The sequence below is a fragment of the Dyadobacter sp. UC 10 genome (genome assembly GCF_008369915.1).
In the GTDB taxonomy this organism is placed as follows: domain Bacteria; phylum Bacteroidota; class Bacteroidia; order Cytophagales; family Spirosomataceae; genus Dyadobacter.
Genome location: NZ_VSRN01000001.1, coordinates 6,005,317 through 6,120,659, shown reverse-complemented (window position 1 = coordinate 6,120,659; position 115,343 = coordinate 6,005,317). Strand labels below are relative to the sequence as shown.

At 45.8% G+C, this 115,343-nt stretch carries 88 protein-coding genes and 1 tRNA gene (2 of these 89 only partly in view); 39 read left to right on the top strand and 50 right to left on the bottom strand.

All coding sequences use genetic code 11. The features are described from left to right. Positions 1-604: the 5' portion of a DUF4932 domain-containing protein gene (locus tag FXO21_RS25370; protein WP_149642708.1), read on the bottom strand. 806 nt of this gene lie to the left of the window's left edge; the window shows 604 of its 1,410 coding nt (coding positions 1-604); its start codon is at positions 602-604; its stop codon lies beyond the left edge, outside the window. Positions 605-743: 139 nt separating this feature from the next. On the opposite strand from FXO21_RS25370, the gene FXO21_RS25365 reads away from it, so the two are divergent. The 4 genes from FXO21_RS25365 to FXO21_RS25350 all read left to right on the top strand — a co-directional run bounded on the left by FXO21_RS25365 (position 744) and on the right by FXO21_RS25350 (position 3,444). After that, the gene (locus FXO21_RS25365; RefSeq protein WP_149642707.1) at positions 744-1,196 is read left to right on the top strand and encodes a DUF1569 domain-containing protein; all 453 of its coding nucleotides are present in this window, start codon (positions 744-746) and stop codon (positions 1,194-1,196) included. 83 nt (positions 1,197-1,279) lie between these two features. After that, complete coding sequence (locus tag FXO21_RS25360) at positions 1,280-2,611, top strand: glucosidase family protein (RefSeq protein ID WP_149642706.1); 1,332 nt, start codon at positions 1,280-1,282, stop codon at positions 2,609-2,611. Positions 2,612-2,720: 109 nt separating this feature from the next. Next, positions 2,721-3,188, top strand: a complete 468-nt coding sequence (locus FXO21_RS25355; protein ID WP_225865863.1) for a nuclear transport factor 2 family protein — start codon at positions 2,721-2,723, stop codon at positions 3,186-3,188. A gap of 28 nt (positions 3,189-3,216) precedes the next feature. Next, entirely contained in the window at positions 3,217-3,444 is a 228-nt protein-coding gene (locus FXO21_RS25350) for a PLDc N-terminal domain-containing protein (RefSeq protein ID WP_225865862.1), read from the top strand. A gap of 22 nt (positions 3,445-3,466) precedes the next feature. On the opposite strand, the gene FXO21_RS25345 is transcribed toward FXO21_RS25350, so the two are convergent. From FXO21_RS25345 to FXO21_RS25335, 3 genes are read right to left on the bottom strand one after another with little or no spacing between them, the layout of a single operon-like run. Next, positions 3,467-4,525 carry a hypothetical protein gene (locus FXO21_RS25345; protein ID WP_225865861.1) on the bottom strand — a complete coding sequence of 353 codons (1,059 nt, stop codon included), beginning with the start codon at positions 4,523-4,525 and terminating at the stop codon, positions 3,467-3,469. Positions 4,526-4,561: 36 nt separating this feature from the next. Further along, positions 4,562-5,293 carry a hypothetical protein gene (locus FXO21_RS25340; RefSeq protein WP_149642704.1) on the bottom strand — a complete coding sequence of 244 codons (732 nt, stop codon included), beginning with the start codon at positions 5,291-5,293 and terminating at the stop codon, positions 4,562-4,564. Next, positions 5,271-5,825, bottom strand: a complete 555-nt coding sequence (locus tag FXO21_RS25335; RefSeq protein WP_149642703.1) for an RNA polymerase sigma factor — start codon at positions 5,823-5,825, stop codon at positions 5,271-5,273. Before FXO21_RS25335 ends, FXO21_RS25340 begins: the two co-directional genes overlap by 23 nt. Before the next feature lie 543 nt (positions 5,826-6,368). Here FXO21_RS25335 and FXO21_RS25330 point away from each other — a divergent pair. Next, complete coding sequence (locus FXO21_RS25330) at positions 6,369-8,606, top strand: bifunctional alpha,alpha-trehalose-phosphate synthase (UDP-forming)/trehalose-phosphatase (protein ID WP_149642702.1); 2,238 nt, start codon at positions 6,369-6,371, stop codon at positions 8,604-8,606. Between the two features lie 58 nt (positions 8,607-8,664). On the opposite strand, the gene FXO21_RS25325 is transcribed toward FXO21_RS25330, so the two are convergent. From FXO21_RS25325 to FXO21_RS25305, 5 genes are all read right to left on the bottom strand, one after another. Next, complete coding sequence (locus tag FXO21_RS25325) at positions 8,665-8,925, bottom strand: hypothetical protein (RefSeq protein ID WP_149642701.1); 261 nt, start codon at positions 8,923-8,925, stop codon at positions 8,665-8,667. 241 nt (positions 8,926-9,166) lie between these two features. Beyond that, a complete protein-coding gene (locus FXO21_RS25320) occupies positions 9,167-10,237 on the bottom strand; it encodes a dipeptidase (protein ID WP_149642700.1) in 1,071 nt (356 codons plus the stop codon). Between the two features lie 18 nt (positions 10,238-10,255). Beyond that, a complete protein-coding gene (locus FXO21_RS25315) occupies positions 10,256-11,365 on the bottom strand; it encodes a D-TA family PLP-dependent enzyme (RefSeq protein WP_149642699.1) in 1,110 nt (369 codons plus the stop codon). A 59-nt stretch (positions 11,366-11,424) separates the two neighbouring features. Beyond that, entirely contained in the window at positions 11,425-11,901 is a 477-nt protein-coding gene (locus tag FXO21_RS25310) for a RidA family protein (protein ID WP_149642698.1), read from the bottom strand. Between the two features lie 241 nt (positions 11,902-12,142). After that, positions 12,143-13,447: a GntT/GntP/DsdX family permease gene (locus tag FXO21_RS25305; RefSeq protein ID WP_149642697.1), complete on the bottom strand. Its 1,305-nt coding sequence runs from the start codon at positions 13,445-13,447 to the stop codon at positions 12,143-12,145. A 283-nt stretch (positions 13,448-13,730) separates the two neighbouring features. On the opposite strand from FXO21_RS25305, the gene gyrA reads away from it, so the two are divergent. The 4 genes from gyrA to FXO21_RS25285 all read left to right on the top strand — a co-directional run bounded on the left by gyrA (position 13,731) and on the right by FXO21_RS25285 (position 21,702). Next, positions 13,731-16,346: a DNA gyrase subunit A gene (gyrA, locus tag FXO21_RS25300; protein ID WP_149642696.1), complete on the top strand. Its 2,616-nt coding sequence runs from the start codon at positions 13,731-13,733 to the stop codon at positions 16,344-16,346. A gap of 73 nt (positions 16,347-16,419) precedes the next feature. Further along, on the top strand, positions 16,420-17,883 hold the full coding sequence (locus FXO21_RS25295) for a tetratricopeptide repeat protein (RefSeq protein WP_149642695.1): 1,464 nt from the start codon (positions 16,420-16,422) through the stop codon (positions 17,881-17,883). 198 nt (positions 17,884-18,081) lie between these two features. Further along, positions 18,082-20,415 (top strand): CotH kinase family protein, encoded by a 2,334-nt coding sequence (locus tag FXO21_RS25290; RefSeq protein WP_149642694.1) that lies wholly within the window; start codon positions 18,082-18,084, stop codon positions 20,413-20,415. A gap of 333 nt (positions 20,416-20,748) precedes the next feature. Further along, positions 20,749-21,702, top strand: coding sequence for a DKNYY domain-containing protein (locus FXO21_RS25285; protein ID WP_149642693.1), 954 nt, complete (start codon positions 20,749-20,751; stop codon positions 21,700-21,702). A 22-nt stretch (positions 21,703-21,724) separates the two neighbouring features. Here FXO21_RS25285 and FXO21_RS25280 read toward each other — a convergent pair whose 3' ends face one another. From FXO21_RS25280 to FXO21_RS25240, 9 genes are all read right to left on the bottom strand, one after another. After that, complete coding sequence (locus FXO21_RS25280) at positions 21,725-22,594, bottom strand: hydroxypyruvate isomerase family protein (protein ID WP_149642692.1); 870 nt, start codon at positions 22,592-22,594, stop codon at positions 21,725-21,727. Positions 22,595-22,615: 21 nt separating this feature from the next. After that, positions 22,616-23,512: a hydroxypyruvate isomerase family protein gene (locus FXO21_RS25275; RefSeq protein WP_149642691.1), complete on the bottom strand. Its 897-nt coding sequence runs from the start codon at positions 23,510-23,512 to the stop codon at positions 22,616-22,618. Positions 23,513-23,651: 139 nt separating this feature from the next. Then, entirely contained in the window at positions 23,652-26,348 is a 2,697-nt protein-coding gene (locus FXO21_RS25270) for a c-type cytochrome (protein WP_149642690.1), read from the bottom strand. Between the two features lie 457 nt (positions 26,349-26,805). Beyond that, complete coding sequence (locus tag FXO21_RS25265) at positions 26,806-28,314, bottom strand: RagB/SusD family nutrient uptake outer membrane protein (protein ID WP_149642689.1); 1,509 nt, start codon at positions 28,312-28,314, stop codon at positions 26,806-26,808. A gap of 38 nt (positions 28,315-28,352) precedes the next feature. Further along, positions 28,353-31,598, bottom strand: coding sequence for a SusC/RagA family TonB-linked outer membrane protein (locus FXO21_RS25260; RefSeq protein WP_149642688.1), 3,246 nt, complete (start codon positions 31,596-31,598; stop codon positions 28,353-28,355). A gap of 478 nt (positions 31,599-32,076) precedes the next feature. Further along, complete coding sequence (locus tag FXO21_RS25255) at positions 32,077-33,504, bottom strand: DUF1501 domain-containing protein (RefSeq protein WP_149642687.1); 1,428 nt, start codon at positions 33,502-33,504, stop codon at positions 32,077-32,079. 188 nt (positions 33,505-33,692) lie between these two features. Further along, complete coding sequence (locus FXO21_RS25250) at positions 33,693-35,990, bottom strand: DUF1549 domain-containing protein (protein WP_225865860.1); 2,298 nt, start codon at positions 35,988-35,990, stop codon at positions 33,693-33,695. A 383-nt stretch (positions 35,991-36,373) separates the two neighbouring features. After that, positions 36,374-37,882 (bottom strand): RagB/SusD family nutrient uptake outer membrane protein, encoded by a 1,509-nt coding sequence (locus FXO21_RS25245; RefSeq protein ID WP_149642686.1) that lies wholly within the window; start codon positions 37,880-37,882, stop codon positions 36,374-36,376. Positions 37,883-37,893: 11 nt separating this feature from the next. Beyond that, entirely contained in the window at positions 37,894-41,127 is a 3,234-nt protein-coding gene (locus FXO21_RS25240) for a SusC/RagA family TonB-linked outer membrane protein (protein WP_149642685.1), read from the bottom strand. 431 nt (positions 41,128-41,558) lie between these two features. Between FXO21_RS25240 and FXO21_RS25235 the strand changes: the two genes are divergently transcribed. Next, positions 41,559-43,427 (top strand): gliding motility-associated C-terminal domain-containing protein, encoded by a 1,869-nt coding sequence (locus FXO21_RS25235; RefSeq protein WP_225865859.1) that lies wholly within the window; start codon positions 41,559-41,561, stop codon positions 43,425-43,427. Positions 43,428-43,438: 11 nt separating this feature from the next. Here FXO21_RS25235 and FXO21_RS25230 read toward each other — a convergent pair whose 3' ends face one another. Beyond that, a complete protein-coding gene (locus FXO21_RS25230) occupies positions 43,439-43,819 on the bottom strand; it encodes a helix-turn-helix transcriptional regulator (protein WP_149642683.1) in 381 nt (126 codons plus the stop codon). Positions 43,820-43,975: 156 nt separating this feature from the next. Next, complete coding sequence (locus tag FXO21_RS25225) at positions 43,976-44,791, bottom strand: 2,3,4,5-tetrahydropyridine-2,6-dicarboxylate N-succinyltransferase (protein ID WP_149642682.1); 816 nt, start codon at positions 44,789-44,791, stop codon at positions 43,976-43,978. A 401-nt stretch (positions 44,792-45,192) separates the two neighbouring features. Between FXO21_RS25225 and gap the strand changes: the two genes are divergently transcribed. After that, positions 45,193-46,206 (top strand): type I glyceraldehyde-3-phosphate dehydrogenase, encoded by a 1,014-nt coding sequence (gap, locus tag FXO21_RS25220; protein WP_149642681.1) that lies wholly within the window; start codon positions 45,193-45,195, stop codon positions 46,204-46,206. 56 nt (positions 46,207-46,262) lie between these two features. Here the strand turns inward: gap and trmB are convergent, their stop codons facing one another. The 7 genes from trmB to FXO21_RS25185 all read right to left on the bottom strand — a co-directional run bounded on the left by trmB (position 46,263) and on the right by FXO21_RS25185 (position 55,464). Further along, positions 46,263-46,922: a tRNA (guanosine(46)-N7)-methyltransferase TrmB gene (gene trmB / locus FXO21_RS25215; RefSeq protein ID WP_149642680.1), complete on the bottom strand. Its 660-nt coding sequence runs from the start codon at positions 46,920-46,922 to the stop codon at positions 46,263-46,265. A gap of 13 nt (positions 46,923-46,935) precedes the next feature. Next, positions 46,936-48,234, bottom strand: coding sequence for a bifunctional folylpolyglutamate synthase/dihydrofolate synthase (locus FXO21_RS25210; RefSeq protein WP_149642679.1), 1,299 nt, complete (start codon positions 48,232-48,234; stop codon positions 46,936-46,938). 6 nt (positions 48,235-48,240) lie between these two features. Next, positions 48,241-49,167, bottom strand: coding sequence for a hypothetical protein (locus FXO21_RS25205; protein ID WP_149642678.1), 927 nt, complete (start codon positions 49,165-49,167; stop codon positions 48,241-48,243). 85 nt (positions 49,168-49,252) lie between these two features. Continuing rightward, positions 49,253-50,299, bottom strand: coding sequence for an HU domain-containing protein (locus tag FXO21_RS25200; protein ID WP_149642677.1), 1,047 nt, complete (start codon positions 50,297-50,299; stop codon positions 49,253-49,255). Positions 50,300-50,329: 30 nt separating this feature from the next. Continuing rightward, entirely contained in the window at positions 50,330-51,997 is a 1,668-nt protein-coding gene (locus FXO21_RS25195) for a TonB-dependent receptor (RefSeq protein ID WP_225865858.1), read from the bottom strand. Between the two features lie 36 nt (positions 51,998-52,033). Further along, positions 52,034-55,051, bottom strand: a complete 3,018-nt coding sequence (locus tag FXO21_RS25190; RefSeq protein ID WP_149642676.1) for a tetratricopeptide repeat protein — start codon at positions 55,049-55,051, stop codon at positions 52,034-52,036. 161 nt (positions 55,052-55,212) lie between these two features. Beyond that, positions 55,213-55,464 carry a hypothetical protein gene (locus FXO21_RS25185; RefSeq protein ID WP_149642675.1) on the bottom strand — a complete coding sequence of 84 codons (252 nt, stop codon included), beginning with the start codon at positions 55,462-55,464 and terminating at the stop codon, positions 55,213-55,215. Between the two features lie 25 nt (positions 55,465-55,489). Here FXO21_RS25185 and FXO21_RS25180 point away from each other — a divergent pair, with 25 nt between their 5' ends. After that, positions 55,490-56,524 carry a tetratricopeptide repeat protein gene (locus FXO21_RS25180; protein ID WP_149642674.1) on the top strand — a complete coding sequence of 345 codons (1,035 nt, stop codon included), beginning with the start codon at positions 55,490-55,492 and terminating at the stop codon, positions 56,522-56,524. Here FXO21_RS25180 and menD read toward each other — a convergent pair. The 6 genes from menD to FXO21_RS25150 form a co-directional block, all read right to left on the bottom strand. Next, positions 56,521-58,239, bottom strand: coding sequence for a 2-succinyl-5-enolpyruvyl-6-hydroxy-3-cyclohexene-1-carboxylic-acid synthase (menD, locus tag FXO21_RS25175; RefSeq protein ID WP_149642673.1), 1,719 nt, complete (start codon positions 58,237-58,239; stop codon positions 56,521-56,523). The genes FXO21_RS25180 and menD overlap by 4 nt on opposite strands. 80 nt (positions 58,240-58,319) lie before the next feature. Then, positions 58,320-59,183, bottom strand: a complete 864-nt coding sequence (locus FXO21_RS25170) for a sigma-70 family RNA polymerase sigma factor (protein WP_015810559.1) — start codon at positions 59,181-59,183, stop codon at positions 58,320-58,322. 64 nt (positions 59,184-59,247) lie between these two features. After that, positions 59,248-61,389 (bottom strand): polyribonucleotide nucleotidyltransferase, encoded by a 2,142-nt coding sequence (pnp, locus tag FXO21_RS25165; RefSeq protein ID WP_149642672.1) that lies wholly within the window; start codon positions 61,387-61,389, stop codon positions 59,248-59,250. Positions 61,390-61,499: 110 nt separating this feature from the next. Next, positions 61,500-61,775 (bottom strand): 30S ribosomal protein S15, encoded by a 276-nt coding sequence (gene rpsO, locus FXO21_RS25160; RefSeq protein WP_031527901.1) that lies wholly within the window; start codon positions 61,773-61,775, stop codon positions 61,500-61,502. 106 nt (positions 61,776-61,881) lie between these two features. Further along, positions 61,882-63,375 (bottom strand): LptF/LptG family permease, encoded by a 1,494-nt coding sequence (locus FXO21_RS25155; protein WP_149642671.1) that lies wholly within the window; start codon positions 63,373-63,375, stop codon positions 61,882-61,884. Then, on the bottom strand, positions 63,375-63,767 hold the full coding sequence (locus tag FXO21_RS25150; RefSeq protein WP_149642670.1) for an START-like domain-containing protein: 393 nt from the start codon (positions 63,765-63,767) through the stop codon (positions 63,375-63,377). Before FXO21_RS25150 ends, FXO21_RS25155 begins: the two co-directional genes overlap by 1 nt. Positions 63,768-63,963: 196 nt before the next feature. Here FXO21_RS25150 and FXO21_RS25145 point away from each other — a divergent pair. The 4 genes from FXO21_RS25145 (at position 63,964) to FXO21_RS25130 (ending at position 66,996) form a co-directional block, all read left to right on the top strand. After that, positions 63,964-64,040 (top strand) — tRNA-Met (locus FXO21_RS25145). A 115-nt stretch (positions 64,041-64,155) separates the two neighbouring features. Then, positions 64,156-65,934, top strand: a complete 1,779-nt coding sequence (locus FXO21_RS25140) for an ABC transporter ATP-binding protein (protein WP_149642669.1) — start codon at positions 64,156-64,158, stop codon at positions 65,932-65,934. A gap of 76 nt (positions 65,935-66,010) precedes the next feature. Further along, positions 66,011-66,733 carry a 2OG-Fe(II) oxygenase gene (locus FXO21_RS25135; protein ID WP_149642668.1) on the top strand — a complete coding sequence of 241 codons (723 nt, stop codon included), beginning with the start codon at positions 66,011-66,013 and terminating at the stop codon, positions 66,731-66,733. Between the two features lie 20 nt (positions 66,734-66,753). Then, on the top strand, positions 66,754-66,996 hold the full coding sequence (locus tag FXO21_RS25130; protein WP_225865857.1) for an Ada metal-binding domain-containing protein: 243 nt from the start codon (positions 66,754-66,756) through the stop codon (positions 66,994-66,996). On the opposite strand, the gene FXO21_RS25125 is transcribed toward FXO21_RS25130, so the two are convergent. From FXO21_RS25125 to FXO21_RS25115, 3 genes are read right to left on the bottom strand one after another with little or no spacing between them, the layout of a single operon-like run. Then, complete coding sequence (locus FXO21_RS25125; protein ID WP_149642666.1) at positions 66,988-67,899, bottom strand: DNA-3-methyladenine glycosylase family protein; 912 nt, start codon at positions 67,897-67,899, stop codon at positions 66,988-66,990. The two genes, FXO21_RS25130 and FXO21_RS25125, sit on opposite strands and share 9 nt — an antisense overlap. A gap of 55 nt (positions 67,900-67,954) precedes the next feature. After that, positions 67,955-68,974, bottom strand: a complete 1,020-nt coding sequence (gene holA, locus FXO21_RS25120) for a DNA polymerase III subunit delta (protein ID WP_149642665.1) — start codon at positions 68,972-68,974, stop codon at positions 67,955-67,957. A gap of 40 nt (positions 68,975-69,014) precedes the next feature. Then, positions 69,015-69,617, bottom strand: a complete 603-nt coding sequence (locus FXO21_RS25115) for an acyl carrier protein phosphodiesterase (protein ID WP_149642664.1) — start codon at positions 69,615-69,617, stop codon at positions 69,015-69,017. Positions 69,618-69,714: 97 nt separating this feature from the next. On the opposite strand from FXO21_RS25115, the gene FXO21_RS25110 reads away from it, so the two are divergent. Continuing rightward, positions 69,715-70,230: an FKBP-type peptidyl-prolyl cis-trans isomerase gene (locus FXO21_RS25110; RefSeq protein ID WP_149642663.1), complete on the top strand. Its 516-nt coding sequence runs from the start codon at positions 69,715-69,717 to the stop codon at positions 70,228-70,230. A 106-nt stretch (positions 70,231-70,336) separates the two neighbouring features. Here the strand turns inward: FXO21_RS25110 and FXO21_RS25105 are convergent, their stop codons facing one another. After that, entirely contained in the window at positions 70,337-70,819 is a 483-nt protein-coding gene (locus tag FXO21_RS25105) for a deoxycytidylate deaminase (RefSeq protein ID WP_149642662.1), read from the bottom strand. 64 nt (positions 70,820-70,883) lie between these two features. Between FXO21_RS25105 and FXO21_RS25100 the strand changes: the two genes are divergently transcribed. Beyond that, the gene (locus FXO21_RS25100) at positions 70,884-71,972 is read left to right on the top strand and encodes a DUF922 domain-containing protein (protein ID WP_225865856.1); all 1,089 of its coding nucleotides are present in this window, start codon (positions 70,884-70,886) and stop codon (positions 71,970-71,972) included. Here FXO21_RS25100 and FXO21_RS25095 read toward each other — a convergent pair. The 3 genes from FXO21_RS25095 to FXO21_RS25085 are packed head-to-tail and all read right to left on the bottom strand — an operon-like array spanning position 71,966 to position 75,977. Further along, a complete protein-coding gene (locus FXO21_RS25095; protein WP_149642661.1) occupies positions 71,966-73,756 on the bottom strand; it encodes a ComEC/Rec2 family competence protein in 1,791 nt (596 codons plus the stop codon). The genes FXO21_RS25100 and FXO21_RS25095 overlap by 7 nt on opposite strands. A 3-nt stretch (positions 73,757-73,759) precedes the next feature. Next, positions 73,760-75,025, bottom strand: coding sequence for a M43 family zinc metalloprotease (locus FXO21_RS25090; RefSeq protein ID WP_225865855.1), 1,266 nt, complete (start codon positions 75,023-75,025; stop codon positions 73,760-73,762). Positions 75,026-75,029: 4 nt separating this feature from the next. Continuing rightward, on the bottom strand, positions 75,030-75,977 hold the full coding sequence (locus tag FXO21_RS25085) for a PhoH family protein (protein WP_149642659.1): 948 nt from the start codon (positions 75,975-75,977) through the stop codon (positions 75,030-75,032). Between the two features lie 247 nt (positions 75,978-76,224). On the opposite strand from FXO21_RS25085, the gene dnaB reads away from it, so the two are divergent. Then, on the top strand, positions 76,225-77,838 hold the full coding sequence (dnaB, locus tag FXO21_RS25080; protein ID WP_149642658.1) for a replicative DNA helicase: 1,614 nt from the start codon (positions 76,225-76,227) through the stop codon (positions 77,836-77,838). Between the two features lie 47 nt (positions 77,839-77,885). On the opposite strand, the gene rlmD is transcribed toward dnaB, so the two are convergent. Continuing rightward, on the bottom strand, positions 77,886-79,298 hold the full coding sequence (gene rlmD, locus FXO21_RS25075) for a 23S rRNA (uracil(1939)-C(5))-methyltransferase RlmD (RefSeq protein WP_149642657.1): 1,413 nt from the start codon (positions 79,296-79,298) through the stop codon (positions 77,886-77,888). Positions 79,299-79,361: 63 nt separating this feature from the next. On the opposite strand from rlmD, the gene FXO21_RS25070 reads away from it, so the two are divergent. The 3 genes from FXO21_RS25070 to FXO21_RS25060 all read left to right on the top strand — a co-directional run bounded on the left by FXO21_RS25070 (position 79,362) and on the right by FXO21_RS25060 (position 84,318). Continuing rightward, positions 79,362-81,569 carry a T9SS type B sorting domain-containing protein gene (locus FXO21_RS25070; protein ID WP_149642656.1) on the top strand — a complete coding sequence of 736 codons (2,208 nt, stop codon included), beginning with the start codon at positions 79,362-79,364 and terminating at the stop codon, positions 81,567-81,569. Positions 81,570-81,928: 359 nt separating this feature from the next. Continuing rightward, positions 81,929-82,582 (top strand): NAD(P)-dependent oxidoreductase, encoded by a 654-nt coding sequence (locus FXO21_RS25065; protein WP_149642655.1) that lies wholly within the window; start codon positions 81,929-81,931, stop codon positions 82,580-82,582. 413 nt (positions 82,583-82,995) lie between these two features. After that, on the top strand, positions 82,996-84,318 hold the full coding sequence (locus FXO21_RS25060; RefSeq protein ID WP_225865854.1) for a porin: 1,323 nt from the start codon (positions 82,996-82,998) through the stop codon (positions 84,316-84,318). On the opposite strand, the gene FXO21_RS25055 is transcribed toward FXO21_RS25060, so the two are convergent. After that, positions 84,315-84,770, bottom strand: a complete 456-nt coding sequence (locus FXO21_RS25055; protein WP_149642654.1) for an SRPBCC family protein — start codon at positions 84,768-84,770, stop codon at positions 84,315-84,317. The genes FXO21_RS25060 and FXO21_RS25055 overlap by 4 nt on opposite strands. A gap of 104 nt (positions 84,771-84,874) precedes the next feature. Here FXO21_RS25055 and FXO21_RS25050 point away from each other — a divergent pair, with 104 nt between their 5' ends. Then, positions 84,875-85,321: an SRPBCC domain-containing protein gene (locus FXO21_RS25050; RefSeq protein ID WP_149642653.1), complete on the top strand. Its 447-nt coding sequence runs from the start codon at positions 84,875-84,877 to the stop codon at positions 85,319-85,321. A 33-nt stretch (positions 85,322-85,354) separates the two neighbouring features. Here FXO21_RS25050 and FXO21_RS25045 read toward each other — a convergent pair whose 3' ends face one another. Then, positions 85,355-87,469, bottom strand: coding sequence for a Tex family protein (locus tag FXO21_RS25045; RefSeq protein ID WP_149642652.1), 2,115 nt, complete (start codon positions 87,467-87,469; stop codon positions 85,355-85,357). Between the two features lie 61 nt (positions 87,470-87,530). On the opposite strand from FXO21_RS25045, the gene FXO21_RS25040 reads away from it, so the two are divergent. Then, positions 87,531-88,403, top strand: coding sequence for a ThuA domain-containing protein (locus FXO21_RS25040; protein ID WP_409014796.1), 873 nt, complete (start codon positions 87,531-87,533; stop codon positions 88,401-88,403). 10 nt (positions 88,404-88,413) lie between these two features. Further along, positions 88,414-88,905 (top strand): SRPBCC family protein, encoded by a 492-nt coding sequence (locus FXO21_RS25035; RefSeq protein ID WP_149642651.1) that lies wholly within the window; start codon positions 88,414-88,416, stop codon positions 88,903-88,905. A 45-nt stretch (positions 88,906-88,950) separates the two neighbouring features. Here FXO21_RS25035 and FXO21_RS25030 read toward each other — a convergent pair whose 3' ends face one another. Together FXO21_RS25030 and FXO21_RS25025 are read right to left on the bottom strand one after the other, a co-directional pair. Then, positions 88,951-89,184, bottom strand: a complete 234-nt coding sequence (locus FXO21_RS25030) for a hypothetical protein (RefSeq protein WP_149642650.1) — start codon at positions 89,182-89,184, stop codon at positions 88,951-88,953. Positions 89,185-89,232: 48 nt separating this feature from the next. Then, positions 89,233-90,456: an RsmB/NOP family class I SAM-dependent RNA methyltransferase gene (locus tag FXO21_RS25025; RefSeq protein WP_149642649.1), complete on the bottom strand. Its 1,224-nt coding sequence runs from the start codon at positions 90,454-90,456 to the stop codon at positions 89,233-89,235. Positions 90,457-90,582: 126 nt separating this feature from the next. Between FXO21_RS25025 and FXO21_RS25020 the strand changes: the two genes are divergently transcribed. Then, positions 90,583-91,047: an SRPBCC family protein gene (locus FXO21_RS25020; protein WP_149642648.1), complete on the top strand. Its 465-nt coding sequence runs from the start codon at positions 90,583-90,585 to the stop codon at positions 91,045-91,047. A 21-nt stretch (positions 91,048-91,068) separates the two neighbouring features. Here the strand turns inward: FXO21_RS25020 and FXO21_RS25015 are convergent, their stop codons facing one another. After that, on the bottom strand, positions 91,069-92,295 hold the full coding sequence (locus FXO21_RS25015) for a GAF domain-containing sensor histidine kinase (protein ID WP_149642647.1): 1,227 nt from the start codon (positions 92,293-92,295) through the stop codon (positions 91,069-91,071). A 449-nt stretch (positions 92,296-92,744) separates the two neighbouring features. Here FXO21_RS25015 and FXO21_RS25010 point away from each other — a divergent pair, with 449 nt between their 5' ends. The 6 genes from FXO21_RS25010 to FXO21_RS24985 all read left to right on the top strand — a co-directional run bounded on the left by FXO21_RS25010 (position 92,745) and on the right by FXO21_RS24985 (position 97,827). After that, entirely contained in the window at positions 92,745-93,158 is a 414-nt protein-coding gene (locus FXO21_RS25010; RefSeq protein ID WP_225865853.1) for a DUF2147 domain-containing protein, read from the top strand. A gap of 93 nt (positions 93,159-93,251) precedes the next feature. After that, positions 93,252-94,265 (top strand): LLM class flavin-dependent oxidoreductase, encoded by a 1,014-nt coding sequence (locus FXO21_RS25005; RefSeq protein ID WP_149642645.1) that lies wholly within the window; start codon positions 93,252-93,254, stop codon positions 94,263-94,265. A gap of 35 nt (positions 94,266-94,300) precedes the next feature. Continuing rightward, entirely contained in the window at positions 94,301-95,245 is a 945-nt protein-coding gene (locus tag FXO21_RS25000; RefSeq protein WP_149642644.1) for a helix-turn-helix transcriptional regulator, read from the top strand. 71 nt (positions 95,246-95,316) lie between these two features. After that, positions 95,317-95,841, top strand: a complete 525-nt coding sequence (locus FXO21_RS24995; protein ID WP_149642643.1) for a DinB family protein — start codon at positions 95,317-95,319, stop codon at positions 95,839-95,841. A gap of 44 nt (positions 95,842-95,885) precedes the next feature. Then, entirely contained in the window at positions 95,886-96,419 is a 534-nt protein-coding gene (locus tag FXO21_RS24990) for an NADPH-dependent FMN reductase (protein ID WP_225865852.1), read from the top strand. A gap of 121 nt (positions 96,420-96,540) precedes the next feature. Next, positions 96,541-97,827, top strand: coding sequence for an O-acetylhomoserine aminocarboxypropyltransferase/cysteine synthase family protein (locus FXO21_RS24985; RefSeq protein ID WP_149642642.1), 1,287 nt, complete (start codon positions 96,541-96,543; stop codon positions 97,825-97,827). 101 nt (positions 97,828-97,928) lie between these two features. On the opposite strand, the gene FXO21_RS24980 is transcribed toward FXO21_RS24985, so the two are convergent. Continuing rightward, positions 97,929-100,076, bottom strand: coding sequence for a S9 family peptidase (locus FXO21_RS24980; protein ID WP_149642641.1), 2,148 nt, complete (start codon positions 100,074-100,076; stop codon positions 97,929-97,931). A 390-nt stretch (positions 100,077-100,466) separates the two neighbouring features. Between FXO21_RS24980 and polA the strand changes: the two genes are divergently transcribed. Continuing rightward, positions 100,467-103,340, top strand: a complete 2,874-nt coding sequence (polA, locus tag FXO21_RS24975; RefSeq protein WP_149642640.1) for a DNA polymerase I — start codon at positions 100,467-100,469, stop codon at positions 103,338-103,340. Here the strand turns inward: polA and FXO21_RS24970 are convergent. The 3 genes from FXO21_RS24970 to FXO21_RS24960 all read right to left on the bottom strand — a co-directional run bounded on the left by FXO21_RS24970 (position 103,318) and on the right by FXO21_RS24960 (position 108,850). Continuing rightward, positions 103,318-103,497 carry a hypothetical protein gene (locus tag FXO21_RS24970; protein ID WP_149642639.1) on the bottom strand — a complete coding sequence of 60 codons (180 nt, stop codon included), beginning with the start codon at positions 103,495-103,497 and terminating at the stop codon, positions 103,318-103,320. The genes polA and FXO21_RS24970 overlap by 23 nt on opposite strands. Positions 103,498-103,957: 460 nt before the next feature. Next, positions 103,958-105,553 (bottom strand): SusD/RagB family nutrient-binding outer membrane lipoprotein, encoded by a 1,596-nt coding sequence (locus FXO21_RS24965; protein ID WP_149642638.1) that lies wholly within the window; start codon positions 105,551-105,553, stop codon positions 103,958-103,960. Between the two features lie 39 nt (positions 105,554-105,592). Beyond that, positions 105,593-108,850 carry a SusC/RagA family TonB-linked outer membrane protein gene (locus FXO21_RS24960; protein ID WP_149642637.1) on the bottom strand — a complete coding sequence of 1,086 codons (3,258 nt, stop codon included), beginning with the start codon at positions 108,848-108,850 and terminating at the stop codon, positions 105,593-105,595. A gap of 699 nt (positions 108,851-109,549) precedes the next feature. Between FXO21_RS24960 and FXO21_RS24955 the strand changes: the two genes are divergently transcribed. The 6 genes from FXO21_RS24955 to FXO21_RS24930 form a co-directional block, all read left to right on the top strand. Next, entirely contained in the window at positions 109,550-109,771 is a 222-nt protein-coding gene (locus FXO21_RS24955) for a response regulator transcription factor (RefSeq protein ID WP_149642636.1), read from the top strand. A 65-nt stretch (positions 109,772-109,836) separates the two neighbouring features. Beyond that, positions 109,837-110,469 carry a hypothetical protein gene (locus FXO21_RS24950; RefSeq protein WP_149642635.1) on the top strand — a complete coding sequence of 211 codons (633 nt, stop codon included), beginning with the start codon at positions 109,837-109,839 and terminating at the stop codon, positions 110,467-110,469. 159 nt (positions 110,470-110,628) lie between these two features. Next, positions 110,629-112,356: a family 16 glycoside hydrolase gene (locus tag FXO21_RS24945; RefSeq protein WP_149642634.1), complete on the top strand. Its 1,728-nt coding sequence runs from the start codon at positions 110,629-110,631 to the stop codon at positions 112,354-112,356. A gap of 27 nt (positions 112,357-112,383) precedes the next feature. Then, entirely contained in the window at positions 112,384-114,381 is a 1,998-nt protein-coding gene (locus FXO21_RS24940; RefSeq protein ID WP_149642633.1) for a plastocyanin/azurin family copper-binding protein, read from the top strand. A gap of 175 nt (positions 114,382-114,556) precedes the next feature. Beyond that, on the top strand, positions 114,557-115,183 hold the full coding sequence (locus FXO21_RS24935; RefSeq protein ID WP_225865851.1) for an RNA polymerase sigma factor: 627 nt from the start codon (positions 114,557-114,559) through the stop codon (positions 115,181-115,183). Between the two features lie 133 nt (positions 115,184-115,316). Further along, positions 115,317-115,343: the start of a FecR family protein gene (locus tag FXO21_RS24930; protein ID WP_149642632.1), read on the top strand. Its footprint extends 1,071 nt past the window's final position; only the first 27 of its 1,098 coding nucleotides appear in the window; its start codon is at positions 115,317-115,319; its stop codon lies off the right edge, out of view.

Here is a 115,343-nt window from a genome sequence, read left to right as displayed (position 1 = left end):
CGTCCATTTTCAATGCGTGATAACCATCCGGGCTTTTCAGGTCTGCATTGATGCGTTCTACCACGGGCTCATTGCGATATTTATCGAACCATTGCAGTACCTCGGTATAGTAGGGGATCTTTTTATCGATCATCCCATTATCTTTCCTGCCTTCGGTCGTCAATGCAAAAACGATATTGACCAGCTCGTAAAATGGCGGAACCTCGACAAAAGTTTTGCCGGTATGCGATTTTTTATAATCATCGGTGAAATGTGCGCGGGGAACAAAAGGAAAACCTTTGATCGCAGTGAGGGCACTGTCTTTTCCGTTAACCAGTATCACAAAATCGTAATAACTGTCTGGTTTGATGAGAAATCGGATCGAATCCTGGTCGGTGATAAAGGTGACCGGCGTGCCGGCGGGTTCTACGTATATATCAAAAACATCTGGTTTGAGGGAGGGGTTGATATTCCAGGATCCCTGTTGCAATTCGTTTCCTACCCGGATGTTTGCCGAAGATTTCGCGGCCCTGATGACGGGTAACTGCTGGGCTATGCCTAATAGGGAATGAAGGATCAGAAAAGTAGCTGCTGCGAAATGTCTCAGTGGTACGTGTAGCCTCATGCGTTTGTCTGTATTTTTTAAGCGTTTGGCAAAAAAGTCAGCTGTTTCAGCTTTTCTATTCTTATTTTGACAAAAAGTTTTATAGCCGGCACCCTGTCAGGGTTCGACACGTAAGGCCTTAACCAAACGAAATTATTTCATGGAGAACATTTTCCTTCCCGAAACCGCTGCAAACCTGATCGCCCGGATCAACCATCTGACGCCTGAGACCAAGCCGCTCTGGGGCAAAATGAATGCGCCTCAAATGTTGGCGCACGTGAATGTAGCTTACGAAATGGCTTTTGAAAACAAACACAAAAAGCCTGGTGTATTCATGCGTTGGATGCTGAAAATGTTTGTGAAGGATACGGTGTGCGGCCCTAAACCCTACAAACATAATTCCCAAACAGCACCGGCATTTCTGATTACTTCTGATAAAGATTTTGGAACTGAAAAAAATCGACTGATCGGCTATCTGAACAAATCAGTTGAGTTGGGGGAAGATTACTTTGATGGCAAGGAATCACTTTCGTTCGGCAAACTGACGAAGGAGGAGTGGAATGTGATGTTTCATAAACACCTCGAGCATCATTTGTCGCAATTTAACGTCTAGGTCAATTCTGCTGGCAGGTGCATTCAGAGGAAAGCCGGGTAGTTGCTCCGGGTAAAATTGCATTGGTAACCGCTTTTTTACCAATGAAAAAGATAGCAGTACTTGCTTTTATCTGGGCGACACTTGCAACCCCGCTTTTGGCGCAGGAGACAAAGATCATCTCCGACGAGGACCTGAAATTCCTCAGGCAGCTCACCGGGGATGTGCTTGATAATTCACGGATCCGCGCAGGCCAAAGTTTGCCCGCCCCTTATGGGAAAAATAACACCGGCGGAACGCTCATCCGGCCGGGTGGGAGGGATACTTACCCTTCCTTCTGGATCCGCGACTATGCGATGTCGCTCGAAACGGGGCTCGTTTCAGCAGCAGAGCAGAAGCATATGCTCCTGCTAACTGCCGCTACGCAATGCGATCAAACGTGGATCACGAAAGGAGGCAGCCTGGTGCCGTTTGGCGCGATCGCCGACCATATCCGTGTCGATGATAAAATGCCGATTTATTTTCCGGGTACTTACGATTATCTCGGGCAGGGTACGGAAGAGTATGGGATGACGCCACCTTACTGCGACCAGTTTTATTTTATAGAAATGGGGTACTATTACTACAAAAGCACCTCTGATATTGATTTTTTTAAACAAAGTACTAACGGGAGTACTTTGCTGGAACGACTGGAAAATGCGTTCCGCGTGCCACCGACGGATATGACCGATCACCTTGTCTTTACAACCGGCAATTTCCGAGGCGTGGATTTCGGGTTCCGGGATGCGATCAGGATCACAGGAAAGCTGGTATATCCTTCATTATTGAAATACAGGGCCGCAAATCAGCTGGCCGAACTCCTGGAAAAATCCGGGGAGAACAAGAGGGGTGCGACCTACCGTGAGATCGCTGAGCTTATCAAAAAGACAATTCCTGCAATATTCCTGGACACAAACGGAATGTTGCGTGCTTCGACAGGCAAGAGCGGACAGCCGGACGTGTGGGCGACGGCACTGGCTGCTCATTGGGGAATATTGGACAAGAAGCAAATAGAAGCGGCGAGCAAATTTTTTGTCTCGGCTTTTAAAAATGGTACACTGTCTTACCGCGGAAGCGTGCGGCACGTGCTGACAGATCAGGATTTTGATAGCAACACGGCCTGGGAAAGCGCTATTGTGCCAAAAAACACTTACCAGAATGGCTCTTATTGGGGGACACCAGTCGGCTGGGTTGCATTACTGATCGGGCGCACTGACATGCAAGCAGCTCGGAAACTTGTTTCGGAATACATCAGCGAGCTGCGGGAAAACGATTTCAGGAAAGGACCCGGTTTTAGTTCGCCGGTCGAGTGTTTTACCGACAAAGGTATCCGCGGACCCGTCTACCTGACGACAGTCAGTTGTCCATTCATTGCATTGACAAGCGACGAACGATGATCGGATTTACAGAGAGATAAAAAAAACGGGATTGATTTGTTGGCTTTTGACAAGTAAAGATGCCCTTACGCGTATTTTTAACAGCAGGAATAGATTTAAACCAGAGCATATGACTTACCAGAACCTAAGATCCGGTGTATTCGGCGGAATGGCCGTTTTGCTGTTAACTTTTATTATTTCACAAAAAAGCATGGCCCAAAGTAAAGAAGAAGCGGAAGTTGCAAAAGCGGTAGAGTCGCTAAAAGCATTGCTCGTTGAACCCAATCAGAAAGGTTTGGAGGAAATTTCCTCCAAAGACCTGAGCTACGGCCACTCGAATGGGCTGGTTGAAGATCAGAAGACATTCGTGGAATCGCTGGTTAGCAAAAAGTACGATTTCGTCACGATGGACCTGACCGAACAGACGATCAGGGTTGTAGGTAATGCAGCCATCGTGAGGCATATACTGACCGCGAAAACCAACGACGCGGGAAAGGGACCCGGAACGGCGAACATTAAAGTATTGCAGGTTTGGCAAAAACAGGCAAGCGGTAAATGGATTATGATCGCGCGGCAGGCAGTAAAGATTCTCCAATAACGGTAAATACTAATAAACCTCTACCAATATGCTTGCAACGCTATTTGCTTTCATGGGGCTGGGTGGCGCCGAGGTGGCTATCGTGGGCCTGCTGATTCTCGGTATGGTCATTTGGGCCCTTATCGACGTGATCAAGTCTGAGTTTACCAGGCCTAACAACAAGTTTGTCTGGATCCTGGTCATCGTATTCATGCCGATCCTGGGATCATTTTTGTACCTGATCATCGGCCGGGGACAGCGCGCGACCAGGTATTGATTTATCTGCAAGGCAGCTGATGCTAGCGGCCCAATTTGATCCCGAAAGAGACATAACCAAGGTTCCCGGTTTTTCCTGGTGAAAAACCGGGATTTTTTGTGTGGGTACCATTTAACTGCCGCGTTTCCAGGGGTACATATTGCGGATAATACAGGACAAACAGCCCAATCCATTTGTAGCCGATTTCCGCCAAATAACTGAACCCGAGCGTGTGTTTCTTGCTGAAAACACCATGACCGGTCCCCGTCGTGATCGGACCATCATCGTCCCCAGCCGTCGGGCCGGCGTTACTGATAATGATGACCGCATTGGAATATTGTGATGGGCTTGCGTTCTGAAAGTTTCTGTTGTAGTTCAATCTGGCACCCACATTGAGATAAAAGGTCGACAATCCATTCCTGTTCTTCATCGCAAGTCGGGGCGCAATTTGTACAAAGCTTTGAAACGCATTGAAATCCGACTTCAAAGGCGTAATCTGGTTTTCTTTCAGCAATTCCCTTGCACGGTCAGTTACCTGTTTCAGATCCCCATTCGACACGGACTGAACGCGGTTCCAGTGCAGATACCTTTGAATATTCAATCCGATACCTGCTCCATAACGGAAGGAAATGGCATATCCCGGCCGGTCGTTCAACTTCATATCATGCACGACCGACAAGCTGCTGGTCATCTGATTTTGCATTACAATATCATTCGTCAGGGTGCCGGTAGGGTGGTTCATCAGCGCGGGCGGGGCCTGGAAAAAGGTGTATCTATTGACATTGTATCCCACTCCAACATGCAAATTCAGGAAGGTATTGGCCAGGTATTGCTGTCTTTTCGTTGGCTTGGCAGGTTCGGTGATAAATTCTTTATTATTTAGGTTAATGAATTGTTTATCAGTTCCTTGTGGGTCAGCTTGTGCCGCATTTAACTCTTTCAGGATTTTGTTGAGATCGATCGTTTCCAGCTTTTTCAGATCTGTGGCTGATTTTCCGTAAAAAATAATTTTGCTGTCATTTCCGGCATTGAGAATAATCGTATCGGCGGCGGCCGTTGCTGGGGCCGGAAAAATGACCATCGAGAGTGTTAATAAGAGCATATTCATGGCTAATGGATTGGTTTATTTGAGCTTTAACTATTGATTCGGCTTTTTGGGCATTTGGATTACGGGAGGTTTTTCGACGAAACTCTGATGTACAAATGACCATAATGTAAGTTTACCGACGTTCCTGTTGAATTGCAGTCGCATTTTCCTTGCCTCCCTGTCCTTCTTTACCTGATCAAAAACGCGCTGCAAGCCGGATTGCTGAACCGTTTGTTCGTCAGGCAAGTCAATGTGGGCCACCAGTACCTTCTCGCTTCTTCGGGCCGGGTTCTCCGTTTCTTCTGATTGATTAATGATTGGATCCTCACTAATTACAGTTTGATTTTCCGCAATTCCGGATTGGTGAAGTTGCAGATCTTCCATGCCAGTATCGATACGGACTGTGGCTGGCGCGGCCTCTGGTAATTTTGGGTCAATTGTATTTCGGCTATCAGTACTCCTGTCTGAGTCTGGTAATTGGTGCGTTATGGGAAGGTTTTCGGTTTCCCCTTCAATCTGTTCCAACGGTTTTTGGCTGGCTGCTGGCAGGCCGGGCTTTTTAATGCTCACCACCACATTCTGCTGCTTAGTCTCAGGTATGTTAAGCAGCACGAGCACAGCAAGCACAACCGAGGCGGCAGCATAGTGCCACCATAGTGTGCGCGTTTTTTTTGCCTTTTGCTGAATATCCGACCAGATCTTGTCCGGATCATATTCATCCGTCCCTGTTGTCTCCGTCAGGGCCGTTTCTTTTATTTTTTCAAATAATCTTTCGTTTCGCATAATCCGGGTCGAGTTCGATGATTTTTCTTTGCAGCATATTTTTTGCCTTGCTCAACTGGGACTTGGAAGTACCCGGACTGATTCCCAGCAGCTGCGCAATCTCTGCGTGCGTGTAACCTTCTATTTCGTACAGATTGAATACGGCGCGGTAGCCCGCAGGCAAATCTTCAATCAGTTTAAAAATCTCCGCGGCGGTTAACTGTTCGACGGTCGCGTCGTCCAGCACATGGTTGTCACTATCCTGCTCGTTGAGTAAGTCAAAACGTTTGTCTTTTCTTAAAATATGGAGGCATTCGTTCACGACAATTTTCCTGATCCACATTTCAAATGGCGCTATTGCCTGAAACTGGCAGCTTCCCATTTTTTTGAAAATAATACAAAAGGATTCCGAGACGGCGTCCTCGGTCTTGGCATTGTCGACCAGGTACCGTTTTGCAAGCCGGAACAAAATCCTTCCGTAACTGTTGAAGACCATTCGCTGGGCAAATGCATCTTGTTGCTGGGCCGCATGAATGATTGAAAGGTTTACCAAGTTTCCAATGGGTGAATCGCTATTATAATGAACTCATCTGTCAAACGGTTGCCTGGCCGGTCAATTTCTTTTTTAATAAAAAGTGGAGATAGCTTTTTTGTGTGGGTAAGGCATAAAAATGGCGGTCATTTCTGACCGCCTGCAACCCACAACAAAGAGTGGCACAGCATTAATCTGCGATTACTTGATTGTAGTCCTGGACTAATCTAAGGTTTGTTGAAAACCTGTATTTGTGTTCAATCATCATATTATTCTATGGAAAACAGCAATTTGTCATTGCTTGCAAAATAACCGATGATTATTTTGCGTCACGTCGAGCGCGATTCCTGTAATATGATAACAGAGGTTGCACAGCTAAACTAATGCAAATCCGGTCAACGGCAAAATCTGAAATCGAAATAGTTGTCAGTTATCAATGGCTCAGTCGGCGACTGTCAGGTTTCAACTGCCATTTAGTAATCTCAGACGTTCTAGTTGGACACATCTTAGCGTTTTGCCCTTTAATTGCCTTCTGGCACAGGTTTTGCGGGCTTTTAAATGCCTATGGAAAAATTATCACAATCAGGTAACTCCGGACGATTAATCATAGTTGCTTATCGATTACCATTTAAGCTGGTCCGGGAAGACGATCAGGTCCAATTGGTCCAGAATTCAGGAGGGCTTGTTTCTGCGGTGCTGTCCCTTGTTAAGGATCCCCGAATGCCTAAGTTTAATGCGAGCGAAAAGATCCAATGGGTCGGATTTTCGGAAAATACCGCCGAAGAACTCGAAGGACAATCACTTGCAAATGAAGAGTTTCAAGCCCATCCGGTTTTCATTTCCGAAGAAGTCAATGAAAATTACTATGAAGGTTTCTGCAACAATCTGATCTGGCCGTTGTGTCATTATTTTCCTTCTCTCGCCCGTTTTGACGACGCATATTACGAGGCTTATCAAACCGCAAATCAGTTGTTTTTTGACAAGCTGGACGAGATCATACAACCCGATGACACGATCTGGGTGCAGGATTACCAGCTGATGCTATTGCCGGGAATGATCCGCCGGAAATATCCCGAGAACAAAATCGGGTTCTTTTTTCACATTCCGTTCCCTTCCTATGAGCTATTCAGAATGCTTCCCGTAGGATGGAGAAAGGCGATTGTCGATGGTATTTTGGGAGCTGATGTTGTTGGATTTCATACAAATGATTATGTCGAATATTTTCTGAAAGCTGCGCGACTGGTCTCGGAATATGGGAACAAACTTCACTATATCAATATGAGTAACCGTATTGTAAAAGTCGATTCGTTTCCGATCAGTATTGATTTTGAAAAATTCAATGCTGCATTTGATGCGCCGGAAGTTGTTCAGGCAAGAAACGACGCCAGGCAGTCGCTGAAAGAAAAAATCATCTTTTCTGTTGACAGGCTGGATTATTCAAAAGGCATAATCCACCGGTTAAGAGGATACCAGCGTTTTTTGGAAAGGTACCCCGAGTGGCATGAAAAAGTGTCGTTCGTTATGGTTGTGGTGCCTTCCAGGGATACCATCGAGCATTACCAGCAAATGAAATCGGATATAGACCAGACCGTCGGCAAGATCAATGCGGACTATGGGAATATCTACTGGCAGCCGATCATCTACCAATATCGTTCAATGCCCTACCACGAACTGGTTGGCATGTACACCGCCAGCGATGTAGCACTGATCACCCCTGTCCGGGATGGTATGAACCTGGTTTGCAAAGAGTATGTGGCCAGCCGAAAGGATCGGAAAGGAGTGCTGATACTCAGTGAAATGGCGGGGGCGGCGGCGGAACTCGGAGAGGCACTTATAATCAATCCATTAGACGTACAGGATATTGCAGACGCGATCAAAATCGCATTTGAAATGCCGGTTGAAGAACAAACCAAAAGAATGGACGCCATGCGTGAACGTATAATGGATTATGACGTTTTCGCCTGGACCAACGACTTTTTTACCCAAATGACAATGCTTGAACTTGAACACGACCGGTTGCGCCAGGTATTCCTCAATAATAAAGGGATCGACGCGATCAGGAAAGCTTACGAAGCTTCCGGCAACAGGATATTATTTTTTGATTACGACGGTACACTTGCACCTATCGTGGCGGATCCGGCGAAGGCGATTATCTCTGCCGATGTCAAAAAGCTGATAGGTGAAATTGCGCAGCGGGATACTGTTGTGATTGTGAGCGGCCGGGATAAGGATTTCCTCGATAGTTTGTTCCACGATCTGCCGGTCCATATTATCGCTGAACATGGCGCTTTGATAAAAACGAAAGGCTCGGAAAACTGGGCATTGAATGAGAGCTATGAAGAAGGCTGGAAAGAAAGTATCCGCCCGATTATGGATTTATACGCGAAACGGTGCCCCGGCGCTTTCGTAGAGGAGAAGGAAACCGCACTTGCCTGGCATTACCGCACCGCCGACGAGAAGGAATACGCTACCCGGCGGGCCCAGGAACTACTTTGGCAACTTAAAAACTACATTCAGCCTGAGTTGAATTTGCAGGTGATTGACGGAAATAAAGTTGTGGAAGTGAAAAAAACCGCATTCAACAAAGGGACAGCCACACGGATGTTTGTCGACAACGGTAATTACGATTTCATTCTGGCGATCGGTGACGATACTACGGACGAGGATATGTTTGAAGCTTTGCCGGACACCTCGTTTACCATCAAAATTGGTGACGATCTGTCCGCCGCCCGCAACCATATCAGAAGTCAGGAAGAAGTCTTTTACTTTCTGTCTTTTATGGTGTCTGCTATCTCGGAGTAAGCAAAAAAAAGCCTGCCGCAGTTTAATGCGGCAGGCAAATAAAATTAACCGAACAAACTCAGGCTACATTAACTTTCGAAAAGTCACTCCCTTCATTAAGGTTCTCTAACTTCACAAAATGGCAGACATAACCTGCCGAGCGGAGTGTAGCCTGGATCAGGGTGAAGTCTGAAAGTTCTGAGGTCAGTGTCAATAAAAATTCCTGAAAGTCGTAAGCCCAATGTTTAACATTAAGCTGTTTCAGGCAATCGTGCAGTCGCTGGAAGGACTTGTTATTTTGTATTCGTGTTCTGAATGAGATTTTATACTTACTGGCCATTGTTTGATGAAGGATTCTTTTGATGAAACTGGCTTTCGCCATACTACTCTGTAATGCTAGGTAAATATCATACTTATTTATAATAATTCCAAATAAGTATGACAACTAAATCGCTTTTACGTAAAAAAGCTCTGCAACCGGATTCTTTCCAAAGTTGCAAAGCTTTTTTGATATTCTTTTTATTATATTATTAAGAAAATATTAGATTTTATAAATTCCCTCTAATCTGCATTTAAAAGTGTCAGGCCCAGGCGGAATTCAGAAATTTCACCCAGTTTTTCCACATTATTTTTTCGATATCACCAACCGAATAACCACGGGAGGAGAGTAGTGATGGGATTGTCTGAAGGTCTGCAATCGAATCAAGATCACCGGGCGACTGTTCTTTTCCGTAGGCTCCATCCAGGTCCGAACCAATACCAACATGATCTGCATTACCGGCTAACTGGCAGATATGGTCGATATGCCGGATAATGTGTTCGATTTTCAGGCCGGTACTTTCCGGGGTTGATTGACCGCGAACCCAGCCAGGGATCATCATCCACGCATCGAAAGCCATCCCGATCACCGCATTTCTTTCGAGCAGGGTTTTAATCATTTCATCCGAAAACTGCCGGTTATGCGGTGTTATCGCACGGACCAGGTTATGGCTCGCCCAAACGGGTCCCTTATAAATATCCATTGCTTCCCAAAATGCAGTATCACACAGGTGGGTCGCATCCAGGATCATATTCAGGTTGTCCATCTCGCGGAGCAGATCTTTGCCTTTCTGCGATAAAGGCGCATCCGAATCAGTACCGTATGCGTAAATCCCCGGCCCGTAGTGGGCAGGACCGATGGCGCGCAGGCCGTAGCCATAGGCGATTTCAAGATTTTTCAGGCTGATGAAAGAGTCGGCACCTTCCAGGCTTAGTATGTATCCCATCGGCAGATTTGCTGTGGATTCAGCGTTTTGCCACATAGCGAGGTGGCTGTTCAAATGATCAAGCGTTGTGATCTGTGTCATTTCGCCTGCTTCTTCCATTGCCTTGTACCAGGCAATTTGCGCCTGACTTTGTGCCCAGGCTTGGGCCTGAGAATGCCAGCCGGGTATTTTGCTGTCTGGCTTCACGAAACGGGCAATTTGTGTGGCTACACAAATTCCAATATTGCCTTTGCGCATTTCAGGAAAACTGACGACGCCTTTTCCGCGGTCGGGTTTGTCTGTCATGTTGCTTTCCCGCTCTCTGATGGAATAAAGCTCCTGGGTCAGGTCACGGTTCCATTCCACTGCATTCATGGAAAGGTCAAGGTGTGCGTCAAATAAAAACATTTTATTGATTGATGTGGGTTATATAGTCAGTCTTCTGTTGCGGGCAACAATTTTCCACTCGGTTTTAACGTCGCCATTTTCCACAACCGTCGCAAAATCGTGCAGTGCAACGCTGGGGCAAATGTGGTAGGGTAGTGCGTAAAGAACATCCCCGATATTGACATTTTCCCAAACCTCGGGAGAAACCTGCAATACACCGTGCTCCTCGCTTTGCCCGGTTAAAGTGTAGCTATTCAGGTTGAGGAGGCGAAAGCGGTTTTCAATGGGATTTTCGGCGGCAATTGCTTTATGGCCCAGGTCAATGGTCACTATTCCGGTGGCAGGTTTCGAAACTACGCGGGTTAATATCAGTGCAGCATGTTCGAAGGGCTGGCCATCAAAGCGGTCGCCATAACCCGAATCCCAGAGTACATTCGTTCCCGGGCTGAGAAGCACGTTGTCACGCATCGCGTGCACGGTAAAAGAAGGAGATCCGCCGGCAATAATCACCGGTTCGCTGCCAATATCATTTTTCACAAAATCGATCAGCGGAAGAACCGTGTTGAATGCTTCGTCTGAGGCAGTTTTCCGATCCGGGAATTCAGGGTTGCGGATGTGGCCGTCATAGATATGAAGACCACCGAATTCAATATGTGATAAAGTACTCACATATCTGTAAAGGGAAAGTAATGTTACATCCGTCGGATGTCCTGACCGGTTCATACCATTGTTTACATCTATGAAAACAGAAGCTTTCAGGCCTGCGGACAATGCAGCCTCATTCAATTCATCGGCAGATTTTTCATTATCTACCAGTGATGAAAATACCACGTATGGGAACACTTCTTTCAACCGGAATAACCTGGCAACATTCGGTCCGACCAACTGGTAAGAGATCAGGATCCATTTGGCACCGGCATTAGCGAGCATTTCCGCTTCCGCTATGGTGGCACATTTGAACTTGCTGATTCCCTGTTCGAGCTGGATCGCAACAATTTCCGCACACTTATGGGTTTTGATATGTGGCACCAGCCTGTTCGCATCACCTGCCACATTGATCATGCTGGTGACATTATGCCGTATCCTGTCCTCGTAGAAAAGCAGGGATGGCGAGATTACCTCTTCGGGTTTGTTAAGTTGATACCACATGGATTAATGAGTGAATGACTGAATGATTGAATGACCGTTATTCAATCATTCAAAATTGTTTACTTCTCTTCCAGCTCAAACATCGCCTCAATCTCCACCGGGATATTGTCAGGCAGGCTTCCCATCCCGACCGCGCTTCTTACGCCTATCCCGTTTTCTTCTCCCCAAACTTTTGCAAACAGTTCACTGCATCCGTTGATAATGAATGGATGTTTCTCAAAATCCGGTGTGCAGTTAACAAGTCCTAAAACCTTAATGACTCTTTTGACGCGGTTCAGGCTGCCCAGGTTTGCTTTCAGGGTAGCAAGAATTGCCAGTCCTACCTGCCGGGCGGCCAGTTTACCCTGGTCGGCATCCATTTGGCTTCCGATGCGGCCAATGATCAGTGAGCCATCGTCCTGTACGGTACCATGGCCGGATACGTATACCCAGCGTTTGTCGACGATTAGGATCGGTTTGTAAACGCCAACCGGTTTGGGGGCGGGAGGAAGGTTCAGGCCAAGGGCTGCAAAGTTTGATTCCGGCGTATTTTCCATAGTGTTGAAATTATCCGTTCGTTGAAACGAACGGGTATTGATTGGATTAAGGTTAATTATTTGTTCGTTGAAACGAACGGGTATTGATGAATTGATGTAAAATTCTGTTCGTTGAAACGAACGGGTGGATTCAATCATAAAACTGCCAATCTCGCCGCCCGGTCAATACCCGTCCGTTTCAACGGACGGACGTGCCCGCCTGCCATGGGATTGAAGTGCCTGCCCTCGCTGCAAAACGTGGTCAGACGATCAAATTTAGCACCAAAACGCCCAGTAATCCCATTATAGAGACAATTGTTTCCATAATTGACCAGGTAAGGATTGTCTCTTTGATGCTAAGATTAAAGTATTCCTTAAAAAGCCAGAAACCACCGTCGTTGAGGTGGGAGAACATTAAACTACCTGAACCAATGGCCAGTACGATCAGTTCGGGAGCTACCGGAGCACTGACGAGGAGTGGCGAAAGTATGCCAACAGTGGTAAGCCCTGCGACAGTCGCTGAGCCGACGCAAACGCGGATAACCGCCGCAATTCCCCAGCTAAGAAGCAGTGGAGATATATCGATGCCCGCCAGACTTTCTGCAATGTAGGTGCTTACGCCGCTGGCTGTCATGATTTCTTTGAAAACACCGGCACCGGCAATGATCAGTAAAATCACCGAAACGCCTTTGAATGCTTCTTCCATTGATTTACTGATCCCTTTCATGTTCATACCCCGCCGGACACCCAGCGCATAGGCTGCGAAAAGGACAGAAACCAGCATGCCGAAATAGGGTTCGGCCAGTAATCCGATTATCTTGTTGTCCGGATAAATGCGCTTGATCCCCGACATCACTGTGAGCAGAAATACGGGAAGCAAGGCTGTAATTACACTTATGCCTAATCCCGGAAGTTCGGCTGTGGGCCTTGGCGTTACATTAAACAGATCTTCGTCCGGCTTGGGTCGGAATCTTTTCAAAGTACTGCCGAAAAGTGGCCCGGCCACTGCAATCGCAGGCAGCGATACAATGATACCATACATTAAAGTTTTCCCAAGATCCGCCTGCAACTGGCTGGCGATCGCAGCGGGAGAAGGGTGGGGCGGTAAGTATCCGTGCGCAACCGATAGTGCAGAAAGCATTGGAATTCCTACATATAGTAAAGGAAGACGGGCGGTAGCACTGATCATAAATATCAACGGGATCACGATCACGAAGCCTGCATTATAGAATAGCGGAATACCGATCACGAATCCGGCCAGTGCCATTCCCCATTGAATATACTTTTGTCCGAATAAACTGATTAATGCGTCTGTGATCCGCTGCGCGGCACCGCTGTCGGCAACCAACTTACCCAGCATCGCACCGAAACCGACAATAAGAACAAGGTCACCCAGTGTGCCGCCCACGCCTTTCTGAATTGCGGTACTGACAGTAGCTACATCCAGGCCGCTCGCCAGGCCCAGCCCGATAGAGACCAGCAGGAAGGATATGAACGTATCAATTTTTAACCAGGCAATCAGTGCGATAAGTGCCAGGATCGCAATAAAAGTAAGTAATAAGGGCATAATTGAAATGGTAGGAAAGTAAGCTTAGCGTAATAAGGTGGAAGAAAGAGATTTTTAATGATAGATGCCAATTTAGTTTTAAATGAAGCAGTTTTTGGCATAAATGACAGCATATCATGCATATAGAAGAGGCTCGCCCAAATAGCATAAAAGATAGTTGCTAGAATGCTTTAAAATCGCGAAATTTGACTTTTTGCAAACGGTAATATTGTATTAATTCACTGAGTAGTTGAATATTTTCAATCTCTCATTTTAACTAATTTCGATTCTTTTCTAACACTTTATGGCAGAATCTTCTGGTGAAAACATTATCCCGATTAATATTGAGGATGAAATGCGTGGGGCTTACATTGACTATTCGATGTCCGTCATTATCTCGCGCGCATTGCCCGACGTCCGCGATGGCTTGAAACCGGTTCACAGGCGGGTTCTCTACGGAATGTCGGACCTGGGTGTGAATTACAACCGCGCTCACAAAAAGTCAGCTCGTATAGTAGGGGAGGTTTTAGGTAAGTATCACCCGCATGGTGATTCATCAGTATATAACACCATGGTGCGGATGGCCCAGCCGTGGTCGCTGCGGTATCCGCTGGTTGACGGCCAGGGTAACTTCGGATCGGTTGACGGCGATAATCCGGCGGCGATGCGTTATACAGAGGCCCGTCTTAAAAGAATTGCTGACGAGCTTTTAAATGACCTGGGAAAAGATACAGTTGATTTCCAGCCTAACTTTGATGATTCGCTGAATGAGCCTTCGGTTCTTCCCGCGAAATTTCCTAACCTGCTCGTAAACGGATCTTCCGGTATTGCGGTAGGTATGGCCACCAATATGGCGCCTCACAATCTTTCCGAGGTGATAGATGGGGTGCTGGCTTACATTGACGATAACGAAATTACCATTCCGCAGTTGATGGAGCATATCAAGGCTCCCGATTTCCCAACAGGTGGTATTATATATGGTTACAATGGTGTGCGTTCTGCCATGGAAACTGGTCGGGGCAGCATTATTATGCGTTCCAAGGCTAGTTTTGAAGTTTCGAAAACCGGCCGCGAACAGATTATCGTTACCGAGATTCCTTACATGACGAACAAAGCGGCGATGATCGAAAGGATCGCGGCTTTGATCAACGATAAAAAACTGGATGGCATCTCTGATATCCGTGACGAATCGGACAGGGACGGGATGCGCATTGTTTTTGATCTGAAAAAAGATGCGATACCTAATATCGTATTGAACCATTTGTTCAAATACACGCCTTTGCAAAGTTCTTTTGGGGTAAATAACGTGGCGCTGGTAAAAGGCCGCCCGGTATTGCTGAACCTGAAAGACCTGATCAAGCATTATGTAGATCACCGGATTGTAGTCATTACCCGCCGGACAGAATACGAACTGAGAGAAGCTGAAAAGCGTGCGCATATTCTTGAAGGTTTGATTATCGCACTGGATAATCTGGACGCGGTTATCTCGTTGATCCGGAGCTCCCGAGATCCTGAAACTGCGAAAAACGGCTTAATGGAGCAGTTTGCATTGAGCGAAATTCAGGCAAAGGCAATCCTTGAAATGCGTTTGCAGCGCTTGACAGGTCTGGAAAGAGATAAGATTGTCAAGGAATATGATGAGATTATGCTTTTGATCGCCGATTTACGCGACATTCTTGCCAATGAATATCGTAAGTACGAGATCATCAAAACTGAATTGGGAGAGATCAAGGAACGGTACGGCGACGAGCGGAGAACCAAGATTGAGTTTGCAGCAGAAGAATTCAGCGATGAGGACATGATCCCTGATGATGAAATGCTGATTACGATTTCAAATGAAGGTTATATTAAAAGGACTCCTTTGTCGGAATATCGTACGCAAACCAGAGGAGGGGTAGGTTCGCGCGGAGTTAAAACCAAGGATACAGACTTTACGGAACACCTTTTCTCAGCTACCATGCTGAACTATCTGTTGATATTTACCGAATACGGTAAGTTGTTCTGGATGAAGGTTTATGAAGTTCCGGAAGGAAGTAAAACTTCGAAGGGCCGACCGATCCAGAATCTGATCAGTCTGGAAAACGGTGATTCGATTCGTTCAGTAATTAATGTGCGAACATTAACAGATGAGGATTATATCAACAATAATTACCTCATTATGTGTACTCAGCAGGGCACCATTAAGAAAACTTTGCTGGAAGCATATTCCCGCCCGCGTGCAAATGGTATCATTGCCATCTCAATTAATGAAGGAGACAGGCTGCTAAATGTAGCGCTTACAAATGGTGACAACGATATTGTAATTGCGTCTAGTGCCGGCCGTGCGGTACGTTTCAATGAAAAGGGAGTGCGTCCGATGGGTAGAACGGCGGCTGGTGTGCGTGGTATTAACCTGAATGATCCTGAAAATAAGGTAATCGGTATGGTTTGTATCAACAGGGAAGACGCGCAGCTGCTGGTTGTTTCTGAAAACGGTTTTGGAAAGCGCTCTGATATAGCTAGTTACCGCATTACAAATCGGGGTGGAAAAGGAGTTTCCACCATGAATGCGACCGATAAGGTCGGTAAGCTGGTAGCAATACGGGAAGTTACCGAGCAGGATGATCTGATGATCATTACCAGAAATGGTATTGCTATCAGGATGAGCGTTTTGGACATTCGGCTGGCCGGAAGAAACACGCAGGGTGTGAAATTGATCCGACTGAACAATTCTGACGAGATTACCTCGGTGACCCGAATCCTGAAAGACCCGGACGAAAAGGCCGAGGAGCTTGATGAAGAGGGCAACGTAATCGTAATGCCTTTGTCGGAAGCAATTGAAACCGGCGAGATTGAACTGAGCGATGAAGACGGTGATGAGGATGTGATCGAGGAGGATGAGGAAGACGAAAATGATGCTCCTGATGAACCAGAGGCATGATTTTTGTAAAATTTATTTTAATTGATTTATATTTAGCATTCGAACAACCAATCACAATCAAAGTAAATATTTTATGAAAAGACTGATTTTTGTATCTGCACTAAGCCTTTTCAGCTTCGCAGCATTTTCGCAGGACGACGCTGTCAACAAGGCTCTGGTAGACGGATTTCGAAAGGATAAAGAGAAAAGCGATAAAGATGTAAGCGATCCAAAGGCAAGTGCAAAAGCTTCATTTTGGATGGAACGCGCCAAACTTTACGAAAACATCGCTTCCCAGGCTTCTGAGGTTGACTCTAGTGCAGCAAAAACTGCTATGGAAGCTTACAAGAAGGTAGTCGAGCTTGACGTGACCAAAAAGGGAGAGCCGGGAAAATCTTCGAAAGAAGCTACCAGCGCGCTTACGGCAGGAGAGGGTACACAGCTTTTCAATGCCTTCGTAAAACAAGGTGCCGAAAAATATCAGGCTAAAAACTTGAACGGTGCATTGGAAATGTTCACAATGGCGCAGGATATCAATAAAAAAGATACACTCGCTTCTTTGTACGGTGGTATCGCAGCGCAACAGCTTGATAAGAAGGAAGAAGCTAAGAAATCCTTTGAAGCTTATGCAGCGAACGGTGGTAAAGATCCAAGCGTTTTTTACGGACTGGCTCAATTGTACCGTGCGGAAAACAATTTCGATAAAGCAATCGAAACGCTTAATACCGGTTTGAAACAGGCTCCAAACAACAAAGACCTGAAAGCGGAGATCGTTAACATCTTGTTAGCTTCGGGAAAAGAGGAGCAGGCAATTCAGGAACTTGAAGCACTGGCGCAATCTGATCCCAAGAATACGCAAAACATCGTTAATCTGGCTATTTTGTATGATAACATGCAGCGCACGGCTAACGATAAGATCAAGCAGATTTCGACCAAAATGGGAGCTGGAAGTAATTCTGTTGCTACCATGACGAAGAACCTGGAAAGCGAGAAAGGGAAAATTGAAGTTTACGACGGCGAGGTAAAGCGTATCAGCGGGCTAATTAAAAAGCAGCCAAAAAACGCCGATTTGAAACGCCAGCTAGCCGACGTGAATGCGAAGAAAAAAGAGACGCTTGAAGCTATTGCCAAAATGGAAGGCGAAGTAAGCGCTGCCCAGGCCGCTGCCAAAGGAAATGATACCGCAGCGATGGAGAAAGAACTTGCAGACCTGAAAGCCAAACAAGCTGATGCAAGCGCGAAAGCGATGGCTAACTATAAGAAAGTTCTGGAAATTGATCCGGCAAACTACGATGCACTCTTCAACCTTGGCGTATTCTACTTCAATGAGGCGGTTATACTGAAAGGTGAAGTTGACAACATGAACATGACTGATTACCAGGCAAAAGGTAAAGAAATCGAAGGTCGTGTGTGTGGCAAATTCAAAAAGGCAAAACCATATTTTGAAAAAGCAATTCAGGCGAAGGACGAAGCGGAAGCAAAAGAAACGCTTGGAATTGTTAACGGAGTGTTGGAGCAATTTGCCAGCAAAAATGTTGCTTGTGTTGAGGAGCAATAGTCAGAAATAGTTTTAATAACTTATTTAGGAGAGTGCTGATTTCAGCGCTCTCTTTTTTTGCTCAATTTTACCATTTAATAAATACTATTTTTCCTTTAAACAATTCAACAATTAGAATTTTTACCTTTAACAGCTAATGCTAAGACATTTGCGAGTTAATTAAAGCATTGCCGTGCTCACTAGTCAATTCCACCCGCCATGGTCTGTCGATTTGTAGTTATTACAATTTCCATTTTGGCCGCAGCAGGCCCGGTATTTTCTCAATCGCTTTCAAGCAATCTGCCAATTGTCGTCATTAATTCCGACTTTGAGATTGTAGATGAGCCTAAGGTAGGAGCGGGGATGAAGATAATATACAATGGTCCGGGGCAAATAAATAACTACTCCGACATTACGAATCCCGCCAGCTTAAACTATGACGGAAGAATAGCAATCGAAATACGTGGCTCAAGCTCGCAGGCATCGCCAAAAAAATCGTACGGTTTTGAAACCAGGCAAAGCGACAATGTGAATAACAGAAATGTGTCCCTGCTTGGAATGCCTAGTGAAAATGACTGGATTTTGAATGGGCTAATCTTTGACCCAAGTTTGATGCACGACTATCTGGCATATGCCATGTTTCGTAACGCAGGACATTATGCGTCACGCACGGTCTACTGCGAAGTTTTTGTGAATTCAGAGTATCGCGGCATTTATATGCTGCAGGAAAAGATCAAAGTCGACGGGAATAGGGTAGACCTAGTGGACCTGGAAATAACTGATAATGCAACTCCCAATATAACAGGTGGTTACATTATTAAAGCGGACAAGACGACCGGGGGAGACCCCGTAGCATTCGTCATGAACGGAAACAATTTGAATGGATACAACGAGACTATTGATTTTATTCACGATACGCCGGAGCCAGGTGTCATCACGGGACAACAGGGTGCTTATATTGAGTCAGTCTTTCGGGATCTGGAAAGTAAAACGGACGCAAATAATGCTTCCGTAACCGACGGTTTTCCCTCAATTGTTGATATTCCGACTTTTCTGGACTATATGCTCGTCAGTGAAATCGGCAGCAGCATTGACGCTTATAAATACAGTACATTTTTCCATAAGGACCGGAATGGCAAATTGCGAGTAGGGCCGGTCTGGGATTTCAATTATGGCTTCGGTATCGTGGGAGGGGAAATCGATGCTCGTTCCAGAGTTACTGACTGGCAATTTGAAAATGGGAGTAATGAAGGCCCCCGGTTTTTCAGACAAATGTTTTACAATCCCGAGTATCGGTGCTACCTCTCAAAAAGATGGAATACGCTTACTCAGGCAGGCATGCCGTTAAATATCAACGTTTTACATAATGAAATTGAATCAGTCAAAAGTATCATTACAGCCGCTGCTGCAAGGGACGAAGCGCGCTGGCATACAATAGGAAACTTTGACAATCGGATTATTTATCTGAAGCAATTCATTCAGGACAGAAGTACGTGGATGACGAATAATCTCGGTCCGTTCGCTGGCTGTGCTAATCCTTCCATGCCCCAGCTGGTGATCAATGAAATCATGTACAACTCTCCGGCAGGCCCCGCCGGTGTGAGTAACGATCTGGAATTTATTGAGATCAAAAATCAGGGGAGCAGCCGGGTCAATTTATCGGGTTTGTATTTCGCTGGGTTGGGTCTGAGTTACCAGTTTCCCGCCAATTCCACGGTTGACGCGGGTGGTTTTGTAGTGATCGCCAGTAATACGTCCGCTTTCGCCACCAAATATGGATTTCAGCCTTTTGGGCAATTTACCAGAAACCTGTCAAATAGATCGCAAAGACTGTTACTTTCAGACGCATTCGGAAATATAATCGACGATGTAACATACTCGGATACAGCGCCATGGCCAACGTCCGCAGATGGTGGTGGTAAATCCCTTGAATTGAAAACACCGCTCTATGATAATACCAATGCTGCAAACTGGGCCGTAAGATCTTCGGCCGGCGGTAGTCCAGGCACCGACAACTTTGGCGCCTTGCCAGTAAACTTCATCAGCTTCCATGCATTCATGGAAAACGATAGGGTTACATTGCTCTGGAAAGTAACTGAGGAAATGGATGTTGCGCATTATGCTGTTGAAGCAGCGAGGGACGGCAAACATTTTGAACAACTGGGTGAGCTCGACGCCGGGAGGAAAGCGGAATATATGTTTACACACCAAGCAGTTACAGCCGGCAGGACTTATTACCGGTTGAAATCCATAGATACCGACGGGTCATTTGCTTACAGCAAAATAATTATCGTCCGCCGGGATCTGGCAGAACAAATAAATATCTATCCAAATCCGGCGACTGACAAAATAACGTTTGACCTGAGCGGAAGCTGGCGTAACGGTGCGATGGTTGAATTGATTTCACTTAACGGACAGAAACTCAGATTTTTGAATATTGCTGAGGGACAGACCGGACAGCTGAGTGTCGCGACTCTGCCGACGGGTAAATATATCTTACAGTTTAGAAGACTGAATGATATCGTATCAAAACTGATACATGTCGTAAGATAGGGAAAGACTAGCAATCACATTGCTAGTCTAGAAATCTATTTAACATAATATAAATTATACAACAATTGTAACTATTTTAGTCCTCCTTAGATTTAAGTATTCCCGTCTATGGTTCAGATCTAATGTTTTATTCAATTCTCAGCGCCCGGAATAGCTGCTAAAACTTATTCAGAACCTTGACTATCAGTATGAATCCGTGAGTTTATGGTATTAATAAATCGTGTATAACTTTTGCAATTTGCTAGTAATCAAACTCCGAAACCACCGCGAGCTAGCTGTAAGCCCCGAGAAAAAGATACTTTTTGGCATTTTATGCCAACTTTGAGAATTTAAATGCCAAATCAGGAAACGAATATGGTTAATAACCGTCCAGTCGCAAAGATCTTTACAATTATGAGCCTATTAGGGATTTTGTCGAGCATATTCTCTTGCTCAGACAGCAAGTCCGGATTCAAGCCCGGCACTCTCACTTCCCGCGGATACTATGTGAAAAATGGAAAAGCATATTTTTATGGCGGGTTCTCTAATGCCTCTCTAAGTGAACTGATCGAAGCAGACGCGAGCAAATTTGAAGTCTTCGATCAGCGATTTCCAGGGAACGAATATGCAGCCGAATATGCTGGTGATAGAAAAGTTGTATACTTTGCCGGTCGGCTCATAAAAGGTGCAGATTCCAAAACGTTCCAGGTTCTGGAATACGGCTTAGCAAAAGATATCAACTCCGTGTATCACCTGCATTCGATTCTTTCAAATGATCCTGCGAACTTCACTAAAATCGAAGGTGGATTTTACAAAGACAGCAAGCACGTCTACCTCGGCGACCACATCGTTTCAGATGATCCTGAAAATTTGAAATATCTCGGGCAGCACGGTTACATTGAATATTTCAGAGATTCAAAAGGAATCATAGCAAATGACATTCGGATTGACTCCGCAGATGTGAGTTCTTTTGTTCCGCTCAGTCACGGATATTCAAAAGACAAATCGCAGGTATTTCTGCTCAGCGATTCCCGACTTGAAAAAGTTGAGAACGCTGATTCCCAATCCTTCCAGGTTTTGTCGGGGTATTATACAAAGGATTTTGCCAAAGTATTCTGGCGCGGTAAAGAATTGAGAAATGCCAATCCAACCACATTCAAAATTATCAGCGAAGAATTTCACTGCAGCTGTGATAACCGGCAGATTTATTTCCGGGACAAAATAATTCCCGGTGCAGATCCTGGAAAGATCGACACCGGGAAACGTTTGAAGTATTGTAACGAAAGTGAAATCGTATTTGAAGATTAACCCGCTCTCCCGCTCAACTCTTTCAGGCAATATCACATATTTCCACGCATTGCTTTAAACTTGCAAGCGGCTCTCTTTTTGGTATAAACTCCTGCGCAACGAAGCCTTTGAAACCCGTATCCGCGATCGCCTTCATGATCGCCGGATAATATAGCTCCTGTCCTTCGTCGATCTCATTTCTTCCAGGCACGCCGCCCGTGTGGTAATGTCCAATGTATTTATGATATTTATTGATCGTAGCGATCACGTCGCCTTCCATGATCGACATGTGGTAGATATCATAAAGCAACTTAAAGTGCTCAGAGCCAACCATTTCGCAAAGTCCCGCGCCCCAGGCTGTGTGGTCGCACATATAATCCTTATGATTGACTTTGCTATTGAGCAGTTCCATGATCATCGTAATGCCGTACTTCTCAGCAGAAGGCATTAACCGTCTCAATCCGATCGCACAATTCCGCATGCCATCATAGTCCGACATCCCGCGGCGGTTACCCGAAAAGCAGATCACTGTAGAGTAACCGGCTTCTTTTAATTTTGGAAAAAGGTCTTCGTAACTTTTCACAAGTTCATCATGCAAGGCCGGATCATTGAAGCCTTTTTCAATTCCCATTCCTGCGCCATTTGGCAATGCACAAGTGAGTCCGTATTTTTTCAAAGTCGGCCAGTCTTCCGGGCCGAGTAGCTCGATCGAGGTAATTCCGATCTTTTTGCATTCCTGTGCAAATGTGTCCAGCGGAATTTTGCTGTAACACCATTTACAGACCGAGTGATTGATCTTTCCTTTTAATTGCGGGCCTAATGCTTTTTCGGTTGCGGCGAAAACTTCAGATATCGAAAGCACACCGGCTGTACCGGCGGCAATATTTTTTAATGCGTTACGTCTGGTTGACATATGGTTGATATTTGGGGTAAATCAGGCGATATCACAAATGGTAACTCCTTGTTTCAACGAAGCAAGATCATCGTTTCGGCTTGGAACAAATTCCTGTCCGACAAAACCTTTGTAACCGGTTTCCACAATTGCTTTCATAATCGTGGGATAATACAGCTCCTGCGTTTCGTCAATTTCGTGCCGGCCCGGAACGCCGCCAGTGTGGTAATGCGCGATGTATTTGTGATACTTTTTGATGGTCGCGATTACATCACCTTCCTGGATTTGCATATGATAAATATCGTATAGCAATTTAAATTTTTCAGAACCGACCATATCGCAAAGGCCTGCCCCCCACTCCGTCCGGTCGCACATGTAGTCACGGTGGTTGACTTTGCTATTGAGCAATTCCATTACCAGCGTTACATTATGCTTCTCGCAAAGCGGGATCAGCTTCTTTATTCCCACTGCACAATTGCGCATTCCATCCACGTCAGACATGCCGCGGCGGTTGCCCGAAAAGCATATGATCTTATCATAACCCGCAGCCTGCACTTTGGGTATCACATCTTCAAAACCTTTGACAAGCTCGTCGTGGTTGGCAGGATCGTTAAAACCCTTTTCGATATTTCTTGTCAATCCTTCACCCCATGGCAGCGCGCAGGTTAGGCCATATTTTTTAATTACCGGCCATTCTTTCGGCCCAAGAAGTTCAATGGAGGTCAAACCAATCTTCTTACATTCTTCGGCAAATGTTTCCAGCGGGATTTTGCTGTAACACCACTTGCAGACTGAATGATTAATCTTTCCATTCAGTTTTGGGCCGAGTGCATTTTTAGAATCAGAAAATGCCTTTGATAAAGAAGTGGTAAAGGGTACAATACCTGCACCCAGGGCCAGGTTTTTCAAAGCTTTTCTTCTGCCTGAAATCTTATTCATTGCAAGATTTAAATAAATGATTTTGCTCAAAAAAAGTAGTGATGCTGCCGGTATCGTCAACTTGAAAGCTGAACGGTACAACACGCAACACCACTATCTTAAGCTTAATAAACTATATTCTACTCAAAAAAACGTTGATCTACTTGCCGCCTTTTGCAGCTCCTGATTCGGAATAAATCGGGTTGTTTTTGTTACCGCCGGACATTAAATAAGCCACCAGGTCACGCAATTCGTTCGGGTTCAATCCATTGATTAAGCCTGGTAGCATTACGGATACTGTTGACATTTTTGTCGATGCTACTTCTTTTTTGCTCAGTTTTCTCACTGTTTTAGAATCAAAAGGATTCTGCGCGATATAGTAAAAATTAGCATCCTCGTTGATCTGGCGACCTACGATCGATTCTCCGTTTTTCATCGTGTAAGCAACAGATCCGAACTGATCGGAGATCGCTTTATTCGGATCGATGATCGATTCCAGCATATCCTTAACAGAAAAACGGGTTCCCAATTGCGTCAAATCAGGGCCTACATCAGAGCCTTCGCCCTGAATAACGTGGCAACGATTACACAGTACAGCTGAGAATATCATCTTTCCGCGTTCAAAATCACGGTTAGCCAGGCTGTCCTGAACCAGCTTAACAGCTTCTTCCAGTTTCCAGCCGCGACCTGGACCTTTTGGTGAATACATTTTTACAAGATCGTTACCAGAACCTGTAAGCAGTTCGCTACCTGATAATTTATTGTACTTAGCTACCTGATCCTGAGGTACATTCTTCAATGCGAGCTGACGGGCTTTATCTATAAAACCAATGTAACTGCGACCTCCCTGATAACTGAATGCCTTGTGAAACCATTTGAAATATTCTTCTCTCAAAGCCGGTGTCCAACCTGTTTTAGCACTGCTAAGCATGATGGCGTAAAACATCTGCTGCTGTGGCGGCATTTTTTCGAGCAAACCAGCCAGGTCCAGACCGTATTGTGGGTTACGGAGGATCAGATCAGCGGAAGCAGTCACCATTTCATTATCCTTGTCATCGAATTTTTCGTTTTTCGCGATCAGGGCCAATGTCTTTTCAACTACTTTCGGAGCTTCCAGAGTTACCAGTATCTTGCTCAAAAAGCGGTTCTGCAATGCATTCGGAGACGGATATTTAGGGTTCAGATATGCGATAACGGCCTGTTTTGTAGCGGCGTCAGGCTGGCCTGTGCGATACAGGGTTACTTCAACGGCGCGTAGCAAAGCTTGTTTCTGCAGGTCATCCAATTTCGCATAATCTATTTTGGTCAATCCTTTCAGGATAGGCCCTCCAACTTTCGTCGAATCGCCTTCTCTGGCCAGTGCAATCGAAGCATAAATCAGGGTTTGCGGGTCCTTTTCTGCATAAACCTTATTTTCCCATTCAGCAACTGGCTGATGTTCAATCGCTAACCGTGCAGCAAATCGTAGAAAACGGTCCGGGCTTTTGAGGTAAGGCCAGGACGTTTCAACAGCCTTCGGATCTTTTTTAGCATGGAATTTTTCGAGCTCCGTACGCTGGTTATGCTCTGGCGTCAATACCGGTTTAACTGTATTGGAACCAGCTGGGATATTTTTATAATCACCATAATAAACGCGGTACAGGTCGGATTCAAGGCGACGACCGCCGGTCAAAAAGTACAATGCTCCGTCCGGGCCGATCGCTCCGTCAGTCAAAGGAAGCGGCGCGCCGGAAAGGAATTCTTCATGATCCGCTGAGTAAGTCGAACCGTTTGGTTTCAAATGCAGACCGTGAACAATACCAAAACTCCAGTCGAATGCCAATAGCGTATTCTTGTATTTTGCGGGAAACCTTGCGTCGCTCAGGTAGATCAGGTTCGTAGGTGATCCCTGACCTATGTTCATGATCGGGGGAAGGAAGTCCGCGAATGCGGGCGAGGTGTTTGCTGAACCGGTTCTCCATCCATAATCGCCGCCGCTTGTTGCGTGGCAGACGCGTGTCGGGCGATACCAGGGAGTACCAAAATCCCACTCCATATCAGAATCATAAATAAAAAGGTCGCCGGCTTCATTGAAGGCGATATCATATGAGTTACGGTAGCCCGCACTCACCAGCTCCCAGCTCTTTCCATCCGGATCCGTTTTGGCAATCCAGCCTCCCGGCGCGTGCCTGTCAGCAGCATGGCCGCGGGGATCCTTTATGAATGGGAACAAATTGTCATTCTTCCAGTTAGGCATCAGACGATAGCTGTCCATTTTTGGAAGATCGGTAAAATTACCTGCGACTACATAAAGAGATTTTTTATCAGGCGAAAGTACGATGCTATGAGGCCCGTGCTCGCCTTCTCCTACCAGTGGTTTAACTAGTGTAATCTTATCATACTGATCGTTATTGTTGGTATCTTGCAACCTGTAAAGTCCGCTTCCCTTCGGAAATCTTGCGTTTTCGCGGTTGTTGATCATTACATAAAGGCTGTTGAATGCATACAACAAACCATGCGCGTAGCCCATTGCCACCTTAGCTGTATCGCCTTCTACTTTCAAAGTCTCAACAGTCGGCTTTTCAGTCGAGCCGATTGGGGGAAGTACCAGACGGAAAAGACCACCGTACTGATCAGAGGTGATCATTCTGCCTTTATCGTCGAACGTCATGGAAACCCACGACCCGTTTTTCTCCTCCGACGGACTATATAAATGTTCCGCTTTGAAGCCTTCCGGCAATTTGAGTTTGTCAACTTTTGAACCTGGCGGGCGGTGTTTCGCGGTTCGGTTACTCAGCATTACTCCGCAAAAAACACCCACAGCAAGCAGTACCGCGAGTGTCATCGGAAGTTTTAACCATTGTTTTTTAGTGTACATTTTACAGCTCAGTGTTTTTGATAAAAAATAGGTTAAGAAGTGGTTATTCGCTGCGAAGCCGGTTCAGGCACCAGCACAAATCAGTAAAGTTATGCGCATATTTCAGCTACGTTAATATCTTAAATAAAACTAACTAAAACTTCAAATAATCTGATTGTCGCAATATTATAAGTTATGTTTCACGAGACCATCCTGTTGTGTCGGGGGAACGGGGTGATTGAATGATTGAATGTGCAGCTTTGGAACGGGGAATGTTAATGCGTAAGTGTTTTGACGATCGCTAAAATGCTGGTTTGATCTAAAACCAAAGAAGCGCAGCTAGCTGCGCTTCTTTGTGTCAAATGCGCCAGAATTTGAAGTAATCGAAGGCAAAGATCCACTCATTCACATCTCACTCATTGCCAGTTCCATGGCGGCTCATTCAATCATTCGCTCATTCAATCATTCAAAATTCAATTTAAAAATGCGGCGTCAAAGCTGCTTCTACGGCTGGTAATCCGTAGTAGTCGTCAAGCACAGTGAATGCGTTTGGCGGGGGAACTGCACCTTTCGGGAAGTAGTAAGCCGCGGGATTAGCCTTCACTTTTGCACCATAAGCGGCGATGATCTCTTTCACACGACCCGTGCGGGTAAGGTCAAACCAGCGTTTGTTCTCGAAAGCCAGCTCAACACGTCTTTCCTTAAAGATCGCTTCGCGCATGGTAGCTTGTGAAGTCGCCGTAGTGGCCGCTAGTCCGGCGCGGGTACGTACCTGGTTCAGGTAAGTTGCCGCCTCTGTTGTTTTGCCCTGCTCGTTCAGGGATTCAGCCAAGAACAACAGCACTTCCGAGTAACGGTATACCGGCCAGTTTTGACCTGTATTATTGTGCAATGCATGCGTTTTTGCGTACTTCTTGATATAAGGGTAAACCTTATTTTCCACCTGGCTGGAACTCAACGTCACATAACCGATAGATGCTTCCTTCCTTTTGTCACCCGCCTCATAGGCGGCGATCAGGTCCGGCGTAGGAATGTTGTTACTTTCCTGAGAAGTTCCCTGCGGATTTGCAGTTCCGGTGATCGGCGCAATTTCAGTCGCTGTGATCGGCGATGGAAGGAAACGGTAAATCTGGTTCCCATTGTAGCCCGCCGATCCTTCCATATACTGGATCTCGAAAACCGACTCCTGGTTGTTCTTGTTTGACGTGGTTGTTGAAAACGCATTCGCGTAATCAGGCATGAGTGTGTACCCGTCATTTGTAACCACAGCTTTCATCAGCGGTTCGACCTGTGCCCATTTTTTCTGGGTGAGGTACAGGTTGGCAAGAAGCGTTTTTGCAGCACCCGAAGTAGCGCGGCCGGCTTCCTGTTTTGCTTTGTCCGGAAGCAGGGTACTCGCCTCGGTCGCATCTTTTTCAATCTGTGCATACACTTCTTCGGCGGACGATAGCGGCAAAGCAGCGTCTTCGCGGCCTGTTACCGGTTCAAGATGCAAAGGCACTTTTCCGAAAAGACGGATCAGATCGAAATAGGCAAACGCGCGCAGGAACAATGCCTGTCCTTTCAGATTTTTCTTAACTGTTTCATCAAATTCCACATTGTCGATCAGTACCAATATCTGATTGGTACGTGAAATGATCTGATAGTTAAGCCTGTATTGTACCAACACGTTATCATTCGCAGTGACACCGCCGGCTGTCGGTATAGCGAAATCCGCCACGTTTTCAGTAGCATCCACTGCACCGTAGAGCACGTTTCGTGCATAGTATGTATTGTCGGAATGCATCTCTTCCAATACCCAGGCGCGTTCATTGAACATCTGGCGGAGCGGTACGTATGCTGCATTTACGGCTTGCTGGAAATCATTTTGCGACGAGAAGAAGATCCCCGAGCTCAATGAAGTTTCCGGGATCACACTCAGGAAATTATCGCCACAACTGGTCAGGGCCGTAGCCAGGAACCATGCTGCTATATATCTTATTTTCATTTCTTTTCAGATTAAAATGAGTCTGTTACTGATCTTACTTAAAAGTTGAGGTTGACGCCTAACGTCCAGGTACGTGGTACAGGGTAGTTGGAGAAATCAACGCCCTGGCTCAGGTTGCCGCCGTCCCCATTTCCTGCACCATTTGCGCTGGTTTCAGGATTCGGCCCGCCCCAGTATTTTGTAAATACATACAGTTGTTGAACGGAAGCATACAAACGTGCAGATTTGAAAAATTTATTCGCTATACCGATATTGTATCCCAGCGTAACGTTCTTGATCGTAAAGTAAGAAGCATCTGCCAGGAAGTGAGAGCTGTTCCAGTCGCGCTCGATACCGGTGAAGTTTCCTCCGTTATTGGTCGCACCATACATTCCCTTGCCTTTCGAGATCACAGTGGTAGCAACTCCCACCCCTTTCTCATCGGTAATGTTTTTCACGCGGAACCGGTCTTTTACACCCGCAACCATATTGAAAACACCGTCGAGGTTTGCTGTACTGTACAAGTGGCGTACCCAAAGCTGGTTGCCCTGAGAACCCGATCCAACAATCGACAGATCCCAGTTTTTATAGCTCAGGTTGTTAGTAATACCATAAGTGAATTTAGGAAACGGACTTCCAATGATTGTGCGGTCGTCGGTATCACCACCGTAGGTAATCTTTCCGTCGCCGTTTACGTCACGTAATCTGATCGTTCCGATCGCAGAACGGCCCGGAATGATCGGGTACTTGGCCAGATCTTCGGCACTTTCGTAGAAACCTTCTTTAACCATACCGTAAAACTGCCCAAACGGCTGTCCTACCTGGGTAATGTGGAACGTTCCATACACGCGGTCAATACCCGGAGCCAGCTCCATCACCTTGTTGCGGTTGAATGAAATGTTTGCATTGGTTGTCCATTTCAGCGCACCCTCGAGATTGCGGGAAGTGATCGAGAATTCATGTCCCCAGAATTTGATCTCACCTATATTATCATTGAAATTGGTAAATCCTGCTTCCTGAGGAACCTGCACCGCGTACAACAGATTCGTGGTGCGCTTGGTGTAAAAGTCGTAGATAAACTGGATCCGGTCGTTGAACAGGCCGAGGTCTAAGCCCATATCAAATTGCTTGGTTGTTTCCCAGCCGAGATTTGGATTTGCCAGTGAGGTTACATTGGCACCCGTTGCAACAGTGTTTCCGAAAACGGCATTTGTAGTATTGTTCACCAGCGCATATTGGGTGTAGTTACCAATATTATTGTTACCAATTACCCCGTAGCTCGCGCGTAACTTGGCAAAGGATACCTTGTTGACTGATTGCATGAAATTTTCGTCAGACAAAACCCAACCGGCTGATACCGACGGGAAAGTTCCCCATCTGTTTTCAGATCCAAAACGGGAAGAACCATCGGCCCGGACCGCAGCTGTGAACAGGTATTTACCTTTGAAGTTATAAGTCAAACGCGAGATATAGGAAAGCAGCGACCATTCATTAGCATCATTGAAAGTATTTGATCCGGTGATCCCGTTGAAACTGAAGGACCCGCCCCGGTCGATGTTCAGCGCGCCCTGGATAGTCGGCAGCCTGTCGTCCGTGTAGGTATTGGTCGTAATACGATCAGATTCCTGGCGGAACCTTTGTTGTGTAAACCCGCCCAGCAACTCAAAATTGTGTTTATCGTTAAAGCTGTGACTGTAAGTAGCGAGGTTTTCATTCAGCCATGAGAAATTCTGGTAGTTCTGGCGGATCGCAGCAGCTGTTGTTGGAATGGGGACGTTGATATTACTTGTTGCTGTTGAAGGATTGAAAAAGAAGAACTTGTTGCTTTCCATTTCAATGTTCAACGTGGATTTCAACGTCAGACCTCTGATAGGTTGGTATTGCAGGTAAGAGTTACCGAGAAGCTTGGTGATTTTGGTTTCGTTGGTAAGCTCGTCCGCAGCGCGTACCCAGTTTGGATAAGCATAGATATTTCCAGTGTTATCAGGAAAGCGGTTGAACTTCGTCAGATCGCCATTTGCGTCACGGATCGGCATCACCGGCCAGGTATGCAGTGCATTAAAGAGAATTCCCGTTCCGCGGTCGCCGTCTGTTCTTGGCGTGTTGTCATATACATATTGCGGGGCGATATTGAAACCAATCTTCACTTTGCTGGATATATCGTATTCAGTATTCATACGGAGCGAAAAGCGCTTGTAGTTGTTGTTGATCACAACTCCCTGTTGATTGAAAATACCCGCTACCAGAGAAGTGCGCATATTTTCCTTATTTGAACTCACCGTCAGGTTATAGCTCTGAATAGGCGCTGTGCGCAAAAGGGCATCATACCAGTCGTTGTTTTGATTTGCAAAATCCTCCGGTTTATCAAACGGTTTCGGCGGTGTTCTGTTCTCATCCTCAAACAGTTCTTTTTTGAACTGTGCAAATTCCTGCGCAGTCAGCATTTCGATGCGTCCTTTCTGAGGGACTTTCTGGAAACCATAAAAAGCGTTGAAACCTACGCTGGTTTTTCCCGCTTGTCCCCGTTTGGTGGTGATCAGCACTACCCCGTTCGCAGCCCGTGAACCGTAAAGTGACGTCGAGGCAGCATCTTTCAGGATCGTAATGTCCTCGATCTCGTCCGGGTTCATTTGTGCAATAGTCCCGGTAATAGGAAATCCGTCGACTACATATAATGGGTCACTTCCCGCTGTTACGGAAACCTGGCCACGGATACGGACAGACATTCCCTGACCCGGTTTACCGGTAGTCTGGTTAATCTGTACCCCAGCCAGCCGGCCCTGCAGTTTCTGTGTTACCTGCGAAACCGGGATATCTTTAAGCTCTTCGGCCTTGACCGTCTGAACTGCTCCGGTTATTTCCTTTTTCAACTGGCTGCCGTACCCGACTACCACTACTTCGGAAAGCGCTTTTGAATCGGTAACCAATTTAATGTCGACAGTATTACTGCTGCCAACCGGTACTTCCTGAGGCACGAAGCCCACCGAAGAAAAAATCAGTACAGCGCCCTGATCCGGCACGTTAATCGAATAAGCACCTTCCGCATCGGAAACGGTCCCGGTTGTAGATCCTTTCACCAGGATACTCACACCGGGGACGCCTGCGCCCGTTTCGTCTGTTACTTTGCCTTTGATATTTTTGTCAATAGCAAACTTACCGTGCTCGGTATAGGTGTTCGGAACTAAGTAGTTGTTACCGGCGTATGCGTTCAGTCCACAAGCTGCACCTATGAGCACCTGGCTCAAAGAGAGTTTTAGGAACGAATTCAATCCGGAACAATAGGGAAATTGTCGAGTTTGATTCATAAGATCTAGCTTTTAAATGTTAATCTGTCGAGGTTTTTGTCCCTGGCGGGACTTTCAATGGTAAGCAGCGTAAATTTTCAATTGGTGACTTTCGGCATAGCATATGGGTTTTGGTGAATAAATGCTGATGGGTTAGGAATAGTCATTTTGATAGATTGAAATACTTTAAAATATTCTTAGTTTAATGTAATTGGCTGGCACGTGCAGCTATGCCACGATTCGTGTGACAGTCAAAAAGCTTGGATTGAAGTGCTGATGAGAATTGGAATACGCTAATAATAAACTGTTCTTTTGACCTTAAAAGACAATTTTTAATTCCCATAGTAATATTTGCTGCAATACTAGAATGAATACCAGTATCGACTGTCCTGCTCTGTCTGGTTTTAATAAATATTTAATTCGGAAGACTTTATAGGATATAATAAATAAAAAAGCATCTGACAATACTGTCAGATGCTTTTCAAAAACGTTTTAATTATTATGAAAGCAAGTCCAAAACCGCCTTTCCTTTACCGTCGGGAGTGGTATAAAATGGTCTCTTCTCTACTTCATACTGGGTATCTTCTGCAATTCCGAGCGCGTGATAAATCGTTTGGTGCACGCCGTCGATCTTGATCGGGTTTTCAATGGTTTTGCATGGACGCTCGTCTGCCGTTTTTCCATAAACAAAACCTTTTTTAATCCCGCCGCCAAACATCAGCATGGATCCGCCATCGGTAAAATGACGATGCATGCCATAGAATTTCAGGTCGGACAGGATATCAGGCTGAGCAACCTGCTCCTTCACTTTCGCGTCAGGTTTACCTTCTACCATCATATCCCGGCTGAATTCACTGGCGAGCACTACCATCGTGCGGTCGAGCAAGCCTTTTTCATCCAGATCTTTGATCAGCTGGGCGATGGGCCCGTCGATTTGCTTTTTCATTTCCTGCAATCTGGTGTGGCCGTTTTCGTGCGTATCCCAACCTTTAAATGGCTCATATTCGGTGGTAACGCTGATAAATCTTGCACCCTGCTCAGTGAGTCTCCGCGCGAGTAAGCAGCCGAGGCCAAACCGGCCGGTGTTGTAAATGTCGTAGCTGGCTTTTGGCTCAGTACTCAGGTCGAATGCTTTCGATTCGGGTGAATTGAGCAATGCATATGCCTGTTCCATCGAACGTTTCAGCGATTCGCGCTGGTAGTCGGAGCCGAACTCTCCTACCGGACTGTTATTGATCAGTTCATTGTAAAGCTGGTTTCTTCTTTCAAAGCGTTTGGCGTCCATACCAACCGGCGGCCGGACACTCTCGAGTCCCTGGCTTGGATCAGGAATAAAGAACGGGCCGAACTCGTTGCCGAGGAAACCTGCCGTATGAAAAGCTTTCAACTCTTCTGCTTCACCTACCGTGAACCGCTGTCCGATGTCTACAAACGCGGGGATGACCGGATTTTTTGGTCCCAGCTCCTTGGCGATCCATGAACCCATATGCGGAGCCGCGACGGTTTGCGGCGGCTCGTAGCAGGTATGCCAGTGATACTGGTGACGCGAATGCAGAATGTGGCCCATATCGGCCGCTACATAAGAACGGATCAGGGTTCCTTTATCCATTACATTTCCGATAGACTGCAAGCCGTCGGAAAAATGAATGCCGTCCAGTTTGGTTGGTAACGACTTGAAAGTGCTCAGTACGCGGTTGCCTTCCATATCCTTTTCGAAAGGCGTATAAACCTTGGGATCGAATGTTTCGGTATGCGCCATTCCTCCTGCCATCCATAAAAGTATGACGGTATCTGCGGAAGAGTTGGATCCCGATTTGCCCTTGCAAGAAGAAAGCAGGCTTGAAACCGGAGCTCCTGCGGCCAGAGCTGCCATAGTAGCTGCGCTGGCATGCTGCAAAAACTCCCTCCTATTCCATTTGCTTCTCATTTTGATTTTGATTTTAAAATATTGATTTGCAATAAATTAACTAAAAGAAATCTTTAATAGATATATACTTTTGATACTTTAAGTGTGAATAACAATTATTCTAAGTATGAAAAGTCAATTACTTATATTTTTATATATTAGTATGATACTTTTTATATATATCAATATGGTTGAGCCTATTTTTGTTTTTAATATATCAACTGGAATTCCGGCACCAGTGCAATTGCCCAAACCAGATCCTGGATTCCTTCCTCATTGGGAGTCGGGCCGAGGATTTTCTTAGCTGCTGCCAGCTCTTTGGCGAGTGGCTCGCGGCCAAGTGATTTGCGGTAAAGCGCGGTGACCAGCGAGTCTGTGGTCGGGTATTTCGCCTTCCATTCTTTAGACCCCAGTTTTAATGTGTGCGTAAACTTGTTACCATTCGTCAACTCCAAAGCCTGCAACAGGTTTGCCTGAGAAGTCCTGCTCGTACTGACGGTCTCCCGGTTTGGCCGGCCCAGCGAAGTCAGGAACGGGTCGTTTTTGACGAATGCGGCGCGGGCAAATGGTAGTTTAGCTTTGATGTCTTCCGGCAGTAATTTGTACATGACCGCCGAGTCGGCATACATCGGCTTGAACGCAACACTGATGGCGTCTGAAAACTGTTCCGCCGACAGCCGCTTTCTGACCATTCCGGTGAACTTGTAGTCATTGGCCATAATATCATTCGCTTCTTTCACCGAAGTTGAAGGCAGTTGGTACGTTTTGGAAGTCACGATCGTATAGATCAGCTTTTTCATATCATAACCATTTGCGACAAAATCCGAAGCCAGCCAGTCGAGCAGATCTTCACTCCATGGAACATTATCCATCACATCAACCGGCTCGATAATGCCGCGGCCGAGCAGCTGAGCCCAGATCCTGTTTGTTACGGTCCTGTAAAGTCTGCCGTCTTTCGGCTGCACCAGGAAGTCGGCCAGCTGACGCAGGCGTGTTTCAGTATTTGCATCTACACTGATCTCGCCCAGTTCGGGAAATAGTATTTTTGTCCCTGCAATTTTACCGGTTGGCTTATCGCAGCGGTTTATTTCAAGCAGCGTATCGGCGAAGATATTGGCGAATGCATAGGCATCGGCCAGTTTCCAGTCGCTTACAAAACTGTCGTGGCAGGAGGCGCATTTCAGGTTCAGGCCGAGGAATACCTGCGATACATTTTGTGCCGCCTGCATCTCAGTCCGCTGACTGGAATTGATCGTTCCGCGCCATTTAATACCTTTAATAAAACCTTCCGAAGCTTTATTCGGACTGATAAGCTCTTTCACAAACCAGTTGTACGGCTTATTATTCTGCAAAGAAGTGTACAACCATTTTGTAATGTCGAACCGGCCGCCGGTGATATATCCCGTACCGGAGTAATCATTACGTAGCGCATCGTTCCAGAACGACATCCAGTGCTGAGCGTAATCGTCATTGCGGTTCAACAGTTCTTTGGCAAGCAATTCACGCTTGTCCGGGCGCGTATCCGCAACAAATGCATCTACTTTTTCAGGTGGAGGAAGCAGTCCGATGACATCAAGGTAAACCCGGCGAATGTAAATGCGGTCGTCGACTACCGGTTTCCAGGATATTTTATTCTTTTTAAAGTAAGCATCTACAAACAGGTCAACAGGCTTGGTAAGGTCTCCGGTTGGTGAGGGCACGGCAGGCAGGCGCGGTTCGAGCGCGGCTACGCGGTAAATGCTTTTTTCTTTTCCTTCCGGCCACAGCGCACCTTTTTCAATCCAGAATTTCAAGATACTTACTTCGCGTTCTGTAAGCCTTTTGCCTTTGGTCGGCATGGCTTCTTTATGTCCTTTCGGCAGACTGATGCGTCTTATCATTTCGCTTTTATCGGGGTGGTTTGGCACAACGACCGGGCCGCCTTCGCCGCCTTTCATAATCGCATCTTTACTATCGAGCCGAAGGTCACCTTTGGTTTTCGTTTCGCTGTGGCAGCTGTAACAGTTGTGCGCGAGGATCGACCTCACTTCTACATTCAGATCCTGTACCTGCTGCGGGTTCAGAGAGCCTGTATTGGTCAATACAAAATCGGCTTCGTCCGTTCCGGAAGGCTCCTTTGGCTGGTCTGATGAAGGTAAAGTGCTCGACAGATAGTCTTCGCCGTGGGTGAGCATTGCACCATAATGTCCGGCGAAAGAAACGCCGAATACGGTCACAAGTAACAGCGAGCGGAATGCTGTCCGGTTTTGCGAGCGCAATGCGAATGTAGCTGCGACAGCGAGCACCATCGTTGTGATACCTGCCCATTTGTGGATTTCAAAACTGGTTCCCGCCGCATCTTCGGCTTCCGCCAGCAGCAAACCAAAGACTACTGCGAGTAAAGCGCTTCCTGCTCCTATCCATGTGAGTATCCTGGTCGCATCGCGCAGCGCTACCGACTTGCGCTGCCAGTCCATGATTTCCAGTAAAAGGGCGACCAGCAAAAGTCCGATTGGAAAATGGACCATAAGCGGATGCAATCGACCTAGAAATTGCCAAAGCCAGAATGTTTCGTTTGCTTGGAGTAACACAATAAAAAAAATTAGGGGTTTAGGAATATTCAGTATGTATGATGCTGAAATATTTTACAAAATAAAATGAAAGGGGCCGCATGCTATCCTGTTCTGTCTTGCATTGATCAAGCTTCACACACAGGGCCTTTGCAGATTTTTGAAATAACAATTAGAAGACAATGAAAATTGGCAAAGATAATATTAGTGTAATAACGAACCGTTACTTAATATAGTTACATAGTTTATCAGAATGTATACAGAACAGACATTATGTTAAAACGTAAAAAGTGTTGGACCGACCAGGCTGGTTGCCCGGCCCGATCAGTCCAACTAATCCATTAATACCCCGGATTCTGGGTCAGTTTTGCATTGATCAGAATCTGAGGAGCCGGAATCGGCAGTACATACTCATTCTCAGTATATACATAATCCGTCGAGTTGAAAGGTACGTTTCCTCTGTCGATGGTCGGCTTTGCCCTTTCGCGCGCACCGTGAGCATTCATAAATGCAGCCCACTGTGCAGGGGTCATTGTTCTCTTCAGGTCAAACCAGCGATGGTTCTCAAAAGCCAGTTCAAGTCTGCGCTCATTAAGTACCGCAGTTCTGAATGCAGTTTTGTCCAGGCCAGTTACAGCAGCCAGTCCGGCACGTTTGCGGATTTGGTTCAGGTAATCGACTGCTTCGCCGGTTGGGCCGCTCTGCTCATTGATCGCTTCTGCCAGCATCAGCAATACGTCTGCGTAGCGGATTACCGGCCAGTTGGTATTTGTCCGGCCAAGAATGGTATGCGGGTAGTTGTACTTCGCAACATAAGGAACCGGATATACTTTACCGTCGAGCGTAAAGCTGGGTTTCAGGGAAATGTCTTTCCGCAGGTCACCTTTTTCGTACGCATTCATAATATCGTTTGACGGTGCGTTTCTACCACCGTTTCCACCCGCTGCATAACCAGTAACGGCTCCCTTTGAAACCCTCGGGGCAAATACATACTGGAAGCTGCTCCATTCACCGAGGTCATTATCACCCTGGTACTGGATTTCGAAGATAGACTCAGGGCCATTCTTTTTGGAAGGTGCGGGATCAAAGTTGTCGGCATAGTTTGCATTAAGCGAATAGCCAAGCGTCGTCACTTCTTTAAGAGCGGTTACGGCATCCGCATATCTTTTTAATATGAGATATGATTTGCCCAGCAAGCTCAAAGCTGCCCCTTTGGTTACCCGCCCCTTGTCGGCTGCATTGGTATATTTATCCGGCAATGCAGCAGCAGCTTCTTTCAGGTCCTTTTCGATTTGCGCCCAAACTTCGGCTTGCGGTGATCTCAGGAGATCAAATGCAGGGTCAGGCGTAGCCAGTGTTGAAGTTACGATTACAACATCACCGAAATATTGAACAAGGTTGAAGTATAAATAGCCCCTCAAAAATTTCAGCTGACCTTCGATCTCCTTCCTTGGCCCGTCTTCCATGGTCGCGTCGACCATTTTTTCCAGCGTCAGGTTGAGGTTATACAGCGTTGCGTAGTGGTTATTCCAAAGCGCAGCGATTTCTCCGTTTCCCGAGTTGACGGTACCGAATTCGAAAGCTTCCCAACCACCGGCGCCACCGCGGTCCGACGGGTTAAGGTCGATCGTGGTATTGTCGGTTTGAAATTCGCCAACGAGGTAGGCAGTATTTGTAATGCTCTGAACCTGTCCGTAAACCCCGTTCAGTGCCTGTTTTACCTGTGCTTCGTTCTTATAAAATACATCGACGCCAACCTTGGTGGGATCCGTCTGGTTGAGGAAGTCCTCACTGCAGGAAGATTGCAAGAGCCCAAGTGCTATTACCCCAATTATAATTTTGCTTTTCATTTCAAATATTTTTAGAAGTTAACTTTTAGACCGGCTGAGAAGGTTCTAGGAACAGGATAAGACTCATCGTCATTGTTGAGCTCAGTCCCGCCGCGTACGCCGGCATCAGGGTTATTTCCAGGATATTTTGTGATCAGGAACAGGTTGGCAGCATTGATGAAAATGCGTGCGTCGGACAATACACCTTTCACTTTCGGGATCGTGTAGCCGATCGTTACGTTCTTGATCCAGGTATGCGTGCCGTCATAAACATAACGCTCGCTGCTTTCGCGTGACCATTTGAAATAGTCAGTACCGCCTTGTGAATGCTTGTCAAGCGGATTTGGGCCAGGATTTTGTGGTGATCTCCAGCGGTCTTTCGCTTTGTCCAATACATTGAACACACCGTCCATATTCATAGTAGAAGCCTCAATATTCCGGTAAATGTCGAAATCATACGCGCCCATCATCAGCACGCTGAAATCGAAACCTTTCCAGTCAGCGGCCACAGTCCACGCCCAGTTGAATTTAGGGTTAGGGTTACCGATAATGGTCATATCCTTTGTGTCATAGGAAACGATTCCGTCAGGACCACCATCCGGCCCACCTGCCAAATCCGCGAAAATCATTGCTCCCGGCACTGCACCCTCCTGCAACGGGGCTTTCTTGATTTCTTCTTCGGTATTGAAAATACCCAGCTTCCGGTAACCGAAGATCATACCAATCGGCTGACCAACCTGCTGAATGTTGTAACCTCCGTACTGGCTTCCCTGCAGGATAAAGTCATTTTGACCTCTGATCGCAAGTACCTTATTCCTGTTAACGGTTACGTTGGCATTGGTGCGGACGTTCACTTTTCCCAGTTTGATACGATAGTTTGCAGCAAATTCAAATCCCTGGTTCTGTACTTTACCCAGGTTTTTCAGCGTGGAAGTAAATCCTGAGATCGCTGGAATGCTATAACCGAGCAACATGTCGTCGGTGATCTTTTTGTAGTATTCCAAAGTAAATACCAGACTGTTATTGAAAGTAGCAAGGTCGAGACCAACATTCACCTGATTCGAAGTTTCCCACGACAGCTCTGAATTGGCAAATCGTGTAACCGTTTTACCGGAAGCAAGTGAGTTACCCAGTACGTAGTTGTTAATTCCAAGGAATGCAAGGCTGGCGTAGTTTCCGTCGTCACCTGCATTCTGAGCTACACCGAAGTTGTTGTTCGCGCTCACAGCATAACTGTTGTTACCCGTCATACCCCAGCTGGCGCGCAGTTTCAAATCTGTCAGCCACGATGCTTTTGGAATGAAACGTTCCTCCGAAATCCTCCAACCCACGGATGCAGCAGGGAAATTACCAAACTGGTGACCCTCGCTGAAACGTGAGCTACCCTCGCGACGAATAGATGCGGAAAGCAAATACTTGTCTTTGAAAGAGTAGTTGGCACGAGCCATATAACCGATCATGGTCCAGGTTCTTTCCATCGAATTTGAAGAACGGATAGTCGCATTACCTAAAAATGGCGCCAGATCGTCAGGGAATGTGTTACCACTTCCGTACAAGCCTTTTACCGTTTCCTGCTGCGCAGTATAACCTAACAATGCATCGAAATGGTGGTTTTCTCCGATATTCAGATCGTAGGTCAACAACTGGTCGGCAGCGTAGTTACGCAATTCCTCAGAATCGTCACGTGCCGTAGCAATACGCGGAGGTGCTCCATTGCTACCTGTGGCAACCGGAAGCCCGATTGTCGAGGGAATGAATTCCTTGTATCTGTTATAGTTAATCTTGGTATTCAGAGAAGATCTGAATTTCAATCCTGGCAGGATATTCAACTCCACATAACCATTGGCCAGCACATCGGCGATATTACGGTCGCGATTGATGTTTTTAAGCATATACAATGGGTTTGGAAATCCGAAGACGTCGCCGACACCATTATAGTAAGGGATCAGTTCTCCTTTTTCATCGTACGCAGGGTAGCGTGGATCGGCTATCAGTGTCAGACCAACCTGTGCATTACGACCGTCGGTGCTGGCGAGGCTTGAGCGGGAATAGCTTCCGGCAACGTTTACCCCCATTGTAATGAATTTGTTGACCTTACCCATTAAGTTGGTACGGAGCGAGGCACGGTCGTAATCCGTGTGTCTTAATGCACCCGCTTCTTTGTAGTAACCTGCCGAGATAACAGATTTAATAGGGCCTGAACCTGACGAAAGTGTTACGTTAATGTCCGTATAAGGAGCATTGTTATGCAGGATCAGGTCAAACCAGTTGGTAGAATATTTCGTTTGTTCCGGATAACGAAAATCAATCGGAACTTCCTCGATTGTCGGGTTTCTTTTGTTGGCCAGCAGAAACCGGCCTTCAAATACTTCCTTCTTGAACTGTGCGAAATCCTGCCCGTTCAAAACCTTTGTCTTTCTTGATTCCGGGACATTCTGTACACCATAATCAATTGAAACGTTCAAAGAAGTCTTGCCTTCCTTGGCGGATTTTGTGGTGATCAAGACAACACCATTGGAGCCGCGAGCCCCATAGATTGCCGTTGATGCAGCATCTTTTAACACCGAAATGGTCTCAATGTCATTAGGATTCAAGTTTTGACCAACAGACGTACCTACCGGAAAACCATCAATTACATACAAAGGATCACTGCCGGCACCCAAAGAACTGATACCGCGCACCTTCACTTCAAACTGCTGTCCGGGCGTACCGCTTTTTTGTTTGATAATCACACCAGGAGCCTGTCCCTGAATCATCCTGGTTACATTGGACTTAGGTACTTCTCCAATGTCATCGATATTAATAACCGAGAGTGCCGAGGTAATATCGCGTTTGCGCTGCGTACCGTAACCAACAACCACCACTTCTTCCAGTGCTTTGGTATCGACTTCCAGCTGTACATCCACATTGGATTGGTTTCCGACGGTTATTTCTTTCGTCAGATAGCCCACAAAAGAGAATACCAGCACGCTGGTTCCCGACTCAGGAATATCCAGAGAATACCCCCCATCGGCGTTCGTTACCGTACCCGAACTCGAACCTTTTATAATAACGCTAACACCTGGAAGCCCTTGTCCCTTGTCATCGTTCACCTTCCCTTTAATGGTTCTGTCAATACTGGATTGGGTGGTTGTGGGCTGGGTTGGCTGATCGGGGCCGGCAAAAGTCGGGCCGGTAAATAGAATTCCTGCAAACACCTGAGTAAATACTACTTTTGGAAGTACTTTCAGACAGGGTTTGAAATTCACTAGTCGAGGTAAATTCATAAGTCTAGGATTGGATTTTAGTTAAACATGGTTCATGACTACAGGGCATTACTGGATTTGTCCTTTCTGGCATAAGACGGTGGGTTTTGGTGAAACAATAATGCGTCACGCACGCTAGATGTGATCCTGAACTTTTTGGCGGAAACATGATACAGAAGGGTGAGTAAACGCGTACACTAAAATAAGTACAATTAATGATTTGAATTGTACTTATTTTTCGAAAATTATTGGTATTTGTGAACCGTACTATCCTGTTCTGTCCGGTTAAAACCAAAAAGTGTATGAAAGGAACAATTAATATAATTTGCGTTCAAATAGCTTTACATCCCCTACCGGATACTACCTCGATTAACTAACTTTATAAAACATGTAACGCCTGGTGCTGGAAGCCTATGGATCTCTCTCTACTTCGAAATTTCGCTTTTCTAACGTTGTTAATAAGTTTTACACTCGAATCTTCGGGTAATCATATTGTCGGCGGAGAGTTGCAGATGAATAAGACGGGCTCTGTGAATACCTTTGAAATAAGGCTCGTCCAGTTTTGGGATGCGAACAATCTGGTAATCCCAGGCCCAACCAATGGCGGTAACAGAGATGAGGAAGCTGATATTTACTTTTATCAGAAAAGCAATAACAAGCTGATGGGGACTATGACGCTCCGGTACCGGTCTTCCGAATCGATTGCATTTCAGAATAAAGCCTGCGCAACAAGCCGGTCACTTAGTGTTTCCGCAGGCATTTACACCGGAACGATTACACTCAATTCAAGCGAATATGTTGATCCGGGGGGCTACTATATTACCTGGGAGCGCTGTTGTAGAAATGCCGATATAAATAACATCAAAACCCCGGGAGACAACGGAATGGTTTTCTATCTGGAATTTCCGCCACTATCTCTTCCCAATTCATCTCCTGCTTTTGTCATCCCAAACGGACAATACATTTGCGCGAACAGGCCTTTTACAATGAAAATGAGCGCCTCTGACGCGGATGGCGATGAGTTGCGATATTCCCTGGTCGACCCAATGCGTGGAAACACCACGCCCGGAGAGCCCTTCCTGACCAGTGCGATTGCGAGTCCTTACCCATTAGTTACCTGGGAAACCGGTATCTCGATTGCAAATGTGATTCCTGGCCCGAGTCCGTTGCGGATCAGTAATTCAGGAGAACTTACTGTCACTGCCGGCAGCATTGGCCTCTATGTATTTGCCGTTCAGGTTGAAGAATTCAGAAATGGCAAGCGCATCGGACTCATACGACGAGACTTTCAGCTGCTCGTCATCGATTGTAATGATGATCAGCCTGCACAGCCGGTGATTATGCATAATGATCTTCCGGCTGCCGAGATCACGTTTTGCCCGGAAAGCCCTGTACAACTTGTGACAGAAACATCTCAGGATTGGTCCTATCAATGGCAGCTAAATGGTCTAAACATACCAGGTGCCACCGGCTCCACGATCATGGTCAAGGACTCAGGAACATATTCTGTTATTAAGAGCTACACGAAAAAGTGCTCCCGGGATACAACATCCCAGCTGGTCCGCGCAGCCTTTGCCAAACCGATCGAAGCGATCATCTCTGCGGACCGGGACATCCTGTGTGCGGGAAAGACGATGATGATGCGGGCCAATGGTGGGTCGCTTGCAAGTGGTCAGCAACTAACCTGGGCAAGAAACAATCTGGCTATTGCAAATGAAAATGCGACAATGGAAATTGCTGAGGCAGGCACTTACACGCTGACAATAACCAACGAAAATGTAGGGTGCAAGGGGGTGGACACACTGACCATCGGCAAGGAAGAACTACGCGTATCGCTGCCCGCAAGGAAGGGCATGCTCGAAGGCTCCCGGACAACCTTATCACCTGTTTTGCTGCCGCCGGACGGAAACCATAGTTACCTATGGAGCCCGGCGTATGGACTCGTCTCGGATCCCACGCAGAAGGAAGCGATAGTGGCACCATTCACTGATACCACATACACCCTAACAGTTACTACTGAAAACGGTTGTATTTACGAGGCGGCTACCGAGGTTTATGTTATAGACAAAATGCATATACCCACCGCTTTTTCTCCTAACCACGATGGGCAGAATGACACTTTTGAAATATTCAACGGCAAAGATCAGATCGTAGAAGTGCGGATATATAACCGCTGGGGCGCACTGATTTTTATGTCGTCGGGTTATCCAACTCCCTGGAATGGCACGTACAAAGAGGAACCGGTTCCGGCAGGTAGTTACCCTTATGTGATCAAAACGGCGGAAATGGATCTGACGGGAACGGTCTTGCTTTTAAAATAGCCGGCTGATTATCAGGCTTCGCTGAATTCCTTAAAGGTACCGTCAGTATAAAAGACCACGATCTTGGCGATCTTTCTTTCCCGGGATAATTCAGCGGGAAGCGGTTCTAACTGGGCATTTTTTCTGTTTACATTGACTTTCGCAGTACTTCGGCTGAAAGTCAATGGTTTTTCCAAGGACATTTCTGGCAGCTCATTCTCTTCCATTATCCAATCCAGCCCCAGATCGGGATAGCGTTTAACAATTTTCTGTACCATTTCGAGGCTCGGCTTATTTCGTCCGGCGAGGATATGTGACATACTGGATCGTTGTATTCCAATCTCATCCGCGAAAAGTGAGGGAGAAATGGCTTTGGTTATAAGTATTTGTTTGATTTTGTCGCTCAAATTCATTTATGTAAATTGATTTACAATGATAAACTTTTAAAATGATTTACAAATATACACAGCAATGGGCGAGTTGTATATACAAATGTAAATTATACTTTTGGTCATAAAAAAATACGGCACGTGCGGTACCGTATTTTGCATTCAACTGTTTTAATCTACTTATATAGCAACCTGATTTTCTCGCAATGCTTCGTTCAGTGACGTCTTCAGATCTGTGCTTGCCTTTCTTTTGCCAATAATCAATGCACAAGGAACATGGTAAGTTCCTGCTGCAAATTCTTTGGGTAACATTCCCGGGATTACTACCGAATCTTCTGGGACAAATCCTTTATATTCAACGGGTTCACTTCCTGTTACATCAATGATCTTGGAACTTCCGGTAATAGTTACTCCCGCTCCAAGCACAGCCCGCTTGCCTACGTGAGCGCCCTCAACTACTATACATCTCGACCCTATGAAAGCCCCGTCTTCAATGATGACAGGGGAAGCTTGTACCGGTTCCAGGACTCCACCAATCCCTACTCCCCCACTTAAATGAACATTTTTGCCAATCTGTGCACAGCTTCCGACTGTAGCCCAGGTATCAACCATGGTCCCTTCATCTATATATGCACCAATATTCACGTAAGATGGCATTAGCACAACTCCCTTTGAAATGTAAGCACCATATCTGGCCACTGCTGGTGGAACTACACGCACCCCTAGTTCCTGGTATCCTGTTTTGAGCTTCATTTTATCGTGGTATTCAAAAATGCCAAGCTCGGTAGTCTGCATTTGCTGGATCGGGAAATATAGAATGATCGCTTTTTTCAGAGCCTGGTTGACTGTCCAGCTCCCATCGGGCTGCGGTTCCGCCACACGAAGTCTTCCCTTATCAACTTCCTCTATAAGATCCTTAATGTAATTCCGGGCACTCTCTTCTTTCAAAAGCTCCCTGTTATTCCAGTATTCCTCAATAGTTTGCGCTATGCTCATGTTTAAGTAATGGATTATTGTAAAGTATTTAATTTAATGATTTTCAGTATGTTATGTAGAGTTGTAGAATAATATTTCGTCTCTTTTGCAAGTATTATAGTGTCACAAATAACTACCTCAAATATTCATAAATGGGGGTTGTAGAAGCCAACAATGAATAACGCAATATACTAGGGAATGCTTTAAATAATGAAGGACTACAAGGAATTGTGCAACACAAATTTAAAATACTACATAAATTAGTAAATTTGAGAAAAGTGCTAAACTCGCCAGATTCGAATTTACTAATTTAAATGGTAAATAGCAGCACAGTATCTCCTAGCTCCCTATTTTTGCTTCATTCCGCGGCATTTAACCACCTTTTTCTTATTTTTGCACCGAATTAACCAATCAAATAAGATATGTCTACAGTTAAAGTCGCAATCAATGGTTTCGGCCGCATCGGCCGCCTCGTATATCGTCAGATTTACAACATGGAAGGTATCGAGATCGTTGCTATAAACGATCTAACCAGCCCCAAGGTGCTTGCACACCTACTAAAATACGACACTGCACAAGGCCGCTTCGACGCTGATGTAAAATCAACAGATAACTCCGTGACCGTAAACGGTGAAAATATCGTAATCTACGCGCAACGTGACCCCGCACAAATTCCCTGGGGACAGCACGATGTAGACGTTGTTCTGGAATGTACCGGCTTTTTCACAAGCCAGGAATCAGCAAGCGCACATATTAAAGCTGGCGCGAAAAAAGTTGTGATCTCTGCCCCTGCTACCGGCGATCTTAAAACAATCGTATTTAACGTGAACCATAATATTCTTGACGGTTCTGAGACAATCATCAGCGGTGCTTCCTGTACAACCAATTGCCTTGCTCCTATGGCACAGGTATTGGAAGAGAAATTTGGCATCGTGAACGGCTTAATGACCACCATTCACGCATATACGAACGATCAGAATACACAGGACGCTCCACATCCAAAGGGCGACCTGAGAAGAGCTCGTGCAGCTGCTCAGAATATTGTTCCTAACAGCACAGGTGCTGCGAAAGCAATCGGATTAGTATTACCTTCTTTGAAAGGTAAACTTGACGGATCTGCACAACGCGTTCCTACTCTGACAGGCTCATTGACTGAACTGACAGTAATTCTAGGCAAAGAGACATCTGTGGAAGAAATCAATGCTGCTATGAAAGCAGCTGCAAATGAGAGCTACGGATATACCGAAGACGAAATCGTAAGCAGCGACATTATTGGTATCAACTACGGCTCATTGTTTGACGCAACGCAGACAAGAGTTCAGAAAGTAGGCGATACACAACTTGTTAGAACTGTAAGCTGGTATGATAACGAAATGTCATACGTGTCACAGCTTGTTAGGACAGTTTACTACTTCGCTAGCCTGATCAGCAAATAATGCTGAGCTATTTCAGGTAAAAAACCAAAGCCGCCCGTCTTGAAGACGGGCGGCTTTTATATTAATGCAGCCTTGATATATTTAATGGTGTAGCCTTTTCCCGTAAAGATAGTCTCATAGTGTGTTTTGACACCATAATGATCATCCAGCAAAGGTGATTCATATAGATTATCAGTATGCTCCAGGAGCTTATATCGACTGGCATTTTGTATCGTTTCGAGTGTGTATTCGTACAAGAAACTGCTGTCCGTCTTTAAACAAAATAAGCCGCCCTGCCTTAGGAAACCGGCATATTTATCCAGGAAATGAGGATTTGTAAGCCGTTTGTTTTCATCCTTGTCCCGCACCTGGGGATCGGGATGGATCAACCAAATCTCACTTAGCTCATTCTCTTCGAAGAACTCGTGCGAATATTGAATACCACCGCGGAGAAAAGCAACATTTTGCAGCTGATATTCCGTGGCCAGCGCACTTCCTCTTGCTATTCTGTCGCCCTTAATGTCCATACCGATAAAGTTCTTTTCTGGAAATTTCCTGCCCAAACCCACAGTATATTCTCCCTTCCCGCAGGCCAGTTCCGCTACAATAGGGTTGTCATTTTTAAAGTAAAGCTGGTTCCATTTTCCTTTGATCTCACCATAAAGCGGCTTTCCTGCCTGAATCACATTTTCTGCCTCCGCACTAAAATTGTAGTGATGTAACTTTCTTCTTGTCATTGATAAATAAAAACTATAATTGGTCAAGGTCGGCAACTACAAAAGTACTGCCGCCCACATAAATAATATCGGCGTCATCTGCTTCTGCAATCGCCTGTTTGAGTGCCTCATTTACGTTTTGGAAGGTTTTCCCAACTAATCCATACCTGGCCGCCATCGTCGCCAAATCAGTCGCATTCAAAGCCCGCAAATTCGAGGGTTCACAAAAATAATATACCGCATTCACCGGTAAAAGGCCAAGAATTGAGGAGATATCCTTGTCCTTCACGAACCCCATCACAAAACGCAAACGTTCATGTGGAAGACTTGTAAACTGCGCGATGGTATCTGTCAATCCACCTATATTATGAGCGGTATCGCAATAAACGTCAGGTCGGTGGCCTAACTGCTGCCAGCGACCTTTTAGTCCGGTTAACGAGACCACATCTTTGAGCGCCTGTGAAACATCCTCACTCTCAATCTTCCAACCAAGAGATACAAGCATATCGCGTACAGTCAGAACGCCGGCCAAGTTCTTGGTCTGATACGAACCGGTAAGGTCTAAACGTAACTGTTGACCAGGTTCATCTGAATTGTCACGGCGAGCGTAAATTTGAGCCAGCCCGTGACTTATACCCTGATTTTTAACCTGATACACCTGCGAGCCGAAGGCGAGCGGCGCGTCGAGGTCCTGTGCTTTATTTATGAAAACACCTGCAACCTCCTGGCTTTGGTACTCACTTACTATAACCGGGACATTCTGTTTAATAATGCCGGCTTTTTCTGACGCAATTTCCGACAGCGTTTCGCCTAAAAACTGAGTATGATCAAGGCTCACATTGGTTATAACTGATACAATTGGCTCAACAATATTGGTTGAATCAAGCCTTCCTCCCATTCCCACTTCTATTACTGCAATATCAACCTTGTGGTCTGCAAAATACTTAAATGCCATAGCCACAGTCACTTCGAAAAATGATGGATTAAATCTTTCGATGTTAGATTTTATTTCATCGGTAAATGAAATCACAAAGTCTTCGCCTACGCATTTTCCGTTGATACGGATTCTTTCACGAAAGTCTTTTAAATGTGGAGAGGTGTACAAACCAACCTTATAGCCCGAGTTTTGAAGGATAGCCGCCAGCATGTGCGAAGTGCTGCCTTTCCCATTCGTACCGCCTACATGGATAGTAGGATAAGTATTTTGGGGATCTCCGAGAGACTCGCAAAGCGCTCTGGTAGTATGAAGGCCCGGCTTAAAAGCACGGGCCCCAACATTCTGAAATACGGGTAATCTGCTGTATAGGTAATCCAGCGTTTCCTGATAATTCATTACCTACTATCTAGAACGGATTTTAAATGTAAGGGTTCCGACTGATTCGTCAGGAACATTGGCAGACTTCGGGATGAATGTCAATTCCCGCACTGCACTTTTATATTTATTCACAACCGCGTAATCTGTGACAGTCGTACTCGCTGTAACAATATTTTTGACACGACCATTTCTATCAACTGTAATTTTGAAGGTTATATCACCGGTGGCGTCGGAATTATCGTCTACCACAGGTCTTCTCGACCAGCTCCATCCGGATAGGTTCAAACCCACCGCAGTTCCACCTCCGCCGCCTTCACCCTTGTAAGTTTTGGCAAACAGACTACCACTTTTTGAGCCTTTGTCACCTACGCCTTCCGCATCGTCTCCGTTATTATTTCCGCCTACTCCGCTCTGAGTGCCTGTCGTGCCATTACTTCCCGACTTGCTGCCGGACGACTTGGTAAACAAAGCGTCTTTGTTGACCGCCTTCTCAGGAGCAGGTTTTGACACAGGAGCCGAAGAACTCTCGTTACCCGTGGATTTTTTGACCTCAGTCTTTTCCGGAGCTTCGGCAGGACTTTCTACCTTCGAAGTGATTACGGGCTTCTCAGCAACTGTTTTTGTAGGCTTAGGCGACTCTATTTTTGGCGGTGTGGGAGGTGTTGGTTTCGGTGTCGAAACAGATTTCACTTTCTTCACCTCATCAGCATCAGCCCGCATATTTTGCGCTACTTTACTGTCGTTAGGCTTATTGAAAGTCTGAACATCGCCCTTCCCCACCTTGCTTGTGCCGTAGTTCACTTCAACAAAAAGCTCCATCGGCTCCACCTTTGGTAGCGAGCTGCTCAGCCGGATAAAAAAGAAAATCAGCAGCATTCCCGCCGTTATCCCAAAGGACCAGGCCCAGGAAACAGCAATTCTCTGACGATCCTCTGCTTGTAATGTGACCATTTTACGCTATTTATTATTTCCTCGAAAACGTAAATTTAAGAAAATTCGTATGCAACAAAAAAGGAAGCTTTCGCTTCCTTCCTTACTAGATATTGCTCTTTCTGCCCTTAAAAACCCAACCGGGCTGGCCGATGACCGATTTAAGCTTCGAAGAGGCCCTGTAAGCTTCTTTTTCGGTCTCAAATACGCTGGTCGCGACCTTGACTTTCGTGCTGTACTTATCGCCCGGAATGATCACCGCATTCTCGAACCCTTTTGCTTTGAGGTCTTCCAACAAAACTTTCGCATGCTTAGGTCCTTTAAAAGCTCCGGCAACAACATAAAACCTGGCAACCGGTTTGATTACCGGGGCCGCCGGCGTTACAGGAATATCAACACGAACTGAATCTATTACGACAGCCTTCTCTGCAACCGAATCCGTCATCACAGGAACTGGTGTCTCAGCACTAGCTTTGATTTCTTCTGCGGGCGCTTCAGTCGGCTTTTCTGGTTTAGAAAACAATTCGGTAAATGGGTTCAGGGTACTTTGGATATCTCTGTTTTCAGAATTTACCATAAAAAAGCTGAGACCGCACAGCAGACCAGTGATAACTGCGGCTGTTGCCCACCTGACCCAATTAAATGAGCGTATTTTATCGTCTCCAAATTCCAGCACCTCAACTTCTTCATCAACCGTATACTGCTCGCTGGCAACTTTGGGTTCGAATGCTTTATTAAAGTGCTTTACCTTAATTTTTTCGAATCCGTACCACTCGTCTTTAAAGTATTTCTCAGTCTTTGGTTCAAAAACAAGCTTACCCTCGACGTTCTTTCCAAATTCTCCAATGCCCGCTACACTAGCTTGTCCGGAGGATTCAAGCGTCAACTTCAAACGATCAGTATAGTTTTTAACGTAGTCAACCGCTTCCGAATGTGTCCATTTTTCCTGCCGCGAAATATAATTAGCCAGCAGGCCATCGTCCAGTTTAAGGTATTCGTTGAACGCCAGCTTCTTTGCCGGCGGTGAAAACAAACCGGAGCCTTTATCGTAAGTCGCCGGAATATGGTGTGATATAAGTGCACCAAACCCTGGAATAATTACAAATTCGTACTCGCTAATGAGTTTTCTTAATACGGTTTCAACTGCGATCATGAAGCACTTTTTGGAGTTAACTCGACGAAGTTAAAAAGAAAATGACAATCCTCCAATAAAGTTCAGGCCCTGTTGCGGGTAGTACTGGTAACGTTGATACTGTTTTCCGAACACATTGTTTAGCGAAACAAATGCAGAGAAGTTCTTGGTTAACAGATAGTCTATCTTGAAGTTCAGGTCTGCAATAACAGGCAGTTTTGTAACAACTCCGCTCTGGAAATTTTTTGCTTTTAATCCTCTCAGCATATAAAAATCAGCCGTAACAAATAGCTTTTTACTGATCGACAATGCATTGAACCAGTTGATCGTAAGATCCGGGCGGTGCCAGGCTTCTTCTACATTTGCAACTGCATAATCGAAAAAATTCGCTTTAAGTGAGGTTTTGAAGGCATCATTATAGTTGTAACCGACCTGTGCAGAGATTGTCAGGACTTTGGTTTTTCCAGTGTCATAGATAATAGAAAACCGGGAAGTGTCCGCAAGGGAGTTGTTAAAGTTGTAGAAGTTCCGGTAACTGGTATAGGCTACTTTACCCTCATAGTTGAATCCGCCCGAAATCTCTCCTTTCACGCCTCCGCTTATTTCGGAAGTCTTTTCAGAATTGACGATCAGTACATTTGGACCCAGCCATTGATTTTCACTCAACATACTTCTGAGTGTATTCCTGACAATATCACCATTCCAGCCCCCATAAATGTGAAGGCCGCTCACCGGCGTAACATCCACATTCAGAACAGGAAATGCTTTTGTTTTATTAATGTTCAATTCGCTGTCAGTTTCGTTAACAACGTTAAGTCCCGCCGATACTGTAAAACCCTCGGTAACGTACTTAAATGTTGGTTTCACCCGGAACAGATTCCGGTGATAAGTGAACTGATCTACCCGCTGTGAAAGAAATGCGTCTGCTTCCAGCAGGGCGTAAAACTCTTCCGTGATAGGAATAGAAGCATTTAACTTCGTCCCCCAATCCAATTCAGATCCGCTGTATCGGTCGCGTAATGAGTTCAGACTGGTTTTAACCGAATAATCGACCAGCACCGAGGCGTCTGTATTTTCAAACCCAAGATTTACGCCGAATTGGTTCACTGTTTGCCGGATCGTATCTCTATCGACAATTACGCCTTCGGGCTGAGGCTGATAACCATAGAAATAATAGTTTTTGCGATCGTATTCCAGATTGGCGTCTACTTTGTAAGTACTTCTGATATACTTTCCGCCCAGCTTGATATTCGTTGCGGCATTAGCTGAATTCTTGTTGTCGACAGGTCCGTTGGCAGCTGACAAATGCTTCAATTGTGCAGTAAACGCCAGATCCTCTGCGGGCCGTCCGCCTACGAATGCTTCTCCCAAAAAGCGTCCGTAATTTCCCCCTCCGAGTTTGATGTAGTTGTTAAGTACATCTTTTTCTTCGTTCTTTTTCTCATCTGTGGAGGCACCTACTGCAGGTGTAAGCTTGGGCGCAGATATATTGATCTTCGGATCTATTATCTCGTAGTTGACCTTGGTCTTCCCACTCTCACCCTTGATTGGCTGTACCTTGTCAAAAACCCGGTTCGCAGGCGCAAACTCTATGCTTTTTTCCTTGACGATTTCGTAGGTCTGGCTTTCAATCTCCCCCCTTTGAGCGAATGCACCGTTTGAAACGAATGCGGATGCTAAGGAGAGTATGACAAATCTTGATGCTTGGATTCTAATCATCAGTATTAAATATTTTCTGTTAATCGACGGGGTGAATTACTTTAACTTCTCGATCTCGCTCAACTTTTCTTTCGCAAGCTCAACTGCTTCCTTATCATCTGAATTCTCTATGATGGAATTGAGTGTTGCCTTTGCCTGCCCGATCTCATTCAGGCCTGCATATACGTCGGCAAGCAGAATAAAGGACCTGGCGCGCCAGTAATCAAACCCTTCAAAGGCTTTTCCCAGTTCGATAATAGCAGTTTCCGCTTCCTTATATTTCTTTTGTTTGTAAAGCACCATCGCATTCCAATAGCTTGCCTCCGCGCCAAACTCATCCTTGGATGACCCTGCCACTTTTTTGAACTCCTCTGCTGCCTTACTTAAATCACCTTTTTCATACGGCACTTTACCCAAGTACAATTGCGCTTTACCTACACTTCCCGGAACAACGTTGCCTACATTTATAACCTCTTTTGCATAATACAATGTAGAGTCATAGCTTTTCAGCGTGTAGTAAGTATCCATCAATCCGACCCATGCCTGGGTCTGTTCTTTTTTATTTTCGGAATTGCGGAGTAGTACCCGGAAGTTGGTGACCGCATTATTAAAGTTGCCGCGTCCGATTTCCAGCTCCGCCGAGCGTTGCGCCGACGCAGCCACAAAAGTCGACCGGTTATCCTGAACAACCTGACTATATGCTTGCAATGCTTCATTTACCTTGCCCAGCTTATCATAAGAAGAAGCAATGAAATAGTTGGCATCGTATTTATGTTTGCTGGCGGGGTAGCTCGATTGGAACGCCTGCAAAGCCTGAATTGCATTTTCATATTTCTCCGCATAATAAAGGTTGCGAACGTTGTCAAATTCAACTTCCTCCAGTTTTTCGTTACCAGGATTGTTCTTCCTGACGACGCCGAGTATCTGTGTGAACTCTTCCGGCCTACCAACGGCCGTATAACTTTCCTGAATACCTTCCAGCGCACTGCTCGCGGAAGGCGAATCTGAATATTCCGATAATATTTTTCTGAAATCGACGATTGCCTGTTCGTACACCTGCAAATTATAATATGACTGCGCCCGCCTTAACAGAGCTGCAGGGATCATAAAGCTTTTGGGTGTCTCATTAATCATTCTCGTAAACCCCTTCACAGCGGCAGAATAACTTTGCTTCTGAAAATCGATATCAGCCATTTGAAAATAGGCGTCGTCGAGATAGCGCGAAGACGGATACTGCCGGATAAGCATCTCAAACTGCTTGCGGGCTTCTTCCTCCCGGCTCATGTAAACATAAGCCCGGCCTTTTTGAAAAATCGCATAATCTTTATCCACTTTACCTTTCGCCGCCACCTGTTCATAAGTCCTGATGGCTTCGCTGTAATTCTTGGCCGCCAGGTAACAATCTGCCAGACGGGAATGTGCATCTTCAATCATCTGCGCATCCATTCCTTCTATATTGTTGGTAAATTCCTTGAAGTAAGGCAGGGCTTGCGCATATTTCTTGTCATTATAATAGATATACCCCAGGGCGTACAAACTCTTTTTTGCATAAATACCAGCCTTAGGGTTTTTCGAAATCTGCTGATACAATACAGCCGCTTCATCAGTCTTCTTCAAGCCATAAACCGACTCTGCTTTATAATAGGAAGCGGAATTAACAATTTCCGGATCGATCGGCACTTTCAGTGACTTGTCAAACATCACAACAGCCTCGGCAAACTTCTCCTGATTAAAATCCGCCACGCCCTGGTTAAATGTCAATCGTTGATAAGTCCCATTTATTTTAGCATTCCTTGTTTGCAGCCCCTCAATGTACTTTATCGCTCCTGAACTGTTGCTGGCATTTGCATAGCCTTCCGCTATCAGCTCTGTCGCTTCCTCCTTATGTTTACTTTGGGGGAATTTAGTAAGGAAGTTCGTGAACTCTTTCACTGCCTCCTGGTTATTGCCCGTTTCAAGCTGCACCTTTGCGTGGTTGTAAGAAGCCTCCTCCTGCACGACTTCATTGTACTCTAACCGGGATGCATTGTCGAATGACGTTAAAGCATTACTTAAAGCATTAGTCTTTAAGTAGCTGACACCCAACAAGTAAGATGCATACTGCGAAACAGAATCTTTGCCCGATCCAACAGGCTTCAATGTGCTGATTGTCGCTTCATAATTGTTGCTCCTGAACTGTGAATGTCCGTAATGGAGTGCTACCGCCGGAGGCATTGTACCGGGGCGCAGACGCTTATATCTATCGTAAGCTTTCACCGCCGCGGCATAGTCGCCTTTCTCATAGTAAACCTCCGCAACATAAAGCGCCACGTCGTCCAACTTAGTATTTCCCCTCTGCTGCCCGAGTATCTTTTCTCCATACTGTGTCAGCTGATCAAATTCCTTTAACTGATACATCGAAGAGATGATCCAGTTTGGCGCTTCATTTCTATAATACGCATGATCCTCCACGCGCCGAAAGTCGTCGAGGGCTGCACTGAAATTATTTTTCTGATAGTTGATCACACCTGCATAAAAGGAAGCATCACCCGCGTTGGCAAATGAAGCATCGCTTTTTACCTGATTAAAAAGAGGTAAAGCCAGGTCCGGCTGTTTTGTATTGTAGTAAGACATAGCCAGTTGGTATATGCTTTCCGCCTTTGTGCCGCCGGAAGCAGGCGTCTCAACCGCCTTTTGCAGATAAGTGATGGCTTTCTCATGGTTGCCTGCATTGTAATAATAGCGCCCCAGATCGCCGTAAACCTGCTGTGCTTTCGGATGCTCCGCATGGTTTTTGACAAAGCGATCGACCTGCACTTCCGCCTCAGGATAATTGAGGTACAGACCGGTGACAGCAACGTAATACTCGGCCGTTACCTTGTTATAATCGCTCGTACTGAGCAGTTTATCCTGCGTTTGAAGAAATTCCCCGAATTCCTGTCTGGCTGCAACATAGTTGGACTTCTCATAATACTCGAGTCCATTCCTGAAATGAGCCTCAGGCTCGGTAATACTAAGCGTATTTTGAGCTGATACGTAAGACGTACCGGCACATAAAAGCAATCCGAACGCCGAGGCGCTACATTTTAATACCATATAAGCTGAGTTGGTGGATTTTTGAATGAATTTACTGCGATGGACCATATCTTTATATAAGATTACCTGTGCACACAATTACCGCCTGAAATTGTTTGCTACTTAACGAAACGCGCCTTAAAACCGTATAAATGCTGACCTGTGGACGTATTTTCAAAGACTCAAAATAAAACATTGTTGCGTTTCAAAGAGCCAAAAAAATCACGTTGCATTCCCTCGAACTTGTCTCTCACCGAATCCATGAATACTGTGTCTATACATGTTTCCAACTCTTCAATATTTTGGACTTCGTAATCGTCTATTTTGTAGGTTTGTTCAAACAATCCGGATTCGATCTTGACAATGTACTTATTGTTCCATTGATATACCCCTATTTTAAATTCAGAGTTGGCAATATCTTTAATATATCTCATAATATCCCTTTATTGACTCCAAAGCATGATTGCTACAAACAAAAATCTTTTAGTACTATTATTTTTAGCTTTAATATTAGCCGGCTGTGGTGGTCAGGACAAGAAAGATGCAGCGGATTTCTTTTTAAAAGCCAACAAAGCCCTTACCCAAAATAACTATGCCGAAGCGCTGCGCCTATATGACGAAGCAATTGCCAAAAATGCAGATTTTTCAGACGCCTATCTTAACAAAGGGATAACTTTATTAAAAACAGGCAAGGCAGATGATGCCTTTGAGATTTTAACAGAAGCGATTCGTATCGACCCAAGTCTTTTACAAGCAAATCTCGTTCGGTCAGAAGCAGGCTTTGAGTTAGGCCGCTTCACCGAATCATTAGCGGATCTCAGCGCAATCGAAAAGGAGTACAAGGATTCGACTCGGTTTTTTTTGGTAAAAGGAAACGTACTCGGAGCGTTGGGGAATGATCAATCTGCTATTGCCCAATATGACCGGGCAATAAGCCTGAATAAAGCGAACGTAGAGGCCTATGTGAACCGGGGAGCGCTCTATTATCGAATGCGGGCCTACCCTGCCGCTAAGCTTGATTTTCAGTCTGCTTTGACTTTGGAACCTTCACATCCGCAGGCACTCAATAACCTGGGGCTACTCCTGTCAAGGGAGAAGGATTGGAAAGCCGCATTAGCTTGTTTTGATCAGGTACTTAACCGGACACCGGACGATGCTTATTCTTTAAATAACAAAGGATATGTATTACTCAACACCGGATCGGCTGAAGAGGGCAAAAAGCTGATTGAAAAGTCCCTTGAAAAAATTCCTGAGAACGGTTATGCTTACCGCAATCTTGGAATCTATTATTTCCAAAAACATAAATACGCTGAAGCGCTGGAAAACTATCTGAAAGCAATTGAAATTGCCGAGCCGGTGGAAATGCTCTACGGTTTGACCGGCCAGGCTTATCTTCAGAATCAACAACCGGTTGAGGCCTGTAATATCTGGAAACAGGGTATTATCCTGAAAGATTCACTGGCAATAGTGGCAGCCAAAAGCAATTGCCGCTAGTCTGCTATTTGTATTCCCGAACGTAATGCTTTCCATGCGCGGTCATTATCCTCCGCCTGTGTGAATACTTCCAGCAAACTGATTGTCTCTGATTTTAGAAACTCTGTTACTGCTTCTTGAAGTGCAGATATCTCACGAACTTCGAAATATGTAATATTAGAATCTTCGCACGTTCGCCTGGCCGTAAAGGCGTGACGCGTTTCAAAATAGTCATCTAACTCAGGCAGACCGGCTGGTCCATCGATCATCCTGAATATATTCCCCCCTGCATTATTGAGTACAACAATTTTCAGATTTTGGGGAAGCGATCGGATCAATAATCCATTCCGGTCATATAAAAATGTTACATCTCCTACTAGCAACAATGTCGGTACGGAGTTTACCAGGGCAGCACCAACAGCTGTGCTTACGCAACCATCAATCCCGCTTGTCCCGCGATTTGAATATATCCCAAGCTTGCTTTCTACTCCGAGCAGGTTGGCATATCGAACTGCCATGCTATTTCCAAAGTGTAACTGATATCCGCCGTTAAGTTGCTTAATAATTAAATTTAACGATGTTAAATCATTTAACGATTTTAAATTATCAATTTTGCGATGCTTGAAGATTAATGCCAATCGCTCCATGTCCTGCCATTTGGCTCCGTACGCAGAGTCAATTGAACTGTCATTGTTCTCGACAAATAGTTGATAATCAACCTTTTCGTATAACTGCTTGAAGAAATATTGGGGTTCCACCGGAACCTGTCTGGTTAAGGAATGAGTTGGATCAGCCAAAAATGCATCCTGTCCAATATGCCAGTGTTTGATAGCCGGATTTTTTCTTAAAAATAGCTTCAGATCTTTCGACACAAACGACAATCCAAAAGTTACCAGCAGATCCGGCACCAGATTCGCCTGATTTGCACCATTGAGAAACAGGTCATGGTGTCGAATGAAACTATCACTTCCCGTTAAATTCGTAGTGCAGTCTGCGACAATCGGAATGTCCCATTCCTCCCCGATCTGGGCCAGGGTTTTACTCAACGCTGCATCCGGCAAGTGCTGCCCACCCACGATTAAAATCCTTCTCGATTCATCCCATTCGTCCAGCAGCTCATGCCAGATACCGGTTGAAATAGTCTTTTCTGACTCGGTTTTAACGATAATCCTGATACCATCGGAAGCAACAAGCTTTTCTAAATTGGTCGGATAAAACGGTTCCCGAACCGGAATATTGATATGTACCGGCCCGAAAGGTGGCGTCATAGTCAAATTTATCGCTTCGTTCGAAACCCTGTTTATTGCCCAGATAGAGTCCTGGTGTGTATAGTCAACCGGAAATTCAAATGACCTCTTAACGTGCTTTCCATAAATCTCAGTTTGATAGATAGTTTGTCCGTCATATTGATGCAGCCATTCTTTTGGTCTGTCGGCTGTCAGGATCAGGAGCGGAACCTGCTGAAAAAAGGCTTCTGAGACTGCCGGGGCGAAATTGTAGGCTGCGCTGCCGGATGTACAAATTAGTACTACAGGAGCACCCTTTTGCTGGGCTATTCCCAATGCAATGAACGCCGCTGAGCGTTCGTCCATGCATACTTGCATCTGAATACCTCCGTGCCTTACAAAAGCCAGCGTAAGCGGCGCGCTCCGCGACCCTGGGGAAATGACCGCGTACCGGACGCCGTGGGCGTGGCAAATTTCGGGTAGATCAATTAATGGTTGTAAAATTGCCATATCTAAATAAAAATAGCCTCAAACGAGGCTATTTTTCTATTTTATCAAAACTTAAATGCTGATCATTTGAATTTCCCGGATTAACCAAGGTAAGTTTTCAAAGCCTTGCTCCTTGAAACGTGGCGTAATCTTCTGATGGCTTTTTCTTTGATCTGGCGAACGCGCTCACGGGTAAGATTAAACTTCTCTCCAATCTCTTCCAAAGTCATCGCATGTTCGCCATTCAGGCCAAAATACAATGCAATTACATCCGCCTCACGCTGCGTAAGTGTACAAAGCGCACGTTGCACTTCTTTACGCAAAGACTCGTTTACCAGACCAGAATCAGGCTTATCTTCCAGGTCATTTTCCAGGACGTCCAAAAGGCTGTTTTCTTCGCCTTGTACGAAAGGAGCATCCATTGAAACGTGACGACCTGAAATTTTCATTGTATCAACGACCTCTGAAGAAGAAATTTCAAGTACTTCTGCTAATTCCTCGGGAGACGGTTCACGTTCGAAGCGCTGCTCCAATTCTGAGAATGTCTTTGATATTTTATTAAGAGAGCCTACCCGGTTCAAAGGCAAACGCACGATACGCGATTGCTCTGCAAGAGCCTGCAAAATAGACTGGCGAATCCACCAAACCGCGTACGAAATGAATTTAAAACCTCTCGTCTCATCAAAACGCTGGGCGGCTTTGATCAATCCTAAATTTCCTTCATTAATTAAATCTCCCAATGACAATCCTTGATTCTGATATTGTTTTGCCACGGAAACTACAAACCTAAGATTCGCTTTGGTCAATCTTTCTAAGGCCAGCTGATCTCCATCCCTGATTTTTTGCGCTAATGTCACCTCCTCATCCGGCGTTAACAAATCTACCTTACCGATCTCCTGCAAATATTTGTCTAACGACTGACTCTCACGGTTGGTGATTTGCTTACTGATCTTTAGCTGTCTCATCTATATCTCTTATTAAGTATGTTATATAACGACGTCAATAGTGTCTAAAAGAAGCAACACTATTTTATGCATTTTTGTTCTCTGGTTTTGGCAACAATACCTTACGAGAAAGGCGATATTTGCCTGTTTTCTTGTCGATTTCGACCAGCTTAACCTGTATCTCCTCTCCTACTTCCAATACACCGTCCATTTTCTCCAGGCGTTCCCACTTGATCTCGGAAATATGCAATAACCCGTCCTTGCCAGGAAGGAATTCGACAAATGCACCAAATGGCATAATTGACTTCACCTTACCAGTGTAAAGTTCACCAATTTCTGGTACCAGAATAATGCCTTTAATACGTGAAACAGCCTTATCCATTGAAGTCTTATCTGCTGAGAATATACTTACAAAGCCAGCCCCATCTTTTTCTTCGATAGAAACTGTCGCTCCTGACTCTTTTTGAATATCCTGTACAACTTTTCCACCTGGCCCGATTACCGCACCAATCATTTCCCGATCGATTTTGATGACAACTGCACGCGGTGTATGTGGCTTCAGATCCGCACGGCTCTCAGTAATTGTCTTGTTCATTTCGCCGAGAATATGAAGTCTGCCGGCCTTCGCCTGCATCAATGCCTCTGTAAGTACTTCAAACGAAAGACCATTTACCTTCATATCCATCTGACAGGCTGTGATACCAGCCTCAGTCCCGGTTACTTTAAAATCCATATCTCCAAGGTGATCTTCATCCCCCAGAATATCAGAAAGAACAGCGTATTTACCTGTTGCTTCGTCAGAGATAAGTCCCATTGCAATACCAGAGACCGGTGCTTTGATTTTTAAGCCTGAGTCCATCAATGCGAGTGAACCGGCACAAACGGTAGCCATAGACGAAGAGCCATTCGATTCCAGAATATCTGAAACGATCCGGATGGTATATGGATTATCTTCAGCCTGGGGCAATACCTTTTTCAAAGCACGTAGCGCAAGATTTCCGTGGCCTACTTCGCGACGGCCGGGGCCGCGGTTAGGTTTCACTTCACCAGTAGAGAAGCCTGGAAAGTTATAGTGCAGCATGAATTTGCTGTAACCATATTTCAATGTTGTGTCTACAATCTGCTCGTCGTTTTTCGTACCAAGCGTCACAGTAGTCAAAGATTGGGTTTCACCTCTTGTGAAAAGGGCTGAACCGTGTGCATTTGGAAGGAAGTCGATCTCAGATGCAATCGGACGAACCTCATCCAAACGACGACCGTCAAGACGTTTTCTCTCATCCAGCACGAGGCGGCGGGAAGCTTCCCAAACCAGGTCGTTGAAATAACGCTTTGCAAGACCTTCTTTAAATTCAGGCGCTTCTTCTTCGGTAATAGTGGTTTTGAACTCCTCCCAAACAGCTTTAAATCCGTCTTTACGAACCGTTTTGTTAGTAGAGCCCAGCTGAGCAACCGAATATATTTTGTCGTAAGCAAATGAGCGTACACGCGATTCCACTTCGGAATCCGCATCATCGCCTACGTATTCTCTCTTTTCTGTTTTACCAACTGCGGCTTCGAATTCCTTCAAAGCAACACATTGGTTCTTAATTACTTCGTGTGCGATTTTTAAAGCTTCAATCACTTCTTCTTCCGAAACCTCGCTCATCTCCCCTTCCACCATCGCGATATCATTATAGGTCGCGCCTACCATCAGGTCCAACGTTGCTCTTTCCAATTCAACTGCACCCGGATTGACCACATATTCGCCGTCGATCTTCGCTACGCGCACTTCCGACACCGGGCCATTGAAAGGAATATCAGAAGCAGCTAAGGCAGCAGAAGCTGCCAACGCAGCCAGCGCATCGGGTAACGCAGCTGAATCAGCAGAAATTAACAGGATGTTTACTTGTACTTCCGCGTGGTAGTCTTCCGGAAATAATGGACGAAGTACGCGGTCAACCAAACGGCTCGTCAACACTTCATGATCTGATAATTTACCTTCACGTCTCTGGAAGCTGCCTGGAATACGGCCGGCAGACGCAAATTTTTCCTGATAATCAACCGAAAGCGGCAAAAAGTCCAGCCCCTCTCTAATATCTTTGTTAGCTACCACTGTGGCCAGCAACATGGTATTACCCAGTCTGACTACCACCGAACCGTCGGCTTGTTTCGCTAATTTTCCTGTTTCAATTGTGATTTCCCTGCCATCAGGTAAGGGTATAGTCTTGGTAACTATATTAAAAAGCATAGAATAGTGATTTTTGTAGCTGTGAAACGCCGTCCCGACGTTTCGATGATTTTCTAAATTCCGCAAAAAATCAGGGAACTTTCATGTAGTTGAAGTTCCCTGATTTTAAATTACTTACGTATGTTCAATTCGGCAATAATCGCACGGTAGCGGTTAATGTCCTTTTTGTAAAGATAGTCTAGCAATCTTCTGCGCTTTCCTACCATTTTGAGAAGACCAAGACGCGTATCATTGTCTTTCTTGTGCGTCTTTAAGTGCTCGTTCAAATAGTTGATGCGGTACGTAAATAAAGCAATTTGTGATTCAGCTGAGCCGGTGTCTCCGCTTTCTTTTTTAAAACCTTTCGATTCGAAGATCTCGCTCTTCTTTTCCGCGGTTAAATACATGATTGTAACAACAGATTAAATGATTGTATGAAATAATTTACAGCGCCTTGCCGCAAATAAGGTTGCAAAAGTACGATTTTATGACGATTTAAAAAATATAATTTTACTATGATTGGATAAGTCCGGATTTCCCGAATCTACTTGCCCATTGTTCTTTTATTCTTTTTATCAACATCAGGTAAACATCTTTATCAAATAACCTCGAATCGCTACGTGCCCGGTCGATAAAATATAAACCTGCCAGCAGCAATACCGTATTGGCCATCCAGGCTCCCAGTGGAACAGCAAGCAACCCTTCCTTCACCCATTTATCCCCCTGGTTTGTCAAAACATACAATAGGATAAAAAACAGGATCGACACCAGTACAGGTACGCCAAATCCACCCTTTTTGATGATGGCTCCCAGCGGCGCACCAATCAGGAACATGATCAGGCAGGAAATTGCACTGGTATATTTGTGATGTTTCTCAAGCTCATACCTGTTTGCATCTTTCAGTTTTGTTTGCAAATAATCGTATTGCGACTTGGTATAACTCAACATGCTGTTTGAAGCACTTTTAGCATTTTGTAAAATCTCCTTTTTCAAGCTGTCCGATACCGGCTTTACCAGCAACGAATCGATCCATGCACCCTTTTTGATCGTTTTGTCAGTACCTTCCCGGTAGTTGTAGGAATAATATTGCTGGCTACCCGATACGAGGTTTTTCTTCGTCTCGACATAAGAATTCCGCAGAGAATCAGCTGTACTGGTCAGATCCGTGATATTCTTCATAAATTCGTGGTATTTGAACTGCCCCTCGTCGGTCCGCTTCATCCCGAAAGAAGCCAGGCTTTCCGTAAGCCGGTAATGCTTGAACGAATTTCTGCTGAAATTGGGAAAACTTCGGGTAGTACCCCCGGACGTGGACATGTATACCGGTCTCGCATTTCCCGAACCCATCTCATCTGTATACCTCGTCCCATTGTAGAGCTCGATCACCAGGTAACGGTTATCATTGATCGAATACATCCGCCCTGAATCCGCAAGGATGATCTCCGTATTGCCAAATTCATAAGACCGGTTACTGTGCTTGTAGATGACCATTCCCTTCAATCGGCCATTTTCTTCCTTCTTATCAACCTTAATGCTGTAACCGGGCAGGTCATTGTAAAATATCCCGTCTTTGATTTTCAACGTCGCCTTAGTCGTTTTGATATCGTACAATAAACTGTAACCCTTCAGGTTGGCCCACGGGGATATGCGATCGTTGAAAAAGAATGAAAAAATGCTGATGCCAAACGTGACAATAAAAAGTGGTAGCATAGCTCTAACAACAGAGATACCGGCACTTTTAATAGCTGTCAGCTCGAAAAACTCACCCAGGTTGCCGAATGCCATCAGCGAAGAAAGCAGTGTCGCCAGCGGCAATGCGGTGGGTACCGTTATCAGGCTAAAAAAGAAGAATAATTGCGCATAGTCAATAACTCCCAAATCTTTGGAGACGAAATCATCAATGTAAAAGATCATGATCCGCATTAAAAAAACGAATACAACGACCGACATTGTAATGACAAAAGGGCCCCAAAACGACATTAAAACAAGCTTATCAAGCTTTTTCATCAACTACCTACTATATCTCTAAGATTGTCCATAAATCCGTCCCATAAGGAAGCGAGCTCGTCCTGATCGCGATTAGAGGAATAGTCTACCACGCGCAGGAAGGTGGTCTGCGTTAACTCACTTACCTCCAATTTCAGTTCCAGATAATTATTGTCAAGATTGTCGTCACTTGTATTTTCAAAGTCAAATCGTACTGATTTGTTAATTCTGAGACCGGTCTGCCGGGCAACGTGGCTGTCACCATCCCATTGAAAATCAAAACGGTGATCTGGCAGTACAGTTACTTTTTCAGCAAACCATTGTTCGAGTCCGGAAGGGGTCGAGATATATGGAAATAGTACTTTGGGTGAGGAACGCAATTCAAACTCGGTAATAAATTTATATTTTTCCATATGAACTACTTTTAAAAGGGTGTCATGCCAGTTCCCGGCTTACTCTCTGACTTAAAAGTTGTAATATAGCATAAATCAGTAATAAAAGCCTGTAAAGATAATTTTGCTTCCCCTCCAATTCAGATTTTCTTCATCATTTTTAAGAAAAACGTATTGTAGCATTAAATTATTTAACATACTTTTGCACCACGTTAACGGCGGGGTAGCTCAGATGGTTAGAGCGTAGGATTCATAACCCTAAGGTCGGCAGTTCGATTCTGCTCCCCGCTACCAGTCTTTCAGACATCCTTTTCGGGTGTCTTTTTTTATTTTAAGCCCATTTCGAGAATTAATATTCCTGGGTTTCAGTTTAACAATCTGGGTAAACCACCTAATCACCCGGAACTGTATGAAATTATTGTTACAATACCTCAGCCGATACAAATGGCTGATATTGCTGGCTTTGCTGATGGCGGCAATCAATCAGGTTTTTTCCCTCTTAAACCCGTACATTTTAGGTAACCTGCTCATTGATCCTTATGCGAATAAGGCGGACTATTTCCGAAAAAATGGCCTGGACGATGAGTTCTTCAAAGGCGTCCTTACAGGCTTGCTGCTGATCATCGGAACTGCAATGGTGTCCCGTATAGCCAAAGCGTTTCAGGACTATCTGGTCAATGTGGTTATCCAAAAGTTTGGGGCTAACCTATATACCGATGGCCTCCGGCATGCACTGAGGCTGCCTTTTCAGGATTTTGAAGACCAGCGTAGCGGTGAAACGTTATCTGTATTGCAAAAAGTGAGGGCAGATTGTGAAAAGTTCATTATGAACTTTGTTAATGTGCTCTTTACTACGTTGATAGGGATTGTATTCGTCGTCATCGTGGCATTCAAGCTCAGCCCTATGCTGCCGCTGATCTATCTGGTAGGCTCCATCGTTCTTGCGATTTTGACCAGTGTGCTAAGTCGCAAAATCAAATCTATTCAAAAAAATATTGTGGCTGAAACTACCGCACTGGCGGGTTCCACCACCGAATCCCTCAGGAATATTGAGCTTGTAAAAAGCCTTGGCCTTACACAGCAGGAGATCGGCAGACTTAACACTACTACTTTCAAAATCCTCAAACTGGAATTAAAAAAAGTTAAAAGCATTCGCTCGATCAGTTTTATCCAGGGTACGTTCGTGAATTTCCTGCAGCAATGCATCATGTTCGCATTGCTCTTCTTCGTTTTCCGTGACCAGATTACAGTCGGACAAATGATGATGATGCAGTTTTACTCCTTTTTCATCTTCGGGCCTTTACAAGAGCTCGGCAATGTAATTATGTCCTACCGCGAAGCCGAAGCTTCTCTGAACAATCTGCAAACGCTGCTTGCGCGGCCGATTGAACAAAAACCGGCTAATCCCGAGAAAATCGGAGAAATTGAAGTCCTGGAATTTAATCATGTCAAATTCCAGCACCAGTCGGCCAACAGGCCCGCACTGGAAAATATTTCGTTCAGGGTCGAACGCGGCGAAACGATCGCATTCGTAGGGCCGTCGGGTTCGGGAAAAACTACGCTTGTAAAATTGCTGGTTGGCCTTTATCCTCCGATAGAGGGAAGCGTATACTATAATAATCACAACGGAAGTTCGATTGATTTTGACGAAATCAGAAACAAAATCGGCTTCGTGACACAGGATACCCAGCTTTTTTCAGGTACCATCAAGGAAAACCTTCTCTTTGTAAACCCAACCGCAACCGACGAGATGATCCAGGATGTGCTCCTGAAAGCAGCATGTTACAACCTGCTGTCGAGAGCCGAAAACGGCATTGAAACTGTAATCGGTGAAGGAGGTTTGAAACTCTCGGGTGGTGAGCGCCAGCGCCTTTCTATTGCCCGTGCATTGCTGAGAAACCCTAATCTGATTATATTCGACGAAGCTACTTCTGCACTCGATTCCCTGACCGAAGAGGAGATTTCCAATACAATCCGAAACATTACAGATCAGCGGCAGCACATTACTGTTATGATCGCGCACCGGCTTTCAACCATCATGCATGCAGACCGCATTTATGTGCTTGAAAAAGGCAAAATCATCGAAACCGGCACACACTCATCGCTTTTGGACGAAAAAGGTTTGTATTACGCGATGTGGCGACAGCAGATTGGTGAGCGCAAAGACGAACAGATTATGTCTGTTTAGCCGCTCCCAAAGGAATTTCAGCAAGTTCCGGGTTTTCAAAATTAGCAGGGCAGGATACTTTTGTCAAAATCAAAAGATGACATCTAAAATCCTGCCCGTGAAAAATCCCGAACAATTTGACTGGGAAACCGTTGAAAATCACCTTCATTCAAAAGGTTTTACACAGATCAAAAACGTCCTGACTGCTGACGAATGCGCCCGGCTTGCCAGTCAATATGATAACCATGCACTGTATAGGAAAACCATCGCCATGGAACGCTACCGGTTTGGACTGGGTGAATACAAATATTTTGCCTATCCGCTTCCGCAGACCGTTCAGCATTTAAGACAAACTTTCTATCCCAGGCTCGCACCAGTGGCAAATGAGTGGATGCGACAACTTGGTCAACCGCACCGCTATCCGGCAGATTTTGAAACTTTTCAGAACTTATGCCGAGCGCAGGGCCAGGACAAGCCCACGGCTCTAATCCTTAAATATGGTCCGGGCGGACATAACACCTTACACCAGGATCTTTACGGTGAAGTGTTTTTCCCCATTCAAATGGTTATTTTCCTGAATCAGGCTGGCCAGGACTATACTGGCGGGGAATTTGTACTCGTACAGCAAACGCCCCGCGCACAATCAAAAGCCATTGTATTGAAACCAGATCAGGGTGATATTCTTCTCTTTACCACTAATTTCCGTCCTGCGGCGGGAAGCCGTGGCTATTATCGTGTCAACATGAAACACGGCGTGAGTGAAGTCCTTACAGGCGAACGGTTTACGCTCGGTGTTATCTTCCACGACGCGCTAAGTTAGGCATGCTGTCACACTCAAAATTGGGTCCGACATCATTTGCGGCCAGCAAAAAACTTTACAGGCTCATTGCAGACAAGGCAATTTGCTTTGCGGGAAACAGAAACCTTAAAATATACGGGCTGCTTTCCTGCAAATCGGGTAAAAGAATGAAACGGGAGAACCGGATGTTTTTCAATTCAGAACGGGAAGCGATCGAAAATGGCTACCGGCCTTGCGGACATTGTATGAAAACGGCATATGCGGAATGGAAAAAGTCAGGCTGAATCACGTACGGTAAGACTTCGCCACAAATAAAAGACCAGATAGCTTTCCCAGCCTGCATATTGAGAAAACAATGCATCGATTTTGCCAAGCTCCTTCCTGTCCTGGATAATATTGTGATTGGCCAACGCATTCAGCAGGCCTATATCCCCGTAAGGAATGCCCTGAGGCTCTCTCAGCGATTTCATTAATGCGTAATTCGCTGTCCAGACCCCGATTCCCTTGTGCACGGTCAATGCTTTTTTTCTAGCCTCAAAATCAGGAAGTGAAACGATCAGTTCCTTGCTGAGCGTTCCGGAAGCAAATGCCCTGGCAATGCCGATCATATAATCCGCCTTCTGGCTTGAAAACTGGATCGCTTTCAACTCTTCCTTACTTACTTCCGCCAATAGTCCGGGTTCCGGAAATACGTAATAGCTTTGCCCGCCACGGGTAATTTTATTTCCGAACTTTTCGACCAGCGCGCGTTTGACTTTGTAGGCAAATGATAAGTTGATCTGCTGCCCGATGATCGACCAGCAAATCGCTTCGAAAAGATTGGAGATACCAATCAGGCGCAAGCCTTTGTAACTCTCGGTCATATAAGCGAGCCGCCCGTCGCTTTGCAGCAGATCATAAAAGGGTTGAATAGGATTGTCCATATCAAACCATTCCCTTACATAAGCCACCAAATTCGCCTTGCCCTCTTCGTCAATATCTCCTTCGAGTAACTCGATTTCGAGAAAAGCACCATTTTCGCTGATCCTGATCAGCAACATTTGCCCATTCACTTCCAGTGCTTTATACACATCGCCTTCCCTGATCTCATGCAGACAATCGTCATAATTACGGTTCAGGAACCAGACGCATTCCTGAAAACTAAAAAGCGCAGGAATAGGTACTAAAATGCTGTTTGAATTAATCATCACCGAAGATATACCACTTTCACGACCTCCAAAAACCGTTTCTTGCTGAATACGGTCAATGCACAATTTTGAAAACCAATTCTCTTAAAAGTTCGCCTTCCGGAACAGTTACACCGTCGAGACCTTTCATTCGCCCGTCGCATTCGCGCAGATAATGGATTATATCAGCCACTTTGGGCAGCGGATAATTTCTGCATGCCGTTATGTAATCCTTTACAAAATATGGATTGACGCCAAGCTCGGCAGCTAAGCCTTTTTCCGATTTGTCGGGACTTTTATGTGCAAGAAGTAATTTGGAGTAGAAATTGAAAAGAATGATCAGAATAGGCGCAAGCGGATTGTCTTTTGAATTCGCTGAAAAATGATTCGCGATCTGGTTAGCCTTCAACACATCACGCACCATCAACGCCTTTTGAAATTCAAAAACATTGTATTCTTTACTGATTCCCACAAACCTTTCTACTGCCGCCGCGTCTATCCCCTCACCCACTTTCAGGTTTACCATCACCTTTCTGATCTCATTGGAAAGCCGCTTCAAATCGTTACCGATATTATCAACCAGCATTAAAACCGCCTTCGGGCTTATTTTGACACCTTCCTGCTGGCAAAAAGAGGTTACCCAGTCGGGAAGCTTATTGTCGTACATCTTCTTGGACGGTACCACAGCTCCATTTGTATGGATCGCCTTGACATAGGCACGCCGCTCGTCTGCGCTCGCATTGAAACACAAGACCAGCACAGTGCTTGGTGGCGGATTTTTCGCATAATCTTCCAGCCGGGCGAGCTGATCTTTTTGTTCGATCCCGCCCAGCTTGTTTGCATCTTTAACCAATACCAGCTGTCGCTCCGACATAAAAGGAAACCGGCGCGCATAGCTCAGTACGCCGGTAACATCGGTGTCTTTTCCATACAATACAAACTGATTAAAACCTTTCTCGGCTTCCGGTACAATGCGCTTTTCAAGCTCGTCGGCAATCGCGTCTATGTAATACGGCTCATCGCCGTGCAGGAGGTAGATAGGAAGGTATTTTTTATTTCTGATATCTTTCAGAATACTGTCTGGGGTATTTGCCATCTCAATTTATTCAAATACAATACTGGGCATAATGCCGCAATTATGCTGCATTATCGGCTAAAAATTGCGCTGACCCTGCCTGCAAATCCGGAAAAAACAATAAAAATTTCTCGTAGTAAAACGCTTCGTTTGCCCTAAGGTCCTGCCCTGCTGATTGAATCGGTTCCAGATAAGCCACGCGTCTCGAAAGTCGCTGAAAAGTAGTGTCAATCCCTTCAAAAGTAGCGTAACCTGTCAGCCAATCCTGCCGGATCATGGCTCTTACCATCGGGATCATCTCCTCGGGGATCAGGTACTCATTTTTTTCAATGGTCGAGTAGGTTGCATGTGCATACACGAACAGCGGGTCGCTGTGGTAGTCGGCAAAATGTTTTGCAAGAAAATAATCAAAGTAAATGTCTGTTACAATTCCTGCAAGCTTTCCCAGCGACCTGGCAGCCAGATGTTTGGCTTCGCGCACTTCTTCATGTGAATCCGTAAAGGAATCTATAAACCTGTGCAGTTTGAGACCCAGCACGTATTCAGGGTTCCAGTTAGCAGTCTTGGTTTCTGTCAAACGACCTTTCACAAAATCGCCCACATAATTTCCCATTATAACCCCCTCACGCTCTCCAGACAGCAAAATATGGGCTAAAAAATTCATATAGATTACTTTTTGAAGAAAATTGCCGTAGGTTTGCCAATGCTCCAATTATGGAACAATTATTTTACAACAACATTCATTTTAATCAAACGAGCAAATGAAAGTCGAAAAAAATAACGTCATCGCGTTAACATATAGTTTACAAATTCCCGATTCCGACGGAGAAATGGATGTTGTTGAAGTGGTCAACGAAAACGACCCCATGTACTTCATCCACGGCATCAGCGGACTGCCGGAAGGTTTCGAAAATCAGATCGAAGGCCTGGCTGCCGGAGACACCTTCGATTTTACTGTAACTGCCGAAGAAGGCTACGGAGAATATGACGAAGAGGCAGTCGTAGAGCTTCCGAAGGCAGTTTTCCAGATGGAAGATGTAAATCAGGACGAATTACTCCAGATCGGAAATATCATTCCTATGACCAACGAGGACGGCGAAAGAATGCACGGCCAGGTGGTGGAAGTAAAAGGCGATGTAGTCGTCATGAACTTCAATCATCCGCTTGCAGGCAAAGAAATGCACTTCTCAGGCCAGATTGTATCGATCAGACCTGCTACTCCAGAAGAAATCAGCCACGGCCACGTGCACGGAGCCGGTGGCGTGCATCATCATTAGAAAAGGAAGGATGGAGTAAGGAGGATGGAGGAAAGGGAAAAAGGAGAATAAAGAATAAAATTTTTTCCTTCCTCCTTCCTCCCTTTTCTCCTTCCTCCCTTTTCCCTTACTCCCTCTCCTTCCCATACTGCTCCACTTCTACGCCGAACCTTTTCAAAAACTCGACGCCTTCTTCTATTGCTATCCCCTTGTAAGCTGCGTAGGAATGCAGGAACACTACTTTCTTTATTTTCATCGTATAAATCACCCGCGCGCAGGCAATGCAGGGTGCCAGGGTGACGAATAATGTCGATCCTTCGATGTTTGAGCCGTTTTTAACTGCAAATAAAATTGCGTTTTGTTCTGCGTGAAGCGCAAGTGAACAGCTTCCCTTTGCGTCCCTCGGGCATCCTACGCCCGGAAATTCTTCGTCACAATTGTGGGTACCTGCCGGCGGACCGTTGTAGCCTATTGAAATAATTCTTGTATCTTTTGTAAGCACTGCGCCGACCTGGGCTTTGATACAATGAGAGCGTTTGGCAAGATTTTTCGCCAATTCCATATAAATGTCATCAAATTCAGGCCGCAAATTCGTTGTAGCTAATGTCATTCGGTTTACTGTAATAATTTATACAAACTTAGATAAATGACAGCTCGTTTCAATGTGGCCTGATATGATGTCCCTACGCTTTCTGCTTCTAATTACCCTGCTCATAACGGCGCTTGCGGCACAAGCACAGCAAGACCGCATTATCCTGAACCTGGCCAAAGACCCTGCCGGTTTATTTAAGTCGTATAAATTTTACATCCAGGAAGTAGAAGATAAGAGAAGTTTGCCGGGGGCCGTGCTCGGAAAAGTAATCGCATTGGGAAAAGAAGTACCAGTTGTATTGCCGGGAAATGCAGAAAAAGAGCTGTTCAGCTACTGGAGTTTCTTAGCGCCAAAGAAGCACGAAACTTACCTGCCGCTCTATGTGACCTTGAAGGATTTTGCATTAAATGAAAAAAGAGTTGCTCCCAATAAAGTGACGGGAGAAGTGAGACTAAACATCAGGTTTCGTTGGTACCGCAACATGGAATCGGTGGAACTGACTGGTTATCAAACCTCTGCAACCTACACCCGCCCGGAGAGGGACTACGATTATGAAAAGCTGGTGAAGCAGCTCGTCGACCAGTCGCTTACTCATTTTCACAAATGGATGGTCAATAATACAGGCAAAAATCCGGCGCTAGCAAGGAATCTTTTGCTGGTATTTAAAGAAATTACCGATGGGGCGACCGAGGATACCGTTTTTTACTCACCAAAAAGACCCCTGATCTGGGACGATTTCAAGGTACGCAGCGGAAAACCCGGAAGCCGGTACGCGGCCGCAGTTTTTACCAGTTTCGGCTACGAGGGACGATCCTATCCAAAAGACAATGACCTGGTTGTGGAAATCGGGTTAAAAACCTTTATGGTCAAAAGTATGTCCTGGGGTAGGCCGGAATCCAGAAATGCAGGCACTTTACGGCACGAGCAGATCCACTTTGACATTACAAGGCTCGTCGTAGAGAAATTTAAGAACCGGCTCCGAAAAGCCGACCTTACCATTGAGGATTACGACAGTGAAATCCAATACCAGTTCCTGGAAGCATTCAGGGAAATGAACCGGGACCAGGAACAATATGACGGAGAAACCGGCCACGGACTCAATGCAGCCGCTCAGGCTGCCTGGGACAAAAAAATAGCCGCACAAATCGCAGCTGTTTATGAAGTTCAGTGAGCAGATTTCACAGCAAAAATGACCTCTCCTATCTCCCGGGTCACTACGTAGTTTTTGATGTAAAAATCAAAAGCCTGCTTATCAGATCTGAATGCTGCGTCGGAAACCAGATAGAGTTTGCTTCCATATTTATAGCTTCCAACTGTGTGTTTTGGAATATTGTAAGAAATACTTTCTGTCAGCAGATAAGACTGAATGCTGATGGAAACGGAAATAGCTACGAAAAGGAAGGTTAACAGGAAACTGTACTTCAAATACTGGAATTCCCTTTGTTCGTAAGCCAGCCAGATCAGTAAAAACAGCGTGTAGAGCAGCATTGTTTCAACAATCCCGAGATTTATCTGCCCGACCAGATACCCGGGTAGATATCTAGGAATGCCCGCCGAAACATTGGTGAAATAGGCTGACCAATCCACTACCTGGGCGAAGATCCATTGCAACCAGTCGAGATTTATCAGACTCGCAAAAAGCAGTATCATCGCGGCAGGCAGCAGCACATTCGTAAATCCGATTACAAAAGGATTGACTAACCAGAAGTAGGTTGGAAATTGATGGAAATAGAAAATACTCAATGGAAAAGTGGTCAGTTGAGCTGCAAATGCCAGTGCGGAAATTTGCCAGATGAATCTTATAATTCTATTTGAAGGCTTGAATATCGCATAAATCGGATTATAGAAAAGGAAAATACCGGTCATAGCCAGATAAGACAATTGGAACCCCACATCAAAGAGCGCAGCAGGATCAAACAACAATATCAAAAGGGCCGAAATTCCGAGCGTGTTCATTGAAAGCTGCTTACGCCCCGAAACCTCCGCAAGTACAAACACGATGCACATAATTGTTGCCCGCTGAACCGAAGGAGAAAACCCTGTTGCGAGTGCATAAAACACCAAAAGCAATGCCACAACGCTGACATACAGCACTTTCCCGCCTCTCCATTTCTTCAACCACCCAAGAATAGTGGTAATCATCAAAAAAATGATCGCCACATGCATTCCAGAAACCGACAAAATATGTACCGAACCCGAGGCAATATAATCGTCTGTCTGCTCTGCGTGGAGATCATCCCGCCGACCCAGGAGCATGGCTTTAACCAAACCATAAGACCGGTCATCGGCCAGGTTCTCGCGAAAACTACTATCGGCCCAATCGGAAATGTCTGTAAGCCAAAAACGTGCAGGCGCATCCTTTTTGGCAAAATGGTATACATCGAAAACGCCCGGCCCCAGCTGATCAGTCCATAATATGCCTTTATTTCTCAGATATTTGCGGTAATCGAATTGTTCCGGATTATTGGCCGGCATAGGTCTTTCCAGCCGGCCCTTCACAATCAGCAGGTCGCCAGGCTTTGGAATTTCGTCAGCATCGGCGGGGATATTGATCAGTACTTTCGTTGACATTTTCACCCAGTTATCGCTTTCCATTACACGTACTATCTCCGCCTCAACCCGCACCGAGTTACGGCGCTTCTCTGGCAGGCTGATAACCTTCGCCTCGTAGCCCGAATAGTCAGACTCCTCAAAAGACGAAATAATACTGTCCAGCTTTTGCTCACCGGATATCCTGCAAAAGGAGCCGAGAGCGATGAATGAAAGCCATATTGAAATGATTACGCCGCGCTTTAATTCGAAATAATGGCAGAGGAAAGAGGAAATTCCAGCCAGTAAAAATACCGGCAAAGCTAGGTGCCCGCTAAAATATGGAGCCAGCAATAATACGTCACCCAGCAGGATGCCGGCGATGAAAAGCAGCACGAAGCCAACAAACGGTGCTCTTGAAAGCATATATTACCTTACGTAAAATTTCCTGGTCAGCGTCTTCGAGGCTGTCTCGACTTTATAAAAATAAAGCCCGCTGGGGAGATTTTTTACGTTGAGTGATGTTCGGTTCAGCTTGTCCTGGATGACCTTCTGACCTCTTTGATTGAATACGCTTACCGTGAATACTTCAAAATTCGGAGTAAAAATGCTTGAAAAAAGTGTCTCCTGTACCGGATTTGGGTAAATATCCACCAGGAGCTCGTCAGTAGTGATCTTGGAAAACTCAACCAGCTTCGCTCGTCTCGGGCTCAGTTCCAGCACTGCATGCATTCTCTCCATTTGATCATTTGTAAAAACGCTCATACAAGCGTCGGGAGAATAATCCATGTAGTTCTCGATCATATTACGCGTATTTACGCCGCGGCAATCAGAAAACACCGGCGTGCATTCGATATCCGTCGTTTCATTTTTGGTATATGCAGGCGGTGTGTCTTCACAATGGTCCGTTCCGCAATTCCTGTCCCCCCAAATGTGGATCAGCCCTAACCAATGCCCTACTTCGTGTGTGGTTGTCCGTCCCAGATTGTAAATGCGGCTGGTAATTGCCTCCGCGTTTCGTCCAAAATACCTGAAATCGATGATCACACCATCTGTCAAAGCATCTTGTTCTTCGTCTTCCGAAGTCGCCAGACCTTGTGTACGGTTATTAATTTCGGTCACGACAGGAAATTGAGAAGTACCTAAATACCTGTCGTTCAGCCTGCAAACCCATATATTAAGGTAACGGTTAGTGGACCAGGCGGGCGAGATTTCAGCCAGGTCATCCCCGTCAGTGATAGGGCTGAATTGCGATTTGGAATTATAAGTTCTCACGATGGTAACCAGCTTGAACCTGATCCCGGTATCGACACCAAGTGAGTCGGTATAAAATCCCTTATAGCCTGAAGTATTGCTGTAATCCTCGTTCAGGACTTCGATCTGGCTATTCACTTGCGCATCGGTGATATTGGCATTACCCGCCCCGCCCATACTTCGGCCTTCCTCTGAATGTATGACATGCACGACTACAGGAATGGTAACTATCTCGTCCGCATTTGTCCTTTTATTGACCCTGCTGCGGCTGATATATTGCTGAATAACTGCCTCCGATTGCTGTCTTAACTTAAAAAGAGCAGGATTCTTTGAAATTCTCAACGAATCCTGCTCTGTACTGGCGCAACGAATCAGCGTCGACTCGGATACCTGTGCCACGGAAAGTGACACGGTGCCCATCATCAACAGTAACGTGATCAAAAATCTATTGTTCCGCTTTTTCATAGGCCGCCAGAATATCCTTAACCAACCGGTGCCTTACAACATCAGATCCATCCAATTCGACGAAACTGATCCCTTTAATACCTTTTAAAACCGTCAGCGAATCGATAAGACCGGATTTCAGGTTTTTCGGGAGATCAATCTGAGATTTGTCACCTGTAATTATCGCTTTTGAACTTGGCCCCATCCTTGTCAGGAACATTTTCATCTGCATGGGTGTCGTGTTCTGCGCCTCGTCCAGCAATATAAATGCGTTGTTTAGAGTCCGGCCGCGCATATACGCCAGCGGGGCGATTTCAATCGTGCGGCTTTCGAGATACAGTTTCAGCTTCTCGGGAGCGATCATGTCGTCCAGCGCATCGTAGATCGGGCGCAGGTACGGATCGATCTTTTCTTTGAGATCGCCGGGCAAAAAACCCAGGTTCTCCCCTGCCTCCACCGCCGGGCGCGTGATAATAATTTTCTTTATTTCCTTATTTTTCAGCGCCCTGACTGCTATCGCCACGGCTGTGTAGGTTTTACCGGTACCCGCCGGTCCAACTGCAAATACAAGGTCATATTTGGCAGCCTGCTCTACCAGTAGCCGCTGGTTGGTTGTTTTGGCTTTGATCACCAATCCCTTGTTACCATAAAGGATCACGTCGTCATCATCGTCGCCACCGGCAACCGGCGTTTTAGAAATTCCGTTGAGATAGCCTTTTACATTGTCATTGGTGATTTTACCATACTTCTGGTAATGCGCAAGAAGTGAATCCATTACATCCGTGATTCTGATAATTTCGGGAGCAGTGCCCTGGATGCGGATCTCGTTGCCTCGTGAAATGATCTTGCTTTCGGGGAAAGCTGCGGCCACTTCCTTGATATTCGAATTATGAATACCCAAAAAGTCAACCATTGAAACGTCTTCGAGCGTGATGATTTTTTCCAGCAAATGAATCAAAGTTTAGTGTTTACCTATTTCTTCTAAAAAGTTAGTAATAATACCAACATTTATAAAACATAGATTTAAAAAATCAAATTTCAAGAACGAAAAACGCTGGTAAAAAATGGTGTTTTCCAAGCAACTCTTTCATTATCAGAGTAGCTGAAAATTTTCAGGTTTTACGAAAAAAATATTGACTGAACTTGACTGTTCTTTCCTTTTGAACGCGCGCCGCAATGCGTAACTTTGTCTTCATATGGAAAACGAAAAAGGCCCCAATAACCAGTCAAGACAAGGCTCCAAATCCGGTGCATTCGCCAAGAAACCTTACGGTGCCAGAACTCCTTCTATTGACCAGAATATCAGCAAATTACCCCCACAGGCCGTGGATATGGAAGAGGCTGTACTGGGTGCTTTGATGATTGAAAAGGATGCACTTACCGCGGTAGCCGACATTCTTCGTCCTGACAGTTTTTACAAAGAGGCGCATATCCGTATTTACAGTGCGATCATTACCCTTTTCGCTGATTCAGAACCGATTGATATGCTGACCGTCACTGCCAAATTACGCAGTACCGGAGAGCTTGAAATGATCGGAGGCGCAACCTACATCATGCAGCTGACGAGCAAGGTTAACTCGGCGGCGAATATTGAATTCCATGCAAGGATCATTTCTCAGGCCTATATCAAAAGAGAACTGATCAAGATTGCTTCTGAAATACAGCGGGATGCATTCGAAGAGACGACAGACGTATTTATGCTCCTCGATAAGATGGAGCAGAACCTGTTTCAGATCTCGGAATCAAATATCAAGAAAAACTACGCTGACATGGGCGCGCTGATGCGACAGGCATTGGCAGAACTGGATCAGAAAAAGAATAATAAGGACGGTCTGACCGGAGTACCTTCCGGTTTCAGCGCGCTGGACAGGTTAACCTCCGGCTGGCAAAAAACGGAATTGATGATCCTCGCGGCGCGGCCTGGTATGGGAAAAACGGCATTTGTCGTTTCCTCACTCCGGAATGCCGCCGTAGAGTTTAATATGCCGGTAGCGATATTCTCACTTGAAATGTCGTCGGTACAGCTTGTAAACAGGCTTATTTCCGCCGAAGCAGAAATTGATAGTGAAAAAATCAGGAAAGGTAGTCTGGCCCCACACGAGTGGGAGCAGCTGCACCACCGCATTCACCGCCTTACCAACGCCCCTATCTTCATCGACGACACCCCTGCCCTTTCTATTCTGGAATTGCGTGCCAAATGTCGCCGCCTGAAAGCCCAGCACGACATTCAGATGATCGTAATCGACTATTTGCAGCTGATGACGGGTGATACCGGCGGTAAGGGAGCAGGTAACCGGGAGCAGGAAATTGCGATGATCTCACGGTCGCTGAAAAACCTGGCAAAAGAACTGGACGTGCCGGTTATCGCATTGTCACAGTTAAGCCGGGCCGTGGAAACGCGTGGAGGTGAAAAACGGCCGCAACTATCCGATTTAAGGGAATCCGGTTCTATTGAGCAGGATGCAGATATGGTAATATTCCTGTACCGTCCTGAGTATTATGGCATTACAGAAGACGAGGCTGGAAATTCTGTGGCAGGTATCGGTGAAGTTATCCTGGCTAAAAACCGGGCGGGCTCCCTGGATACAATCCAGCTTCGTTTTATTGGTAAGTACACCAAGTTCACCGACCTCGATTCTGCCTATACCCCTGCCCCATTCTCGGTCGACCGACCAATTCAGACCACCAATCCAATCGGCTCATTTGAGAGCCAGGCAAATCCTTCATCAGCAGGCGGCACATTAAGAAGCCGCGCCAACGACCTCAGCAACTTCGACTACAAAGGCCCGGACAGCGAACCGCCGTTTTAGGCCCTAAATCCCCCGAGAAGGGGACTTTTTGCGATCTGCAAGGTTCGCTAGGAAATTTCGGGGTGACGCCTAACCAGCAACGCCACATTTTCCACATGATGCGTATTAGGGAACATATCTACCGGTTGCACTTTGGTCACTTCGTAGTCCTCAGACATCAAAGCAATGTCGCGTGCCTGGGTCGCTGTATTACAACTTACATACACAATTCGGTCTGGTGCAGCTTTCAGGATGGTTTCTACTACCGGCTGATCCATACCTGCGCGCGGGGGATCTGTGATAATAACGTCAGGCCTTCCATGCGTGTTCAGGAAATTCTCGTTCATGATTCCGCGCATATCCCCGGCAAAAAAGGACGTATTCGTAATGCCATTCAATTCAGAGTTCCTGCGCGCATCCTGCACTGCGGCTTCCACATATTCTACACCTACCACTTTTTTCGCCCTTCTGGCTACAAAATTAGCAATCGTGCCGGTTCCGGTGTATAGATCATAAACCGACTCATTTCCTGTCAGCCCGGCATATTCTCTCGCCACGCTGAAAAGCTGGTAAGCCTGGTCAGAATTCGTCTGGTAAAACGACTTCGGCCCCACCAGGAAAGTCAGGTCTTCCATTGTTTCGCGGATAAAATCCTCTCCCGCATAATGGATTACGTTTTGGTCCTGGTACGAATCGTTGCCTTTCAGGTTAATGATATAATTCAGAGAAGTGATTTCCGGATGCGTTTTGTGCATATATTCCATTACCTCCGCGATAGCTTCCTGATTGTCTGCTCCAAATTGCACGATCACCATCACATCTCCGGTATTCGCAGTGCGAACAACCAGGTTCCGCATAATGCCGACGTTGAAACGCACATCATAATAAGGAACGCTTTTCAGATCGGCGAAGTGGTGCAGCGAGTTCCGGATCGTGTTCGACGGGTCGGGTTGCAGGTGACAGTGGTCTACCGTAAATATTTTGTCAAAACGTTTGGGAACGTGAAAGCCCAGCGCATTCTTCGAGAACTGCTGCCCCGAATCCATTTGCTCTTTCGTCAGCCAGCGCCAGTTTGAAAAAGTAAATTCCAACTTATTGCGATAATATTCCGTCTTCGGTGCAGCCAGGATCTGGCTAATCTCAACATTCCTAATCTTACCAATTCTTTCAAAATGGTCAATTACCTGCTGTCTTTTAAATTTCAACTGATGCTGATAGTCGATGTGCTGCCATTTACAACCACCGCAAACCGTGTGGTGAAGACAGTAAGGATCGGTCCGTAACGAGGATAATTTGTGTGTTTTTGTAACGATCGCCTCCTTTAATTTCTTCTTTGTTTTGACTACCTGCAAATCAACGATGTCACCGGGCGCCACATTTCCTTCTACAAAAATTACACCGTCCTCCGATTTAAATATACATTTGCCTTCTGCCGCAAAATCGGTAATTTCAACGTATTCATATTTGTTATTTTTGAGCATACTCCTTTTTTAATTTACTAAAATCCAAAACCTTATAGGATCATTTTTACAGTTCATCAAACCATGAAAAAGCGGTTTATCTGGTCAATAATTCTACTTTTCTTTTTTTTTCAAGCCAAAGCCACACACATTGTGGGCGGACAGCTTTTTATCACTGAAAACAAGGACAGTTACTATAACTATAACATCGGGCTCACGATGTATTTCGATGCACTCAATGGAAACCCCGGTGCAGAAGACCCCGCGGTTGTCATCTATGTCTTTCGAAAACGCGACAATGCCGCCATCGGCTGGCTTGAAGCTCCAAAAATAGAACGAAAATCTGTGACGTACGCTAATCCGGTGTGCGGAATATCCACGTTGCAGACCTACATGATCACTTACAGCTCCACATTGCGGCTCAACCCAACCGATTTCGATGATCCGCAGGGTTACTATATGGTTTGGGACAGATGCTGCCGCAATGGTACTATCACCAATATCAAAAATCCCGGCGATGCGGGAAGCCTTTTTTACCTCGAATTTCCGCCGCTTTTTAAGAATAACGCAAACTTTAAAAATTCCTCTCCCCTATTTCCGGCCATAAAAGGCGACTATGCCTGCGTTAACTCACCGTTTTTCTTTGATTTCGGAGGTACCGATGCCGATGGCGACAGCCTGGTATATAGCCTCATCACGCCCATGCAGGGCTACTCAGACAAGACTAACCCCAGCATTCCCGCACGAGGATCATCCGCTTACCCGCGTCTGAGCTGGATCGATGGCGTGACAGTCGCCAATATTATTCCCGGTCCCGACCCGCTCAAAGTCAACCGCTCTACCGGAATGCTTACCGTTACAGCGGGGAGCATCGGATTGTATGTATTCGCAGTTCAGGTTGATGAATATCGGAACGGGGTCAAAATCGGTACGCTCACCAGGGATTTTCAATTAAAAGTCGTGGATTGCCCGAAAATGGAGCCTCCTAAGCTTTTATACAAACCAAAAGGAAAAACGACCTGGTACAATGAAAATGAGATCATTACAATCAAAAAGGACGATCCAAACTGTTTTGAAGTGATCGTAACCGACCCTACCATTCACCAGATGGTGCGCGTCAATGGACGTGCTGTCAATAACACCAAAGATTATTTCTCGATTCTCCCCGCTGAATTTCGCACGACAATTGCAAATGACACGCTGAAATTCGAGGTCTGCCTTGAAGACTGCTTTGTGACTTATGACAACCGGCCGATACGCATAGATCTCATTGCGGAAGACGAAAGCTGCCCAATACCGCTGACCGATACGCTGAGTATATTTATCAGACGCGAGAGTTCGGGTAACAACCCACCTGCCGTTACTACTTCACTGGGCGCCGACTATGTACATGTTACCGCCGGTGTTCCGATCAACTTTACTGTTTTTGGAAAGGACCCTGACAAAGACAAGCTCACCCTTTCCGGTCGCGGTCGAGATTTTAATATGAACGATATGGGAATGACTTTCGCCGCAGCGTCGGGGACAGAAAATGTCAAACAGAATTTCACCTGGACGCCTCCCTGCCAGGCCAAAAAAGGCGACACACTTGCTGTTGACTTCAAGGTAGAGGATATGCGCTGCGAAGGGAACCCAATGCCTGTTTCCAGGCCGGTATACTTTGTGGTTGACGAATCGCCCAACAATCCGCCCGCTGTGAAAACCTCACTGCCTGTTCAGGAAATCACGCATTTAATCGGCGCGTCGGAAGCGATATCCTTTGACGTCTTCGGCACAGACCCCGACACCAATTTGATCAGTCTGGTGGCGGCAGGGCGCGGCTTCGACCTGAAAGATGCTGGGATGATCTTTGAAGGCAAGTCAGGCGTAAAAACGGTCACTTCACCCTATTCGTGGAGTCCGGAATGTACTTTGCTCGCAGGAGAATCCGAGCAGACTTTCCTGGTGGATTTTATAACCCAGGACAAAAGTTGCGCCGCCGCAAGCGACACTACCACTGTCCGGATTATTGTCAAAGACAGCGAAGAACAACCTTTCCCCGAAATTCCTAATGTGATCACACCAAATGGAGATTCAAAAAATGATTGCCTGGTATTCCAGGAATTGCCAGGCGATAAATGCGATGATCGTTTCAAAGACATCACTATTTACAACCGCTGGGGCAAGCAGGTATACTACTCAAACATCCGACCAAACGACTGGTGCCCTACCGACATATCGGGCGGCTACTATTACTACTTAATCCAGTATACCAGACGATCCTACAAAGGCGGCTTAACCATTTTAAAGTAACATCCTTATAGTACTTCTCACACTTTCTAAAAACAGGAAAAGTAGCATTAAAATTGAATGAATTGATATGTACCTTTCTTTTAAACCGATTAAAAAATACGGCACATAATGAACAAATTAAACGTATAATTAGGTTTAAACATCAAATACATATAATACTGTAATTTACAGTCTTAATGTATTATATTCTAAATAAATAATATACTTACTAAAAGTATCAAATGTGTAAATAGTGAATTTTGTAAATATCTGATTATCAGCAATAAATGACACACAATTTAAATCAAAGCTACCGTACGACCCCTTTCCTCCCTTCCTCCCTTTCCCCCCGTCTCCCCAAATAAACCAAACAACGCAATATGAAAATCGCATTAATCGGAGCCACAGGATTTGTGGGTTCACACATTTTACAAGAGTTGACAGCGCGCAATCACGAAGTAGTCGCTATTGTCCGGAACATATCCAGGATTCCGACGGACAACAATCTGGTGATACCGCTGTCAGTAAATGTCCTGGAATCGTCGGAAGTAGCTGCTGCGGTGACGGGTACAGACGCTGTCATCAGCGCATATAATCCTGGCTGGACAAACCCGAACATTTACACAGAATTCCTGGATGGGTCGCGTTCTATCCAGGAGGGCGTTAAGGCCTCAGGGGTTACAAGACTGTTGGTAATCGGTGGTGCAGGCAGCCTGGAAATAAAACCCGGCGTTCAATTGATAGACACTCCCAAATTCCCCGAAGCATTTAAGCCCGGAGCCAGCGCAGCGCGCGAGTATCTTGAAATCATCAAACAGGAAACTGAGCTCGACTGGACCTATCTAAGTCCCGCCATCGAAATGAATCCAGGTACTTCGGGAACGAGGACAGGGCACTATCGGACAGATTTGAACAAGCCTGTCTTTAACGAAGCTGGTCACAGCACTATCTCTGTGGAAGACCTGGCCGTAGCGATCGTCGATGAAATCGAACAATCTAACCACATTAAGGAACGCTTTACAGTTGGATACTAATCATATTTCAAATTAATACCACCCTAAATTAAAGTACTGCGTAAACAATTCAAATAATACTTTATTATCGGTATAAACTTTTAAAAAGTTACAAACTATCTATATGAAAAATATATTAATAATGAATTGAATTTATGATACATTAAAAAAGTATATTTTGTTTAATACTTTTTATTATTATAATACTAATAAAACGCAAAAGATGTAACTGTAACTACCGCAACACGCTGACAAACAGTTATTTACTTAATATCCCCTTGCTCTTTCCAACATCCTGTTCCAGCGAAGCCGAAAACAATGCGCCAGCCGCATAGTTGCAAATGCATGTCATATCGAAAACTAAGCCAGATTAAGACAACATATTTGCTGGAAATTCAGGTTCTTTGCAGGTTCAGACACCAATAATCAGCTTGATGAAACTCCGCTATGCCGGTTTAACCGTGGCCATTTTTTTCCTGACGGCCTCTCAGGGCTTTTCTCAACGGTTCTTAATGGACCTGGTTGACACCACCAATCAAATGGGCAAAGGAATGCTCTCGATATATGAACGGTATAATCGGGTCAGGATTAGCGGTTATATTCAGCCGCAATTTCAGGTCATTTCAAGAAAAGGAGCAGAAACTTTTGCCGGTGGTAATTTCAGCGCCGCTTCGAATAACCGTTTCATGCTCCGAAGAGGCCGGCTAAGGGTTGACTATGCTCACCTGAATAAAAACAATGATCCCACGTCTTACTTTGTATTTCAATTCGACGGCACCGAGCGGGGCGTTGCAATCCGCGACTTCTGGGGCCGGTTTTATGAAAACAAATTCCGCATTTTTGCACTGACTACCGGGATGTTCGCCCGTCCGTTTGGTCATGAGGTCAATCTCTCGTCTGCGAACCGCGAAAGCCCGGAAAGGGGACGAATGTCGCAGCTGCTTATGAAAACGGAGCGGGATATCGGAGCCATGCTTACTGTAACGAGTCGTCAAAATGACCTATGGTGGCAAAAAGTCAAAGTCGACGTTGGCGTGTTCAATGGTCAGGGAATGGCCGGCCCTGTCGATTACGACAGCCATAAAGATGTGATTAGTCGCCTGAGCTTCAAGCCAAACAAAGTGCGTGCGTTGGGCGGGGCTACCGTTTCTGCTGCGATTTCACATTACCTGGGCGGCATCACGCATCAGTCAGAAGTTTTCTATTCAACTCAAAATAAAGGCAGCGAATATGTCATGCTCCGGGATTCGTCTGCACGTAACCTGGGTAAAAAATCTCCCAGAAATTACGCAGGAGCCGATTTTCAGATCAGTTTTCCAAACAGAAAAGGTGAAACGGAGTTGCGTGCCGAATATATCCGCGGCAGACAAACCGGCACTTTTGCCAGCAGCGAAACACCCGGCGCTTACCCGGCGAGCAACGGTATCAAGAGCCCGCTTTATGCACGCAATTTCGCCGGCGCATACTTCTATTTCCTGCAACATCTGGGCTGCCCCGAACATCAGGTACTCTTTAAATATGATTGGTACGACCCGAATACACGGGTGACCGGCGGGCAGATCAAAGCTTCGGAAGGTTTCAGCAATGCGGATTTGCGCTATGACACGTTCGGGATGGGCTATGTCTACATCGCGAATGAGTCGCTCAAATTTACTTTCTACTACGATATTGTCAGAAATGAAAAGTCGGTTTTGACGGGGTTTGAAAACGATGTACCCGACGATGTCTTCACTTGCCGGGTGCAGTACAACTTTTAGTCACCAAACATTTCGGTCAGTATTTTACGCCGGTAGGTAAATATTTTGGTTACTTCATTTTTTACAAACAATGTATTTACCCAGTCCCCTACAAATCCGAAGGGAACTTTGTAATTCAAAATATCTTCCATTATTACCCCATCCGCGGTTTCGGTGAAATGGTGCTGGTGGTGCCAGAAAGAATAAGGCCCAAAGCGCTGCTCGTCTACAAAGTATTGTCTATCAACTACATGCGTAATCTCAGTGCACCATTTTAACGGAATACCCAGAACCGGTTTAACAATATATCTGATGATTTGTCCGGCATACATTTTCTCGCCGTGGTACTTGGATGTGACTGTAAAACCCATGTGAGCGGGCGTAATGTCTTTCAGATTGGCGGGATTAGAGAAAAAATCCCAGGCTTCATCCAGCGAAACTGGTAATTTTTGTGTGAAGTACAACTCCTGCATATGAGATAAAGGTTTGCTGATTTATATCAATATTCAGGCCAGCGCAGCCCGTACACCTGGCATGATTTTAGCCCATTCAAGGCATGACCAAAATCTGAGCAACAATGAACAGAAAACTCATCGCAACCACGTCAATGTCCATTTACGCTAGTCCGTCAGAGGTCTGGAAGGCATTGATTGATCCCGAAATTGTCAGGAAATATATGTACGGCGCAGAAGTGTATTCAGATTGGCAGGTTGGAAGTCCTATCACTTTCACTGGTGAATGGGAAGGCAAATCTTATGTCGACAAAGGAACAATTCTGGAAATTATCCCGGAGCGGGTACTGAGCTACTCCTACTGGAGCCCGCTTTCCGGTACAGAGGATTTTGAAGACAATTATATGCATGTGACATACCACGTGTCCGAATACGACGATGAGACTACGCTGACCATCACACAAGACAACCTCGACTCCGACGAAGCTGTCATCAAAGCCGAGGAAAACTGGATGAATATTTCCAAACATATCAAGCGATTGCTCGAAGAAGAGCATAAGCATATTTTATAATAGTAACCTTTCCGGGCTTCGTACCCGGAAAGATTACATTTTCATACTTAATGCAATGCGCTTGCGTGCCAGGTCCACCTCTGTCACTTTTACCTGAACGATCTGCTGCAACTTTACCACTTCGTTCGGATCTTTGATAAAGCGATCTGCCATTTGCGAAACGTGGACCAGGCCGTCCTGCTTTACACCTACATCCACGAAGGCGCCGAATGCAGTGATATTGGTGACGATGCCCGGCAGTACCATTCCGACCTTCAGGTCTTCTGGTTTTCTGACAGAACTGTCAAATTCAAACTTTTTGATCTCTGAGCGCGGATCGCGGGCTGGCTTTTCCAATTCTGCCAGGATATCTTTTAATGTAGGTAATCCCACAGAATCTGAAATATACTTCTCCGGCCTGATCTGTTTGCGAATCTCAGCTTTTGCGATCAAATCCTGTATCGTCGCACCGGTATCCTTCGCCATTTGCTCCACCAATGTATACCTCTCGGGATGTACTGCACTGTTATCCAATGGATTAGACGAATTTTCAATACGCAGAAAGCCGGCCGCCTGCTCGAAAGCCTTCGCACCGAGACGGGGCACTTTTAATAATTGATGCCTCGATTTGAAATTTCCGTTTTTTGCCCTAAAATCTACGATATTCTGCGCCAAAGCGGGTCCGAGGCCGGAAATATACCTCAATAAATGCTTGCTTGCCGTGTTGAGATTTACGCCTACGGAATTCACGCAACTTTCTACGACTATATCCAAAGCATTTCGCAATGAATTCTGGTCCACATCGTGCTGGTATTGACCGACTCCTATGGATTTCGGGTCGATTTTTACCAGTTCTGCAAGCGGGTCCATTAATCTGCGGCCAATAGAAACGGAGCCCCGTACCGTCACATCCTTATCTGGAAATTCCTCGCGCGCGACTTCCGATGCCGAATAAATCGACGCGCCTTGTTCACTTACCATAAACAAGCCGATCTCCTCAGTGCCCGAGGTTTGCAGAAGTTTCTTGACAAAATCTTCGGTTTCGCGCCCGGCAGTACCGTTCCCAACGGCGACAGCTTGTATCTTATATTTTTTGATCAGGTCCAGCAGTTTGCCCTGCGCATCGGCAGGACGATCGAATGGGTAAATAACCTGGTCAGAAACCAGACTACCCTGATGATCCAAAACCACGACTTTGCAGCCGGTACGATAACCTGGATCGATCGCGAGAACATTCTTCTGCCCAAGCGGCGATGCCAGTAGCAACTGCCGTAAATTCTCTGTAAATACCTGTATCGCAGCTATATCCGCCTTTTCTTTTGATAGATTGCTGAATTCTGTTTCGATCGAAGGTTTGAGCAATCTTTTATAGCTGTCTGTTATCGCTGCTTCAATCTGGTCTTTGCATGCGTTGGAACCTCTCAGGAAAAGCCTGTCCAGTGATTCCAGCGCCTGCTCTTCATCCGGCGAAATATCAACATTCAGTACGCCCTCTTCTTCGCCCCGGCGTATGGCGAGCAACCGGTGCGAGGGAATCCTGGAAAGCGGCTCGCTGAAATCGAAGTAATCGCGGTACTTAGCACCTTCCTCCTCCTTTTTCTTCTTCACTTTCGACGTAATCACGGCACCACGCTGAAAAGTTTGCCGAATTTTGGCGCGGGCATCCTGGTTCTCGTTGATCCACTCGGCCATGATATCTCTCGCTCCCTGCAAAGCATCTTCTGCCTTTTCGACCTGATCATTCAAAAAGCTCAGGGCTTTGTTTTCGGGATCACTTTCTTTACCGGCGAATATGAGTTGGGCGAGTGGTTCTAGCCCTTTCTCGATGGCCGCGGTTGCCCGCGTTTTGCGCTTTTGTTTATAGGGTAAGTATATGTCTTCCAGCTCAGTAAGCGAGAAAACACCTTCTACTTTTCTCTTTAATTCAGGGGTCAGCTTACCCTGGTCGTCGATGCTCTTAATAATAGCCTCACGCCGTTTTTCCACCTCTTGCTGCTTTTGCCACGCATCCCTGATCTGTCCGATCTGAACCTCGTCGAGCCCGCCGGTGGCCTCCTTGCGGTAACGTGCAATAAACGGCAGCGTCGCGCCTTCCTCAAATAACTGGATCGTACTTTTGACTTGTTTTTCAGCAACGGAGGTTTGCTGCGCAATCAGTGTATAATTCATTGGGTTAAAAATTCATTGGATACGACAAATAAAACTGGTTTTTGTAGCTTTAAAAACTAAAATGCAGTTAACCCTGCCTATTTCGATGAATTTACGGTTTGTTCCAAAATTAGCCCCGCTGGCATTGCTGCCAGCAATGTTGTTTCTTAGCATGACGGTGTCGGGCCAGCAACATGCAGCGTTCAAAGTGATCGCGTTCTTTACCGGAAAAAATGACAAGGCGCACATCAGCTTCGTCAAAGAGGCAAATCAGTTCTTTCCGGAAATGGGTAGAAAATTTGGTTTTCACTATGATTCGACCAGCAACTGGGCTAATCTGAATGATCAGTTCCTGGCCCAATATCAGGTTGTCATTTTTTTGGATACGAGACCCGAAACGCCTGAACAGAGGGCAGCATTTCAACGTTATATGCAAAATGGCGGTGGCTGGATCGGGTTTCACTTCGCTGCATTTGCATTGACTCCGTCCGCATATCCGCAAAACTGGGACTGGTATCACGATCAATTCCTTGGATCGGGCCAATATAAGAGCAATACCTGGCGACCGACCCCGGCAGTGTTGAAAGTAGAAAACAAATCCAGTGTCTTTACCAACATGCTGCCCGATACCTTTTCAGCAGCTGCGAATGAGTGGTACTGCTGGGAAAAAGATCTTAAAGCGAATCCCAAAATTGAGATATTGCTCTCGGTCCATCCGGCGAGCTTTCCGCTCGGAACCGGCCCAAAACCACACGAGATCTGGCATAGCGGCTACTATCCCGTAGCCTGGACCAACAAAAAATACCGGATGCTGTATGTCAACATGGGTCACAACGACATTGACTACGAGAACAAAACCAATAAAGAATTGTCTTTCACGTTCGCAAATAAAACCCAAAACCAATTTATCGTCCAATCCCTTTTATGGCTTGGATCTTCAAAAATCAAACCTTAAAATTATCTTCATGGAGAATTTCGATTGGACCAGATTTACCAGAAAAATCATTATCAAAGCCCCCATAGCGACTATTTACAATGCATGGACAAAAGCCGGCGAAATTGAAAGGTGGTTTCTAAAAGAGGCTAACTTCTATGATACCAATGGCGGCGAACTCCCGAAAAATGCACCTGTCTCGGCTGGAAATAGCTATCACTGGGTCTGGTATGTGTACGAAGAAACTGAAAAAGGCGAGATTCTGGAAGCCAACGGTGAAGATTTCATCCGGTTAACCTTTTCTAATTCTCTTGTGGAGGTTAAACTGGTTCGGCATGAAGTCGGCGTAATTGTCGAGCTGACGCAAAAGGATATTCCGCAGGACGATAATTCGCGCCAATATATCCGGCTGGGCTGTCATGCCGGCTGGACTTTCTATTTGATTAATCTGAAATCTATTTACGAAGGCGGTATTGACCTACGAAATACCGATGAAGATCTGCCAGGTATGCTGAATGTGTGAAAATCACTGGCTGCGAAATCATTTTCAGCCAGCCAGCGCATCATATCACGGATTCTGAGATTCGATTTCGCCGACTTCATTTTCATCAGTATCCTCGGCTGGCTCGTCCTTGTCTATCCGGGTACCTGTACTCACTTCCGGTGCATCTGTCCCGGGGACATCCGGCGTGGGGTTCATAGGAGCGGTTTGGCCGGGTTCCGGATAGCTTGGCGACGGCGGCTGCTCATCGGGTAATTCACTGGTGACTTCCTTAAAAGAATAGTTTGAGATGAATTCCATGATTTTTAGTGTTTAATGAAATTCACATCACATTAAAACCATGCCTCCCTATTTCCGCTCCAAAAGTGCCATATAAAAGCCATCGAAACCATCTTTTGCAGGTGAAGTGCGCTGTTGGGAGATCAATTGCCAGTTCTTCTTATTTTCTTTCAGGAAACGTTTTACCTGGTCTTCCGATTCTGACGGCAATATGCTGCAAGTTGCATACACCATCTTTCCACCAGGCTTGACCATCTGCGAATAAGAACTGAGAATATGCCACTGGACTCCCCTGATCTGGTCCAGAAACGCTGGTTTCAGCTTCCATTTAGAGTCAGGATGCCTTCTTAATACCCCCAATCCGGAGCAGGGCACATCGAGCAGCAGCCGATCTGCGGTTTGCGATAGTTTGGCTATATCGGAATCGAACTGGATCGTCATTGTTTCCAGGTTCGTGACACCGTTGCGGGAAGCCCGCTTTTTTAATTCGGCCAGCTTAAGTCCCGCAATGTCCATTGCAAGCACAGAGCCGGTATTTTGTAATAAGGCGGCCAGGTGAAGGCTTTTTCCACCAGCCCCGGCACAGGCGTCGATCACAGAAAGGTTTGGCTGAATATCCAGATACGGAGCAATTAATTGAGAACCAGCATCCTGCACTTCTACAAATCCACTTTTAAAAGCCTCGCTACCGATTATATTCTGTCTTTTTCGCAGCAGCACTGCGTCCGGGATATTTGGGACCAACTCGGTATTCTCCTCGCCAAGAAGCTGCCTCACAGCTGTAACACTACTTTTCAGCGTATTAACCCGCAAGATTAATGGTGCAGGGGAATTCAACGCACTAAGTTCCGCAGACCAGCTTTTTCCTAGTTCTCTCTCTCCAAGTTCATCAATCCAATCGGGAACAGATTGCGCTATCTTCCTGATCTGCAATGCCTCAGAATACCTTTGAGCAACATTTTCAGCATCAATGCCTGCAAACTCCGGCCAATCGGGGAGCGGAGCATATTCACCGAAGCCGAGATGCTGCGGCTTGATTAACTGCCAGGAGCCTGCCAGCTTCAAAAAGTCAGCCTCCTCCTTCACTTTCTCGATTTGAGAAACATATTTCACGAGCCGCCACCAGCGCACGATCTCATATATATTCTCAGCTATAAAAGACCGGTCACGCGCGCCCCATTTCTTATTGGACTTCAAAAGCTGCTCAACAACCTGGTCGGCTTGCCTGTTTCGTACGAAAATATGTTGCAGGCCTTCAACAACAGCGAATATTAAACCACGATGAATTTTCAAATCAGGATAGTTAATGAGATTAAACTTAAAATTTGCATGCAGCAAATTGCAGGCACGGAAACTGTTCCGCAAATTACCTGTACGGCATGGTTTTTACCAATATAATGGAGGTACAAAGCAAATCAAATGGAAACTAAACCTATAATTGTCTGTCCGCCAGACTTGTCCTCCCGTCCACTGGGAATTAAAATAGAAAAGCTGATTGGCCTGCCAATAGTTAAGCTCTACAAGACATGGACCTCGCAGTTAGATCTCTGGTTTGCCTCTCCCGGCTCATTCTTAGGTAAAATAGAGCCTAATGCGCCGTTTTATTTTGAAACCTTGCATCAGGGAATAAGACATCCGCATTACGGACGCTATCTGCAAATACAGGAGCCAGAACTGGTCCAACTCACCTGGACAACCGGCGAAGGCGGGACAGAAGGCGCGGAAACTGTGTTGACCATCGCATTAACCCCTCACGGAGAAGGTACATTTCTTAGATTGACGCATGCCGGTTTTCTAACCGAAGCATCGCGAGACAGACATCAGGAAGCATGGCCAGCAGTACTGGAACTGCTGGAAGAGCGCATGTCAAGGCCGGTTGATTGATTTTGCCGGCTGGAAACCATGTCAATAGATTTTTTGAGGTAGCTCGACGACAAAGGCCGCGCCCTTTCCGGGCTCCGAGACAATGCTGATTTGTCCGTTCAGACTTGAAATGAGGTGTTTAACGAGCGCAAGCCCGAATCCGTATCCCTCTTCTCCGTCGGTGCCCTCGGTTGAAGCAGCTTTTCCTAACAAAATCGCACTAACGCCATTCGAATCCATTCCAACACCCTCATCTTTCACCCTAATTCTCAATGTAGGCTTATCGACATGCAGCAACAAGCCCAAATCCACGGTTACGCTTTTTAAGGGCGGTGTGAATTTAATAGCATTTGAAATGAGGTTACCAGTGATTTGGAGCAGCTTATTCTTTGAGAATGAAATGTTTGCAGTAAGCGGCGTGATATTGACCGAAAAAACGACCTGTTTGTGGCGGGCCTGCGGCCCATAGAGCTTTTCCAGCTTGTCTTTGAAAACAGTCAGGTCAAAACGACTGCTATCTGCCCCGTTTGGGCTGACTACTGCGCGCTTGTCCCTGTTGGAATCCAGGATTTCCTCTGCCAGATCCAGGATTGAATTACCGCTCTTGTGTATCAGGTTGATGAATTCCAGCACCTCATCCATCTGATTACTTTCTCCCTGATCTTTGATGATCTGAGCAAGTCCGACAATTCCGCCGAGAGGCCCGCGGATATCGTGAGCGACCTTTCGCTGGCTTTGTTTTGCCTCTAACAACTTGGTTTTCAAAGCCTCCATTATCTTGATGGTTTTCAGACGGCTTACGATTTCATCTGCTATGATCTTTAACAGCTCAACTTTTTCCGGGTCAAGAAAGACGCGCTCCTGGTCGAGCACGCAAAGTGCACCAATTGGCAACCCGCTTCCGGTTTTTAGCGGGACTCCGTAATAATAGCGCACATTAGGGTCTCCAGTCACATAATCCTTGTCCTTGAAGCGGTCATCGGCCGACAAATCCGTTACTTCGAACGAATCAGCATTCATGATTGTGTACTGGCACACAGAATCAGTCCGAAGTATCTGGTCAGTATCAAGTCCGTGATTTGAGATTGTCCATTGCGTAAACGAATCAATCAGATTGACCAGCGAAATACGCGTTCCTGCAACCTTAGCAGCAAGCCTGGCAAGATCATTGAAAGTGTTTTTGTGGTCACTGTAATCGATATCGAATTCGGAAAGGCCCATCAAGCGTTCAAACTCGTTGGCCGGAACGGGGGCACTGGAAGCAGTCACTGGTGCAGGATTAAGATGATTTTAGACAGGGTAGTACGAACTACAAAAATAGAATTAATTCGTAGCGGGGCAATGTACAACATAAACTTTATTGCGGTGAGGGAAAGATAAACAAAGTATCGTCTTAGAATAGTGCTGTATTGGATCAGAACGAAACTGTTGTATATTAGATCGCCAAATGACTTTCATTTAGTACTAATTGGTGAATTTAAAATATAAGACTTACCACTTTACAGTGTTAAATATAAAATTGAGTCTTGTTAAAAAAATTAACATTGATAGATACATCCCATATAGTTTCATTTGTAGCATTTTTGGCTTTTTGTAACTGAAACTATCATCGGAGTTAATTAAATCAGCTTTTGAATATTTTCAAGTCTCTTCATCAACATCAAGTTCAAGTTTTACGCTTTCGATAAATGCACAGAATCATTTTTACAATATTTATTATGTCCCTGTCGATCATCGCAAACGCGCAGACAGGTAACGCCGACAGGATACTTGGCGAGTGGCTGAGTGAGGAAAAAGACAGGCGAATTGAAATATATAAAACAGGATCCGAATATTTCGGCAGGCTCCTTTGGTCGAGTGAGCTGTTTGAAACGGATGGAAAAACTTCACGCAAGGACGTACAAAATAAAGACGAAAGCCTGCGTGACCGTAACCTCCTCCATGTAAACCTGCTGCTGAATTTCGTTTACGACGCTGGCACCTGGGACGATGGAAAGATGTATGATCCGCAAAGCGGCAAAACTTACAGCTGCATAATAAGACTGCGTGATGAGCTGCTCGAAATTCGCAGCTACATCGGTTTTCCGCTGCTGGGAAAATCAACTTACTGGAAGCGGGCGGCCCCTCTTTGATCTCCCCTACTTTCCAAAAGGAAAGCCCTGATTTGCCTTTTCAATGAATATAAATACGCTGACGCTTGTTGTCTGAATAAACAACTATGTGTCATGAGTAATATTAAACTAGGAATACTTGACCAGTCTGTGGTTCGTGCCGGAACTACGGTACAGCAGGCAATTCAGGAGACGATCGACACCGCAAAAGTGGCCGAAGAGTTGGGATACAGCCGTTTTTGGGTTTCAGAACACCATAATTCAACTTTTATAGCCGGCTCAACCCCCGAGGTTCTAATGGTCAAGCTGGCCGATGCAACCAAACAAATACGCATTGGCTCAGGCGGCATCATGCTGCCTAATCACAGTGCATTGAAAGTGGCAGAGAACTTCCGGATGCTCGAAACGCTCTTTCCCGGCCGGATCGACCTGGGAATGGGCCGCGCACCCGGGACCGACCGGTTAACTTCTTCTTTATTAAACCCTTCCAACGATTTCAGTGAAAGCAGCTATTTGCGGCAACTGGAACACTTGCAGCATTTTTTCAGGGATACTGCGGGCACCGACAGAGGGTTCATTTACGCCACGCCGCAATCGGAAACCATTCCAATGCAATGGATATTGAGTTCAAGCGGCGGAAGCAGCAATATCGCCGCCCGTTTCGGCCTCGGGCTGGCAGTTGCCAAGTTTATTAACGGGTTCGTAAGACCGGATGTAGTGGAAACGTATCGCCGCAACTTTCGCCCGTCTGATCAATATCCCGAGCCGCATGCAATCCTTTCGGTTTTTGTCCTGTGCGGAGAAACCGAAGAAAAAGCAGCAGAAATGCGAAAAATGATGGATTATGTGCTGATAGAATTTGAGAAGGGGAAGTTTGGACCGTTTCCTGACCCCGAGACCGTCAGGAACTATCGCTTCACGCCAGGTGAGCTGGAACGCCTGAGATACAATAGCGGCAGGGTAATTTCCGGTACAAAAGAAGCTGTAAAGGAGCAACTTACAGCACTTGCAAATGATTTCGAAGTGGATGAGATAATCATTTCGACCATGGCAGATACGGTTGAAACCAGATTAAGATCTTTCGAACTGATTTCGGAGGCTTTTCATTTGAGAGAAGCCGTAGTTTAAGCATATTTGCGTCAACCATTTCTCAAACGACGCGAATGAACCGCTTTGACCGTATTACCGCTATTCTGATCCAGCTCCAATCCCGCAAAATTGTAAAGGCCCAGGATCTTGCCGAGCGGTTCGAAATCAGTCTGAGGACGGTTTACAGGGATATTAGTTCGCTGGCAGAGGCCGGGGTTCCTATTATAGGCGAGGCAGGCGTAGGCTATTCGATCATGGATGGCTATCGCCTGCCTCCTGTTATGTTCACCAAAGAAGAAGCGCGAACATTCATTACCGCCGAAAAACTGATGGAGAAATTCACCGATTTCTCGACCCAATCCCAGTATCAGTCGGCCATGTTCAAGGTAAAGGCGGTGCTGAGAAGCAGCGAAAAATCGGTTGTGGAGAGTCTTGAAGATCATATCGCAGTCCGCAGGGTTAACCATGCATTTCACAAGCCTACCAGCAACACACTCGATATCCTGCTCAAAAGTATATCGGAAAAGAAAATTGCAAAGATCCTCTACATCGCTATCAACAGCGACAACCAGCTGGAAAGGATCATTGAACCAGTGGGCCTCTACCATGAAAACAATTACTGGTATACGATCGCATTCTGTCACCTCAGGAACGACTACCGCAACTTCCGCTCGGATCGCATCCTGCATTCTGAAATAACCGACCGGCCTTTTGAACACCGGCACGCCCCTCTTAAAGACTTTCTTGAAATGGGCCACGAGGGACAGAATTTGAGACTGGTACGGATAAAAATGGATAAGCGGATAGCGCGCTACGTGGGCGAGCAACGCATTTACTATGGTTTCGTCTCAGAGATCATTCACGAGGATTGCATAGAAATGAGCTTCCTCACCAGCAGCCTGGATGGTTTCGCGCGTTGGTACCTGATGATCGCTCCTAATGCAACTATTCTGGAACCGGCTTCCCTCAAAACGATCGTCAAAGACTTGTTAGGCCAGATTTCAGAAAATTTGAAATAACTAAAAACCTACTGACATACTGTTGTCATCGGTACAGGTTTATTTTGTATCGAACCAAAACCACAACCAATATGTCACAGATCGTTGCAACTCCGACTACCGAATCAAGCATTGCTTATCTGATGAAGAACTATGTGGATTACAACCACTGGGCGAACTGCACGCTGGTCAACTGGCTTAGGACAAAACCAACAGAACTACTTGAAAAAGAAGTAGTTTCAAGTTTTTCAACGATCCGCGTTACGTTGATCCATATCCTTGAAACGCAGCGTTACTGGCTGTCTGTGATAAATCCGGAGAGTAATTACAGTGGCCAGGATTTTGATGGAGACCTGCAAGAAACTTTTTCCCGCCTTATGGCGCAATCTCAGGAGCTTGCCGAATACGTAGAGACCCTATCCGCGAGGGCGTTGGAAAACGATACGCTGGTGGTGAATCCCTGGTTCGAATGCAACTTTCCTAATTTTGAATATATCCTGCATTGTATGAACCACAGCACTTATCACCGGGGACAAATCGTTACGATGGGACGAAATCTTGGCTTCACAGATGCGCCGATGACCGACTACAATTTTTACAATGTGGTAGCCAAATAACAAGCCGAAATTGGTTCGCTCCGGGAGACCGCTTAAATTGAACCATGAAAAGAATTAATCTCCTGGGTATATCCGGCAGCCTTCGCACGGAATCAACAAACACAATCATCCTTCGGGCGGTCGAATCTTTGCTGCCCGAAAATACCTCCTTCCAAATCTTCCAAGGCCTGGACGAAATCCCGCATTTCATTCCGGGTGTGGAAGATCCACACGGTGTAGTGAAATTCAAGACGGCGCTGCGGCAAGCGGACGGGATAATGATCTGCACACCTGAATATGCCTTTGGAGTTCCAGGCACATTGAAAAATGCATTGGACTGGACCGTAGCGACGGGTGAGTTTAATGAGAAACCGGTTTCGGCGATTAGTGCGTCGCCGCTGCATACAGGAGGCGACAAGGCGCTCGCCTCCCTCCTGCTTACACTGACAGCCCTTGGCACAGTCCGTAATGAAAACTCTGCTCTATCCATTCCGGATAGTAAGCATAAGGTTGAAATAGGCTCGCTTACGGACAAATTGACAATATCACTGCTTCAAAAACAGCTTGATAACCTGCTCGATCTTGTAGGCAGACACTAACATTGTCTTCCCGGGAATTGTGCAAGTTATTATTCGGCAAACAAAAGACTACTAATTTGATATACTAATCTATCGTTATTTTAATACATTTGGGCTTTGTCCACATTAACCTTTCAAAATAATGAAGTTCGAAACCTTGCAGCTCCATGCCGGCCAGCAGCCCGATCCGGTTACCAATTCCCGTGCAGTGCCTCTTTATCAGACTACGTCCTACGTTTTCAACAATGCAGAACATGCTGCCAACCTGTTCGCATTAAAAGAATTTGGCAACATTTATTCCCGGATCATGAATCCGACCAACGATGTTTTCGAGAAGCGCATAGCTGCTTTGGAAGGTGGCGTGGCGGCACTGGCTACTGCTTCCGGACATTCGGCCCAGTTTCTGGCCATTAATAATATCACGACTGTCGGCGACAATTTTGTGACGACCTCTTTCCTTTACGGCGGATCTTTTAATCAGTTTAAAAATTCTTTTAAGAATATTGGCGTGGAAGCACGTTTTGCTGATGGAGACGATGTCGCCAGCTTTGAGAAACTGATTGATGAAAAAACAAAATTCATTTATCTGGAAACGATCGGTAATCCGAGTTACAGCGTGCCGGATTTTGAGGCTTTTGCGGCGCTGGCCAATAAGCATGACCTTCCGCTCATCGTGGATAATACATTTGGGGCAGCGGGTGCAATATGCCAGCCTATCAAGTATGGTGCGCATGTTGTGGTACAATCGGCGACAAAATGGATCGGTGGCCACGGCACGTCGATAGGCGGGGTGATTGTTGATGCAGGAACTTACAACTGGGGCAACGGCAAATTTCCGCAGTTTACCGAACCGTCGCCAAGCTACCACGGGCTCGTTATGAACGATGTATTCGGCATCGGAGGACCTTTTGGCAATATTCAGTTCATCATCCGCGCCCGCGTGGAAGGTCTGCGTGACTGGGGCCCTTCCCTATCCCCTTTCAACTCTTTCCTATTCCTCCAAGGCCTGGAAACACTCACATTACGCGTAGAGCGTATCGCTGAAAACGCGCTTAAACTGGCGCAGTGGCTTGAAAAACATCCTGCTGTGGAAGGGGTAAATTACATTGGACTGGAAGGTAATAAATACCATGGATTGGCTAAAAAATACCTGACAAGAGGATTTGGAGGAGTTTTGTCATTTTCTCTAAAAGGCGAAAAGCAAACTGCTGAGAAATTTGTAGACAATCTCAAACTGATCAGTAACCTGGCAAATGTCGGCGACGCGAAAACGCTCATCATCCACCCGGCTTCGACCACACATTCGCAACTTTCTGAGTCAGAACAGGTTTCTGCTGGAGTTTTACCAACACAGCTTCGTATTTCGGTAGGTATCGAGCATATCGATGATATTATTGGAGATGTGGAGCAGGCAATCGGCAATCTTTAATTTTGAATGACCGAATGATTGAATGATTGAATATTAATGCTGGTATTCAATCATTCAGTCATTCAGTCATTCGGTCATTCAATCATTCAATCATTTTTCATTCACTCATTGATCCCTTCCAGCGCGAACATAAATGCATATTCCACGGCGATCTCTTTCAGATAGTCGAATCGTCCCGATGCCCCGCCGTGACCGGCTTCCATGTTCGTTTTAAGAATAAGAACATTTTTATCCGTTTTATGCGTACGCAACCGCGCGACCCACTTGGCTGGCTCAAAGTATTGCACCTGGCTGTCGTGCAGGCCGGTCATAACCAGCATATTGGGATATGCTTTTTTCCCGACGTTATCATACGGTGAATACGACTTCATGTATTCATAAGATTCTTTGTTCTTCGGATTTCCCCATTCATCAAACTCATTGGTAGTCAACGGGATACTTTCATCCAGCATAGTGGTCACCACATCTACAAACGGTACCACTGCCACTATTCCGTTCCAAAGATCAGGGCGCAGGTTGGCGACAGCCCCCATGAGCAAACCGCCCGCGCTTCCTCCCATTGCATACAAATGCGCCGTGGAAGTGTAGTTTTCTTTGATCAAATGCTCCGCACAATCTATGAAATCGTTGAAAGTATTTTTCTTTTTAAACATTTTCCCATCCTCGTACCACTGACGCCCCATCTCCTGCCCGCCACGGATATGCGCGATTGCATACACAAAGCCGCGATCCAGCAAACTGAGCCTTGTACTGCTGAAACTAGGATCGGTACTGTAACCATATGATCCGTACGCATAAAGCAAAAGCGGTGATTGCGGACTTTTCCCCGTTGTTTTTTTATAGACAAGCGAAATCGGGACCTGTACGCCATCCCTTGCAGTGGCATATAACCGCTCCGTCACATACTCCTCCGGATTGTAACCTCCCAGCACTTCCTGGCGCTTTTTAAGTTCCTTTTTCTTCGATTCCATGTCGTAATCGTACACGGAATTGGGCGTCGTCAGTGACGTGTAACTGTAACGAAGATTCTTTGTATCGTATTCGGGATTTGCGGAAGGATGCGCGGTGTAAGCCGCCTCGCCAAAGTCCACATAATGCTCGGCATTGGTTTTAATGTTACGGATGCGGATCTGCAACAAACCGTTTTTCCGCTCGCTGACTACTAAAAAGTCTTTAAAAACCTCAATTCCTTCGAGTAGAACGTCTTTTCTGGTTGCGATTACTTCCTTCCAATTTTCGACGCCCGTCTGCCCTACCGGTGTTTCCATCAGTCTGAAGTTCAGCGCGTCTTTGTTGGTCACAATCAGGAATTTGTCGTCATGGTGGTCAATATCGTAGATCACGTCCTTCATTCTCGGTTGAAAAACCTGAAATTCTCCCTCCGGTTTGTCTGCGTCGAGGATTCTGTACTCGGACGACATCGTCGCGGAAGACGCGATGACAATGTATTTTTCAGATTTGCTTTTGCCCACACCGATATAGTTGCTATTATCTTTCTCGGTGTATACGGCCACATCCTTTTTAGCGTCAGTCCCGACAGTATGCCGCTTGATTTTTTCGCTTAGAAGCGTTTTCGCATTCTTGGCTGTATAGAACAGCGTTTTATTATCATTTCCCCACTCATAACCCGGTTCAGTGCGCTTAACCGCATCACTCAAATCCTCACCGCTTTCGACGTTCCTGATTTTCATGATATACTCCCGGCGTGAAACCGTATCCACTCCGTAAGCCAGCAACTTATTGTCAGGGCTGATACTGAATCCCGCAGCTGAATAATAGGGATGCCCCTCGGCCATCTGGTCTACATCAAGCAAAATTTCCTCTTTCGCTTCCAGCATTCCTTTTTTCCTGCAATACTTGAAATATTGTTTTCCTTCCTCGCTTCTGGTGTAATACCAATATCCATTATTGAAGACCGGGACCGATTCGTCCTTCTCTTTGATGCGGCCTTTCATTTCCGAGAACAGCTCTTTTTGCAACTGCTCGGTTCCGGCGAGCAACTTGTCTGTATACGCATTCTCGGCTTTCAGATAATCTACTACTTTATTGCTGTCGGCCCCTTTGCTGAAATAGTCGGCCATCCAATAGTACTCATCATTTCGTTTGTCGCCATGCATTCCGGTTTCATGGTCTTTTTTCTCTGCTACGGGAGGCGTTGCTTCCGGCCATTGGTATGCTTCTCTTTCCAACTTTTTATTCTGATTACATGAAAAAACGATAACAGCTAAAAACGGTAAAATAATTCTCATTGGTGTGATAATATTAAAAGTTATCAATGTATAGTAAGTATTAAAGGTATAATTATTTTAAAACTTATTATAAGTTTAATTTTTATTGATAGTATAAAACATAATTAAAGGTTAAATATTAAAACAAGTACTTTTCTTTTAATTAGCTTGGTAAATTTATTCCGCCCAAATAATACAATTCTTTTAATACTTTTAAAATGAATAAAATTATTCAAAAGTAATATTAGATTTATATTTAAAATAATAACTACAAATACTATACGTAGTTAACTTTTAGAAAGAATAATATCGCTAGAAGCTTCTTAATCAGCAATCTACAAAAAATCACCAGTAATCCGTCTCAGTCTTTTTACATACACTATATTTGAATTCCATAACCATTCTTACCTCATGGATAAACCCGTTCATAAGCTTTTCCTGCTCGACGCGATGGCGTTGATATACCGTGCACACTTCGCTTTTATCAAAGCACCGAGGATAACTTCGAAAGGATTAAATACCAGCGCCGTATTCGGTTTTACAAATACACTGCTGGAAGTTTTGCAAAAAGAAAAGCCTACACACATCGGAGTAGCGTTCGATACCGCAGCTCCCACCTTCCGCCATGTGCAGTTTGAGGCATACAAAGCCCAGCGCCAGGAGCAGCCGGAAGATATCACCGTTGCGATTCCGCTCGTAAAAAGGTTGCTCAAAGCGATGTGCATTCCCATACTTGAACTCGACGGTTATGAGGCCGACGATATCATTGGTACCATCGCCAAGGAAGCATCCAATGCCGGCTTCGAAGTCTTTATGATGACGCCCGACAAGGATTACGGCCAGTTGGTGGAACAGCATGTGTATATATATAAGCCTGCATTCCTGGGAAAAGGCGCCGAAGTACTTGGCGTGGACCAGATCCTCGAACGCTGGCAGATCAAACGCATTGACCAGGTTATTGATATTCTGGGCCTGATGGGCGACGCGGTCGACAATATTCCCGGCGTTCCTGGTGTAGGCGAGAAAACGGCCCAGAAACTGATAGAGGAATATGACACGATTGAAAACCTGATCACCCACGCCGACGAGATCAAAGGTAAACTGGGTGAAAAAATCAGGGATAATTTCGATAAAGCGATCCTTAGTAAACAACTCGCGACGATCGATATTAAAGTGCCGGTACCATTCGACGCCGAAGATCTGACCATTTGTCCCGCGAATGCCGACCAGATTGTAGCGCTTTTCGATGAGCTGGAATTCAAAACATTAAAACAACGCGTACTTGGAGTCGGTCAGCCGATCCAAACCACTCAGGTTTCCCGCACGGCCTCGAAGCCCCAGAAAGCACAGCTCGACTTGTTTGGCAACCCGACGGAAGAAGTCGGCAAACAGCCTGCCATTCTTAGCGAAGGCATAGCCGACGACGACGCACCCGAGCAAGCGTACGAAGACCTGAGGATACCGACTACCCGAAGGACAATCGACAATACTTTTCACCGCTACCATACGGTCGATACGCCGGAGCTAATGAAAAGTCTGGCATATTACCTCAGTTTGCAGGAGTCATTTTGTTTTGACACCGAAACAACTTCCCTGGATACGATCGATGCCGAACTTGTCGGACTTTCCTTTTCCTACCTGGCTGGCGAGGCATTTTACATCCCCGTACCGGCAGATCGCGACAAAGCCCAGGAAATTGTGGAAAACTTCAGGGAAGTTTTTGAAAATGAGTCTATTGAAAAGATCGGCCAGAATATTAAGTACGATCTGCTTATCCTGAAAAATTACGGTATTGAGGTAAAAGGAAAAATGAGCGACACCATGCTTGCCCATTATATCCTGGAACCGGATAAGCGGCACGGAATGGATATTCTGGCCGCGTCCTATCTCAACTATGACCCCGTTTCAATTACCTCGCTCATCGGTAAAAAAGGCGTAAAACAAGGAACGATGCGGGATGTTTCAATTCCCGAGATCACGCAATATGCCGGAGAGGACGCAGATATTACTTTGCAGCTCAATACCATTTTTACCCGTGAAATTCCGAAGGTGGGTGCTTCAAAACTCTACTATGACGTTGAAATGCCGCTGCTCAAAGTGCTAGCTTCGATGGAAAGTACGGGGGTAAGGCTGGATATTAATGCCTTGAAGGAAATGTCGGCTGTACTGGAATCCGACTTACGTATAACGGAGTCCGAAATCTACGAGGCGGCTGGCCAATCGTTTAATATCAGCTCGCCGAAGCAGCTGGGAGAAGTTTTATTTGAAAAAATGAAGCTGATCGAAAAGCCCAAAAAGACTAAAACCGGGCAGTATGCGACAGGCGAGGATATTCTGTCCGATCTTGAAAATAACCACATGATCGCGCGGAAAATCCTCGATTACCGCGAACTGCAAAAGCTGAAATCGACCTATGTGGACGCGCTACCGCTGCTGGTAAGTAGAAAAAGCGGTCGGATACATACGTCTTATAATCAGGCTGTTGCAGCTACGGGCCGCCTTAGTTCTACCAACCCCAACTTGCAGAACATCCCGATCCGTACGCCGCGTGGCCGGGAGATCAGAAAAGCATTTGTACCGGATAACGACGATTTTCAAATCCTCTCTGCCGATTATTCGCAAATAGAGCTGCGTATTATGGCGGCATTCAGTCAGGACGCGAGTATGACCGAGGCATTCAACCAGGGACGTGATATCCATGCAACCACGGCCAGCAAAGTTTTCGGCGTGCCCCTCGAAGAAGTAACATCCGACATGCGCCGGAAATCTAAAATGGTCAATTTTGGAATTATTTATGGCATTTCAGCATTTGGACTGGCGCAGCGGCTTGGTATACCACGTGGTGAAGCCAGCGAAATTATCAGGGCATATTTCGAAGAGTTTCCGGCTGTCAAAGGTTACATGGACCGGATTGTCAACGACGCGCGTGAGAAAAAATATGTTGAAACGATCCTGGGAAGAAGACGGTACCTGCCCGATATCATATCAGGCAACCAGACGAACCGTGGCTATGCAGAACGAAATGCCATTAACGCTCCCATCCAGGGCTCGGCAGCAGATATGATCAAAGTTGCGATGATCAATATCCACGATTTCATGCAAAAAGAAAAGCTGAAATCGCGCATGATCCTGCAAGTACATGACGAATTGGTATTCGATGTGCACCGCGACGAAATTGATTTCCTGAAAGAAAAAGTAGACGATTTGATGCGTAATGCGATTCCGATGATCGTGAAAATGGAGACGGGGATTGGTGTCGGCGCTAACTGGCTGGAAGCGCATTGATTACTGCCTTCGTTGGTGTTGTCTTGCCTTCGTTGGTATTGTCTTGCGTTCGTTGGTATTTGCCTTCGTTGGTGTTGTCACCAACGACCTGACCAGCGCTGGTACAAATGTTGGTGACAACACCAACAGGGGCGTCAAACAAAAGAAGGAGCGGCAATGTCGCTCCTTCTTTTGTTATTCATCGGCCTTTCCGCCTTCGTTGATATTGTCTTGTGTTCGTTGGTATTTGCCTTCGTTGGTGTTGTCTTGCCTTCGTTGGTGTTGTCACCAACGACTGACCAGCGCTGGTACAAATGTTGGTGACAATTGCTGGTGACAACACCAACATAGGCGTCAAACAAAAGAAGGAGCGGCAATGTCGCTCCTTCTTTTGTTATTCATCGGCCTCTCCGCCTTCGTTGGTATGTTGATGCCTTCGTTAATGTTGTCTTGCCTTCGTTGGTGTTGTCACCAACGACCTAACCAGCGCTGGTACAAATGTTGGTGACAACACCAACAGAGGCAAGACAACACCAACAGGGGCAAGACAAAACCAACAGGGGCAAGAGAACACCAACAGAGACATCAAACAACATCAATAGAGACCCCGACAACGGCATTGTCAACATGCATCGGCATTACTTTGAAAGCCAGATCAGGTCATTAATATCATCTTTTCCCGAAAATTGACTCTGAATAGCAGCTTTGTAGTTAGCTTCGTTCGTTGTCCGCTCGGTCAGAGGATATTGCCAGCGCACCGCTATCCTGCCCGAATTTCCAGTTCCAACGCCAGTCATAAACTTTGGAAAACCAGTCCTGCGGTAGTTAAAATACGCTTCCATTCCAGAGTTCATAAAGAATGCCAGATACTTCTGCGTGACGATCTGTTCCAGACCCGCAACCGTGTTACCCGCATATTTCACAAGGGGCTGTGCGTAGTATTCGTCAAAATTGAAATTGATCGTATAATTGACAAAGTCGGTCGACGCGCGCCCGCCTGTTTTGGAATAGGTCATTGTCAATGCGCCGGTTTTTACTCCATAAAATTCCTGCGAAGCCTTGATACCTTTTTTGTACCAGTCCTCTGCACTTCCGGTTGCCCAGCCCCGGTTAATCCCCTCAGCAATGTTGAAGCACAATTCAGGATACCCGATGATGAACGTATTTTCTCCCGTGTAATTGGAATAGTACCTCGACCTGCTCTGAAATGAATATTCACCCGGAGCAAAACCAGCACCATTGTCTTTCCCCGCTTTGTTAGACATATCCGAAAGGTCTTCCCCGGAGCTGGCTGCTATAAAGGCCGAAAAATCAGAAGGCAGTTTACCTGCTTTCAGCTGTGCTCCTGCCGGCTCTGTTGTCACCATCACGCGCGGGTCTTTCCGGGCGGTGAGCAAGCCTACATAAGTTTGGGCCATATTTTGCCTGGTAGCATCAAAACCAAAATTGTCGGGATTGGACGGGTACTTGTTAAAAATATTGAACTCAAATTCCAGGTTATCGTCCATTCCCGCCATGATCGGATATTTGGCTGGGTTGGAAATAATCTCTGCAAACTGGCTCTTCACATTCATACCCGCTTCATTTTCCTTTTTGCTCAGACGGATCAGCATCCTTAAACGAAAACCATTCACCACCTTCTGCCATTTTTTGAGGTCTTCGCCCAGGTAGAAATCGCCGGTAACCTTGGTATCCCCCGCTGCGATCAGCGACGTCATTTCCGCATTTGACTGGTCAAGCCACGTCAATATCTGCATATAGACATCCTTTTGCGAATCATATTTCGGATTCAGATTTTCTAAACCCAGCAACGCTTCGCTCATCGGAAGATCTCCGGCACGAACGGACATTTGATCAATGAAAAAAGCCCTGAAAAACTTGCCGAGCGCAGAATAAACATTGACCTCGGCCGCACCGGCCCGCCTCGCTTCTTCTTCCATTTTAACGACATTTTTCAGCGTCGGATAATGGTCGTCAAAGGTTGACCACTGGTATTCGTTATTACCGTAATAGTTGTAATTAATCGCATAAAACTGGTTCCAGCGCATTTCGTCGCTGAAAGGTGTGCCGGTATTGGCGTACATATCCATTTCAATACCCTTTAAAACGAGCGACGCGGGTGCCGTTACAGGGCGGTTTGGATCTCTTTCCAGATCCTCGAAGCTCCGCTCGCAGCCCGACAGCATCAGGGCGAAAACAGTGCTCAATCCTATGATTTTATAGTTGAATTTCATCGTTACCAATATTTTCAAATGACAGATTAAAACCAGAGACTAGAATGTGAGGCTTACATTAACCCCGTAGCGACGCACAGAAGGCGTTTGCAGATCAGAGCTGCCGCCCGATACGAACTGGTTCAGGTCCAGATCTTTCTTCTCCGCGAAATACAACAGGTTTCTTCCTACCAAAGACACCGATGCATTGTGGATAAATTTGCTTTTTGTCAGCCAGCTTTGTGGAAGCGTATAGCCCAAAACCACCTCGCGCAGCATTCCGAAAGACCGGCTCATCAAATTACCCTCGTCGCTGTTATAATAGCGGCTTACCCAATCCTGCACGTTTTGCGCAGTTGCATTAGGCTTGAAGTTTAGTTCCGCGAGATTGGTGATCTTCCCGTCTGCATCAAAATTAAGCGCAGCTCCATTCGCCACCTGCACACCTTCCCCCACATACGTTTTGTTTTCGGTATTGTTCTTGAATGCCTGGTAATCCGTTTCTCTGGAAGCTCCTAACTGCCCCTGGATCAGCTCAATATGGCGACCACCACGGAAAGTTTGCTTCTGAATATAGTTAGAGATCACCCCACCGAAACGACCATCGAACTGGAAGCTGAAATTGATATTCTTATAATTGAATTTGTTGTTGATACCCAATACGAATTTTGGATTAACATACCCCAGGAACTGGTTCACAGGCGAATAAATTGGCCTCCCCGAATCGTCGTTAATGATCTGCCCGTCAGTTGTTTTTGCAAATGCGCGACCATAATATTTGTCCATCCTGTCGCCCACACGGAAGAAGGTGTTCAATGCGTCCTGGCCAGGATAAATTTCGGTCAATACCTCTTTGAAAGTGGAGTAGTTGGCTACTATATCCCAATTGAACCCATTTTCGCTACGGATTGGCGAACCGCTAAGAGAGGCCTCCCACCCCGTTTTTTTGGTTTTGATACCGTTCACAAGTGCCGAGCTGTAACCCGTTGTAGTCGACACCGGCAGCGCGAAGATCCTCGGGCCGTCGTTTGAAACGAAATAAGTTACGTCAAGTCCGAGCCTGTTTTCCATCACACGTACATCCAGACCAGCTTCCGTTTGTGAGGATGTATTTGGTACTAAACCAGGATTATCAAGCTGATTGGTGAAATAAGCTGCAGGCGTATTGTTGTATGCAAACGGTGTTGAATATACCGCTGCATTCTGGTAAGAAGGGCCATCATATGGAGACCTGTACTGATCACCATATTCCAGCGGGTTTGTATTACTTGACGTCGTACCGATCGTTGACGCAGTCAAACCGTCTTTCACATTGGCATAAGATCCGCGAATTTTTAGGAATGAAATTAGCTCAGGCAGCTGAACATAGTCAGAAATAACAGTAGATAAAGCAATTGACGGATAAAAGAAAGAATTGCTTCCCGAAGGCAAGGTTGACAATTTGTCCACCCTTCCCGTCGCTGAGAGTGTAAAATAGTCTTTAAATGTAAAATCGGCAGAATAATAGGCTGACGCAACACGCATCGCAGAATTGAAGTTCTGAATTTTCACCGGATTAGCTGAGTTGCTGAAATTATACAGGCCCGGTACGTTAAGATAATTCGTTGAGCCGTAAGAAGAATTATATTCGAAACTACGGATATTTCCTCCAAGCCATATCTTCGCATTCAAACCAGGAACAATATCCTTATCAAACTTCACTAGAATATCCGTATTGTTTTCAAACAAATTTCGGCGGTCTTCACGATAATCTCCCCTGCGCTCGTCTCGGCCATATGAACCAGCTGAATAAGGCATTTTTTCATTTCTGAACAAACTCCAAGTCGTGATCTGTGACCGTAATGTGGCTTCCAGGAAGTCGGTAAACTGGTAAGTCATCGCCGCCTGACCGATAATATCAGACTTCTGGTGACCTCTGAGCCACTCGTAGCTCATGAAATAGGGATTATTATAACGCTGGTACTCGGCATAGATCTGTTGCAAACCTTCCTTACCCGGCTGCCAGTAATTGCGCATTTCATCCACATCCCAGTCAGCTCCGGCCCATAATACAATATTGTAAATGATCGAGTTAGGCCCGTAGTTGATATCAGGGATATTCGGCGTATACTGACGGTTGTATTGCAGGGATGAATTGAATTTCAGCTTTTTCGAGAAATTATAATCCGCCACCATATTAAAATTTGTGATATTCAACTTGGTATTCGGAACAATTCCTTTTTGATGCGTGTGGGAAGTCGAAAACCGGATGTTGTATTTCTCTCCCGACGCCGACACAGATACATTATTGGTTGAAAGCAAACCCGGTCGCAAAAATCTCGACAGGTTATCCTTGCCTCGCGCTACCCACGGAGTTCCCTGCCGCTTGCCCGTCACGGGATCCACGGGGCTGTCGTACTGGGGAATAAGCTGGCCTTCAAACTTCGGTCCCCAGCCCCCATCATAGTCGCCGTCATTCAAACCCCCTCCTTTTCCGTCTCCAAATGCATAGCGTCCGTGATCACCCGGGCCGTACAGATCCTGCACTTTCGGGATTGCGTAAAAACTGTTGTCGACCATTGTAGACGAATTGAAATCGACCGAAAACCCTCTTTTATCCTTTGAACCACGTTTGGTGGTGATCAGGATCGCACCATTTTTCCCGCGAAAACCATACAGTGCGGAAGCAGATGCTCCTTTTAATACGGAATAAGTGTCGATATCGTCCGGGCTGACATTCCAGGTATCGGAATTGACAGGTACACCGTCCACAACAAACAGAATATCTGAATTACCTCTGAGCTGGATGTTCGGTTTGCGTAGCAATTCGGGCTGTATCCCAACTGTAAGGCCAGCTACTTTACCGGCCAGTGCATTGATTGCATTAGGCTCCCGCGCCTTGACGATCGATGCGCCTTCGACAGTCTGAATCGCTACACCGATCCTTCTGATGTCCTTTTTAATACCAAGGGCAGTAACCACAACCTCGTTTAGCTGGCGCAGGTCGGTAGACATCACAACATCCACACTGCTGCGCCCATTTACACTAACTTCCTGAGAAGCAAACCCCAGGAATGAGAAAGTCAACACCGGAGCATTGCCCCGCACGTCTATTTTGTAATTTCCCTCAGCATCGGTAATGGTACCTATCGTTGTTCCTTTCAGCACAATGCTGACGCCCGGAATCGGGACGTTGTCCTCCTTCGAAGTCACCTTTCCGGTCACATCCGTCTGTGCAACAACTGCCTGCGAAAACAGGAGAAAAGCGGTGAGGAGAATGGCTTGCCTGCTTCGTCCCAAGAAACCAGGCCGCAAGAGAAAGTAGAAATGTTCAATCATGTGCAGAAACGTTTTAATTGTTATTATTAAGAAAAGACCTTGGCACTGAGACCGTTATTTCAAAATACAAACATGCGGGATTGGAAACCGATATGTGTTAAGTATTTATTAACTTACTATGAACAAATCAACCATCGCCAATGTGGCTCAGAGATATTGAAAGACTGAGATAGAAAAAATCTGTATTGAACAATAAACAGTTAGGAGAGTAACCGCTCTTCGACTTTCGGCACATTATCATTGTTGCCTGATGAAGGGGGGATTGCATTAAATTTAAGAATTTTTTTTAAAAGAAAATGCGCCTACCTCAGCTCACATGTTCTTCTAATCAAGCACCTTACAAGAAGTTGCATTCAGATTGCTATTTTCTGTATAAAGAACTAAAATAATTGGAGCCGAAGTTGTCTCAATGAAGAATCGGGAGCGGGCCGCGCATATTACTTTTCTGCTAGGTACGCTAATACACTATCCCAAGCTGCCGGTCAGCCGGGGTTGCACACTTCCTCGATATAAATTTAAATCTCATTAAACATTTGTAAGATTTTCCAGGCAGGAATTAGGTTCCGCTTATTTTGTTGGCACAAGCCTCCCAAATGATCTGATTTTCAACAGAATAATTCATACTAGCCGGTTAAAAAACACCCCCCCCCTAAATGAATTTATTTTCACTAGTATTCGTCGGGCAAATTCATCAACATTATGTTTACAAAGAGAGAGCTCGAAGTTTTAAACCTGATCGCCGAAGGATACGGCACAGAAGCGATCGCGCAGCAGCTGTGCAGAACAACTGAGACGATTAAAAGTCATCGGAAAAACATTCGTGTCAAAGCACAGAGAAGTGGTGATACCCTCACGTCACTATCAGTTTTTGCGATTATGTACATCAAGAAGTTAGCCGAATCAAATGAAAAATCCCCCTAAAGGAGGGATTTACAAGCTGTTAACATTGATATAGCTTTGCAAAGAACTTTAAACAAACAGAAGTCATGAAAAAAACTTTTCTTTTTGTCACACTGTGTTTTATTGCGGCGGTAGTGTGCTTCTTTTCCTGCGAAAAGTCCGACGGTAACGTATCCAAACAAGTCTTCTTACAAGATGCGCCAAATTTGGCAACTCAAAATCAAGGTTTTTATAGCAAGGTTGGCAAAGTGGATGTTATTAACGCGCCTGGCGGCGATCAAAAGCAGCTTATCATCAAGCTTCACGATTCAAGTATCAATCCGTATGAAATCAGGCTCTATTTCGCCGGCGGCACGGATGCTCCCGTTCTGAAATCAGGAAAATATGAGGTTTTGTTTTTACGCTCTGCGCTCATTATAAACGATCCCGTTTCTGGCAAAAAGACCGAATTTGTGGTGAGGAATGACATCTTTAATGAAATGAAGGCTAAGCTACCCGAAAACTATCTATCCTCAAATGCAGTAGAATCGGTTGGAATTGCAGTGTACGGTAACCACGACAATAAAAAAGGTGGTGCTGATCTGGTTCCAACATGTGCGACCTCGGGTGGGCCTGGTGCAGTTTCATGCTCAAACACTTGCTGCAGCGTATCCTGCACAACCGGTTACTATGCATCCTGTAAATCCGACTGCATTTGCATCAAATCGTCATCAAATTGAACAGATCCAGTTTCACACCAAAAGCCACTATATGTGGCTTTTTTTATCTCTAAGGAATATGCTATTTAATTGAAAATTAATTACAATTAATGAGAGCTTTTAGAAGAAAAATTTGCGAACTTCGCTTTTTAATTGTAAACAATACACTTAATAAAGCCGATGCATTATTTTTTCCGGAAAGTCTCCCTTTTTTTGCTCGCTTGCCCGGCGGTAGTCTGGGGGCAATCGGGTAAAGGAAATTACTCACCCCTGCCCCTTAAAGATCTTACCTCATTTGAAACCAGTTCGCCAAACTGGACCATCCAGGGAAATATCACAATCCATCCATCGGGAACCGGTAAAGTCAAAACCCAGTCAGGCGAAGGCATACTGATCGGCAACCCCGGCGCGGTCATTACAACCAAGCTAAAAGCCAGCGACCTGCGCTTTTATGCAGAGTTCATTCTTTCTCCTGGCGCAGAAGGGTTTCTTGTATTGCCAGGTGGTCAGAAAGTGCGAATTTCCGACAGCAGCAAACTTAAAGGTGAGAGTGCTCTTACTTCCGGCTATGCGGGCCAATTCCCTACTCAAAATGCGGCCAAGGCACCGGGCTTGTGGCAAACGATCGAACTGGCCTATGATGCATCTGTCGACAATCTACCAAACTCCGCCCGCCTGAATACTTTGTCGCTCAACGGCGTTCGAGTTCTGGAAACCATCTACCTGCCTGGCTCCAAACCGGTTGCCGAAGGCCATCCGCTTGCGCTGGAAGTGGCAAAAGGGACTATTGCATTCAGAAATATCGGGTACCAGCTCCTCGCCAGTCGTAAACCATTGACATTAGCAGGGCTTAATTACAAAGTATATTCCGACCAGTGGGACAGTAAGGAATATAGCAAACTCGATCACGAAGGCTCCTCCGCGGCATTGACCCAGGAAGTAACCAACGGGATGCGGCAATTTCATCTGGTTTACGAAGGGGAAATGGAAGTGAGCGAAGCCGGCGACTACATTTTTACAACGATTTACTCGGGCCCGCTACTTACATTGGATATTGATGGGAAAAGCGTACTTGCCACAGGCGAAAGCACTTCACAGGAAACGCACCAGGGTTTGGCCAACTTAACCCAGGGGAAACATAAGTTCAAAATCCACTACTCCCGTTTTCCGTGGAGACAGCCTGCACTGGGCCTGAGAGTCGAAAAAGCAGGCATTCGTCCGTACGATCTGCATACCCTTTCATCGCTTCCGGAGCCTGAGCCCAAGCCTTACATTAGTGTAAATCCTAACATGCGTCCGGAAATGGTGCGTTCTTTTATTTTACTAGATGGTGAAAAATCAAAACGGACCCACTGTATTTCGGTTGGAAGCCCGGATGGCTGGAATTACACAGTGGATCTCAACCGAGGTGCATTACTCCAGGCATGGAAAGGCAAGTTTGCCGACGTTACCGAAATGTGGTATGAACGCGGCGAGCCGCAATTATTGTTTCCCGCAGGCCTGAAAGTACACGTCTCAGGCAGAAGCAGCCTGGCGGCGTTAGAAAACAGCAATACTGCCTGGCCCGACTCAGCCAATATCAACTTTCTCGGGTATAATATCAATCCGCAAGGTTACCCGGTTTTCCGCTATGCGCTGGGGACAGCTACTGTAACCGACGAGCTGGTATCTAATGGAAATACATTGTCACGTACTTTCCAGGTTCAGGGAAATTCCGAAAAACCTCTGTATGCATTACTGGCAAGCGGCAAAAAGGTCGTGGAAATTGAGAAAGGGCTTTACCAGATCGATGATCAGTTTTATGTACAGACAGACAAGAAGGTAAAGCCTCTGATCCGGCCAGCCGGCGGGGTTCAGGAACTGGTTCTCCCGATCTCAGGCACCACCGGCTACTCCATGTTTTGGTAAAATCACTCCACTCGCATTCTTTTTTAAATGAAAAATATACTCTTAACAACGCTTATTTCCTTCGGCTGCCTGAATGCCTATTCGCAATCCAAGCCAAACAAGGAAGACGATTTTTACCGCATTATTACCATACCGATTCCTGAGGATATTAAAATGGAAATAGGCGGAATGCAGGTCCTGCCCGACGGCCGGCTCGCTACTTCAACGCGTCGGGGGGAAGTGTGGATGATCGGAAATCCTTATCTGAAAGGCGACGGGAAACCTTCATTTCAGAAATTTGCGTCGGGGCTGCATGAGCCGCTTGGACTTTTGTACCGGGGCAAAGATTTTCTGATATCCCAGCGCGGAGAAGTGACGCGCCTGGCCGATACAAATAATGACGGCGTGGCCGACGTGTACGATTCATTCGCAAAATGGCCATTGTCCGGAAATTACCACCAATATTCTTACGGACCTGTGGCGATGCCGAATGGTGAACTGCTTGTAACCCTGAACCTTGACTGGGTGGGCCGCGGCGCGAGTGGATCCAAATGGAGAGGCTGGATGCTGAAATTGGGCGAAGACGGAAAACTTACGCCCTATGCGACCGGCTTGCGCTCCCCATCCGGATTCGGTTCTTATAAAGGCGATATTTTTTATACTGAAAACCAGGGCGACTGGGTAGCCTCAGGCAGAATGACACACCTTGAGAAAGGCGACTTCGCAGGTAATCCAGCAGGCTTGAAATGGAGCAAAGAAGAAGGCTCACCGGTGAAGATCACAGCAAGCGAAGTACCTAACACCGGAGAACCGCTTTATGATGTGGCCAAAAAAGTCCCGGGCATCAAGCCACCCGCGGTATGGTTCCCGCATACGCTGGTAGGTATTTCTACTTCCGATTTTAAGGAAGACATAACCAATGGCGCATTTGGTCCCTTCGCCGGTCAAATGTTTGTAGGCGATCAAGGCCACAGCATCATTACACGCGTTGATCTTGAAAAGGTAAACGGCGTGTGGCAGGGAACCGTTTTTCCTTTCCGCGAAGGATTTATGTCGGGAATTTTACGACTGGAATGGGGCCTCGACGGATCGATGTTCGTTGGTCAGACGAGCCGGGGCTGGTCGGCTACCGGCAAGTCGGAATTTGGAATTCAACGACTGGTATGGACAGGTAAAATGCCTTTTGAAATGAAAACCGTCCGTTCCATGCCCGATGGATTTGAGATCACATTCACCACTCCGATTGACAAGGCTGCCGCCGCCGCCCAGGATGCTTACAAACTGAATAGTTTTACTTACAAATACCACTCTACATATGGCAGCCCGATCATTAATACGGAGGAGGTACCACTAAAAGGGATCGTCGTTTCAGAGGACGGCATGCGCGTGAGGCTGGTTGTTGATCCGGCTTCACTTCGAAAAGGATATATTCATGAGATTAAGGCCGATGGCGTAAAAGGAACAGACGGCAATGCATTGTTACATGCAACTGCTTACTACACGCTCAATGAAATCGCAGCCGGCAATCCGGTCAGCAGCGCGCAGTTTACAACAACCGTAAAAGCTGCCGAAATTGATCATAGCGCCCACACCATGCCTGCTGAAACCAGCGCTTCGAATACGGCGGCTTCCGCAAAAAGAGTGACCGAGATGCCTGCCAGCTGGACGAAAGGCCCCGATCAGACGATCACAATCGGCACTGTCCCGGGCCTTAAATTCGATATTTCAGAAATTCAGGTGAAAGCTGGTTCACGTGTAAGGATCGTCTTCAACAACAATGACGATATGCTTCATAATCTGGTGATTACCAAGCCAGGTACAGCCAACGCAGTGGGCGAAGCTGGCTTGAATTTGGGTTTAAAAGGTTCAGAAATGAATTATGTCCCGAAAACGAACGATGTACTTTTTCACAGTAACATTGTAGAGCCTGAAAAATCTGAGTCGATCTATTTTACTGCCCCAAAGCAAGCTGGTACTTACCAGTACGTTTGCACATTCCCCGGCCACTACACCATGATGCAGGGGAAAATGAAAGTGGTTAAATAATATCTAAAATCTTCCTCAGGATGGGGTCAACCAACCCTATTCTGCGGAAGTAACTTCCTTCTTTCTTTAAATAAACAAATTGGGCTTTCGACGCAAGGAGATTAAAAGTTAAGCCTGCTTTCAGTAGCATAATTCTTCGAATAAATTAAACAAACCCGATATTACTATTTGAGATTTGAGCGTAGAAGAAAGCAAATATTACCCCTGCGATGTAAGCGTCCGTCTCTGGCAAAGATTCAAGGCGGGTGACGCAGATGCTATGGGAAAGCTCGCCCAGATCCATTACCGTGCACTTTATAACTACGCGTGCAAATTTTCCTCCGATCCGGACTTTATCCGGGATGCTATTCAGGAACTTTACATGGACCTTTGGGAACGCAGGACGTTCCTGAGTGAAACTGCATTTGTAAAATCCTATTTACTTAAAGCGCTCAGACACAGGCTGATCAAGGAAAGCGTTCGCCTGAAACGCATCCAGCAAACGGAATCGCTCTTCTTCGACGAAGATGGATCCGATCCTTCTGTTGAGGTACACATGATTGCCGACGAGCATAGTCGTCACCAGCAGGGACGCTTGAATCAAATCATTTCCCTTCTTTCGAAAAGGCAGCAGGAGATTATTTACCTGCGATTTTACCAAAATCTCGATCACGAAGATATCTCCAATGTAATGGGACTCGGCCGACAAAGCGTCGCCAACCTGCTTTACCGTACATTAAAAGAAATCAAGGAGATCTGGACGCCCGCCGAATTTTTCTGGCTCTTCGCGCTCGGATACTGGTTTTTCGCAACCAGTTTCTGACATTCCCGGCACCTGCTTTATCACTATTTCAAATTTATTTTGATTTTTTTGGTTATAGCCCCGCTAAAACCTGACATACCTATTCAAACAGGTACCAGTTCGGAAGCGTCACCATGATTTCAGCATTTACACAATGATTAACTACCGGTCGCATTCAGTT

Coding starts and splice junctions, on each gene's coding strand:
- FXO21_RS25365 (WP_149642707.1), top strand. CDS start 744: ATGGAGAACATTTTCCTTCCCGAAACCGCTGCAAACCTGATCGCCCGG.
- FXO21_RS25360 (WP_149642706.1), top strand. CDS start 1,280: ATGAAAAAGATAGCAGTACTTGCTTTTATCTGGGCGACACTTGCAACC.
- FXO21_RS25355 (WP_225865863.1), top strand. CDS start 2,721: ATGACTTACCAGAACCTAAGATCCGGTGTATTCGGCGGAATGGCCGTT.
- FXO21_RS25350 (WP_225865862.1), top strand. CDS start 3,217: ATGCTTGCAACGCTATTTGCTTTCATGGGGCTGGGTGGCGCCGAGGTG.
- FXO21_RS25345 (WP_225865861.1), bottom strand. CDS start 4,525: ATGCTCTTATTAACACTCTCGATGGTCATTTTTCCGGCCCCAGCAACG.
- FXO21_RS25340 (WP_149642704.1), bottom strand. CDS start 5,293: ATGCGAAACGAAAGATTATTTGAAAAAATAAAAGAAACGGCCCTGACG.
- FXO21_RS25330 (WP_149642702.1), top strand. CDS start 6,369: ATGGAAAAATTATCACAATCAGGTAACTCCGGACGATTAATCATAGTT.
- FXO21_RS25325 (WP_149642701.1), bottom strand. CDS start 8,925: ATGGCCAGTAAGTATAAAATCTCATTCAGAACACGAATACAAAATAAC.
- FXO21_RS25320 (WP_149642700.1), bottom strand. CDS start 10,237: ATGTTTTTATTTGACGCACACCTTGACCTTTCCATGAATGCAGTGGAA.
- FXO21_RS25315 (WP_149642699.1), bottom strand. CDS start 11,365: ATGTGGTATCAACTTAACAAACCCGAAGAGGTAATCTCGCCATCCCTG.
- FXO21_RS25310 (WP_149642698.1), bottom strand. CDS start 11,901: ATGGAAAATACGCCGGAATCAAACTTTGCAGCCCTTGGCCTGAACCTT.
- FXO21_RS25305 (WP_149642697.1), bottom strand. CDS start 13,447: ATGCCCTTATTACTTACTTTTATTGCGATCCTGGCACTTATCGCACTG.
- gyrA (WP_149642696.1), top strand. CDS start 13,731: ATGGCAGAATCTTCTGGTGAAAACATTATCCCGATTAATATTGAGGAT.
- FXO21_RS25295 (WP_149642695.1), top strand. CDS start 16,420: ATGAAAAGACTGATTTTTGTATCTGCACTAAGCCTTTTCAGCTTCGCA.
- FXO21_RS25290 (WP_149642694.1), top strand. CDS start 18,082: ATGGTCTGTCGATTTGTAGTTATTACAATTTCCATTTTGGCCGCAGCA.
- FXO21_RS25285 (WP_149642693.1), top strand. CDS start 20,749: ATGCCAAATCAGGAAACGAATATGGTTAATAACCGTCCAGTCGCAAAG.
- FXO21_RS25280 (WP_149642692.1), bottom strand. CDS start 22,594: ATGTCAACCAGACGTAACGCATTAAAAAATATTGCCGCCGGTACAGCC.
- FXO21_RS25275 (WP_149642691.1), bottom strand. CDS start 23,512: ATGAATAAGATTTCAGGCAGAAGAAAAGCTTTGAAAAACCTGGCCCTG.
- FXO21_RS25270 (WP_149642690.1), bottom strand. CDS start 26,348: ATGTACACTAAAAAACAATGGTTAAAACTTCCGATGACACTCGCGGTA.
- FXO21_RS25265 (WP_149642689.1), bottom strand. CDS start 28,314: ATGAAAATAAGATATATAGCAGCATGGTTCCTGGCTACGGCCCTGACC.
- FXO21_RS25260 (WP_149642688.1), bottom strand. CDS start 31,598: ATGAATCAAACTCGACAATTTCCCTATTGTTCCGGATTGAATTCGTTC.
- FXO21_RS25255 (WP_149642687.1), bottom strand. CDS start 33,504: ATGAGAAGCAAATGGAATAGGAGGGAGTTTTTGCAGCATGCCAGCGCA.
- FXO21_RS25250 (WP_225865860.1), bottom strand. CDS start 35,990: ATGGTCCATTTTCCAATCGGACTTTTGCTGGTCGCCCTTTTACTGGAA.
- FXO21_RS25245 (WP_149642686.1), bottom strand. CDS start 37,882: ATGAAAAGCAAAATTATAATTGGGGTAATAGCACTTGGGCTCTTGCAA.
- FXO21_RS25240 (WP_149642685.1), bottom strand. CDS start 41,127: ATGAATTTACCTCGACTAGTGAATTTCAAACCCTGTCTGAAAGTACTT.
- FXO21_RS25230 (WP_149642683.1), bottom strand. CDS start 43,819: ATGAATTTGAGCGACAAAATCAAACAAATACTTATAACCAAAGCCATT.
- FXO21_RS25225 (WP_149642682.1), bottom strand. CDS start 44,791: ATGAGCATAGCGCAAACTATTGAGGAATACTGGAATAACAGGGAGCTT.
- gap (WP_149642681.1), top strand. CDS start 45,193: ATGTCTACAGTTAAAGTCGCAATCAATGGTTTCGGCCGCATCGGCCGC.
- trmB (WP_149642680.1), bottom strand. CDS start 46,922: ATGACAAGAAGAAAGTTACATCACTACAATTTTAGTGCGGAGGCAGAA.
- FXO21_RS25210 (WP_149642679.1), bottom strand. CDS start 48,234: ATGAATTATCAGGAAACGCTGGATTACCTATACAGCAGATTACCCGTA.
- FXO21_RS25205 (WP_149642678.1), bottom strand. CDS start 49,167: ATGGTCACATTACAAGCAGAGGATCGTCAGAGAATTGCTGTTTCCTGG.
- FXO21_RS25200 (WP_149642677.1), bottom strand. CDS start 50,299: ATGATCGCAGTTGAAACCGTATTAAGAAAACTCATTAGCGAGTACGAA.
- FXO21_RS25195 (WP_225865858.1), bottom strand. CDS start 51,997: ATGATTAGAATCCAAGCATCAAGATTTGTCATACTCTCCTTAGCATCC.
- FXO21_RS25190 (WP_149642676.1), bottom strand. CDS start 55,051: ATGGTATTAAAATGTAGCGCCTCGGCGTTCGGATTGCTTTTATGTGCC.
- FXO21_RS25185 (WP_149642675.1), bottom strand. CDS start 55,464: ATGAGATATATTAAAGATATTGCCAACTCTGAATTTAAAATAGGGGTA.
- FXO21_RS25180 (WP_149642674.1), top strand. CDS start 55,490: ATGATTGCTACAAACAAAAATCTTTTAGTACTATTATTTTTAGCTTTA.
- menD (WP_149642673.1), bottom strand. CDS start 58,239: ATGGCAATTTTACAACCATTAATTGATCTACCCGAAATTTGCCACGCC.
- FXO21_RS25170 (WP_015810559.1), bottom strand. CDS start 59,183: ATGAGACAGCTAAAGATCAGTAAGCAAATCACCAACCGTGAGAGTCAG.
- pnp (WP_149642672.1), bottom strand. CDS start 61,389: ATGCTTTTTAATATAGTTACCAAGACTATACCCTTACCTGATGGCAGG.
- rpsO (WP_031527901.1), bottom strand. CDS start 61,775: ATGTATTTAACCGCGGAAAAGAAGAGCGAGATCTTCGAATCGAAAGGT.
- FXO21_RS25155 (WP_149642671.1), bottom strand. CDS start 63,375: ATGAAAAAGCTTGATAAGCTTGTTTTAATGTCGTTTTGGGGCCCTTTT.
- FXO21_RS25150 (WP_149642670.1), bottom strand. CDS start 63,767: ATGGAAAAATATAAATTTATTACCGAGTTTGAATTGCGTTCCTCACCC.
- FXO21_RS25140 (WP_149642669.1), top strand. CDS start 64,156: ATGAAATTATTGTTACAATACCTCAGCCGATACAAATGGCTGATATTG.
- FXO21_RS25135 (WP_149642668.1), top strand. CDS start 66,011: ATGACATCTAAAATCCTGCCCGTGAAAAATCCCGAACAATTTGACTGG.
- FXO21_RS25125 (WP_149642666.1), bottom strand. CDS start 67,899: ATGATTAATTCAAACAGCATTTTAGTACCTATTCCTGCGCTTTTTAGT.
- holA (WP_149642665.1), bottom strand. CDS start 68,974: ATGGCAAATACCCCAGACAGTATTCTGAAAGATATCAGAAATAAAAAA.
- FXO21_RS25115 (WP_149642664.1), bottom strand. CDS start 69,617: ATGAATTTTTTAGCCCATATTTTGCTGTCTGGAGAGCGTGAGGGGGTT.
- FXO21_RS25110 (WP_149642663.1), top strand. CDS start 69,715: ATGAAAGTCGAAAAAAATAACGTCATCGCGTTAACATATAGTTTACAA.
- FXO21_RS25105 (WP_149642662.1), bottom strand. CDS start 70,819: ATGACATTAGCTACAACGAATTTGCGGCCTGAATTTGATGACATTTAT.
- FXO21_RS25100 (WP_225865856.1), top strand. CDS start 70,884: ATGATGTCCCTACGCTTTCTGCTTCTAATTACCCTGCTCATAACGGCG.
- FXO21_RS25095 (WP_149642661.1), bottom strand. CDS start 73,756: ATGCTTTCAAGAGCACCGTTTGTTGGCTTCGTGCTGCTTTTCATCGCC.
- dnaB (WP_149642658.1), top strand. CDS start 76,225: ATGGAAAACGAAAAAGGCCCCAATAACCAGTCAAGACAAGGCTCCAAA.
- rlmD (WP_149642657.1), bottom strand. CDS start 79,298: ATGCTCAAAAATAACAAATATGAATACGTTGAAATTACCGATTTTGCG.
- FXO21_RS25070 (WP_149642656.1), top strand. CDS start 79,362: ATGAAAAAGCGGTTTATCTGGTCAATAATTCTACTTTTCTTTTTTTTT.
- FXO21_RS25065 (WP_149642655.1), top strand. CDS start 81,929: ATGAAAATCGCATTAATCGGAGCCACAGGATTTGTGGGTTCACACATT.
- FXO21_RS25060 (WP_225865854.1), top strand. CDS start 82,996: ATGAAACTCCGCTATGCCGGTTTAACCGTGGCCATTTTTTTCCTGACG.
- FXO21_RS25055 (WP_149642654.1), bottom strand. CDS start 84,770: ATGCAGGAGTTGTACTTCACACAAAAATTACCAGTTTCGCTGGATGAA.
- FXO21_RS25050 (WP_149642653.1), top strand. CDS start 84,875: ATGAACAGAAAACTCATCGCAACCACGTCAATGTCCATTTACGCTAGT.
- FXO21_RS25045 (WP_149642652.1), bottom strand. CDS start 87,469: ATGAATTATACACTGATTGCGCAGCAAACCTCCGTTGCTGAAAAACAA.
- FXO21_RS25040 (WP_409014796.1), top strand. CDS start 87,531: ATGCAGTTAACCCTGCCTATTTCGATGAATTTACGGTTTGTTCCAAAA.
- FXO21_RS25035 (WP_149642651.1), top strand. CDS start 88,414: ATGGAGAATTTCGATTGGACCAGATTTACCAGAAAAATCATTATCAAA.
- FXO21_RS25030 (WP_149642650.1), bottom strand. CDS start 89,184: ATGGAATTCATCTCAAACTATTCTTTTAAGGAAGTCACCAGTGAATTA.
- FXO21_RS25020 (WP_149642648.1), top strand. CDS start 90,583: ATGGAAACTAAACCTATAATTGTCTGTCCGCCAGACTTGTCCTCCCGT.
- FXO21_RS25010 (WP_225865853.1), top strand. CDS start 92,745: ATGTCCCTGTCGATCATCGCAAACGCGCAGACAGGTAACGCCGACAGG.
- FXO21_RS25005 (WP_149642645.1), top strand. CDS start 93,252: ATGAGTAATATTAAACTAGGAATACTTGACCAGTCTGTGGTTCGTGCC.
- FXO21_RS25000 (WP_149642644.1), top strand. CDS start 94,301: ATGAACCGCTTTGACCGTATTACCGCTATTCTGATCCAGCTCCAATCC.
- FXO21_RS24995 (WP_149642643.1), top strand. CDS start 95,317: ATGTCACAGATCGTTGCAACTCCGACTACCGAATCAAGCATTGCTTAT.
- FXO21_RS24990 (WP_225865852.1), top strand. CDS start 95,886: ATGAAAAGAATTAATCTCCTGGGTATATCCGGCAGCCTTCGCACGGAA.
- FXO21_RS24985 (WP_149642642.1), top strand. CDS start 96,541: ATGAAGTTCGAAACCTTGCAGCTCCATGCCGGCCAGCAGCCCGATCCG.
- FXO21_RS24980 (WP_149642641.1), bottom strand. CDS start 100,076: ATGAGAATTATTTTACCGTTTTTAGCTGTTATCGTTTTTTCATGTAAT.
- polA (WP_149642640.1), top strand. CDS start 100,467: ATGGATAAACCCGTTCATAAGCTTTTCCTGCTCGACGCGATGGCGTTG.
- FXO21_RS24965 (WP_149642638.1), bottom strand. CDS start 105,553: ATGAAATTCAACTATAAAATCATAGGATTGAGCACTGTTTTCGCCCTG.
- FXO21_RS24960 (WP_149642637.1), bottom strand. CDS start 108,850: ATGATTGAACATTTCTACTTTCTCTTGCGGCCTGGTTTCTTGGGACGA.
- FXO21_RS24955 (WP_149642636.1), top strand. CDS start 109,550: ATGTTTACAAAGAGAGAGCTCGAAGTTTTAAACCTGATCGCCGAAGGA.
- FXO21_RS24950 (WP_149642635.1), top strand. CDS start 109,837: ATGAAAAAAACTTTTCTTTTTGTCACACTGTGTTTTATTGCGGCGGTA.
- FXO21_RS24945 (WP_149642634.1), top strand. CDS start 110,629: ATGCATTATTTTTTCCGGAAAGTCTCCCTTTTTTTGCTCGCTTGCCCG.
- FXO21_RS24940 (WP_149642633.1), top strand. CDS start 112,384: ATGAAAAATATACTCTTAACAACGCTTATTTCCTTCGGCTGCCTGAAT.